113 protein-coding genes, 1 tRNA gene and 1 pseudogene (2 of these 115 only partly in view) are annotated in these 112533 nt (G+C 65.2%); 46 read left to right on the forward strand and 69 right to left on the reverse strand.

Going from position 1 to position 112533, the window contains the following annotated elements; genetic code table 11:
* The 3 genes in view from J2S97_RS04170 to bioB are tightly spaced (at most 17 nt apart) and all read right to left on the reverse strand, a layout consistent with a single transcriptional unit that may run on beyond the window.
* Positions 1–327, reverse strand: partial view of an adenosylmethionine--8-amino-7-oxononanoate transaminase gene (locus J2S97_RS04170; protein WP_307046889.1) — the start only. Its footprint begins 1014 nt before the window's first position; the window shows 327 of its 1341 coding nt (coding positions 1–327); it begins with the start codon at positions 325–327; its stop codon lies off the left edge, out of view.
* 17 nt (positions 328–344) lie between these two features.
* Complete coding sequence (gene bsaP / locus J2S97_RS24140) at positions 345–590, reverse strand: biotin synthase auxiliary protein BsaP (RefSeq protein ID WP_444875928.1); 246 nt, start codon at positions 588–590, stop codon at positions 345–347.
* The gene (gene bioB, locus J2S97_RS04175) at positions 587–1609 is read right to left on the reverse strand and encodes a biotin synthase BioB (RefSeq protein ID WP_307046891.1); all 1023 of its coding nucleotides are present in this window, start codon (positions 1607–1609) and stop codon (positions 587–589) included. Before bioB ends, bsaP begins: the two co-directional genes overlap by 4 nt.
* Positions 1610–1926: 317 nt before the next feature.
* Between bioB and J2S97_RS04180 the strand changes: the two genes are divergently transcribed.
* Positions 1927–3105, forward strand: a complete 1179-nt coding sequence (locus tag J2S97_RS04180) for an acyltransferase family protein (protein ID WP_307046894.1) — start codon at positions 1927–1929, stop codon at positions 3103–3105.
* Here the strand turns inward: J2S97_RS04180 and J2S97_RS04185 are convergent.
* The 6 genes from J2S97_RS04185 to J2S97_RS04210 all read right to left on the reverse strand — a co-directional run bounded on the left by J2S97_RS04185 (position 3086) and on the right by J2S97_RS04210 (position 11132).
* The gene (locus J2S97_RS04185) at positions 3086–4300 is read right to left on the reverse strand and encodes a VWA domain-containing protein (protein WP_307046896.1); all 1215 of its coding nucleotides are present in this window, start codon (positions 4298–4300) and stop codon (positions 3086–3088) included. The two genes, J2S97_RS04180 and J2S97_RS04185, sit on opposite strands and share 20 nt — an antisense overlap.
* Complete coding sequence (locus tag J2S97_RS04190) at positions 4297–6603, reverse strand: DUF5682 family protein (RefSeq protein ID WP_307046898.1); 2307 nt, start codon at positions 6601–6603, stop codon at positions 4297–4299. Before J2S97_RS04190 ends, J2S97_RS04185 begins: the two co-directional genes overlap by 4 nt.
* Before the next feature lie 3 nt (positions 6604–6606).
* Positions 6607–7716, reverse strand: coding sequence for an ATP-binding protein (locus J2S97_RS04195; RefSeq protein ID WP_307046899.1), 1110 nt, complete (start codon positions 7714–7716; stop codon positions 6607–6609).
* Positions 7713–9203 carry a DUF5691 domain-containing protein gene (locus tag J2S97_RS04200; RefSeq protein ID WP_307046901.1) on the reverse strand — a complete coding sequence of 497 codons (1491 nt, stop codon included), beginning with the start codon at positions 9201–9203 and terminating at the stop codon, positions 7713–7715. Before J2S97_RS04200 ends, J2S97_RS04195 begins: the two co-directional genes overlap by 4 nt.
* Positions 9200–10498, reverse strand: coding sequence for an SWIM zinc finger family protein (locus tag J2S97_RS04205; RefSeq protein WP_307046902.1), 1299 nt, complete (start codon positions 10496–10498; stop codon positions 9200–9202). Before J2S97_RS04205 ends, J2S97_RS04200 begins: the two co-directional genes overlap by 4 nt.
* Positions 10499–10592: 94 nt before the next feature.
* Positions 10593–11132 (reverse strand): dihydrofolate reductase family protein, encoded by a 540-nt coding sequence (locus J2S97_RS04210; RefSeq protein WP_307046903.1) that lies wholly within the window; start codon positions 11130–11132, stop codon positions 10593–10595.
* 173 nt (positions 11133–11305) lie between these two features.
* On the opposite strand from J2S97_RS04210, the gene J2S97_RS04215 reads away from it, so the two are divergent.
* Complete coding sequence (locus J2S97_RS04215) at positions 11306–12253, forward strand: 5'-3' exonuclease (RefSeq protein WP_307046905.1); 948 nt, start codon at positions 11306–11308, stop codon at positions 12251–12253.
* Here the strand turns inward: J2S97_RS04215 and J2S97_RS04220 are convergent.
* The 3 genes from J2S97_RS04220 to J2S97_RS04230 form a co-directional block, all read right to left on the reverse strand.
* Positions 12207–12542, reverse strand: a complete 336-nt coding sequence (locus J2S97_RS04220; RefSeq protein WP_307046909.1) for a helix-turn-helix domain-containing protein — start codon at positions 12540–12542, stop codon at positions 12207–12209. The genes J2S97_RS04215 and J2S97_RS04220 overlap by 47 nt on opposite strands.
* A 111-nt stretch (positions 12543–12653) precedes the next feature.
* Entirely contained in the window at positions 12654–13691 is a 1038-nt protein-coding gene (locus J2S97_RS04225) for a LacI family DNA-binding transcriptional regulator (protein WP_307046913.1), read from the reverse strand.
* A 99-nt stretch (positions 13692–13790) separates the two neighbouring features.
* The gene (locus J2S97_RS04230) at positions 13791–15239 is read right to left on the reverse strand and encodes a sugar porter family MFS transporter (protein WP_307046916.1); all 1449 of its coding nucleotides are present in this window, start codon (positions 15237–15239) and stop codon (positions 13791–13793) included.
* 242 nt (positions 15240–15481) lie between these two features.
* Here J2S97_RS04230 and J2S97_RS04235 point away from each other — a divergent pair, with 242 nt between their 5' ends.
* Together J2S97_RS04235 and J2S97_RS04240 are read left to right on the forward strand one after the other, a co-directional pair.
* On the forward strand, positions 15482–15946 hold the full coding sequence (locus J2S97_RS04235) for a GatB/YqeY domain-containing protein (protein WP_307046918.1): 465 nt from the start codon (positions 15482–15484) through the stop codon (positions 15944–15946).
* 140 nt (positions 15947–16086) lie between these two features.
* Positions 16087–17361, forward strand: a complete 1275-nt coding sequence (locus J2S97_RS04240; RefSeq protein WP_307047742.1) for an MFS transporter — start codon at positions 16087–16089, stop codon at positions 17359–17361.
* Between the two features lie 25 nt (positions 17362–17386).
* On the opposite strand, the gene J2S97_RS04245 is transcribed toward J2S97_RS04240, so the two are convergent.
* Positions 17387–17725 (reverse strand): hypothetical protein, encoded by a 339-nt coding sequence (locus J2S97_RS04245; RefSeq protein WP_307046919.1) that lies wholly within the window; start codon positions 17723–17725, stop codon positions 17387–17389.
* A 160-nt stretch (positions 17726–17885) separates the two neighbouring features.
* Here J2S97_RS04245 and J2S97_RS04250 point away from each other — a divergent pair, with 160 nt between their 5' ends.
* From J2S97_RS04250 to J2S97_RS04280, 7 genes are all read left to right on the forward strand, one after another.
* Positions 17886–18929 carry an MsnO8 family LLM class oxidoreductase gene (locus tag J2S97_RS04250; protein WP_307046920.1) on the forward strand — a complete coding sequence of 348 codons (1044 nt, stop codon included), beginning with the start codon at positions 17886–17888 and terminating at the stop codon, positions 18927–18929.
* Between the two features lie 94 nt (positions 18930–19023).
* Complete coding sequence (gene ggt / locus J2S97_RS04255; RefSeq protein WP_307046921.1) at positions 19024–20865, forward strand: gamma-glutamyltransferase; 1842 nt, start codon at positions 19024–19026, stop codon at positions 20863–20865.
* 13 nt (positions 20866–20878) lie between these two features.
* Positions 20879–21475: an SRPBCC family protein gene (locus J2S97_RS04260; protein ID WP_307046922.1), complete on the forward strand. Its 597-nt coding sequence runs from the start codon at positions 20879–20881 to the stop codon at positions 21473–21475.
* A 29-nt stretch (positions 21476–21504) separates the two neighbouring features.
* Complete coding sequence (locus J2S97_RS04265) at positions 21505–21717, forward strand: hypothetical protein (RefSeq protein WP_307046924.1); 213 nt, start codon at positions 21505–21507, stop codon at positions 21715–21717.
* 40 nt (positions 21718–21757) lie between these two features.
* Positions 21758–22096, forward strand: a complete 339-nt coding sequence (locus tag J2S97_RS04270; protein WP_307046926.1) for a hypothetical protein — start codon at positions 21758–21760, stop codon at positions 22094–22096.
* A gap of 158 nt (positions 22097–22254) precedes the next feature.
* Positions 22255–23694 (forward strand): APC family permease, encoded by a 1440-nt coding sequence (locus J2S97_RS04275; protein WP_307046927.1) that lies wholly within the window; start codon positions 22255–22257, stop codon positions 23692–23694.
* Positions 23695–23968: 274 nt separating this feature from the next.
* Positions 23969–24349, forward strand: coding sequence for a VOC family protein (locus J2S97_RS04280; RefSeq protein WP_307046930.1), 381 nt, complete (start codon positions 23969–23971; stop codon positions 24347–24349).
* Between the two features lie 63 nt (positions 24350–24412).
* On the opposite strand, the gene J2S97_RS04285 is transcribed toward J2S97_RS04280, so the two are convergent.
* A complete protein-coding gene (locus J2S97_RS04285; protein WP_307046933.1) occupies positions 24413–25414 on the reverse strand; it encodes an Lrp/AsnC family transcriptional regulator in 1002 nt (333 codons plus the stop codon).
* 124 nt (positions 25415–25538) lie between these two features.
* On the opposite strand from J2S97_RS04285, the gene J2S97_RS04290 reads away from it, so the two are divergent.
* From J2S97_RS04290 to J2S97_RS04310, 5 genes are read left to right on the forward strand one after another with little or no spacing between them, the layout of a single operon-like run.
* Positions 25539–26960 (forward strand): MFS transporter, encoded by a 1422-nt coding sequence (locus tag J2S97_RS04290; protein WP_307046935.1) that lies wholly within the window; start codon positions 25539–25541, stop codon positions 26958–26960.
* Complete coding sequence (locus J2S97_RS04295; protein ID WP_307046937.1) at positions 26957–28189, forward strand: amidohydrolase; 1233 nt, start codon at positions 26957–26959, stop codon at positions 28187–28189. The genes J2S97_RS04290 and J2S97_RS04295 overlap by 4 nt, the downstream gene beginning before the upstream one ends.
* Positions 28190–28233: 44 nt before the next feature.
* Entirely contained in the window at positions 28234–29226 is a 993-nt protein-coding gene (locus J2S97_RS04300; protein ID WP_307046939.1) for a D-2-hydroxyacid dehydrogenase family protein, read from the forward strand.
* Positions 29223–30200, forward strand: a complete 978-nt coding sequence (locus tag J2S97_RS04305; RefSeq protein WP_307046940.1) for a serine hydrolase domain-containing protein — start codon at positions 29223–29225, stop codon at positions 30198–30200. Before J2S97_RS04300 ends, J2S97_RS04305 begins: the two co-directional genes overlap by 4 nt.
* 13 nt (positions 30201–30213) lie before the next feature.
* Entirely contained in the window at positions 30214–31836 is a 1623-nt protein-coding gene (locus J2S97_RS04310; RefSeq protein WP_307046943.1) for an SLC13 family permease, read from the forward strand.
* 102 nt (positions 31837–31938) lie between these two features.
* Here J2S97_RS04310 and dctA read toward each other — a convergent pair whose 3' ends face one another.
* The 3 genes from dctA to J2S97_RS04325 form a co-directional block, all read right to left on the reverse strand.
* Positions 31939–33465: a C4-dicarboxylate transporter DctA gene (gene dctA, locus J2S97_RS04315; protein ID WP_307046944.1), complete on the reverse strand. Its 1527-nt coding sequence runs from the start codon at positions 33463–33465 to the stop codon at positions 31939–31941.
* Positions 33466–33610: 145 nt separating this feature from the next.
* Entirely contained in the window at positions 33611–34708 is a 1098-nt protein-coding gene (locus tag J2S97_RS04320; RefSeq protein WP_307046946.1) for a tartrate dehydrogenase, read from the reverse strand.
* A 192-nt stretch (positions 34709–34900) separates the two neighbouring features.
* On the reverse strand, positions 34901–35809 hold the full coding sequence (locus J2S97_RS04325) for a LysR family transcriptional regulator (protein ID WP_307046948.1): 909 nt from the start codon (positions 35807–35809) through the stop codon (positions 34901–34903).
* A 177-nt stretch (positions 35810–35986) separates the two neighbouring features.
* On the opposite strand from J2S97_RS04325, the gene J2S97_RS04330 reads away from it, so the two are divergent.
* Positions 35987–37195 carry an alanine racemase gene (locus J2S97_RS04330; protein WP_307046950.1) on the forward strand — a complete coding sequence of 403 codons (1209 nt, stop codon included), beginning with the start codon at positions 35987–35989 and terminating at the stop codon, positions 37193–37195.
* A 315-nt stretch (positions 37196–37510) separates the two neighbouring features.
* Here J2S97_RS04330 and J2S97_RS04335 read toward each other — a convergent pair whose 3' ends face one another.
* The 8 genes from J2S97_RS04335 to J2S97_RS04370 all read right to left on the reverse strand — a co-directional run bounded on the left by J2S97_RS04335 (position 37511) and on the right by J2S97_RS04370 (position 45272).
* A complete protein-coding gene (locus J2S97_RS04335; RefSeq protein ID WP_307046952.1) occupies positions 37511–38095 on the reverse strand; it encodes a hypothetical protein in 585 nt (194 codons plus the stop codon).
* A gap of 78 nt (positions 38096–38173) precedes the next feature.
* The gene (locus tag J2S97_RS04340) at positions 38174–39031 is read right to left on the reverse strand and encodes an SDR family oxidoreductase (RefSeq protein ID WP_307046954.1); all 858 of its coding nucleotides are present in this window, start codon (positions 39029–39031) and stop codon (positions 38174–38176) included.
* Between the two features lie 159 nt (positions 39032–39190).
* Complete coding sequence (locus tag J2S97_RS04345) at positions 39191–39340, reverse strand: hypothetical protein (protein WP_307046956.1); 150 nt, start codon at positions 39338–39340, stop codon at positions 39191–39193.
* A 417-nt stretch (positions 39341–39757) separates the two neighbouring features.
* Positions 39758–40162 carry a four-helix bundle copper-binding protein gene (locus tag J2S97_RS04350; protein WP_307046958.1) on the reverse strand — a complete coding sequence of 135 codons (405 nt, stop codon included), beginning with the start codon at positions 40160–40162 and terminating at the stop codon, positions 39758–39760.
* Between the two features lie 119 nt (positions 40163–40281).
* Complete coding sequence (locus J2S97_RS04355; protein WP_307046960.1) at positions 40282–40890, reverse strand: DUF305 domain-containing protein; 609 nt, start codon at positions 40888–40890, stop codon at positions 40282–40284.
* A 133-nt stretch (positions 40891–41023) separates the two neighbouring features.
* Positions 41024–41518 (reverse strand): hypothetical protein, encoded by a 495-nt coding sequence (locus J2S97_RS04360; protein ID WP_307046961.1) that lies wholly within the window; start codon positions 41516–41518, stop codon positions 41024–41026.
* A gap of 68 nt (positions 41519–41586) precedes the next feature.
* Positions 41587–43689, reverse strand: a complete 2103-nt coding sequence (locus J2S97_RS04365) for a heavy metal translocating P-type ATPase (protein WP_307047744.1) — start codon at positions 43687–43689, stop codon at positions 41587–41589.
* A 1244-nt stretch (positions 43690–44933) separates the two neighbouring features.
* Positions 44934–45272: a hypothetical protein gene (locus J2S97_RS04370; protein ID WP_307046963.1), complete on the reverse strand. Its 339-nt coding sequence runs from the start codon at positions 45270–45272 to the stop codon at positions 44934–44936.
* A gap of 610 nt (positions 45273–45882) precedes the next feature.
* Between J2S97_RS04370 and J2S97_RS04375 the strand changes: the two genes are divergently transcribed.
* Positions 45883–47052, forward strand: coding sequence for a hypothetical protein (locus J2S97_RS04375; protein ID WP_307046965.1), 1170 nt, complete (start codon positions 45883–45885; stop codon positions 47050–47052).
* A 70-nt stretch (positions 47053–47122) separates the two neighbouring features.
* On the opposite strand, the gene J2S97_RS04380 is transcribed toward J2S97_RS04375, so the two are convergent.
* From J2S97_RS04380 to J2S97_RS04420, 9 genes and pseudogenes are all read right to left on the reverse strand, one after another.
* Complete coding sequence (locus J2S97_RS04380) at positions 47123–47371, reverse strand: hypothetical protein (protein ID WP_307046966.1); 249 nt, start codon at positions 47369–47371, stop codon at positions 47123–47125.
* Positions 47296–48696, reverse strand: a complete 1401-nt coding sequence (locus J2S97_RS04385) for a recombinase XerD (RefSeq protein WP_307046968.1) — start codon at positions 48694–48696, stop codon at positions 47296–47298. The genes J2S97_RS04380 and J2S97_RS04385 overlap by 76 nt, the downstream gene beginning before the upstream one ends.
* Entirely contained in the window at positions 48686–49024 is a 339-nt protein-coding gene (locus J2S97_RS04390; protein ID WP_307046970.1) for a helix-turn-helix domain-containing protein, read from the reverse strand. Before J2S97_RS04390 ends, J2S97_RS04385 begins: the two co-directional genes overlap by 11 nt.
* Positions 49021–49167, reverse strand: a complete 147-nt coding sequence (locus J2S97_RS04395; protein WP_307046972.1) for a hypothetical protein — start codon at positions 49165–49167, stop codon at positions 49021–49023. Before J2S97_RS04395 ends, J2S97_RS04390 begins: the two co-directional genes overlap by 4 nt.
* 4 nt (positions 49168–49171) lie before the next feature.
* Positions 49172–49714, reverse strand: coding sequence for a tyrosine-type recombinase/integrase (locus J2S97_RS04400; protein ID WP_307046974.1), 543 nt, complete (start codon positions 49712–49714; stop codon positions 49172–49174).
* Positions 49715–49845: 131 nt separating this feature from the next.
* Positions 49846–49959: pseudogene (locus tag J2S97_RS04405) on the reverse strand (site-specific integrase); the annotation flags it as partial.
* A gap of 42 nt (positions 49960–50001) precedes the next feature.
* Entirely contained in the window at positions 50002–50127 is a 126-nt protein-coding gene (locus tag J2S97_RS04410; protein WP_307046976.1) for a hypothetical protein, read from the reverse strand.
* A gap of 361 nt (positions 50128–50488) precedes the next feature.
* Complete coding sequence (locus J2S97_RS04415; RefSeq protein WP_307046978.1) at positions 50489–50710, reverse strand: hypothetical protein; 222 nt, start codon at positions 50708–50710, stop codon at positions 50489–50491.
* 321 nt (positions 50711–51031) lie between these two features.
* Positions 51032–53425, reverse strand: coding sequence for an excinuclease ABC subunit UvrA (locus tag J2S97_RS04420; protein WP_307046980.1), 2394 nt, complete (start codon positions 53423–53425; stop codon positions 51032–51034).
* Between the two features lie 107 nt (positions 53426–53532).
* Here J2S97_RS04420 and J2S97_RS04425 point away from each other — a divergent pair, with 107 nt between their 5' ends.
* From J2S97_RS04425 to J2S97_RS04435, 3 genes are read left to right on the forward strand one after another with little or no spacing between them, the layout of a single operon-like run.
* Positions 53533–54735: a type III polyketide synthase gene (locus tag J2S97_RS04425; RefSeq protein WP_307046982.1), complete on the forward strand. Its 1203-nt coding sequence runs from the start codon at positions 53533–53535 to the stop codon at positions 54733–54735.
* A 50-nt stretch (positions 54736–54785) separates the two neighbouring features.
* Entirely contained in the window at positions 54786–55460 is a 675-nt protein-coding gene (locus tag J2S97_RS04430) for a class I SAM-dependent methyltransferase (RefSeq protein WP_373460495.1), read from the forward strand.
* Complete coding sequence (locus J2S97_RS04435; RefSeq protein ID WP_307046986.1) at positions 55453–56589, forward strand: FAD-dependent oxidoreductase; 1137 nt, start codon at positions 55453–55455, stop codon at positions 56587–56589. Before J2S97_RS04430 ends, J2S97_RS04435 begins: the two co-directional genes overlap by 8 nt.
* Positions 56590–56609: 20 nt before the next feature.
* Here J2S97_RS04435 and J2S97_RS04440 read toward each other — a convergent pair whose 3' ends face one another.
* Positions 56610–57041, reverse strand: coding sequence for a nuclear transport factor 2 family protein (locus tag J2S97_RS04440; protein ID WP_307046988.1), 432 nt, complete (start codon positions 57039–57041; stop codon positions 56610–56612).
* A gap of 59 nt (positions 57042–57100) precedes the next feature.
* Between J2S97_RS04440 and J2S97_RS04445 the strand changes: the two genes are divergently transcribed.
* Together J2S97_RS04445 and J2S97_RS04450 are read left to right on the forward strand one after the other, a co-directional pair.
* The gene (locus tag J2S97_RS04445; RefSeq protein ID WP_307046990.1) at positions 57101–58063 is read left to right on the forward strand and encodes a hypothetical protein; all 963 of its coding nucleotides are present in this window, start codon (positions 57101–57103) and stop codon (positions 58061–58063) included.
* 9 nt (positions 58064–58072) lie between these two features.
* Positions 58073–58744: a peptide deformylase gene (locus J2S97_RS04450; protein ID WP_307046992.1), complete on the forward strand. Its 672-nt coding sequence runs from the start codon at positions 58073–58075 to the stop codon at positions 58742–58744.
* A 9-nt stretch (positions 58745–58753) separates the two neighbouring features.
* On the opposite strand, the gene J2S97_RS04455 is transcribed toward J2S97_RS04450, so the two are convergent.
* Entirely contained in the window at positions 58754–60835 is a 2082-nt protein-coding gene (locus J2S97_RS04455; protein ID WP_307046994.1) for a S9 family peptidase, read from the reverse strand.
* A 115-nt stretch (positions 60836–60950) separates the two neighbouring features.
* Here J2S97_RS04455 and J2S97_RS04460 point away from each other — a divergent pair, with 115 nt between their 5' ends.
* From J2S97_RS04460 to J2S97_RS04475, 4 genes are all read left to right on the forward strand, one after another.
* Complete coding sequence (locus tag J2S97_RS04460) at positions 60951–61805, forward strand: methyltransferase domain-containing protein (RefSeq protein ID WP_307046996.1); 855 nt, start codon at positions 60951–60953, stop codon at positions 61803–61805.
* 122 nt (positions 61806–61927) lie between these two features.
* Positions 61928–62389: an NfeD family protein gene (locus J2S97_RS04465; RefSeq protein ID WP_104174289.1), complete on the forward strand. Its 462-nt coding sequence runs from the start codon at positions 61928–61930 to the stop codon at positions 62387–62389.
* Between the two features lie 105 nt (positions 62390–62494).
* Positions 62495–63457, forward strand: coding sequence for an SPFH domain-containing protein (locus J2S97_RS04470; RefSeq protein WP_307046999.1), 963 nt, complete (start codon positions 62495–62497; stop codon positions 63455–63457).
* Positions 63458–63724: 267 nt separating this feature from the next.
* A complete protein-coding gene (locus J2S97_RS04475; RefSeq protein ID WP_011692034.1) occupies positions 63725–64072 on the forward strand; it encodes an RNA polymerase-binding protein RbpA in 348 nt (115 codons plus the stop codon).
* Between the two features lie 171 nt (positions 64073–64243).
* Here J2S97_RS04475 and J2S97_RS04480 read toward each other — a convergent pair whose 3' ends face one another.
* From J2S97_RS04480 to J2S97_RS04565, 18 genes are all read right to left on the reverse strand, one after another.
* Entirely contained in the window at positions 64244–64984 is a 741-nt protein-coding gene (locus J2S97_RS04480; RefSeq protein ID WP_307047002.1) for a polyprenol monophosphomannose synthase, read from the reverse strand.
* A gap of 421 nt (positions 64985–65405) precedes the next feature.
* Positions 65406–67076: an amidohydrolase gene (locus tag J2S97_RS04485; protein WP_307047004.1), complete on the reverse strand. Its 1671-nt coding sequence runs from the start codon at positions 67074–67076 to the stop codon at positions 65406–65408.
* Between the two features lie 86 nt (positions 67077–67162).
* Complete coding sequence (locus J2S97_RS04490) at positions 67163–70060, reverse strand: DEAD/DEAH box helicase (RefSeq protein WP_307047006.1); 2898 nt, start codon at positions 70058–70060, stop codon at positions 67163–67165.
* A gap of 24 nt (positions 70061–70084) precedes the next feature.
* The gene (gene tatC / locus J2S97_RS04495) at positions 70085–70879 is read right to left on the reverse strand and encodes a twin-arginine translocase subunit TatC (RefSeq protein ID WP_307047008.1); all 795 of its coding nucleotides are present in this window, start codon (positions 70877–70879) and stop codon (positions 70085–70087) included.
* Between the two features lie 48 nt (positions 70880–70927).
* Positions 70928–71218, reverse strand: a complete 291-nt coding sequence (gene tatA, locus J2S97_RS04500) for a Sec-independent protein translocase subunit TatA (protein WP_307047011.1) — start codon at positions 71216–71218, stop codon at positions 70928–70930.
* A gap of 32 nt (positions 71219–71250) precedes the next feature.
* Positions 71251–71613, reverse strand: coding sequence for a hypothetical protein (locus J2S97_RS04505; RefSeq protein ID WP_307047013.1), 363 nt, complete (start codon positions 71611–71613; stop codon positions 71251–71253).
* Between the two features lie 10 nt (positions 71614–71623).
* Positions 71624–73645 (reverse strand): helix-turn-helix transcriptional regulator, encoded by a 2022-nt coding sequence (locus tag J2S97_RS04510; RefSeq protein ID WP_307047015.1) that lies wholly within the window; start codon positions 73643–73645, stop codon positions 71624–71626.
* 123 nt (positions 73646–73768) lie between these two features.
* A complete protein-coding gene (locus J2S97_RS04515; RefSeq protein WP_028269209.1) occupies positions 73769–74164 on the reverse strand; it encodes an FKBP-type peptidyl-prolyl cis-trans isomerase in 396 nt (131 codons plus the stop codon).
* A gap of 30 nt (positions 74165–74194) precedes the next feature.
* A complete protein-coding gene (locus J2S97_RS04520) occupies positions 74195–75124 on the reverse strand; it encodes an FKBP-type peptidyl-prolyl cis-trans isomerase (protein WP_307047019.1) in 930 nt (309 codons plus the stop codon).
* A 112-nt stretch (positions 75125–75236) separates the two neighbouring features.
* On the reverse strand, positions 75237–76601 hold the full coding sequence (pafA, locus tag J2S97_RS04525) for a Pup--protein ligase (RefSeq protein WP_307047021.1): 1365 nt from the start codon (positions 76599–76601) through the stop codon (positions 75237–75239).
* A 1-nt stretch (position 76602) separates the two neighbouring features.
* On the reverse strand, positions 76603–77310 hold the full coding sequence (gene prcA / locus J2S97_RS04530; RefSeq protein ID WP_307047023.1) for a proteasome subunit alpha: 708 nt from the start codon (positions 77308–77310) through the stop codon (positions 76603–76605).
* Between the two features lies 1 nt (position 77311).
* Positions 77312–78139 carry a proteasome subunit beta gene (prcB, locus tag J2S97_RS04535; RefSeq protein ID WP_307047025.1) on the reverse strand — a complete coding sequence of 276 codons (828 nt, stop codon included), beginning with the start codon at positions 78137–78139 and terminating at the stop codon, positions 77312–77314.
* An 85-nt stretch (positions 78140–78224) separates the two neighbouring features.
* Complete coding sequence (locus tag J2S97_RS04540) at positions 78225–78428, reverse strand: ubiquitin-like protein Pup (RefSeq protein WP_307047027.1); 204 nt, start codon at positions 78426–78428, stop codon at positions 78225–78227.
* An 83-nt stretch (positions 78429–78511) separates the two neighbouring features.
* Positions 78512–80131 (reverse strand): depupylase/deamidase Dop, encoded by a 1620-nt coding sequence (gene dop / locus J2S97_RS04545; protein ID WP_307047029.1) that lies wholly within the window; start codon positions 80129–80131, stop codon positions 78512–78514.
* 50 nt (positions 80132–80181) lie between these two features.
* A complete protein-coding gene (arc, locus tag J2S97_RS04550; RefSeq protein WP_307047746.1) occupies positions 80182–81963 on the reverse strand; it encodes a proteasome ATPase in 1782 nt (593 codons plus the stop codon).
* A gap of 82 nt (positions 81964–82045) precedes the next feature.
* Complete coding sequence (locus J2S97_RS04555) at positions 82046–83113, reverse strand: tRNA (adenine-N1)-methyltransferase (protein ID WP_104174273.1); 1068 nt, start codon at positions 83111–83113, stop codon at positions 82046–82048.
* Positions 83114–83214: 101 nt separating this feature from the next.
* Positions 83215–84402: a site-2 protease family protein gene (locus tag J2S97_RS04560; protein WP_307047031.1), complete on the reverse strand. Its 1188-nt coding sequence runs from the start codon at positions 84400–84402 to the stop codon at positions 83215–83217.
* Entirely contained in the window at positions 84395–85144 is a 750-nt protein-coding gene (locus J2S97_RS04565; RefSeq protein WP_307047033.1) for an HAD family hydrolase, read from the reverse strand. Before J2S97_RS04565 ends, J2S97_RS04560 begins: the two co-directional genes overlap by 8 nt.
* A 186-nt stretch (positions 85145–85330) precedes the next feature.
* On the opposite strand from J2S97_RS04565, the gene J2S97_RS04570 reads away from it, so the two are divergent.
* Positions 85331–86236, forward strand: a complete 906-nt coding sequence (locus J2S97_RS04570) for a PAC2 family protein (protein ID WP_305941092.1) — start codon at positions 85331–85333, stop codon at positions 86234–86236.
* A 72-nt stretch (positions 86237–86308) separates the two neighbouring features.
* Here J2S97_RS04570 and mshC read toward each other — a convergent pair whose 3' ends face one another.
* Together mshC and J2S97_RS04580 are read right to left on the reverse strand one after the other, a co-directional pair.
* Positions 86309–87592 carry a cysteine--1-D-myo-inosityl 2-amino-2-deoxy-alpha-D-glucopyranoside ligase gene (gene mshC / locus J2S97_RS04575; RefSeq protein WP_307047035.1) on the reverse strand — a complete coding sequence of 428 codons (1284 nt, stop codon included), beginning with the start codon at positions 87590–87592 and terminating at the stop codon, positions 86309–86311.
* A 15-nt stretch (positions 87593–87607) separates the two neighbouring features.
* The gene (locus J2S97_RS04580; protein WP_307047037.1) at positions 87608–88441 is read right to left on the reverse strand and encodes an undecaprenyl-diphosphate phosphatase; all 834 of its coding nucleotides are present in this window, start codon (positions 88439–88441) and stop codon (positions 87608–87610) included.
* A gap of 52 nt (positions 88442–88493) precedes the next feature.
* Between J2S97_RS04580 and J2S97_RS04585 the strand changes: the two genes are divergently transcribed.
* Entirely contained in the window at positions 88494–89429 is a 936-nt protein-coding gene (locus J2S97_RS04585) for an aldo/keto reductase (protein ID WP_307047039.1), read from the forward strand.
* Positions 89430–89467: 38 nt separating this feature from the next.
* Here the strand turns inward: J2S97_RS04585 and J2S97_RS04590 are convergent, their stop codons facing one another.
* The gene (locus J2S97_RS04590; RefSeq protein ID WP_307047041.1) at positions 89468–89734 is read right to left on the reverse strand and encodes a hypothetical protein; all 267 of its coding nucleotides are present in this window, start codon (positions 89732–89734) and stop codon (positions 89468–89470) included.
* A gap of 39 nt (positions 89735–89773) precedes the next feature.
* Between J2S97_RS04590 and J2S97_RS04595 the strand changes: the two genes are divergently transcribed.
* Positions 89774–90007 carry a DUF5703 family protein gene (locus J2S97_RS04595; protein ID WP_011692010.1) on the forward strand — a complete coding sequence of 78 codons (234 nt, stop codon included), beginning with the start codon at positions 89774–89776 and terminating at the stop codon, positions 90005–90007.
* A 67-nt stretch (positions 90008–90074) separates the two neighbouring features.
* On the opposite strand, the gene J2S97_RS04600 is transcribed toward J2S97_RS04595, so the two are convergent.
* Entirely contained in the window at positions 90075–91238 is a 1164-nt protein-coding gene (locus J2S97_RS04600) for an acyl-CoA dehydrogenase family protein (RefSeq protein WP_307047042.1), read from the reverse strand.
* A 36-nt stretch (positions 91239–91274) separates the two neighbouring features.
* Positions 91275–92579, reverse strand: a complete 1305-nt coding sequence (locus tag J2S97_RS04605) for a M20/M25/M40 family metallo-hydrolase (RefSeq protein WP_307047043.1) — start codon at positions 92577–92579, stop codon at positions 91275–91277.
* A gap of 165 nt (positions 92580–92744) precedes the next feature.
* Here J2S97_RS04605 and J2S97_RS04610 point away from each other — a divergent pair.
* Positions 92745–92827: transfer RNA gene (locus J2S97_RS04610), tRNA-Leu, on the forward strand.
* 462 nt (positions 92828–93289) lie between these two features.
* A complete protein-coding gene (locus J2S97_RS04615) occupies positions 93290–93826 on the forward strand; it encodes a hypothetical protein (protein WP_307047045.1) in 537 nt (178 codons plus the stop codon).
* Between the two features lie 29 nt (positions 93827–93855).
* On the opposite strand, the gene J2S97_RS04620 is transcribed toward J2S97_RS04615, so the two are convergent.
* The 6 genes from J2S97_RS04620 to J2S97_RS04650 form a co-directional block, all read right to left on the reverse strand.
* Positions 93856–94929, reverse strand: a complete 1074-nt coding sequence (locus J2S97_RS04620; protein WP_444875929.1) for a DNA polymerase IV — start codon at positions 94927–94929, stop codon at positions 93856–93858.
* 182 nt (positions 94930–95111) lie between these two features.
* Complete coding sequence (locus tag J2S97_RS04625; RefSeq protein WP_307047047.1) at positions 95112–95555, reverse strand: hypothetical protein; 444 nt, start codon at positions 95553–95555, stop codon at positions 95112–95114.
* A gap of 222 nt (positions 95556–95777) precedes the next feature.
* Positions 95778–95984: an alpha/beta fold hydrolase gene (locus tag J2S97_RS04630; RefSeq protein WP_307047750.1), complete on the reverse strand. Its 207-nt coding sequence runs from the start codon at positions 95982–95984 to the stop codon at positions 95778–95780.
* A gap of 66 nt (positions 95985–96050) precedes the next feature.
* Entirely contained in the window at positions 96051–96290 is a 240-nt protein-coding gene (locus tag J2S97_RS04635) for a helix-turn-helix domain-containing protein (protein WP_307047048.1), read from the reverse strand.
* On the reverse strand, positions 96290–96937 hold the full coding sequence (locus J2S97_RS04640) for a hypothetical protein (protein ID WP_307047050.1): 648 nt from the start codon (positions 96935–96937) through the stop codon (positions 96290–96292). Before J2S97_RS04640 ends, J2S97_RS04635 begins: the two co-directional genes overlap by 1 nt.
* 253 nt (positions 96938–97190) lie before the next feature.
* Positions 97191–97682, reverse strand: a complete 492-nt coding sequence (locus J2S97_RS04650) for a DUF805 domain-containing protein (RefSeq protein ID WP_307047051.1) — start codon at positions 97680–97682, stop codon at positions 97191–97193.
* A gap of 352 nt (positions 97683–98034) precedes the next feature.
* Here J2S97_RS04650 and J2S97_RS04655 point away from each other — a divergent pair, with 352 nt between their 5' ends.
* The 4 genes from J2S97_RS04655 to J2S97_RS04670 all read left to right on the forward strand — a co-directional run bounded on the left by J2S97_RS04655 (position 98035) and on the right by J2S97_RS04670 (position 100879).
* Entirely contained in the window at positions 98035–98475 is a 441-nt protein-coding gene (locus tag J2S97_RS04655) for a hypothetical protein (protein WP_307047052.1), read from the forward strand.
* A gap of 100 nt (positions 98476–98575) precedes the next feature.
* Positions 98576–99061, forward strand: coding sequence for a hypothetical protein (locus J2S97_RS04660; RefSeq protein WP_307047053.1), 486 nt, complete (start codon positions 98576–98578; stop codon positions 99059–99061).
* Positions 99058–100017, forward strand: coding sequence for a hypothetical protein (locus J2S97_RS04665; protein WP_307047056.1), 960 nt, complete (start codon positions 99058–99060; stop codon positions 100015–100017). Before J2S97_RS04660 ends, J2S97_RS04665 begins: the two co-directional genes overlap by 4 nt.
* Before the next feature lie 25 nt (positions 100018–100042).
* Positions 100043–100879 carry an oxygenase MpaB family protein gene (locus tag J2S97_RS04670; protein WP_307047057.1) on the forward strand — a complete coding sequence of 279 codons (837 nt, stop codon included), beginning with the start codon at positions 100043–100045 and terminating at the stop codon, positions 100877–100879.
* Positions 100880–100908: 29 nt separating this feature from the next.
* Here J2S97_RS04670 and J2S97_RS04675 read toward each other — a convergent pair whose 3' ends face one another.
* The gene (locus tag J2S97_RS04675; RefSeq protein ID WP_307047058.1) at positions 100909–101661 is read right to left on the reverse strand and encodes an HNH endonuclease family protein; all 753 of its coding nucleotides are present in this window, start codon (positions 101659–101661) and stop codon (positions 100909–100911) included.
* A gap of 140 nt (positions 101662–101801) precedes the next feature.
* Entirely contained in the window at positions 101802–102377 is a 576-nt protein-coding gene (locus J2S97_RS04680; RefSeq protein ID WP_307047060.1) for a hypothetical protein, read from the reverse strand.
* 107 nt (positions 102378–102484) lie between these two features.
* On the opposite strand from J2S97_RS04680, the gene J2S97_RS04685 reads away from it, so the two are divergent.
* Positions 102485–102958, forward strand: a complete 474-nt coding sequence (locus J2S97_RS04685; RefSeq protein WP_307047061.1) for a hypothetical protein — start codon at positions 102485–102487, stop codon at positions 102956–102958.
* A complete protein-coding gene (locus tag J2S97_RS04690) occupies positions 102955–103146 on the forward strand; it encodes a hypothetical protein (protein WP_307047062.1) in 192 nt (63 codons plus the stop codon). The genes J2S97_RS04685 and J2S97_RS04690 overlap by 4 nt, the downstream gene beginning before the upstream one ends.
* Positions 103147–103233: 87 nt before the next feature.
* On the opposite strand, the gene J2S97_RS04695 is transcribed toward J2S97_RS04690, so the two are convergent.
* The gene (locus J2S97_RS04695; protein ID WP_307047063.1) at positions 103234–103431 is read right to left on the reverse strand and encodes a hypothetical protein; all 198 of its coding nucleotides are present in this window, start codon (positions 103429–103431) and stop codon (positions 103234–103236) included.
* A gap of 214 nt (positions 103432–103645) precedes the next feature.
* Here J2S97_RS04695 and J2S97_RS04700 point away from each other — a divergent pair, with 214 nt between their 5' ends.
* From J2S97_RS04700 to J2S97_RS04715, 4 genes are all read left to right on the forward strand, one after another.
* Positions 103646–104947: an SAM-dependent methyltransferase gene (locus tag J2S97_RS04700; RefSeq protein WP_307047065.1), complete on the forward strand. Its 1302-nt coding sequence runs from the start codon at positions 103646–103648 to the stop codon at positions 104945–104947.
* A 158-nt stretch (positions 104948–105105) separates the two neighbouring features.
* Positions 105106–106113, forward strand: coding sequence for an L-2-hydroxyglutarate oxidase (lhgO, locus tag J2S97_RS04705; RefSeq protein WP_373460506.1), 1008 nt, complete (start codon positions 105106–105108; stop codon positions 106111–106113).
* A gap of 143 nt (positions 106114–106256) precedes the next feature.
* Positions 106257–106628, forward strand: coding sequence for a SpoIIAA family protein (locus J2S97_RS04710; protein ID WP_307047068.1), 372 nt, complete (start codon positions 106257–106259; stop codon positions 106626–106628).
* Between the two features lie 58 nt (positions 106629–106686).
* Positions 106687–107583, forward strand: coding sequence for an HNH endonuclease (locus J2S97_RS04715; protein WP_307047070.1), 897 nt, complete (start codon positions 106687–106689; stop codon positions 107581–107583).
* Between the two features lie 21 nt (positions 107584–107604).
* Here J2S97_RS04715 and malQ read toward each other — a convergent pair whose 3' ends face one another.
* Positions 107605–109758: a 4-alpha-glucanotransferase gene (malQ, locus tag J2S97_RS04720; protein WP_307047072.1), complete on the reverse strand. Its 2154-nt coding sequence runs from the start codon at positions 109756–109758 to the stop codon at positions 107605–107607.
* A 137-nt stretch (positions 109759–109895) separates the two neighbouring features.
* Between malQ and J2S97_RS04725 the strand changes: the two genes are divergently transcribed.
* The 4 genes in view from J2S97_RS04725 to J2S97_RS04740 are tightly spaced (at most 38 nt apart) and all read left to right on the forward strand, a layout consistent with a single transcriptional unit that may run on beyond the window.
* On the forward strand, positions 109896–110261 hold the full coding sequence (locus J2S97_RS04725; protein ID WP_307047073.1) for a TraR/DksA family transcriptional regulator: 366 nt from the start codon (positions 109896–109898) through the stop codon (positions 110259–110261).
* Positions 110258–111016, forward strand: coding sequence for a M50 family metallopeptidase (locus tag J2S97_RS04730; RefSeq protein WP_307047074.1), 759 nt, complete (start codon positions 110258–110260; stop codon positions 111014–111016). The genes J2S97_RS04725 and J2S97_RS04730 overlap by 4 nt, the downstream gene beginning before the upstream one ends.
* A gap of 9 nt (positions 111017–111025) precedes the next feature.
* On the forward strand, positions 111026–112108 hold the full coding sequence (locus J2S97_RS04735; protein ID WP_307047075.1) for a glutathione S-transferase family protein: 1083 nt from the start codon (positions 111026–111028) through the stop codon (positions 112106–112108).
* A 38-nt stretch (positions 112109–112146) separates the two neighbouring features.
* A protein-coding gene (locus J2S97_RS04740; RefSeq protein ID WP_307047076.1) for a serine hydrolase domain-containing protein crosses the window boundary here: on the forward strand, positions 112147–112533 show its 5' end (the start). It continues 750 nt past the right edge of the window; the window shows 387 of its 1137 coding nt (coding positions 1–387); the start codon lies at positions 112147–112149; its stop codon lies off the right edge, out of view.

Consider the following 112533-nt stretch of genomic DNA (forward strand, 5'->3'; position numbering starts at 1 on the left):
ACCCGGGCGTCCGGGCGCGGAAGGGGCAAGGTCCACCAGCCGCTCGGCCAGTTCCACTGCGGGGGCATGCGTGAGGCCGCCAAACATCACATGGCTGAAACTCTCCAGCTGGCGCTTTGCCGCGGCGTCCAGCACCGGATTGCGGTAGCCGTGGATCACCGACCACCACGAGGACATCGCATCAACCACGTCATGGCGTATTCCGTCCTGGTCCCGAAGCCGCAGACGCACGCCGTCGGCCGCCTCGACCTCCCACAGCGGCAGGTCCGGGGACGCCGCCGCGTACGGGTGCCACAACCGTGCGCGGTCCTGCTGAATCAGGTTCATTGATGCCGGACGCTGCGTCATGGTGCAAGCACCCCGTGGCGGGCGCATTCCGCCGACCATCCAAGCGGAGTCACCTGGACTTTCATGCGCCGCCGGCAGGCGGCGCAGTAGCGCGGCGGCTCCATTGCGAGGCGCTCGGCGCAGCGTCGGTGAACGTCCGACGTCGGGCTCGCGCCGCCGTCGGACGGCTCACCGCAGTGCCCGCAAAACTCGGCTGCCGTTGATGCGGTGCCGGCTGTTGAGCTGGTCGAAACCCGGTTCATAGCGTCTTCTGGAGTTCCTTGATGGGCATGTTCAGCTCAACCAACAGGCTGAGGTCGGCGGTGGCGGGGCGGCCCAGGGTGGTGAGGTAGTTGCCAACGATGACGGCGTTGATGCCGCCCATCAGGCCCTCGCGGGTGCCGAGGTCGCCCAGGGTCAGTTCCCGGCCGCCGGCGTAGCGCAGCACGGTGCGGGGCATGGCGAGGCGGAACGCGGCGATCGCGCGGAGGGCGTCCTTGCCGTCCATGATGCCCTGGTTCTCGAGCGGTGTGCCGGGGCGGGGGTTGAGGAAGTTCAGCGGGACCTCGTGCGGTTCCAGGGCCGCGAGCTGGGCGGCGAGTTCGGCGCGCTGCTCCAGGGATTCGCCCATCCCGATCAGGGCGCCGCAGCACAGTTCCATGCCGGCGGCCTTGACCATGTGGCAGGTTTCCAGGCGTTCTTCGTAGCTGTGGGTGGTAACGACTTCGGGGAAATAGCTGCGGGCGGTTTCGAGGTTGTGGTTGTAACGGTGCACGCCCCACTCGGCGAGCTGGTCCACCTGGCGCTGGGTGAGCATGCCGAGGGAACAGGCGATGTTGATGTCCACGGCTTCATTGATGCGGTCGATCGCGAACTTGATCTGGTTCATGAGCTTGATGTCCGGTCCCCGGACGGCCGCCACGATGCAGAACTCGGTGGCTCCGGTGGCGGCGGTTTCCTTGGCGGCTTTAACGAGCTCCGGGATGTCGAGCCAGACGCCGCGGACGGGGGAGTCGAACAGGCCGGACTGGCTGCAGAAGTGGCAGTCCTCGGGGCAGCCGCCGGTCTTGATGGAGATGATGCCTTCGACTTCGACGTCCTCGCCGCAGTGCTTCAGCCGGACCTGGTGGGCAAGTTCGAGGGCTGCGGGGAGTGCTTCGTCCGGGAGGCGGAGCACTTCCTCGAGCTGGCCCTGCGTCAGGCCGATGCCGTCTTCGAGGACCTGCCGGCGGGCGGTTTCCAGGATTTCGTGGGTTGCGGGCAGATTTGCCTGAATCGTCATTGATGGGTCCTTTTGCACTTTGCTGGCTGCGGATATTCCTCCGAACCGACGCTAGTTCCCCCTGGGAGGCAGGATTTTGTTGGGTCCCCACAATCGGATGGACGCGACATTAGACGGACCATCCTGCGGCCCCGACAGTGCGAGGCCCGTAGGCGTCCCACCGGCAGGGGGTCAGGTTTCGTCCAGCCAAGAGGGGAATACTGGGAGAAGTCGCGAGGCCTGGCGCCCGCACTCAAATCCATGACAGCAGGCAAGTGCCGGTTATTGCCTTGATTCAGCTGATCTTTGAACCGGCCAGGGATAGCTACGGGAGGCATATGACGTTGCTGGTTGGTGGAACAGTCGAGACGGACACCCGGCAGAGCGCCGGACAAAGCGCCGAACTGAGCCTCGGACAAACTACAGCGCGCCAGAGGCTGGACGGCCTCGATGTGCTTCGCGGGTCTGCCGTTGGCGCCGTCCTGCTGGGACATTCATGGCCGGGGGTATTTCAAGGTGCCGGCATCGTCGGCGTCATTGCCTTCTTCGTGCTGAGCGGTTACCTGATCACAGGCGTCCTGCTGAGGGATATCGAACGGCATCGCAAAGTCCGTTATGGCCGCTTTTACGCGCATCGGGCCTTCCGCCTGTTGCCGGCGCTCATCGCCTTCCTTGGCGTCTATGCCTTCGTGGAACTGACAGCCGACGTGCTCGGGGACCGTTCGAAGGGCATCATCGGCTATACACTCCTCGCCGGTTTCGGCTACCTCAAGGACCTGCCGCTGCCCTTCGACGTCAGCATGGCCATCGGACCGCTCTGGACCTTGGCGGTGGAAGAACAGTTCTATCTGATCTGGCCGGCGCTGCTGGTCATCGCCCTCCGGAGGAACCGCCAGGGACGGCTGATCGGCTGGTCTGCCGCCGTCGTCCTTTTGCTGATGACTGCCACCGTGCTGGCGATGCTGATCCTGGCTCCGAACCTTCATTCCCTGGTCTACGCGCTTCCGACGACGTGGGGTCTCGGACTGGTCATCGGTTCGGCGGTGCGCCTGTACAGGGTCCGGATGTTCAGCTGGTTCTCCGGCCCCCGGCCCAGACGGGCGGCCCTGTTTGGCTCGATCTTTGTCCTCGCCGCGTTGGTGTTCATCCCCAAGGCCAACGAATCGCCGGCCTTCTTCTTCGTCGGCGGCCCGCTGGCCATGGCTGCCGCGGCCGTCCTGGTAATACTGGCCGCCTCCCGGCCACGCCCCATGCCCAGATGGACGCGTGCGTTGCAGCTTCTGGGTATGGTTTCCTACGCGGCCTACCTCTGGAACTACATTGTGATCCTCTGGCTCAATGACGGATCAACAGCGGACCTGCCGCCACTGGTGGCCGTGACCGCAATCCTGCTGACCCTGCTGCTGGCTGTCATCAGTTGGCACACCGTCGAAAGGCTGGGACGCATCGGGCGCGACCGCTTCGACAAGTACTACCAGGCCAGGGTCGACGCCCGCACTACTTTTCGTGGCTCGTAGCGATGTCGTGCGAGGCGGCCCATTCGCTGACGTCCCGGCGTTCGATCGCGGCCGCCATCAGCTCGGGAAAAAGATCCGGGGTGCAGGCGAAGGCCGGGACGCCGATTCCGGCGAGGGCCGCGGCGTGGTTCGAATCGAACGTCGGATGGCCGCTGTCGCTCAGGGCCAGTAGGGCGATCAAGGTGGCTCCTGATCCGACGATCGCGGCGGCTCGCCGCAGCATCTCCTCGGCGATTCCGCCCTCGTAGAGATCGCTGATCAATACCAGAATCGTCTCTGTCGGCTGGGTGATCTTGTCCTGGCAGTAGGCGAGCGCCCGGTTGATGTCCGTGCCGCCGCCGAGTTGCACGCCGAACAGCACATCCACCGGATCATCCATGTCATCAGTCAGGTCCACCACCTCGGTGTCAAAAACCACCAGCCGGGTGCGGACGGACCTCAGTGAGCTGAGCACCGCCCCGAAAACGCTGGAATACACCACCGATTCGGCCATGGATCCGGACTGGTCGATGCACAGGATGATCTCTCGCTGCACTTCGGTGCTGCGCCGCGCGTAACCCACCAGCCGCTCGGGCACCACGGTGCGATAGTCGGGCTGGTAGTTCTTGAGGTTCGCGGCAATGGTGCGGTTCCAGTCGATGTCCCGATGCCGGGGCCGCCGGGTGCGCGCGGCCCGGTTCAGGGCTCCGGAGACGGCTTGGACCGTCTTGGCTCGCAAGCGATCCTCCAACTCGCTGGTCACCTGCCGGACCACCGCCCTCGCAGTCTCTCGGGAATGCTCGGGGATGACGCGGCCGAGTCCGACAAGCGTGCTGACCAGGCTGATATCGGGCTGCACCGTGCGGAGCATCTCCGGTTCGAGGAGCAGCTGCCGCAGGCCGAGCCGGTCCATGGCGTCGGCCTGCATCACTTGGACCACGGTGGACGGGAAGTAGCCCCGAATGTCGCCGAGCCACCGGGCCACCCGTGGGCTGGACGCACCAAGGCCCCCCGGTCCGGTTTTCGTGGCCCCGTACAGGTCCTCCAGGGCCTTGTCACGGCGGGCATCACCGGCCGAGAGCAGCACTCGCTGACCATCGTCGGTGGTGATGCCGTCGGCCTCGTGCCCGCCGAGCACCAGGCGCCAGCGGTTAAGCCGGCCGCGGCCGTCGCGGCCGTCGCGGCCGTCGCGGCTGTCAGTCTTCGCGTCGCTCACGCGATCGCCTCCCATCCCAGATACCTGGCCATTGTGCGGATAGCCGGACCCGCACCACGGAGATCAAGCATGGTCCCACCCGGGCCCTGCGCGGGCGCGCGTCCACGGCTCACCTGCTCGCCGATCTCCCGGCGCTCAGGACGGCTGAAGGCGGAAAATGTCCTCCGCAGCAGGGGCAGGACGTCGTCGAAGACCTCGTCCTGCACTCCGGCGACCCAATCGTCGACGAGCTGCAGGAGGCGTCGATCGTGAATCAGCAGCACTGCGTCGCCGGACAAGAGACCGTCCAGCCACGCGGCGGCCTCGGGCGCCGGCGTGGCGACCGAGAGCCGTCGGCTGAGCCGGGCCGCGACCTCATCGCGCTCCACCAGGCCCGCGTCCAGCAGCAGACGCGTTGCCCGGCCGGCGACCGACCCGTGGATCCGGTCCGAACCGGCAACGGCAGCCAACGCCCGGTGCCAGTCGTCCAGAGACAGCTCGGGCAACAATGACAAGCCGTATTGCGCTGAGTCGATGGCGTGCCGCATTGCGGTGGCGGCAGCATCGTCCAGTCCGGCGCAGGCGGTGGGCAGGCCGACGCAGGCCCGTACAAGCGTAGCGTCGAGGATCCTCTGCACGCCGGTGACGTCCACTCCGCGTACATTGCCGTAACGGCAGGTCCGGGCCAGCGGGGCTAAGGTTTCCAGCAGCGGGACCACATCCTGCTGCAGTGCGGTTCGCTCGGCCAGTACCGACACCACTGCGCTGATTCCGTCCGGCAGATCGGCTAGCAGGCAACTGGCGAGCAGCTCACTGAGGTCGGCCAGGCTGCCGGCAACCAGGGCGCGTTCTGCCACAGAAGTCGCCGCGGCCGTTGCGATGGTGGTGCCGTAGCGGCTGGCGTCCACCACTGCGACCGCGAGTTCCGGCTGCCAGAGGAGTGTCCAAGCTTCCTTGAAGGTGCCTGTGGTGCGGCCGGTGTCGGCGGGTGTACCCCAGTTGATGCCGAGCAGGGCCAGCCGGTGCAGCAGGACCGAGCGGGCCAGCTGAGTCGGCTTGCGGAGGTCGATTGTGAGGAGCTCTTCCAGCGCACTGGGCTGCAGCCGCAGTCGGCGCTGGGTGGCTGCAAGGTCAGCAGCCAGTGGGAGGGTGGGCGCGGACTCCGGCACGTTGCCTAGATCGTGTCCAACAGTGAGCTCGCGGTGCACCAGTGCCAGTGGGAGGGGTGAACCGTCACAGAGAACGGCCTGCGCGGCGTCATCCAGCTCCGCCAGGCCGGGGCTGGGGCGGCCGCGGACGGCGGCGAGGGCGTTGGCCATCCGGCTGGCCTCCACCACCGAGGCCGTTGAAGCGTCGAGCTTTTCCCGGCGCAGGGTTTGTGCGACCCTAACCAGCCATGTGGTGGCCACATCATCCGTGGAGTCCTTGGCAGTCCAGTGGGCGAAGAGGTGCTGGTACCAGCCAGGCGCCGTGACGCCCGCCCCGTACCCGGTTTGCAGGCTGAGCCGGTCCGACGTCCACGGCACCCATGTGACAGCCACCTTGGTCTTGGGCAAACCGGCCAGAACTTTATTGTCCGCCGACGCCGGAGGGAAGTCCGCCGGAACCAGCGCGGGGGCGTGATAGGCGCCGCACACCACAGCGATCCGCGCGTGCCCCTCGCGGATCGCGGCGCGCAGCAGCCGCCGCATCGCAGCTTCGCGCCGGCCGTTCTCGACGACGTCGGGGTGGCCGTCGGGCCGGTCGTCAACGGCGCGGATCTCAGCGATGGCCTCTGTAATTGCCGCGAACCTAACGAGGGGGTCGGCAATGCGGTGTTCGACGGCGTCCTCCCACCACCGCTCCGCATCGCCGTATCCGGCAGCCCGGGCCAGCAGCGCAATCGCATCGGGCCGGTAGGGCTGGTGCGGCGGGGCAGCGGGTTCGACGTCGTCCACTGCGGCGCCCTCGTGTGGCGGGTCCGGCGGCTCTACAGGCACCCCGGCAGGAACCGCGGCTACGTGCAGCGCGAAGCTGTTCGCCGCGGGAAGGTCAATTGTCCGCACCGGGGTTCCCGTCGACGCCGCCCAGCGGAACGCCACCCACTCCGGGGAAAATTCCGCAAGCGGGTAGAACGACGCCAGCCTGGGCTGATCGGCCGCGTAGATGAGTGCCGCGACCGGGGGAACCATCGCCGGATCGGAAACGAGCGGGACAATCTGGTCGAGCTCGGGCGGGCCCTCGATCAGCACCAGGTCCGGCCGGAGGGTCGCCAGGGCCTCGGCGACGGAGCGCGCTGAGCCGGGCCCATGGTGCCGGATCCCCAGGATGTGGACGTCTGTCATTGATCAGTTCGAGGTCTCGAAGTCGCGGCAGGCCCGGTAGAGGTCCTTCCACTCGGGCCGGTTGCGGACCACGGTTTCCAGGTACTCCTGCCAAATCACGCGGTCCTGGACGGGATCCTTGACCACCGCGCCGACCAGGCTGGCCGCCACGTCCTCGGCGCGGACGCTGCCGTCACCGAAGTGGGCTGCCAAAGACAGGCCATTCGTCATGACCGAGATCGCTTCTGCGGTGGACAGGGTTGCGGACGGCGATTTGAGGGTGGTGCGCTGATCCTGCGTCACGCCGGCGCGCAGTTCCCGCATCACCGTGACCACCCGGCGGATCTCCGACAGCGCCGCAAGATCGGCCGGAAGCTCGAGAGCCGCGCCAAGGCTGCGTACGCGGGTGGTGACAATCTCGACCTCCTGGTCCAGGCTGTCAGGCAGCGGCAACACCACGGTGTTGAACCGGCGCCGCAGCGCCGACGACAGGTCGTTGACGCCCTTGTCGCGGTTATTCGCTGTGGCAATGACGTTGAATCCCTTGATCGCCTGAACCTCTGCGTTGAGTTCGGGGATGGGCAGGGTCTTCTCGCTCATGATCGTGATGAGGGAATCCTGCACGTCGGACGGGATCCGGGTGAGTTCTTCCACCCGCACCAGGCTGCCGGACTCCATGGCCCGCATCACCGGCCCGGCCACAAGAGCCGCCCGGGACGGGCCGTCGGCCAGCAGCCTTGCGTAATTCCAGCCGTAACGCAACGCCTCCTCCGGCGTGCCTGCGGTGCCCTGCACCACCAACGTGGAAGTGCCCGAGATGGCCGCCGCCAGGTGCTCGCCGAGCCAGGTCTTGGCCGTCCCCGGCACCCCGAGCAGCAGCAGGCCACGGTCAGTGGCAAGGGACGCCACGGCGATTTCCACCAGCCGGGTCGATCCCAGGTATTTCGGGCTGACCTGTGTACCGTCGGGCAGCGTACCGCCAAGGATGTAGGTGGCCACTGCCCAGGGGGACAGCCGCCAGCTGGGCGGCCGGGGACGATCGTCGACGGCGGCCAGGGCCTGGAGTTCGTCGGCGTAGGCGGTTTCCGCATGGGCGCGGAGAATTTCCGGGGCAGCAGTCTGGGCATCGGTCATTGGAAAGCCTCCGTCAGCGATTGTCGGAATGATTGGTATTGCACGACGTCACGAAACACGCGACGCCGGGGGGCGTCGTCGTCGGAACGTTGCAGCAAGCGGCGGCACTGGTCTGCCGTGTCGGGCGGCAGCGCCATCGGCAGGAACCCGGTCAGCATTGTCGCCAGCTGGCCGCCGTTCTTTCCGGCGAGCAGCTCCAGGACTGCGGCGGCCAAGGACACGCCCCATGGCCTCGGCAGCCCCCGCAGCAAGGGGACCAGCACCAGCGGCTGCGCAGTGCCGCTGCGGATGTGGCGCAGGAGCGCGTCCTCCTGTTCGGCTGCGGGCAGGCAGCCCAGCAGCCGCGCGTCTGTGCGCATATCGAGCAGCGCGCGTACCCACTCAGCGTCGGCGCGGAGGGCCGCGGTGGAGACTATCGTGTCGATCACGCGCGGTTCGCCGTCAAGCATTGCCAGTGTTGCGGCCTTGCTGCGGTTGGCCGCCTCCGTCCAAACGTCGAGCGGGGCCGCGCGGATGATCGTGTCCAGCCGTCCCAGCCGGTCAGGTTCCCCACTGCGAGGGACAGGGGCGAGCCCGTCGCGCAGGGCAGTGGAGTCCGGATCGGGTGGCAGGTCGATCTCGAACTGCTTCCGCAGTATGCCTTTCACGCGCAGCAGAGGCTTGAGCCGGGCAGCCATGCGGTCGGCGCGTGCGCTCCCGGGGAGCCTGTCCAGCAGGTCGGCGGCGACGTCCCGCACGGTCTTTGCTTTATCGTCCAGCGCATTTTCCAGCAGGTCTTCGTCGGCGGGTCCGAGGTTGATGGCGAAGGCGGCCAGATGGGCGGCGCGTTCCTTGGCGCTGAGCGTGTTCCAGTGCGCGTGCAGCCGGTCGCGTGCGGCGCCCGGGTCGCTGCGCCGGAGCCGTTCCAGTTCCGCTGTGGCGTCAGCCGTCCTGAGCTCTGCCCAGTCGACCGTTGCCGCGGTGCCCCCACCGGAACCCTGTGGAGCGGGCACCTGTGGCCCTGCCGGCCCGGAACCGTGTTGCCTGACGCCCTGAAGCCAGCGGCCCCGGGTTCCGATCGCCGGATGCAGGTGCTCCGCCACGGCCGGCTTTGCGTCAGCCAGGGCAAGCAGTCCAGGGAGCAGGCGGTGCGGAACCCGCTGACCGGAAGCAGCCGCAAACTGCAGCCAGTCTGCCACCAGCTGCGTCCGCAGTTCCGGTCCAACCGGAGGCTGGCTGAGTAACAGGTCCAACAGCCGCACGGCTTCAGCGGAGGCCTGCGGGGCGTCATCCGGGGGTGCCGGATCCGGAAACGTTGCAGTGTCCGCCACGCTGGGGCGGCGGGCAGCGCGGGTGACGACATCGGCCAATGCCGCCTGGTCGAGCAGCAACTCCTCGCGCGACAGGCCATCGCGCGGGCGGAAGTCCAACTCCGGGGCTGGAGCCGGCGCCGGGTGCCGCCCCGTGCCGACGAGCGCTGAACTGCGGAGGTCTGCCAGCCAGGTCATGGCGTCACCACAGCCCCATGGACGACGACGGACAGCGGCCGCACGCGCCCCTCCTCCAGTTCTCCAAACATGTGGACCGGATGGCTGCCGGTAAGTGCCAGCAGGGAGTCCAAGGACGCGCCGACCAGGGGGAGGGAGTCGCCGGAGCCGTCCCGCAGCCAGCCAGGGCCAGCCGGACAGACGCGGACGCCGGCCAACAGCACCGGGTGGCGGTCACGCCACGGCGACAGCGCGACCGCAGCAGATTCCATGTCCAACGCTTCGGCAATGCTGCAACCTTCGCCGAGGCTATCCACCAGTCCCCGCGGGGACAACGAGCCGGTAAACATCGCCCGCTGCGGTTCGGAGCCGGGATACCGTGCAACAGTGACGTCCAACAGGGCGCCCGCGAGCTGGGGTGTTGCGAGTGCTTCACCTTGGGCAGCAAAATCGAGCACGAGCACCACCGTTCCGTCAGGTCCGCGAAGCCAGGTACGTTGCTGCTGGAGCCGACCGTCATCGCTGCGGTGGGCACCGAGCACCAGCCACGGACCGGGGAACGCCTCAGACGACTGGACCTCGGCTGACGCCATTGCCCACCCTACTGCCACCCGGAGGTCGGCAAACTCTGCGGGGGTCAGCTCGTCCCGTTTGTTCCAGGCTTTGGTCATTGCCCACCAGCGGCCGGTCCGCAGGAGCAGGTGGTCCGCCCAATCGGCCCGGGCATGGACATCCGACCCCATGGCCCGCACCTGCTCGGCCAGACCCGGGAGCTGGGCGTCGACCAGGCGCCCTGCCACACCATCCCACCAGGAATACGGCTGGTTGTGGGCGGACGCAAGGCCGGTCCGGACAAGATCCGTCAGCCAGCGGGCGAAGTCGGCGATCCCCGCATCCATCAGCGTCAGCCTGTCGGCCAGCCGCTTGGCCTGTGCGGCAGGATCCGTCTGCTGCGCCGACTGGCGGTGCTCCCTGGCCGCGGCCCGATCCGCCCGCTGGGCTGCCCATTCCTCTGCGAAGTCGGCGGTAACCGAGCCGCCGTCGGCCATTTCGCCCCGGGACCACAGAAGAAGCAGCGCCAGGGCATGTTTGCACGGGAACTTCCGGCTCGGGCATGAGCACCGGTACGCGGGGGCGGCAATGTCCACGCTCACCTGATAGGGCGACTTTCCGCTGCCCTGGCACTTGCCCCAGACCAGGACGTCGTTGCTGCCTGTTTCGGACCAGGGACCCGGACGTGCCAGCTTTCGGGCGGCTGCCAGGGAAGGTGCGTCGGGCGCGGCGCCGGTCACCCTCTCCTCGCTCCAACGCCCCATGAAGCACATTCTGCCTGACGCCCCCGGATCCGCAAGAGATGAGCGGCGGTGTGGCGGCGACGTGGAGCCGCGCCTGACCCGCCGTCGAAGCTGCTCAGGCCGCTGCGGGTTTCATCCGCAGCGCCAGCATTCCGCCGTCGAGAAGCCGCTGTTCGACGATCCGCAGCGTGTGCCGGTTTCCGTCCTCCGGTAACGTCTTTTTGCCCTGCCCGAGCACGATGGGGGAGATTAGCAGCACGTACTCGTCGACCAGGTTCTCAGCCATGAGCATCCTGACGAGCGTCGGGCTTCCCCACACGATCACGTTCTCCCGTTCGCGAAGGGCTCGGACCCGGCCCGGTACGTCGTCGGCGATGATCGTGCTGTTGTTCCAGTCCGCGTGTTCCAGCGTGGTCGACACGACGTACTTGGGCATGGCATTGAACTTGTCGGCGGTGAAGTCGCCCGATCGCGACGGCCAGGCGGAGGCGAATCCGTCGTAGGTGATCCGGCCGAGCAGCATCGAGTCGGCCTCGGCCAGCACTTCGTCGTTGAACGCGCCGGTGGCGTCGCTGAAGAACGGGCCTGACCAAAGGTGGGGCTCCTCGGCGACGTTATCGAGAGTGGTAAAGGCTGTAACGGTGAGCTTGCCCATGAAGATCTCCTTCAGCTGAGAGGCATCCCTTCGGCGCGCTTCAAGTCTAACCACGGGCTTTGGGCCGCAACAGGGGCCGGGAGTCCAGCCCTCACCGGTGCCGGACAAGCAGTCATGCTGAACATAAACGTTGAGATCCTTCTCGATGCCACGCGGCCGTGTCAGGATCAGTTATGGTCCATCGTCTGATGCTTCTCGATACCGCGTCGCTGTACTTTCGAGCCTTCTATGGCGTGCCCGACACGATCCGCCGCGCCGACGGAACGCCGGTGAACGCCGTCCGCGGCCTGCTCGACATGATTGCGCGGCTCACAACCGACTACGATACGACGCATCTCGTTGCGTGCTGGGACGACAATTGGCGGCCGCAGTGGCGGGTGGACCTCCTCCCGAGCTACAAGTCGCATCGGGTGGCCCAGATCGTGGCCGGCGCCGCGGATGTGGAAGTCGTGCCGGACGCGCTCGAGGCGCAGATTCCGATGATCCGGCGTGTGCTCGACCTCGCCGGCATCGCCGTTGTAGGGGTCGCAGATCATGAGGCCGACGACGTCATCGGCACCTACGCCAGCCACGCCGGGCTTCCCGTTGACGTGGTGACGGGCGACCGTGATCTCTTCCAGCTCGTCAGCGACGACCGTCAGGTGCGGGTGATCTACACCGCACGCGGGATGAGGAACCTCGAAGTCCTGACCGACGTCGTAGTGGTCGGCAAGTACCGTGTGCTGCCTGAACAGTATGCCGACTACGCGACCCTCCGCGGCGATGCGTCTGACGGGCTGCCGGGCGTCGCCGGAATCGGCGAGAAGACCGCCGCATCGCTGCTCGCCGAGCACGGCACCCTCGACGGGCTGCTTGCGGCGGCCGCTGACGGGGCAGCCGGGGTGTCCGCCTCTGTGAGGTCCAAGCTGGCCGCGGCCGCCGACTACCTCGAAGTCGCACCCACCGTTGTCAGGGTGGTGCGTGACCTCGAGGTGCCGACCCTCGAGGAGGCGGGCGCGCAGCTGCGCCCTGTGGTCGGCGAGTCGCGCGCCGAACTGGAAAGTCTCGCCACCGAGTGGAACCTCGGCGGCTCGGTCAGGCGGCTCCTCGACGCGCTTGACCTGCGAGATCCATCGTCATGAGGCGCAGCCAGAGCCAGAGCCGCTTTTGCGGGGCGTCCAGATCAAGGTTGAAGTCCTTGGCCAGCCGTGAGACCCGGTAGCGCACGGTGTTGTTGTGCACATGCAGGCGTTCCGCCATCGCGGAGATGCTTCCGTTCGAAGCCGGGTATGCCCGCAGGGTGTCCAGATAGTCGGTTTGCTGTTCGGCATCGCTTGTCTGGATCCTGGTGATGTCGTCGACGTCGGACAGTCCTGTGTCGGCTATGAACGCACCGATTTCATGTGCTCGGGCGTCCCCGGAATGCACCATCCCGGCCCCGCTGCCATCCCATAGCCAGTCCAGGGATTGGGCTCACGAATGATCTCCCGGCCAAGGTCCCGCCTGATGCGTCAACAAGCACGCAGGCGGGGCCTTGGTGCGTCAGCCGCTCGAGGCTGGCGCGGTGCTGTTACGGATGACCAGTTCCGGGGTCAGGACGTCCGTGCGTTGCGGCAGGGAGGGGTCGGCGATGCGTTCGAGGAGCAGTTGGGCGGCGCGGATGCCCACGTCACGGCTTACGGGGTCCACGCTGGTCAGTGAAAGGTGCCGGATTCCTGCCAAATAGGTGTTGTCGTATCCGACAAGGGAGAGTTGCGACGGCACGCTCATGCCATGATCGTCGGCGGCCGAGAGGGCCCCGACGGCGAGGACGTCGTTCGCGGCGAGCACTGCGGTGGGAGGCCTTCCGGATTCGATGAGGCTGTTCATCGCCTCGAAGCCGGAATGTTCACTCAGGTCGGTCTGCACCACGCGGATGAGACCCTGGAGGCCGTGACGGGCCATCGTGTCCTGATAGGAGCTTTCCCTCAGCGCGGCCGACCCGGTAGGGGCCGTGAGGAATGTGATGTCGTGGTGGCCGAGGCTGATCAGGTGTTCGACGGCCATGCGTGCTCCGGCGACGTCGTCGTTGGTGACGAGATCCGCCGAGGGTAGCTGGAAGGCGCGGGCACCGACAACGACGGTCGGAGTTTGAGCGGCTGCCAGCATGAGGTCTTTGTCGGGCTGGATATCGCCGGCGATGATGAGCCCGTCCACACGGAGTTCCATGAACGGCGACAAGGGGCTTTCCCCAGGCCGGGCGAGGTATTTCGGGTCACTGAGGACCATGCGCAGGTTTTGCTCACCCAGTACGCTCTGGAGCCCGTCGAGCAGTTCCACGAACCAGGGGTTGGCCAGGTCCTCGAGCAGAACACCTATGATCCGCGTGCGGCCGCTGGCCAGCCAACGGGCAGCGTTGCTTGGCCGGTAATCGAGGGATGCCATGGCCTCGGCAACAGCCTGCCTTTTCTCCGTGCTGACCTTGGGGGAGCCGCGCAGGACAAGCGAAACGAGGGCGCGGGAGACGCCGGCTACCCGCGCGACGTCGTAAATGGTGGCGCGTTTGGCTGCATCCTGTTGTTTCAGTTCGCTCTCCGGCAAGTCGTCCCTTTCCTGCCAGCAAGCGTATCGCGGGCGGAGCGGCAGCCTGCCGCCCCGCCCGCGATCGTCATAGTGGCCTGGCCGTCGGGACGCCGACCGTCACTGGGCTGACGCCTTCTCGCCTGACGACGTCGGCGGGGCGATGACTGGCAGGCTGCCTGTGCGGAAGTGTACCTCCAGTTCTTCCAGTGAATGTCCCTTCGTTTCGGGGACAAATTTGGACACGAAGACCAGGGAAGCGACGTTCACCAGGACGAAGACCGCGAAGGTTCCGGTGGAGCCCAGGGCGACCACGAGGATCGGGAAGAGGAAGGAGATGGCGGCGTTCACGGTCCAGAGGGCAAAGACGGCGATCCCCATGGCGAAGCCGCGGATTGCCATCGGGAAGATCTCTGAAAGAAGCAGCCAGACGCAGGTGCCGATGAAGCACTGGACGAAAGCGACGAACAGCATCATGGCGGCAAGGATGGTGTAGCTGACGAAGTCCGACTGCGGCAGCGTGAAGACCACGGTGAGGATGGTTTGGGAGGCAACGACACCGGAGAATCCGATGACCAGCATGCGGCGCCGGCCGATGAAGCCGAGCAAGTAGATGCCCAGGACAGTCATCAGCACCGATGTCACGCCTACAGCGACAGTGGCCACCAGTGACGCGCTGACGCCAAGTCCGCTGCGCTCCAGGATCGAGGGTGCGTAGTAGTTCACTGTGTTGATGCCCGTTGCCTGCTGGACAACGGCGAGCCCGATGCCGATCCAGAGGAGCTTGCGCATCCACGGGTTGTTCTTCAGGTCGCGCCACGCATGGGATCGTTCATTCCGCGCGGTGGTGGCGGATTCGACGATTTCCTTGTATTCGAAATCGGCTTCCTCCGGGCTGCGGCTGAGGTCGAGGATGCGGCGGCTGTCAGCAAAACGGTCCCGGAGCGCGAACCAGCGGGGCGATTCGGGTAGGACGAGCATTCCGATCAGCAGTGCGATGGCGGGGATGGATGCCACGCCCAGCATGAGTCGCCAGACCTGCGGGTCGTGGATGAGCGCGTCAAGCAGGGCGTTGATAACAAAGGCGAGCATCTGGCCGGTCACGATCATGAGTTCGTTGATGGTGACCATTCGGCCGCGCAGGTGGGCGGGTGCCATTTCGGCCAGGTAGAGGGGGCAGGTTACGGCAGCGGCGCCGACGCCGAGGCCCAGGATGACGCGGGCCACCACCATGAAGCCGACCGTCGGGGCCATCGCACAGCCCAGGGCGCCGACCAGGAAGAGCAGTGCGCAAACGAGGAGCGTGCCGCGCCGGCCGAGTGAGTCTGCCAGCCGGCCGCCGCTGAGCGCACCGACCGCCGCCCCCGGGAACAGCAGGGCGCTGACTACGGTGGCCTCTTCAACGGGGCTCATGTTGAGCGAGTCCTGCATATAGAGCAACGCACCGGAGATCACTCCTGTGTCGTAGCCGAACAGAAGGCCACCCAGAGTGGAGATGACGGTAAGGCGGGTGAGATACCCGCGATGTTTGGAGCCCGGTGCTGTTGGGCGTGCTGCGTGCAACGACATTGTTGACTTCCTCGGATCGTTTGGCCCGAACGTCTGGACCGTTGGTAGGGGATTTCCGGCGAGTGCGCCAGTCACGTGCCAACAACGTTAGAGCGCTCTAACGCCACAGTCTACACTTTGTAATGACATAAGGTCAAACTCGCTTGGCGATCTGTCCTATCTGGCCGGGCCGTGCTGTCGAACGTCGCGTCGTAGCAGCGATCGGGGACAATGGAAACAAAGCCAAACGAAACGAGAACACCATGACCACCCTCAAAGAACGCCTCCACGGCGACGTCGTGACCCATATGAAGGACCGGAACAAGGTTGCTCTCACCACGGTGCGCAACGTCCTTGGCGAGATCGAAACACGTGAGAAGTCCGGCAAGACCCCGGTGGAACTGGACGACGCCCAGGTGACGGCCCTGCTCCAGAAGGAAGCAGCCAAGCGCCGCGACACCGCAAAAATCTACACCGAAGCCGGTGAGCCGGACCGGGCTGCCGCCGAAATCGCCGAAGCCGAGGTCATTGAGGCCTACCTGCCCAGAGCCCTGACACGCGATGAGGTCGAAACCATCGTCGACGAGACCATCGCAGCGCTGAAGGCCGACGGCCAGGAGCCGTCGATGCGCCAGATGGGCGCGGTCATGAAGCCGGTCACCGCCAAGGTCGCCGGACGCTTCGACGGCAAGACCGTCAGCGAGCTCGTCCGGAGCCGCCTCGCCTAATCTCCGCCGAAAGTCCACACAAGTCCCGCACGGGGCCCGCGCACAAGCAGCCGACCGCGTCCGCTCTGGTGCGCGGGGGCTAACGGGACGAGAATGGGCTCGTGCTTCCCCCTCTCCCTAATGGCGGGGACGCCGACGCGATGAACGCCGACGCCCGAAAGATTCAGCGTATCTACCTCACGTTGACGCTGGGGAATACCCTTGCCGCCTCCTTCATCTGGGGGATTAACACCCTCTTCCTCCTCGATGCCGGACTCAGCAACCTTGAAGCCTTCGCCGCGAACGCCTTCTTCACTGCCGGCATGGTGCTGTTCGAGGTGCCCACCGGAGTAGTGGCCGACGGCTGGGGGCGCCGCGTTTCATTCCTGCTCGGCACGGTGACCCTGGCCGGATCGACCTACCTTTACTACTTGCTCTGGCAGCTTTCGGCCCCGTTCTGGTCGTGGGCCGTGGTCTCGGTTTTGCTCGGACTGGGATTCACGTTTTTCTCCGGTGCGGTCGAGGCCTGGCTCGTGGATGCCCTGCGGTTCTCAGGCTATGAAGGCGGCCTGGAGGCGGTGCTCGGGCGCGGCGTGATGGTGTCGGGCGTCGCTATGCTCGCCGGGTCGGTGGCGGGCGGTGTGATAGCACAGGTCACCGACCTCGGCGTGCCGTTCCTGCTGCGGGTCGGTGTGCTCCTGGCCATGTTTGGCGTTGCCTTTTGGCTCATGCACGACGTCGGGTTCACGCCGGAACGCTCCACCCACCCACTTCGGGCGACACGTGCCGTTCTGTCTGCCTCGATTGAGAACGGTTTGAAAAATCCGCCGGTGCGTTACGTGATGCTTGCCGCGCCGTTCAGCGCCGGCGTCGGGATTTATGTGTTTTACGCCCTGCAGCCGTACCTGCTCGAGCTGTTCGGAGACCCGCGTGCGTATTCCGTGGCGGGTCTGGCGGCCGCCATCGTAGCCGGAGCCGAAGTGCTCGGCGGGTGGGTGGCGCCCCGCATCCGGCGGCTCGTCCGCAAACGCACCACAGTGCTGATTCTGAGTGGCGGCGTGAGCGCGCTTATCCTCGTGGTGCTCGGGTTCACCCGCGTGTTCTGGGCGGCGCTGGCGCTGCTGGCGCTCTGGGCGCTCGTCGACGCAGCGGGCGGCCCGGTGCGGCAGGCCTACCTGAACGACATGATTGCCTCGAAGCAGCGGGCAACAGTCCTTAGCTTCGACTCGCTGATTGGATCAGGCGGCGGCGTGGTGGTCCAGCCGCTGCTCGGCCGGGCGGCCGATGTCTACGGCTACCCGGCCTCGCTGGCGATCGGCGGCGTGATTCAGCTGATCGCCGTGCCGTTCCTGCTGGCGAGCCGCAGGCAGGGCCCCCCGGCCGACCTCGCCAGCGCCGCGGCCGGCACGGCGAGCGCGGAATCCCCGCCGCCGTAGTGCCGACTCTTAGCGAGCCCTGCGACTAGTTGCAGAGCTGCCCGAACGTAGTGCCGGCCTCCTGGTAGTCAGCTGTCAGCGTGGCGAGCTTCTCTTCGTCGGGGCTCTCCTTCGCGGACTCGTCGGCCCACGCCACGATTGCTTCCACGGAGGGCTTCAGCTCGTCCGAGGCGCCACTGATGACCGGGCGTAGCCGGTTGGCGAGGATGTTCATTCCGGTCTTGCCGGCGCTGGCGCTGGGGTTGGACACAACGATCTTGATCCGGTCGCAGGTTTGTTCGGTGGTCAGTTTCGCCGGCGCCGAGCACGCGGACGCGGAGAGGATGAGGCCGGCGGCGAGCAGGGCCGTGGTGAGTTTCTTCATGGTTCCCTTGGTAGATGCTGGAGCTTTGATTGTAAGCAGATCCTGCAGTGCAGGCTGTGTAACCCCGTCGTCGATGACGGAGCCCGCGTTGCCTGAACGCACTCGACGCGGCGCCCCGCGGCAAAGGGAATTCCTTCCCGGGCAGGGTGGTTCCAGCAGTATGCCCCTTCCCCGGATCTCCCTTCTTGACCGCGCCAACTCCCTGGACGGGCTTGCTGCCGCAGAAACCCTGAACCGGGTCCTGGAGCGCGCCCAACGGGCTGAGGAACTGGGCTACCACCGCTTCTGGGTGGCAGAACACCACGCGGTCCCGGGCATTGCCGGCTCCGCTCCGGCGGTGCTGATGGCCGCCATTGCCGGGCGGACCAGCTCCATCCGCGTCGGTTCGGGCGGGATCATGCTCCCCAACCACCAACCCCTTGTGGTGGCAGAGCAGGCGGCGACCTTGGAGGCCCTTCACCCCGGGCGAATCGACCTGGGTGTCGGCCGGTCAGTGGGGTTCACACCGGCAGTCCGGAGCGCGCTGTGCGCCGGAAAACCGGAGGCTGAGCTGTTCGAAAACGACCTGGGCCAGCTCCTGGACTACCTCTCCGGAACAGCGCCCATCACTGCACGGCCACAGAACGATTCGGCGACGCCCGTGTTCGTGCTCGCGAATGGTCCGGGAGTCGACATTGCAGCCCGGGCCGGCCTGGGTGTGGTGCTGGGAGGCCCCGCCGTCTTTCGACCGGATCCGAGCGGGAAACTACCGGCCCTGGAACGGTACCGTGCCCTGTTCCGTCCGTCACGATGGTTCGGCAGGCCGTTCGTCATGATTTCCGCCAATGTGGCCGTAGGCCCCAGCCGCCAGGCCGCAAGGGAGCTGCTCCTGCCCGAAGCCGTTGCGCTTGCCCGTTCCAGGACAACAGGCGAATTCGCTCCGCTGGGTCCGGTGGGTCCGGCGGAATGGACGGGACTGACCACGCGGGAGTCGGAAGCTGTTGAAAGCAGTCTGTCCGACTCGGTATACGGTACGGCCGCCGAAGTCCGGTTCCAGCTGGAACGCCTGTTCACAGCGTCCGCTGCCGACGAGTTGCTGGTCACAGGCGGTTCTTTCAGCCTCGCAGGCCAGTCCGAATCGGACCGGCTCCTGGCCGGAATCTTTCCGGCGGAAGGCCAGCGATCCCATCAGGGCACCGATGCGAAGCGGCTCCTGCCCCGCTGACCCAGGCCTTCGGGAAAGTGTTGAAGGTCGCACTGCCGCGGAGTAACGTGACCATCACCCCTCCAGCTCGCATCACCCTGACTCGGGAGCGACCATGCCTAATGTGAGAAGTCGAATTGCCGCCCTCACGGCGGCTCTGGCCATGAGCGTGACGGGCGGCGCGGTCGCCGGTCCGGCGTTCGCCGATCCGGGGGACGTCGTTCCGCCCGAGATCAAGAAGACCGCAACCGCCACCGGGTACGGCGGCGCGGTGAGCACCGTGGACCCGGAGGCATCCGCCGCCGCAATCGAGATCCTCCGCGACGGCGGCAACGCGGCGGACGCCGCCGTCGCCGCAGCCGCGACCCTGGGCGTAACCGAGCCGTACAGCGCCGGGATCGGCGGCGGGGGCTACTTCGTCTTCTACAACGCAAGGAACGGCAGGGTCGGCACCATCGACGGCCGTGAAACCGCCCCGGCGGCCATGCCGAACGACGCCTTCATCGACCCCGCCACCAGCCAGCCCTACCGCTTTACGCCGGAGCTCGTCACGAGCGGCGTCTCGGTCGGCGTTCCCGGCACACCGGCCACCTGGGATCGTGCGCTCAAGCGCTGGGGCACCTTGGACCTGGACGATGCCCTGGAACCGGCCATCGACGTTGCGAGCCGGGGCTTCCTGGTTGACGAAACGTTCCGTCAGCAGACCCTGGACAACAAGGACCGCTTTGCGGCGTTCACCTCGACAAGCAGCCTCTTCCTCCCGGGCGGCGACGCACCCGCCGTCGGCAGCGTCTTGAAAAACCCCGACCTCGCCGCGACGTACGAGCTCCTCGCGGACAAGGGTACGGACGGCTTCTACGGCGGCCCGCTGGCGGAAGAGATCGTGGCCACCGTGAAGGCCCCGCCCAAGGCGGCCGGAACGACGTTGCCCGTCCCTGTCGGATACATGGAGACGAAGGACCTAGCCACCTACCGCGCCCTGGACCAGGCACCCACGCACGTCGAATACCGCGGCCTGGACGTTTACGGCATGGCGCCGTCGAGCAGCGGGGGAACCACCGTCGGCGAGGCGCTGAACATCCTGGATACGTCCAATCTTTCCGAAATGGCCAAGCCGGCCGCCCTGCACCACTACCTTGAGGCGAGCGCACTCGCCTTCGCCGACCGTGCCAAGTACGTAGGCGACCCGGCGTTTGTCGACGTCCCCACCGAGGAACTCACCGATCCGCTGTTCGGCAAGGAACGCGCGTGCCAGATCAACCCGGCCGGGGCCGCGAAGAAGCCCGTCGGGCCGGGGGATGTCTCCTCGTACGACGGCGCGTGCCCGGCGGCCGCCGCGGCGCCCGCCGATGAGAAGGACACCGAGAACATTTCGACCACGAACCTGACGGTCGCGGACAGGTGGGGAAACGTGGTGGAGTACACGCTCACCATCGAGCAGACCGGTGGCTCCGGCATCGTCGTCCCCGGCCGCGGATTCCTGCTCAACAACGAGCTGACCGACTTCTCCACCGTGTATGACGAGAACGATCCGAACCGGATCCAGCCGGGAAAGCGCCCGCGCTCCTCGATGTCGCCGACCATCATCCTGAAGGACGGTGATCCGTACCTCGCCCTCGGCTCGCCCGGCGGATCGACGATCATCACCACCGTCCTGCAGACCATCGTGAACCGCGTGGACCTGGGAATGAACATCTCCGATGCTGTTGCGGCGCCGCGCGCATCGCAGCGGAACACAGCCAACGTGACGGCAGAGCCTGGGTTTATCGAGGTCTACGGAAGCGAGCTGACGCCGTACGGTCACGCGTTCACCCCCTCGGGTGATGCATTCACATCGGCAGCAGAGATCGGTGCGGCGACCGCCATTGAATTCCTGCCCGACGGGCGAATGGTCGCCGCGGCCGAGCCAGTGCGGCGCGGCGGAGGCTCGGCGATGGTCGTCAAACCGTCGCCGTAACCTGGCGGCCGCCATGGGCAGCGCGGACTACCAATTCCTGACGGTCTGGCGGGTGGCCGGCACTCCGGAGGACGTCGCGGCCATCCTTGGCGATGCCAGCTCGCTTCCCCGTTGGTGGCCGTCGGTCTATCTTGCCGTCGAACCTGAGGGCCGGACGCCAGAGAGCGGCCTGGGTCCCTGCATCCCCAGCCCTGTTCGCCTGCACACGAAAGGCTGGCTACCCTACACACTCCGCTGGACCCTGACCGTCACCGAGCCCGTCACCAGGCGCGGATTCGCTCTCACCGCTTCCGGTGACCTGAACGGAACAGGCCGTTGGACGTTCGAGCAGGACGGACCGGAGACGGTGATCACCTACGACTGGCGGGTTAGGGCAGAAAAGCCGGTGCTGCGTCGTTTGAGCTGGCTCCTGAAACCGGCATTCGCTGCCAACCACCGGTGGGCGATGGCCCGTGGCCAGGAGAGTCTCGCCCTTGAGCTCCGACGCCGGCGGCACGGTGATGACGCGCAGGCGGTCCCGCCGCCTCCGGGCGCCACGTTCCGGCAGCTGTTGCACCACAAAACCAGCGGCCGCGGGCGGCGGCGTCCCGGTTCGCGGGAACGGGAGTAGGGTTTGCCATAGCTGACGAAGGGGTCCACATGAGCTACAAGTTTCGTACCGTCCGGGTTCGCGGCACTGACCTCGTTGGGACGATTGCGCGCAAGCACGGGAGCGGGGCCGAAATCTACGAAACCTCAAAGGACCCGAGCACCTCAGTTGTTCCGGTGTTCTTCGCAGCAACCGGCGAAGTCCGATTCTTCGACAGGTCAATGCTGGAGGACGTCGTGACGCCTTCCGGCGAGCACCCATAAGGCATCCGCGGGGCTGTCATCAGGGCGTAAGGTGGCCATCATGACGGAATCTGCCGAGAATGTCAGGGCGGCCACGGCCTCACACAGCCATCTGTTCCCAGGTGCAGTAATCCGCATTGCCCCCGCTGGCTCGGAAGCGGGCGTGGGCTTCGTGTCGCTGGGGTTGACGGTCGTATTTTCCGACGGCGCGAGTTCACACGCTGAGCTCGTCCTAGGACCGGACACGGCAGACGCGCAGGGCGAGGCCGCCCTGATTGTCAGCGAATACGCTACCGCGGCGGGCACTTCCATTCCTCAGAAGATGTGGATAATCGCCGAGAGATCTTTCCGCCACGGTGCCCTGAACCTTCGCATAGGCCCCCGGCTTCCGCTCGAATGAACCCGTGAAACCTGGCCTGGTTTTCGACGTGCCTGGAAACGGCTCATAGGTTGTTGCCAAACCGATCCGAGAGGGCCACAGTGAAGTAGATCACAACCAGGTCGGGGTCCGGCCGCGGTTCCAAGTAAGAACCGTGAAACCCGCTGCGGAGGTCCAGCATGAGCGCGACGACAAACGAAGTGTTCGACGCTACGCCCGAGGGCGACGCACCCGAGCTGAAACGGGTCCTCGGACCCAAGCTCCTGCTCCTCTTCATTGTCGGCGACATCCTCGGCGCCGGCGTTTACGCCGTGACTGGCACAATGGCCGGAACCGTCGGCGGCATCGTCTGGCTGCCATTCCTCCTGGCCTTCATCGTCGCGACGCTCACGGCGTTCTCCTACCTGGAGCTGGTCACCCAGTACCCCCAGGCGGCCGGCGCGGCGCTTTACACCCACAAGGCGTTCGGTATCCACTTCGTCACCTTCCTGGTCGCGTTCGCCGTCGTCTGTTCCGGCATCACCAGCGCCTCCACCTCGGCCAACGTGCTGGCCCAGAACTTTTTCGGCGGCCTCGAGATCAACGGCTGGATGGGCCTGCCCGGACAGGGCGTGATCACTGCGGTGGCGATGGGGTTCATGCTGCTGCTGGCACTGATCAACCTGCGCGGTGTGGGCGAGAGCGTGAAGTTCAACGTGGTGCTGACAATCGTCGAGATGACCGCGTTGTGCATTGTGATCGGCGTCGGCTTCTACGTCATGACGCAGGGCACCGGGAACGCGGGGGAGATCTTCGTCTTCAACGACTACCAGGACAAGGGACTGTTCCTGGCGGTCACCGCGGCAACCTCGATCGCCTTCTTTGCGATGGTCGGGTTCGAGGACTCCGTGAACATGGTGGAGGAGGTTCAGCACCCGGAGAAGATCTTCCCCCGGACCATGCTGACTGGCCTTGGCGTTGCCGTGATCCTCTACATGCTGGTGGCCGTGTCCGTGGTCAGCGTGCTCTCTCCTACCGAGCTGGAGAACATCAGGGAGGCCGAAGGTGCCGCGCTCCTTGAAGTGGTGCACAAGGGCTCACCGGACTTCCCGATCGACAGGATCTTCCCGTTCCTGGCGGTGTTCGCTGTCGCCAACACCGCGCTGATCAACATGCTGATGGCCAGCCGCCTGATCTACGGCATGGCACGCCAGCATGTCCTGCCCCGGCCACTCGGAAAGGTCCTGCCGGGGCGCCGCACCCCGTGGGCCGGGATCCTGTTCTCCACCGTGCTGGCGCTGGGCCTGATCTGGTACGTCACGTCCGACCCGGAGAGCAACATCGTGGCCAACCTCTCCGGCACTACCGCGTTCCTGCTGCTGTGCGTGTTCACCGTCGTCAACGTGGCCTGCGTTGTCCTTCGCGGCAAGCGGGATCCCAACCGCAAAGTGTTCTTCACGTCTCCGGGACAGTTGCCGCTTGTCGCCGCGCTGCTGTGTGCCTTCCTCGCCGGCCCGTGGGTGGGCCGAAACGTCATCCAGTACCAGATCGCCGGCGGGCTGATGGCGATCGGCGTCGTGCTGTGGTTCATCACCTGGCTGATCAACAGGCGGACCAACACCGGAACTGACTCCCGGTGACGCCTGTCAGTTGGGGACTATCCGCGCATGACTGCTCCGTGCCCGGCCATCCGTCGTCCTATATCCGGGAAGGTGCATCTGCGGCCATAATGGCGATATGAACGCCGGGGAGACTCTCGTGCAGGCCGTTGACACAGGCGCGGACACCCCCTCGACAGTCCCGGTGCATTCGCAAAATGGCGAAAGCCGGGTGCCGGGTAGAGCCGGCAACGCCGCCTCGCAGGCGCCGCCTTCGGGGCGAATATCTCCACCCCTCAACTAAGGAGAATTCATCATGCTCAAGGATCGTGAGGTCGCCGCGGTGCTCCCGGCTAAGGACATTGCCAGGGCACGTGATTTCTATCAGAACGTGCTGGGACTCGACGCCCCGGACGTCTTGGACGACCAAAACCTGATGTACCGCTGCGGGAACGGAACGACATTCCTGCTGTACCAGACCGACAACGCCGGCACCGCGAAAAACACCCAGATGGGCTGGAACACGGACAACATCGAAGCCGAGATGGAAGAACTGCGGGGCCGCGGCGTCACCTTCGAGGAATACGACTTTCCCGGCCTGAAGACTGAAAACGGCATCGCTACCGATGACGTCGGCAAAGCTGCCTGGTTCCTGGACACCGAGGGCAACATCCTGAATATCTTCCAGAGCAAGTAGCCTCATTTCCCTGCGAGTGGTGCTCCTTGGCGGCGCCCGGCGTTCCGGCCGAATGTGCCCGGGTCACGCCTCACGCCAGAGAGGCAGGGGCACCACGCTGCGGCTGCGTCCGGACGCATCCAGCAGGTGGCCGAGCCGCTTGTAGGTTCGCACCACCGCCTGGCGGGAGATTACGGTGCTTCCGGGCGCCCTGGCTGCCAGTTCACGTTCGTGGCCCTGCACTTCCAGATAGTCACGGACCCACAGCGTGACTACCAGGTTTTGGGCGCCCAGAACCTGGGCGCTCAAACGGCAGCTCGGCAGGCCGGCGAAGTACCGGCCAATGGAATCCACATGGGTCGCGGGAACGTTCAGGCTCAGGCTGACTTCCCGCAGGCCCCGCTGGACAGAAACGGACGTATCGCACCTCATCGTCATGTAGCCGGACGCCAGGAACCGTTCCACCCGCCGTCGGGCTGTTTGGGGCGACACGCCGCACGCAGCGCCCAGTTCCGCCCAGCTGGCCCGGCCATCAGCGGCCAACTCCTCCAGCAGGGAGGCATCAAGCTGGTCCGGGGCGTACGCCGGCGGCGGGGGCACGGAGTCCCTGGCCATGAGCCGCGCCCGCGCCGGTTCCAAGGTGCCGCTGCGCCACTCCGAGGCCTGCCGGTAGAGCTGCGTGACAAAGACAACCTCCCTGCGGGTGACCCCCGGCAGGTCCGCGAAGGCGCCGGTGACAATCGCCATCAGTTCCTCATGGCTTGAGGCGAAACAGTCCACGAACAGGTCGTGGGGCCCCGAGACGAGGGACACGGTCCCGAAGGCCGGCTCTGCGCAGAGCCGACGGACGAGGGCCTCGTGCTCGCCCGGCACTGAGGACAGCTGGATGAAAGCGGACCAGCCGGCACTGAGGTAGCGGGGCCCCGGCGACGGGGTGATCCACGCGAGCCCCTTTTTCGCGAGCGCGTTCCAGCGGCGGGCGACGGTTGCCCCGGACAACTCCAGCACGTCCCCAACCCGGGACCAGTCTGCCCGGGGATTGATCTGCAGGGCGTTTACGATTTCGAGATCCAGTTCGGAGATCATGGTTGATTCTTTCAATTTCCTCCCTGCTTTGGTGAATTCGGGCGATTTGCCTGGAGCGGATAACGCTGGCTCTAGCGTTGTGACTCGCATCACCCAGGCAAACTCTCCGAATCAAAGGAAGCACATGACAAGCAAAACAGCGCCACCGGCGACGTCGGCGATCACCCGCAGGACGATCCTCGGCATGATCGTGGCAATGGCCGTGATCGAATCACTCAGTGGCGTCACCCAGGGGTATCTGAACCCCATCCTGCCCGCCCTCGGGCCCGTGTTCGCGATCGATGATCCGACCATCAACGGCATCTTCCTTGTCGCCAACGTCAGCTTCGCCGTGCTGACGCCCATCATCTCCCGGCTCGGAGACAGCTACGGATACCGGCTGGTGCTCCGTTGGTCGACCGCCGTCGTCGCTGCCGGTGTGCTCATGATGGCACTGTGGCCGTCCCTGTGGACAGTGACCGTAGGGGTCGTCCTGCTCACCTGCGTCGTGGGCTTCATCCCGTTGATGATGGGCATCCTGCGGGTCAGCAGCCCCGCCCACACACGCACGGGAGTCAGCGTCATGATCGGTGTGCTCATGATCATGGTCGGTGCCGGCGGATTGCTGGCGGGAATTGTGGGCGTCAGCGACCCCGCCCTTGGCTTCTGGGTCGGCGTCCCCTTCGCAGTCGGGGCACTGGTGTGTTCGTTCCTGTTGCCCGACGCCGGCATCCCCACTGGGGAACGGCTCGCCGTGGTGCCCCTGCTGGCCTGTTCCCTCGGCCTGATCGGCTTCGTTGTGGCCCTTTCGATGGGTCCGGACTGGGGCTGGCTCGATGTGCGGACCCTCGGATCAGGACTTCTCGGACTGGCCCTGCTGGCGTTCTGGGCTGTGATCGACGCCGGCGGTGGGGAGCGCGGGAAGAGGTTCATGGACCTGCGCATGCTGGCAAACCCGCGGATCCGGGCAGTCTCGCTCGCCACCTTCTTCTTCGGCTTTGCGTCCATCAGCTACTTCGGCACCAACGGCATCTTCCTGCACGCCAACCCCGATAAGGCCGGCTACGGATTTGCGCTCAGCCCGCTCATGATCGCCGTTGTCCTTGCCGCCGCCTCCGTACTCTCGCTCGTGTCCTCGCTGTTGACCGCGCGGGCGCTCAAGGCATTCGGCGAGCGCGCCACCCTGGTCTTCGCCGGCTTGCTCCTGGCCGGCGGTTTCGTGGTGATGATTGCGGCGCATGCCTCGCTGGCAGGCTACTGTGTCGGTTTCGCCATGTTCAACCTGAGCCTCGGCATTTACCAGGCGGGGACCCGCTCACTATCCGTCGAGGGTGTGCCCTTGGAGGAGACCTCGACAGCGGCCGGGCTCAACGAACTGGCACTTTCCGTCGGCATTGCGGTGGGCGCCGCCGTCGTCAAGCTTCTCTCCTCGTCGTCGGCCGAGTCCGGGCGCATCACGGAGGGCGGCCTCGTCTCCATCTGGGGAGCGCTCGCCGTAGCTGCGCTGGTCGCCGCCGCTGCCTCCGCGCGCTACCCGAAGCGGCAGCCCGCCGAGGTCCGGGCATGAGCCCGGCGGCGTCGGGTGCAGTTGCGCTCAACCCGGCTATGGTGACGGCGACGGCGGACCTTGCGGCCGCCGTCGGGTCCGGGATCCAAAGCCGAATCTCCGCGGCGTTGGAGCGATGGCAGCTTAAGATCCTCCGCCTGAGCCATGCCATCCACGCAGATCCGGAACGCAGCGGCGAGGAATTCCGGGCAGCCAAACGGGCCAGCGGGCTGCTGCGCTCCGCCGGCTTCAGCTTTGACGCTGCCCAGCCAGTGCTTCCCGCTGCATTCAGCGCCCGGTACGGAAACGGGGAACTCGTGGTGGCCCTCTGCGTCGAATACGATGCCTTGCCGGACATCGGTCACGCCTGTGGTCACAACGTAAACGCCGCCAGTGCCGTGGGCGCGGCGCTCGCACTGGCCGCCGTTGCGGACGATCTCGGCATTACGGTCAAGGTGCTCGGCACGCCCGCCGAGGAGACCACCGGAGGCAAAGTGGACCTCATCGGCGAAGGCTTCTTCGACGACGTGAGCCTGGCATTGATGGCCCATGCCGGCGCCGAGGACGTCATCGGCGGCTCATCCCTCGCAATGGGCATGTGGGACGTGCTGTACGAGGGGCGCCCGGCACACGCTGCGGCGGCACCGGCCGAGGGGATCAATGCCTTGGACGCCCTCGTGGTCGCCCAGACGGCGGTTGCCCTGGGCCGTCAGCAGCTTCCGCCCGGCTCCATCGTCTCGCTGATCGTCACCGAAGGCGGGAGCGCCGTCAACGTCATCCCGGAGCGCGCCCGGGCCAGCGTGGAGATGCGCTCGCCCAGCCTGGCGACGCTGCGGGTGATCGAGGACCGTGTGCGGCGCTGCCTGGAGGCCGGAGCCCTCGCCAGCGGTGCCACGCTCAAGGTCACGCCTACCGGCAACTCGTATGCCGAGCTGAGGCAGGACAGGTTCCTCTCGGAGGCATACCGCCAGGCGATGACTCTCCGGGGACGGGACGTCGTCTTCAACGACCAGCCGGTGGCTTCCACTGACATGGGCAACGTCTCGCAGCTGGTGCCAAGCATCCACCCCCTGCTGGGCTACGACGTGGGAGGCGCAGCCCATCACACCGCGGAGTTCGCCGCCTATGGGTCTTCCGCGTCCGCCGACCGGGCGGTGCTGGACGGCGCGTTCGGTCTTGCGGTGGCAGCCGGGGCAGCGGCAAGGGACCCCCGGCAGCGGGCACGCCTGCTGGGCCGGGTTCGAGGGTAGCCTGTCAGCAGGAAGCCCTCGTTACCTGGACGCCAAAGGAACCAATGATGCGCCTGCGCCTTGCCATACTTGACGACTACCAGTCCGTTGCCCTGGACTACGCGCCTTGGGAACAGCTTGCGGCCGACGGCGTCGAGGTCACTGTCCTGACCCGGCCATTTCGGGACGACGCCGATGCGGTCACCGGCCTGCGGGATTTCGATATCATCATCGCCATGCGGGAACGCACCCCCTTCGGCCGCGACCGGCTGCGGCAGCTGCCCGGCCTCAAGCTGTTAGTGACCACCGGGATGGCGAACCAGTCCATCGATCTCCAGGCGGCCCGGGAACAGGGTGTCGTGGTGTGCGGCACCGGCGGCTCTCCGGCAGCCGCCCCGGAACTGACGTGGGCCCTGCTGCTCGCATTCGCCCGCAGCGTTCCGTTCGAAGACCGACGACTGCGCGCCGGCCGCTGGCAGTCCACTGTCGGCTTTGAACTGTCCGGCAAGACGCTGGGCGTGCTCGGCCTGGGTAAAATCGGGACAAGGATCGCCGCCTATGGCAGGGCCTTCGGCATGGATGTCATTGCCTGGAGCCCCAACCTCACCGACGAGGCAGCCTCGCAGGCCGGCGCCCGGAAAGTCAGCAAGGACGCACTCTTCCGCGAGTCGGACGTGGTCTCCGTGCACGTGCGTCTCTCGGAGCGTTCCCGGGGCGTGGTAGGCGAAGAGGAACTCCGCCTCCTGGGGCCAAGCGGGGTACTGGTCAATACCGCCCGCGGACCCCTTGTTGACGAGGACGCCCTGGTCCGCGGACTGAACGAAGGCTGGCTCGGCGGCGCCGCCCTGGATGTCTACGACGTCGAACCGTTGCCCGCCGGCCACCGCCTGCTGTCCGCACCCCGGACCGTTCTGACGCCGCATCTGGGGTACGTCACGGAGCAAAGCTACCGGCAGTTTTACGGCGGCGCCTTCGAAGACGTGCAGGCCTGGCTCAAGGGCAGCCCGATCCGCCTGCTGACCCCCGCTGATACGTACCGGGCGGGGTCTTCGGTGTGAGTGGATTGCAGGCTGATCCGGCGCTGGCAGCGCGTCTTGGAACAGTGCTCGGGAGCGGGCATTCACGTTTTGCGGTAGCAACCGTCGCCGGCGGAAAGGTCAGCGTCGCGGCGGCAGGTGTGCCGCTCGACGCCGACTTCGAGATCGGTTCGATTTCCAAGGGCATCACCGGGTTGCTCTATGCTGACGCGTGCAACCGGAGGGAGATCTCAGCCGACATGACCCTGGGGGAGCTGCTGCCGCTGGCGGACTGCGAGGCGGCGCGGGTAACGCTCGCCTCCGTGAGCCGCCATTCGTCCGGGCTGCCGAGACTTCCGGCCGTCGCGCACCCCCTGCGGCGCACGCTTTCACTATGGCTGCGCGGGGCGAACCCATACGGGGAGGACTTGGAGGAACTGCTCGCGCAGGCGGGAACGGTGCGGGTCCGGGATCCGCGTCCGCGGTATTCGAACCTTGGATTTGAACTGCTCGGGCATGCCGTGGCGGCAGGCGCCGGGCTAAGCTACCGCAATCTCGTGACGGAGCGGCTTTCCGCTCCGTTGTCGCTCACCTCGCTGTACACGCCCTCCGCCGCCGCCGACCTTGGACCCGATGCCCTGACCGGCAGAAGCCGGTTCGGCCGGCCAAAGCAACCCTGGACCGGCGAAGCCCTGGCTCCCGCCGGCGGCGTCCGGGCCTCCATCGGTGACATGGGCAGGCTGACCCGCGCCCTGCTGGACGATTCAGCTCCCGGCATTTCCGCCCTGGATCCGGTGGCCGACTTCGCCGGCCCCGCAGTCCGCATCGGGGCCGCCTGGATCACCCTTCAGGCCAAGGGCCGGTCCGTCACCTGGCACAACGGTGCCACGGGCGGGTTCAGCTCCTGGATCGGCCTCGACCGGGACGCCAACACAGGAGTAGTCCTGATGTCAGCGACGTCGGCATCCGTCGACCGTCATGGATTCAGGCTGCTCGAGGAACTGACACACCCCTGACGGAAGGACGGCGATGTCCACGGAACTGCCCGCAGACCCCCTGAAACTGGACGGGCGGACCAACGTTCGAACGGCCCTCCTCGGCGGTACGACCTTCCGGAGCCTAAGCGAGCAAACGCTGTCTCCCAGGGAAGAGAAGTTTGAACGGGCCAGGCAAACGCTGGGGTTCTTCCTCGCTCCTGCAGTGGCGATCACCTTCGCACTCGTGCCGGTGCCGATGGACCGGACACAGCAACTGTTGGCGGCGGTTCTGCTGGGCGTGATCATCCTGTGGATCTGCGAGCCGGTGCCCATCCCCGTGGGAGGCCTCCTGGGGGTTGCCGCCGTGGTGATTCTCGGTGTGGCCCCGGCGGGCGAAGTCCTGGCCCCGTTCGGCTCTACAACGATCTTCACGTTCATCGGCGCGTTCATCCTCGCCCAGGCGATGCTCAAACACGGCATCGCGCAGCGGCTCGCCTTTGCCGTGCTGTCCATCCCTGGCGTGGCAACGTCCAGCTACCGCGTGGTCATCGCCTTCGGCGTCATCACCTGCCTGCTGTCGGCCTTCGTGTCGAACACGGCAACGGTGGCCATGCTCATGCCTACCGCCCTGGGCATCCTCGCGGTCATCGCCGAGCTCATGCAGGACCGCGGCGTCGTCCGGGCCGACTTTGATCCGCTCCGCCTGCGGGTAGGCGCGGCACTGATGCTGATGCTGGCGTACGGCGCCAGCGTCGGAGGCCTGCTCACGCCGGTGGGGTCACCGCCCAACCTCATCGGCCGGGGCCTCATTGAGGAAGCCACCGGGCAACGCATTTCCTTCGCCCAGTGGACCGCCGCCGCAGCCCCGCTGTGCCTGGCCATGTTCGTGGTGCTCGCACTGACGATGTTCCTGCTCAACAAGCCGGAGGTCCGCCGGATCGAGGGCGTCGCGGAATACATCCGCGCGCAGCGGGCCGCCCGCGGCAAAATGTCGCGGGCGGAGGTCAACACGTTGATCGCCTTCGGATTCACCGTCACGCTCTGGCTGCTTCCGGCAATGGTCAGCCTCGCAACAGGCACCGACTCCGACCTCTACCTGTTCCTGGATGACCGGCTGGACGAAGGCATCGTGGCCGTCCTCGGAGCCTCCTTGCTGTTCATCCTGCCCGTCAACTGGAAGGAACGCCGGGCCACGCTCACCTGGTCGGACGCCGCCAGAATCGACTGGGGGACCATCCTCCTCTTCGGCACCGGCATCATTTTCGGATCGCTCCTTGCCGCTACCGGACTGGCAGAAACCATCGGGACGGCCGCCTCCCAGAACCTCAACATCTCCAACGTCGTGGCCATCACCGCGTTCTCCGCGGTTTTGGCCATCCTCATCTCGGAGACGACGAGCAACACTGCCTCCGCCGCCGTCGTTGTGCCCATCGTCATCCCGCTGTGCCAGGCGATGGGGATTGACCCGTTTGTGCCCGCGCTGGCGGCAACCTTCGCCGCGTCCTTCGGGTTTATGCTGCCCGTGTCCACCCCGCAAAACGCCATTGTCTACGGTTCCGGCGCCGTTCCGATCATCAGGATGATCCGCACCGGGCTGGTGTTCGACATCCTCGGGGCACTCCTGATCGTCAGTATCGTCCCGGTCATGGTCGCGGTCACCGGCATCGGCCGGTAACAGACGACGCCTGCCCTTCCCTGCTTCCGCCGGGCAAGCAGGAACGCCCGCCGTGTAAACCCGGGCGGGCGTTTCTGCTTCCACCAGCAGGTGAAGGTGCGCTCAGATGGGTTCCGAGTAGGCTGGGCGGCGCTCGGCGGACAGCCGCTCATCGGACGGGGAGTGTTCGACGCCGGCGGCGTGCCTGGGAGCCGGATCCTCCACGGCGGGGTGCTTGGGGCTGTGGTGCCCGTATTCGGCCAGGTCCTCGTCGAGGTCGGTCACGTCGTCGAGGTGGATGGGGTCCTCGGCCGGCATGGGCTCGACGGTTTCACCGTTGAAGACCCGGCGGGCGCGGTCAGCGTCCAGCGTGCGGTCCCACCAGGCGATGAACAGGGTTGCCACGGCGTTGCCGGTGAAGTTCACCAAAGCGCGGCACTCGGACATGAACTTGTCGATGCCGAAAATGAGCATGATGCCGGCGGCGGGGATAGTGCCGATGGTGGTCAGGGTGGCGGTGAGGGCGATGAAGCCGCCGCCGGCAACCCCTGCCGCGCCCTTGGAGGTCAGCAGCATGACCGCGAGCAGGCCCAGCTGCTGGCCGAGAGTCAGGTCAGTGTTGGTGGCCTGGGCGATGTAGAGGGCAGCCAGGGAAAGGTAGATGGCGGCGCCGTCGAGGTTGAAGCTGTAGCCGGTGGGGACGACGAGCCCGACGGTTTCCTTCTTCACGCCGGCGTGCTCGAGCTTGCGCATCAGGCCCGGGAGGGCCGGTTCGGCGGTGGACGTGCCCAGGATGAGCATGTACTCCTCCTTGAGGTGGCGGATCATCTTGAAGATGTTCAGCTTCAGGAAGGCCATCACGGAACCCAGGACCACCACGACGAAGAGGATGGAGGTGATGTAGAACAGGGCGATCAGCCCGCCCATGCTCGTGAGGGAGGAGACGCCGTACTTGCCCACCGCGAAGGCCATGGCGCCGAAGGCGCCGATCGGGGCGGCTTTCATGGTGAAGCTCAGGATCTTGAACATCACGCCGGTCAGGCGCTGTACGCCGTCCAGGACGGGCGCGCCCACCTTGCCCATGGCGTTCAGGGCGATGCCGAAGACCACGGCGATGAAGATGATCTGGAGGATGTCGCCCTCAACGAACGGGCCCACGATGCTGTTCGGGATGATGTGGGTGAGGAACTGCCACCATTCCTGGTTCGCGCCGGCGTCGATGAGCTTGGCCGCCGATTCGGAGGTTTCGATCGAATCGGCGTCGGCGTTGACGCCGTCACCGAGGCGGAAGATGTTGATGGCGACCAGGCCGAAGATCATCGCCAGGATGGTGCCGACCTGGAAGTACGTGAGGGCCTTCAGCCCGGTCATGCCGACCTTTTTCAGGTCCGCAACACTGGCGATGCCGCCCACAATGGTCAGGAAAACGATCGGGCCGATGAGCATTTTCATCGAGTTCACGAAGGTGGTGCCGATGGGCTCCATCGCGATGCCGAAGGACGGTGCGAGCCAGCCGACGAGAATGCCGACCAGAATGGCGGTCAGTACCCAGAAGTACAGCTGCTTGTACCAGCGTGTCTTGGGCGCCGCGTTCTTTGCTGTCTGATTTTTGGCTGGGGCAGCCGGGCCGGCAGTAGTGATGTGGTCCATGATTCCTACCTCGTTGTGGAATGTGACTGGAGGGTGCTTGGTGAATGGGAGCATGACGGAGCGGACTGCGGCGGTGTGTTGAACCGCCGTCCACTCCTGGCTATGGACTGACCGCCGGGATATCCCGGCTGGTCGCGCGTTCCGGCTAGACGGCGGCCAGGGTGTGGGTGAGGGCCCTGACGATTGCCTCGGTGACGTCATCGGTGTTCGCTTCGCCGCCGACGTCGCGCGTCAGGTATCCGGCGGCGGTGGTCTGCTCGATGGCGGCCTCGACCAGGCGGGCTTCCTCGTGGAGCCCGAAGTGGTCCAGCATCAGCGCGGCACTGGCAATCGCACCGATCGGGTTGCTGATTCCCTTGCCCGCAATGTCAGGGGCGGAGCCGTGGACGGGTTCGAACATGGACGGGAAGCGGCGCTCAGGGTTCAGGTTCGCGCTGGCCGCGAGGCCCAGGCTGCCGGCCAGGGCCGAGCCCAGGTCCGAGAGGATGTCGGCGTTCAGGTTTGAGGCGACGACGACGGACAGGTCCTCCGGCTTGAGGATGAACTTCGCGCTCATGGCATCGACCAGGACGCTTTCGGTCTGCACGTCCGGGTAATCGAGGGCCACGCGCTGGAACGTTTCGTCCCAGAGGACCATTCCGTACTGCTGCGCGTTGGACTTGGTCACGGAGGAGACCTTTTTGACGGTGCGGGTCCGGGCGAGGTCGAACGCGAAACGCATAATGCGCTCACAGCCCTTTTCTGTGAACAGCGCGGTCTGCAGGGCCACTTCGTTGCCGGGGCCTCGGCCGCTCAGGTTCCGTCCGCCCAGGCCGGCGTATTCGCCTTCGCTGTTCTCGCGGACAACAACCCAGTCGAGCTCGGTGTTGTCGGCCTTGCGCAGCGGAGACTGAATGCCCGGGAGGAATTTCACCGGGCGGACGTTGGCCCACTGGTCAAAGTTCTGCGTGATGTTCAGGCGCAGGCCCCAGAGGCTGATGTGGTCCGGGACGTTCTCCCAGCCGACGGCGCCGAAGTAGATCGCGTCGAAATCCTTCAAGGTCTCAAGGCCCTTGGGGTCCATCATCTGGCCGGTCTTTTCGTAGTAGCCGCAGCCCCAGGGGAACTCGGTCCACTCGAAGGCAAACTTGCCGCCGGAGTTCTCCGCCAGGGCGTCCAGGACGCGGCGGCCAGCGGAGACAACTTCCTTGCCGACGCCGTCTGCGGGAATCGAAGCGATGCTGAATTTCTGGGTGGCGCTCATGTGCCTACCTCCTCGTTGAGTCTGTTTAGCAGCGTCACACTGCCCTTCCTCTTCAAGTAGAAGGCCTGCCCCTTCAAGGCGTCCAAGACCAAGATCCGATGCGGCAAATAGGTTCAGCCTAGGCAAATAGGTTCAGCCTATCGATCTCCCGTCGGTTGCTCCGCTAGCGCCCTTTTGAGGTCCCAAACGGCGCTAGCGGAGCAGTGGATCGGGTTTGCCATGTGCGTGCAGCTCCGCCACCTTGAGGAACGCCCGGGCCGCCGGCGTCAGGTCTTCCTTCCGGCTCAGGATGGCAACATCGAGGTGTGACACCGGCTCGATGAGGACCGTGCGCAGCCCGGCCTTGTGCGCGGTGGGCGCCCACGAGGAGGGCATCACCGCATGTCCCACTCCGGCGAGCACCAGCGGCAGGATCGAGGTGCGGTGGGCGACCTCGACGACAATCTCCGTTTTGACGCCGTGCGCCAGCGCATCGTCCACCAGCCACCGCATCAGGGATCCGCGCTGGCTGGCGATCAGCCGGTGTCCGCCGAGGTCCTCCCGCTGGATGGCCGTTCCCGGGTTGAACGTGTCGGCCTGGGGGTTCACGATCAGGATCAGCGGCTGGCGCTCCAGCTCCAGGACCTGCACTCCGGGGACCCGGATGGGCGTCGAGGAGCCGGCAAGGCCGATTTCGGTGCTGCCCGTGCGGACGGATTCGATCACCTCCTCGGGTGTGAAGGCCGCGCTGACGTTGAGCCGGACCGAGGGGTGGAGCCGGGTAAAGCCCGCGATCATCGACGTCAGCGGCTCAATCCCGGGCGAGGGCATGGTGATGATGTCCAGGCGGCCGCTCCGGACACCGCGCAGTGCCTGTACTGCCGACTGTGCCGCATCGAGGTCGCGCATCACCAGTCTGGCAGGCCCGACGAGCTCCTTGCCCGCCTCGCTGAGGACCGCCCGGCGGCCGATGCGGTGGAAGAGCGGCACGCCGAGGTCCTTCTCCAGCCCGGCGATGGTCTGGGACAGCGAGGGCTGGGCGATCAGCAGGTGCTCCGCAGCGCGGTTGAAGCCGTCGTGGTCAACAACGGCCAGGAAATACTTCAGCTTTCGCGTGTCCACGCCAGCCCCTTCCCGATTCGGTCCCTTGGGCTTCCCGCGCGATGGCTCGGGGGAGCGATGCGTCCCGCGCTGAAGCATAGATAGCCTACGCCTATGAAAGAATCAACGCAGCGCCCAAGCCGGCCCCGCTGACGTATTCGGAGAGCGGAGCCCGCCCCGTAACTGCAAAGGAGCCCCGTGAGCAGCCCGATCCAACGCTGCAGCGACCGTGACGGAGGCTCCGCGGCACCAGTCGCCGCTGCCCCGGCTTATCCGCAGTTGCGGCTCAACAATGATGCCCTCGAAAACAACATCCGGGTGATGGCAGCCTGGTGCCGGGAACGGCATGTGGACCTCGCCCCGCACGTGAAGACAACAATGTCCGCGCCGATCATCGCCCGCCAGGTGGCCGCCGGAGCCGTGGGCGTAACTGTCGCCACGGTGGACCAGGCCGCGTCAGCTCTCGGCTGGGGACAGCAGCATGTCCTCATCGCCAACCAGGTTGTCGACCGGCTGGGCCTGACACGCCTCCGCACGTGGCTGGAGGAGGATTCCGGGCGGGAAATCCGTTGTTTTGTGGACTCGGCTGCCTGCACCGAGGCGGCGGCGCAGGTATTCGACGCCGAAGCTGGCGCCGCCCTTGAAGTGCTTCTCGACGTCGGAACCCCCGGCGGGCGCACGGGGATCCGCAGCCTCCAGGAGGCTGTCCGCATCGCTGAGCTGGTCCGCTCCGCGCCCGGTCTCCGGCTCGTCGGCGTTGCCGGTTATGAAGGTGTCGTGCCCAACAGCAGGGCGGAAGAGACGATCGCGGCCGTTGACCGGCACTGCCGGCTGGTGCGGGACGTGTACCTGGAAGTCGCCCGGTTTTACGAGACGCCGGCGCCCATCTATTCCATGGGCGGGTCAGCTTTCCCTGACCGCGTGGCGGAATACCTCCCTGACGACAGCCAGGTGCCCGGAACACGCAGGATCCTCCGGTCAGGCTGCTATGTCACGCACGACCACGGCACGTACGCCAGCGTCAGTCCCGTGCCGGGACTGCTCCCGGCGCTGACAGTCCGCGCCGTCGTGCTGTCCGCCCCCGAAGACGGGATCGCCGTCGTCGGTGCCGGCAAGCGGGACCTCCCCTACGACGCCGGGCTGCCGGTGGTCCTGTCAGTCAGAACCGCTGCCGGCGACCTGAAGGACGGCGCAACGGCTGTTGTGCGCAATCTCTTCGACCATCACACGGTGCTTACCGGAGTGGACGGCCTGGACGTCACGGACGTGGTGGACTTCGGGATATCCCACCCGTGCTCCGCCTTCGACCGCTGGCCGGAATACGCCGTCACCGACGGAAAAGGACAGGAAACTGGCGTGTGGCACACGGATTTCCACCGTGCATCCCTCGCAGTCACGCACTCCTGAGCAATCGAGCGGGTTGAAGGGCGTCCCGGCCGGGCGCAAGGTCCATCGGACCACGGAAGCGGGGTGTCGATCATGGGAGAGCTGATTGTTCAGGAATTTGTTACCGCGGACGGGTTCGCAGCCAACGTCACGGCCAGGACCCCACCCTCCTTAGCCTGCTGGGCGCAAAGACCTACGACGCAGGGCTGATCGAGCTCGAATACTCCCTCGACTCCGGCCTGCCTGCCGTCCGTTAGCTGTTGCCCAACTTGGCGGCATCGGCTTAGCGACGTCGGGCCAGCGGCGTGCGGGGCGACGGCCCGCTGGCTGCCATCCCTACTGGCCGGCACCCGGCAGGAACTGGCGGTTCCTGATCCGTGATTCGCCGAACTGGATCACGAGGGGTTCGATTTCCCATGTTCCGCCGTGCCGCGTTCTCGGGCTGCCCACGGCGACGTGCGGTGTCCAGTGCGGGGACCTGAAGCCGAGGGCGCGTGAGCTGAGGATGAAGTCGTCGATGTTGTCCACCAGCAACCCGTCCAGGAGTTCGTGGAGAGCCTGGACCAGGGAGACCTGATACTCATGCACGTGCTCCGGGACCTTGACGTCCAGCCCTGACACGCGGCCGCCGCCCAGCGTGATCAGCCGTTCGGCGCTGCCGGAAAAGCCGTCCAGCACCGGCAGCCGCTGCAGCCAGGCAGACGTGCTGCGGGCGGCACCGGCCGCATCGGTGACTCCCTTCGTCCACTCCGAGACGTCCCGGGAGAAGTCGTCCAGGATCCCGAGGTGCAGCAGGGTCATGTGCAGTCCCCGCGGCCTGCGCAGGGCGTGCACGTAGTTGCCGAGTTCCTCGTAGTCTGGGGGGCCGGATCCGATGCTGAGCACCGGCGCTTCAACCGTGATGCGCGGAACTGTCTCCATTCCGGCCCCTCCTGACCGCGCTGAACGTTGGCTGTGGTTGCCATTATCCGCCGAGGCGCTCCAGCATGCCCACGGGCATCACACGGCGAGTGGACGCAAGCCGTCAATCAGGGGAGTCGTGGGCCGGCCGGCCAGCCGTGCGAGGTCACCGGTGGTGAGGGCAAGGGCATCCTCCCGGATGTTCCCGTCCAGGGCGGCGAGGAATCCGGCCGTCGCCGCGTCGAGGCCTGCAGCCTCCAGGGCGCTGGCGTGCTCTGCTGAATTCACCGAGTGGTAGCTGACACTGCGCCCCAGGACGGTGGAGAAGGCTGAAGCCAGCTCCTCGTAGGTCCAGGCGTAGTCGCCGGACAGCTCGTAGACGTGGCCTTCGTGTCCCGGGGTGGTCAGGACAGCGGCGATGGCAGCTGCGTAGTCGGCGCGGGTGGCGCTCGCCACCCGCCCCTCGCCGGCGCTCCCCAGCAGGGTTCCGGTCTCGCGCGCCGTGGCCAGGGCAGCGGCATAGTTTTCCGTGTACCAGCCGTTGCGCAGGAAAGTGAATGGAAGGCCGCTGGCGCGGATGTACTGCTCGGCCTTCACATGGTCCGGCGCGAGGATGATCGGGGTGCTGTCAGCCGCCAGCACGCTGGTGTACAGGATGTGCGCAACCTTGGCCCGTACGGCCGCATCTATGACGGCCTCATGCTGGGTTGTGCGGTTCTGGATATCGTTGCCGGAAATCAGCAGCATGGTGTCGCCTTCACTCAACGCCGAGATAACGCTGGCCGGATCGTTGTAGTCGACCGATGCGGTCTTGACGCCCAGTCCCGCCAGCTCCGCAAGCTGTGTCGCTGACCTGCCCCCGGCCACGATTTCTCCGCCCGGTACACCGCGGTGCAGCAATTCCTCGACGACGAGTCGTCCCAGCTGGCCGGTGGCTCCCGCAATAACGATAGACATGTGATTCTCCTTGATAACCGGGCGCCCGGAGCGGCGCCTTCCGTAATGGCCAACCGCCCTCGAAGGGGAACAATTCCGTCTCCCGATGACGCACTTTGAAGTGCAATAGGCACCTTCAGGTAAGCATCAGAGGGCGGCGTTGCCGGAATATTTGCCGGATCAACCAGTCTTCAGGAGCTGGACGGACAGCAGGTCGCCGGTGGTGTGTCCGGGCTGCGCATGGACGGCGAAAACCAGCCGCCCGCCGTCGTGGTCCCGCAGATGATCGGGGATGGCGAAGTCGGTAAGAACATCGCCGCCGTCCCGCACGGACCTGACCGGGTCTGCAAGGACCGATCCGTTGAGCAGGAGTTTGTGCCCCCGCCCGTCGACGGCGCGGAACCGGACGCGCAGTTCTTGGGGTCAACGCAGGGGCCACGATTTGGTATTACCAGGAACCGGTTATTGATGCTGTACCTGAACCAGCCAGTTACTTTCTGGCGGCGTATTCAGGGATCGCAGTATTGTCGCTGAGCTTCATCGTGAGCGTGGCAGTCACGGTTCACGTCGGGCGTTGCGCGAACATTGCGCCGGCAGGTGTCCGCTAAGGTCCGCTTGGAGGAACGTCTGCCGATCGTGGGCCGGGGAAAGCGACGGGTAAGAAAGGCCAGGCCGGCGACGGCCCTTGCAGCCTGCCCGGTCCTCGGGCGCCGCCCTGAACCGTGGACACCGATGCGGCTGAACGCCTTATCCGGCGGCCAGGAGGACCCCGCAGGCCGCTTCGCAGCGGCGGCAGGCCTCGGCGCAGATCCGGCAGTGCTCGTGCATCCCGGCGTGCTTTTCGCACTCTTCAGCGCACGTGGCGCACGCGGCCTGGCAGGCCTCCAGTACTGCCAAAGTGATGGACGTTTGCCCGCCGGTCTGCCTGGTTATGACGTTTCCTGTGGCGGCGCAGACATCGGCGCAGTCCAGGTCCGTCCGGATGCAGGTGGCTAGTTCCGCGACCATGGCTTCAGCCAGGCAGGCGTCCGCGCAGGCCGTGCATGTCTGGGCGCACTCGAAGCAGGCCGCGATACATTGAGCCAGTTTGTCCTTGCTCAGCGCAGTGTCCCCCTGGGGGTGGGCGTTGAGCATGGCGCTGATGCGGCTCATGGTGCGGCTCCTGTCGCTGGGCGAGAGGGCGGCCGGGCCGTTCCCGGCCGTCCCCTTCACTGTAGACCCGCCACTGTCGGCCCGACAGCCCTCACGGGCCGTCGGCACGCGACCGTCTGTCAGAGGGTCGCCAGGAGGTCCTGCATTTCCTTGACTTCCGCTTTCTGGGCGGACACTATCTGCTTGCTCAGTTCCACGGCCTCGGGATCCTTGCCGTCGGTCACTTCAGTGTTGGCCATCGTGATGGCCCCTTCGTGGTGGGCGATCATCTGCTTCAAAAACAGCTTGGCGGCTTCGGTGCCCTGCGCGGCCTCAAGGTCCTTCAGCGCAGCCTCATCCATCATGCCGCTCATGGAATGACCGGTCTGGCCGTTAGCCACTTCCGTCGGTTCCTTCCAGTCCTCGAGCCAGCCCGTCATTGTCTGGATTTCCGGGCCCTGCGCGTCCTTGATTTTGATGGCCAGTGCGGTGACGGGGGCGGGGATGTCCTGTTTGGCGAGGATCATGTCTGACATCTCCACGGCCTGGGCATGGTGGGGGATCATCATCTGGGCGAACATCACATCGGCGGAGTTGTGCTCGGCTGAGGCTGCCGGTGCGCTGCTGGAGCTTCCGTGGTTCATTCCGGGCATGCTCTCAGAGCCGGAGCCGGAGCCGGACGCGCACCCGGCCAGGGCGATGGCCGCTGCGATGGCGGTTGTTGGAAGGGTCAGGAGTTTCTTGTTCATGGGAGATTGGTCCTTCAAGGTCTCGGCCACATGGGCCGGTAAATGGGGGGAGCATCCTGGAGGATGCCGGGAAGCGCCTTGTAGTCGCGCTTCAAAACGGGGCTGCGCCGTGTGGGCGGCGGTGTGCCTTGTTTTACGTCCGGCTGATGGACAGCTCACCCGGTGAAGGGCTGCCGGGAAGGTAGGCGTAGGACGCAGTTATCCGGTCCGGGAGCCCGCCCCGGTTCTCCGAGGTCAGGGTCCCTTGTCCGGGCTCGGGCGCGGTCAAGGTTCCTGTCTTGGCTGACGGGATGCACGCGGCGCTCGTCGCCTGGACGCTGGTGCATTCAGCCGAACATGTACACGACGCCGCCCGCCCTGCCGCCAAGGTCGGGGAGACCCGTTCCCCTGAGGCCTCGTGTGTTGTTGGGTCGGGTACGTCGTGGTGGGCCGCACTTTGGTGGCCGGTGCGGCTGTCCCCGGCGCTCATGACAGTTGCCGGCATTCGCATCGCGGCGGGGGAGTGCATGGTGTGGTTACCGGTCATGACGTGCATCCCGAAGATCCCGGCAAGGATGGCCAGGACCCCGGCGACGATGCCGGCTCGGAGGAGGAACGCCGGGACAGGGCCGCGGCAAACTACGGTCATGGCGTTCCTCCTTCGTGAGGGTTTGATCAAGGCTACCGGCCGGGCATGGCCCGGTCAGGGCTTCTGGTTCAACGTACCTCGGCGGGATTGAGTTTCACCCTCCGCAGCAGCTGGGCGTTCAAAGCCACCACGATCGTGGACGCCGACATCAGCACAGCCCCCGCGGCGGGGGACAGGACCACCCCGGCGAAGGCCAGGACGCCGGCGGCCAGCGGGACGGACAGGATGTTGTAGCCGGTGGCCCAGACGAGGTTCTGCCACATCTTCCGGTAGCTAGCCCGTGAGAGGTCCACCATCGACAGCACGGCCCGCGGATCATTTCCCGCCAGGACCACCCCTGCAGATTCCATGGCCACGTCGGTGCCGGCGCCGATCGCGATGCCGACTTCGGCCCTGGCCAGCGCCGGGGAGTCGTTCACCCCGTCACCGACCATCGCGACCTTCATCCCGCGGGCCTGGAGTTCGGCGACTTTCTTGTCCTTGTCCGCAGGGAGGACTTCAGCGAAGACTTCACCGATGTGCAGGTCCTCCGCCACAGCCCGGGCGACCTGCCGGGCGTCACCGGTGATCATGGCAACCTTGACGCCCCGGTTCTGCAGGGCGGCGACTGCCTGGCGCGACTCGGCCCGGATGCTGTCCTCGAGGCTGACAGCCCCCAGAACCCGTCCTTCGTCTATGACGTGCAGCACCGCGGCCCCTCGGACCATCCAGGCCCGGGTGGACCCGGCCACGGAATCGGGTTCGACGGCGCCTAGCTCGCGCAGCAGCGCAGGCCCGCCAACATGGACAGCGCGTCCGTCAACAGTTGCCCGGACCCCCCGCCCTGTCAGCGAGCTGAAATCCGTGGCGTGCGGAATGGCAAGGTTCCGTTCCCGGGCGGCCCGGACGATGGCCCTCGCCACCGGGTGCTCACTGTCGGACTCCACCGCCGCGGCCAAAGCCAGGAGCGAGTCGGCATCCACGCCCTGCACTGCGGTGATGTCTTTCAGCTCCGGTTCGCCGGTGGTCAGCGTTCCGGTCTTGTCGAAGAGGACGACGTCGATGGTGCGCATCCGTTCCAAGGCCATCCGGTTCCTGATCAGCACACCGGCCCGTGCGGCCTGCTCTGTGGAGATCGCGATCACCAGAGGGATGGCCAAACCGAGGGCGTGGGGGCAGGCGATGACCAGGACGGTGACGGTGCGCGTAACAGCGTCCGGGACGCTGCCCAGCAGCGTCCACACGATGAAGGTGAGGATGCCGGCGCCGGCGGCGAAGTAAAACAGGAAGGCCGCGGCGCGGTCGGCCAGCGCCTGTGCCTTGGAGGAGGACGCCTGGGCTTCGGCTACCAGGCGCTGGATACCGGCCAGGGCAGTGTTCCCGCCGACGGCGGTGATCTGGACCCGGACGCTGTTGTCCGTGGCAACCGTGCCCGCTACTACGGTGTCGCCGGGGGAGCGGGTTACGGTTTTGGATTCGCCGGTGATCATCGATTCATCGAATTCGGCCTGGCCGCCGGTGATGGTTCCGTCAGCTGGCATGCGGGCACCGGAGCGCACCAGGACCGTGTCTCCTTCGCACAGTTCGGATACCGGAACGGTCTCCGTACCTCCGTCGATGACCCGTTCGGCCTCGTCCGGCAGGAGGGCCGCGAGGGCATCCAGGGCTCCCTGGGCAGACCCAAGGGCGCGCATCTCGATCCAGTGGCCCAGCAGCATGATCGCTACCAGCAGGGCCAGCTCCCACCAGAAGTCCAGATCGAAACCGCCGAGGCCCAGGCTGGTGACCCAGGACGCTGCAAACGCGACAGTGATGGCCATGCCGATCAGCAGCATCATCCCCGGTTGGCGGGCTTTCAGCTCATTCAGTCCGCCCTTCAGGAACGGCATGCCGCCGTAGACAAAGATCACCGTGCCCAGGACCGGCGGAATCCATGCCGAACCGGGAAATATTGGCGGCATGTAACCCAGAAGGTGGCCCACCATGGGGCTGAAAAAGACAACCGGCAGCGACAGTGCCAGCGTCAGCCAGAACCTGTTCTTGAACATCGCAGTGCTGTGCCCGGCATGCTGGCCGTGGCTGTGCACCACGTGGTCATCATGCGTGTCGTGACGTGCTTTGTGATCGTGGTGGCCTGTGGTGGTTGTTGCGCCCTCAACGAGTTCGACGGCGGCGCCAGCCATGCCGTCCATGGAAGAAGCCAAGGGCAGCTCTTTACGGGGTTCTGTTCCGCACATGTCAGTTCCATTCCTGAAGAAGGGTTCGACGGGTGCTGTGGTTGAACGGCTGTGACGGCGGTGCAAAGCCCGGCCTGGACATACCACTTCATTGACAACAATCAATAACATACCCCCAGGGGGTATATCAGTCAAGGCTGGCGTAGGGGGAGCGCTAGCTCTGGGAGGATCGGCACCCTAACCCCGAAACAATCCAGCCGCCGGAAAGGGTGCGGCTGACACCGACGACCCAGTCGCCGCTCCGGACGGTGCGCTCACCACTCCGCTCCGTCCGCTCATCGATTGTCTTCCACCCATCGGTGGGGGCACCGGAAGGCGTCAACATCGACCTGGACTTGGACCAGGCCACGGCGGCTCCTTCAGGCGTGGCTTCACCCGGGACACTTGTGTCTACATCTGCTACGAACGGGCCGTGGCATGGCGTGGTGCCATGAACCGTTTCCGTCGGGGCGGGCCCTGGTGCGGTTGAACATGAGGTTATCGTGAACAGCAAAATGGCCGCAGCTCCGGACGTCCGGAGTTTTCCTCTCATGACCGCATCATACTGGCTCCGCCCAGCGCCCTGGAATGATGGTCGAATTGGTGGCGGCGCCCATGATCCGAGGACGCTTTCCCAATCGGAGTAAGGGTCATGGTTCCGTCAAGCGGGGAGGGCCTAAAAAGATCTACTGGCACCCCTGCGTATCCGGTTTGTGCGTATTCGCGGGTGTGACATAAGGGCTGATGTTTGAATCTCAGCTCGCGTACCCATGTCATAAGAGTGAATCAATCCGTCGGAACGAATCTGAGAACATGAGTGTGTTGTTTCGTTTGAGTTGAGATACAACTACGCTCAGGCAATGACTTCGACGACGGACCCCGCGCAGTCCGCTCGCTTGCAAATCGCCAAAGTAATGCGAATGCTAACCATCGTGTGCTGGGGACTGCTGGCGGCGGGATTCATTGCTGTAGCCGTTATGGGCCACTTGAGTCCGGCATCTTTGGCCGCCTTAGCCGGCGGCATGGTCTGTTTGGGCGGCGTATTGCTTTTCTCTTTCCGAGGTTACCCAAAATGGGCGCGGGAGCCGAGCTATAAGCTCTCTTGGAAAACGGACCTGAGCCAGCAGGCGGATGGATCGCAGCCTGTCGTTGCCTATGGCTTCCTGAAGCTGAGCAACATGATGCCGCGTTGTTGGCCGCGGCATCATGTTGCGGGCGTTTTAGGAGCCGTATGGCGGCGGCGTCACTTCCACGCAGCCGTTGGCAATGAAGTCAGCAGCTCCGGGCCCCCAGTTCAGTCCAGGGAAATGGCCGCTGACGTTGGGAAGTGCCCAATCGAACGGAGGAATGACGTCTTCAAGATCCTGGTGGTTCTGGTGTCCCACAACGACTGCCACTTCATCTGTGGTGATAACGACAAACGGGTTGGATTCGCTGCCAGTGGCATGGCAGTACGTCACCTTATGATTCGGGGGTGGGGAGGCGATCGCGGAAGGGGCGCCGCTCAACAGGACGAGCCCTGTAACGGCTCCACAAGCAAGTAATTTCTTCATGTTCATAACTCCTCATTCAACGAGAATGTATCCGTGTTTCACCGTGGCCTAGCTGCAGCTTCGTGGGTGCTGGCCGGCACTTTCAGCGGATACATAGTCCGCAAAACCGGAGGGTTTAGCGCTTGCAAAGGCCCAATTCAACCGTATCCACCGCCCAGTCATCCAGACGAGACATCCCCTACTAAATGGGCTGCCGGCACGCCGACTGCGTGTTAACTGAAGAGTAATTCCGGCACCTCCGGGACGCCCGAGAACTTTCTACCCGTTTTCCAGAAAATTATTCGGGCCTTTAGCCGAAATTACCTGCCCCAGCTGACGGCACACGAATGTTTCACTCACTTTTGCAGTAATTGCTTAAGCGCACCACGTATGATCGAATGTGGTCAGAATGCGGGTCACAGGAGCGCACCATCGCGGTCATGTATTGCAGGTTCCGGGCGGACAGGCCCGGCAATGTCGCTCCTAGCCTGAAGCTTGAGGAAACAGGGCGAACTGCCCGCCCGGGGTCCAGCAAGAGACGCCTTTTTGCCCCTTCCGGCTGCCTACTGGCACCTCTGCGTATCAGGTTCGGGTGTATTCGTTTGAGTATTTCCAGATGATCCGTAGGATTGCCCCGATGTCACCACCAACTTCGGACGGTCCGCCGCGCCCCCTTGGCGTCGGGGACGTCGTCGTCTGCCCGAACGACCTTCTTGGTGAGTGGGTCGCTGCCCAGATCACGAACATCGACCCCGATTGGAAAAAGGTCGGGGTGCTCGAACTCGATTGGTCGGGTCCCGAGCCGTCCACAACGGATGACTTCGATGCAGTTGAGCCGCTTCGGCTCACCCACCATTCCTGGAACGGGCGGTTGTCCCACGCCAACTGCGACTGGGTGCTTCCTCGGAGTTATCGAGTCCTCGGCAGGCTGCCACTGGTGCACGATCAGCGGTCGAATAGCTACACCAGCCGCTGGCGCGTGGGTGACCAACTTGCCCGACAACGCGCGTGGGACCGGGGCGAACATGACTGGCAAGAAACAGGCGCGCTCGAACTGACCCCTGCGGAACTTGAGCAGGTCCTCGCCGACGGCGCACCATCCCAAAACGCGGTACGCACCCTCAACACGACGGGTCTGTCCGAAGTAGACGGAGGCCGGCTCACAGCCATCTTCCCCAACCTGACAAGTCTGACGCTCGGCGGAAGCCTCGGGCAGTTCGCGAACGCGGGCAAACTCAACCGGCTCAGCTCGCTCAAGGGCCTTTTCATCTCCGACTTATTCGGCATGACGAAGGCCGACTGTCTGCTCCCGGCCGAAGTTCCCGATCTGGAATACCTCGACTTAAACAGCGTGCCTCACGAGTACGCCCTTGCGATGCGGGCCCGGTGGCGGTCAGAGGTGGTTAACGGCACGAGCGTCAACATCTTGAAGGCACGCAAACCCGAATGGGTGCAAGAGAATCTTGAGAACCCGCTTCGCGACTGGGACGGGCGCGGGCACATTACCGCAGCCCGCTTCAAGAAAGCTGTCGAACAATTCAAGAAGACGCGGCGCGAACTTCTCGCTATGGTCGGCCCTCAGCCAGATGAGTCCACCTTGGCCCGTTTGATGGACCTCGGGCGCGAATATGCGCTTGCGTTCAATCGCCTCGATGGGCGGTCCCCGTTCATCGAGACGGAGGAGCGCGAGGAGTTGTTCGCCGCACTCAACACGGTTATGACTGAGCGGGAACTGGAGCTGGGCCGTTCTCTCGTGGCCGAGCGATCGGCTCTTCTCTCCGGAGTTGAAGGCGCGCGGGACTGGTGATCCACCTTGGCTTCCAAATGCTCGCATCTTCAGTGCAATGAGCGTATTCGTGGGGGCAAAGTTCATTTACTTAGCGTTCTTCGCGTCCGATTTCCGCCTCGGTTGAATATCGGGTTCCTCGGTTCATTCGGGGTTCAGTCCGCTGGTCGACGTAGCGGGACCATGCGTCGCCGGCGGCGTCGGCGTGGAGGAACGCGACCTGGTAGCTGTAGCCGAGTGCGTCGGCGACCAGTGGTGGCGGGGTTACGGAGAGGTGCTCGTCCAGGGCGGTGTTTCGTGCGCCGCGCAGGTCGAGGCCGAGGCCTCGAAGTCGAAGCATGATCGTGTTCGGGTGGAGGTGCTGGCCCGCCCGGATTCCGGGGAAGAGCCACGGCTTTCCGCACGTGATGCTGTTCTGAGGTTGGGGCGGGTCCGGAGGTGCTGGCTGAGGAGTTCCGCGAAAGGCTGTGGGACAGGCACTGGATGCGTGCCGAAGGCGATGCTGATCGTGCCGGTGGTGGCGTTGATTCTGACTGCGTCGGTGCGGAGCGCCGCCACCCGGACCAGAGGCTGGGCATAGAGGAGGAGTAGTGTTCCGGCGACTCTGTAAGGCATGGATTCGCTGGTGCCGGTGAGCAGTTCACGTAGCCAGGCAAGGCGTTGTTCCTGCGGGATAACGGGTCGGATTTTAGCGGCGTAGTGGCCGATTTCGACGCGCATGTTCGTGCCGGTCTTTTTAGCGAAGACGAAGAAGGTCCGGATGGCTTTCCGGGTGGTTGGCCCGGTCGTGAGCCAGGTGTCCACGTCCTGCTGGGTGAAGGTTGCGCCGGTGCGGTTGTGGGTCTGCCAGAGCCAGTCGAGGAACCTGATGGTCTCGGTGATCTCTTGTTTGGCGGCATGCACCGGTCTTTGGACCGTTTTGTCCGTCGTTGCCATGGCGCGAATGCGTCTGAGGTGGTGCCATTTGGCGAAATGCTCGACGGGTTTGGCAACTTCGGCGGGCATGGGGCGGAGCTTGTTGTCTATCCAGGCTTCGAAGCGGTTCAGGTAGGGGTCTTGGTGGGGGAGGAGCCCGTGATGGACGAGTAGGGCCCGGAGATGGTCGGCTGCCCGTCCTGCCGTTTCGCGGTGGCTGTCGAGGCCGTCGTGGGTCAGGGGAGTCTGGCCGCTCGAGATGGAGGTCAGGAGCGTCTGGACCTTGGCAGAGCGTTTCCAGGTGATGATGCTTTCCGGTCGATCGGCCTGGCAGAGGACATCGACCAGGCGGTTTGCGGTTGCCGGATCGGCCGTATTCGTGAGCAGCAGGGCGGTGAGGTCGTCCCTGAGTGCGCAGCGGGCGCAGATGCCGCGGCGGTAGAACTCACCTTCCTCGTTGCAGCGGGCGCAGTGGAAGTTGTGGAGGATGCCGGCGCAGCGGGCGCAGCGTGGTCCTCCATCCTGTGCGGGTGGGCCGGGGAGTAGTCTGTGCTGCCCGCAGTCGGGGCAGGTGCCGTGGGTGCGGGTCGCCACGGTGAAGCAGGGACCGCAGATCTTGCCTTCCGGCCAGCTCGCCCTGGTCTTGCCGGCGTTGCGGCCGCAGCGGGCGCACTGGATGGTTCCGGTTGTGCGGGGCCGTCCGCGGACGGTGTTGCGCGGGGTGAGTCCTTCCGGGTGTTCAGTGGTCATCGTCGATGATGCGGGCCCGGCGCGGGCGGACGGTGCGGTTGAGGTCCACGACGTTGGCGGAGTTGGCGGTTCCGGTCTTGCGCGCGCGGACGTCGGCGGCGGTGACGGTGATGAGGTCTTCGGGGCCGCAGGAGAAGATGTCGCAGATCGCTGCGATGACCTGGAGGGCGACCCGTTCGGGCTTCTGGTTGACGATGCGGTAGACCTGGGGCCGGGACAGGATGATTCCGCGCTCGGCGAGCAGGGGGATGAGGTCACTGGTGTTGTGAAGGCCCCGGGCTGCCATCAGCTCAGAGAGTCGCCACGTGTATTCGACCTCGCGTTTCATCGCTGACCTCCGGATTGTTTGCCGAGTGCCTGGTCCATCGCGCGGTCCAGAGACGCCCGCAGCGTGGTGCTGCGGAAGTCGTCGCTGACGAATTGGTAGATGCCGGTGGTGGAGGCGTACTCGTGGCCCATTTGGTATTGCACGAATCTAGGATCCCATCCGGCCCTCCAACAGGTGCGTGGCATAGGAGCGCCGCAGGGAATGCAGGTCAAGCCCGTCCGCAGGCATTCCCAGCTCATTCAGATAGCGCCGGAAGCGCCGCAGGAGGGTGGATTCGACGATGAGTCCGCCGCGTTCGCTGGGGAAGAGGTCGAGGGTGTGAAGGGTCCCGCGGCCATTGGCTAGCCAATCCTCAAGGACGCCCGCGGTCCAGTCGAAGACCGTCAGGACGCTGCGGGGCTTGGGCGGTGATGCCTTGCGGGACTTGCCGAACCGGACCTTGCAGACGCCGAATTTCCCGAATCTGCGCGCGTGCGGGTTGGTTGCGAAGTCGACGGTCTGCAGATGCCGCAGCTCATTGAACCGAAGCCCGTAGGAGTAGGCCATTTTGAGCATCACAGCGTCGCGGTATGCCGCCTGCCAGCCCTTCTTGCCCGAGGCCTCAATGAGTTCCACCTCGTCGTCGGCGTGGTCGAAGAGCTTCTGGAGCTCCTCTCTGGTGAAGGGACGTTTGGACGGCCGGCCTTCCAATTCTGCACATGAGCCGCGGTGTTCCACTCATAGAAGACCTGGGCCGGATGCGTGCCAAAGCGCTGTTCGCAGACCCGGTCCCAGCCATAATCGGGGTTGGCGACATAGGACGTGAAATGGCGCAACGCGGACTGGTGGGCCCGCAGCGTCGAGTGGCTCAAGTTCCGGATCGAGCGAAGATCTCCGAAATACTCCTCGACCTGGGCCGGCGTCCAGTGCCACGGAAACTCGTTCACATGGTCCACGAACCTGCGAACATACCGGATGCGCTGATCAATGGTGTCGAATTACAGGTTGCGTGAGAGCTGCTGGTTGCGCCAGCCCTCGAGCATCTGATCGAAGGTCTGCTGTTCGGGATGGAGCAGTTGAACGGTGCCCAGAAGGTGCACCCGCCCAGATCCATCGACTGCCATTCCGCCTCCAAACCTGCTCCAAAATCTGAATCAATGTTTCATAAAATGCATCATCTCGGCAAATCCGCAGGTCAGAGGAGTATCTTCTGTCATTCGACGCACAAGCCCGGCCCGCTTAGTCATGGCTGAGAAAATCGATTGGAGTCGGATAAAACCCTTGAATGGCGCGGCGCAAGGCGCCTCGAGCGCGTGGTTCGGAATTCCGCGGGAGAGGGCGACAACGATTCATCTGATGAGATACGCAGAGTACTACTTTACATAATGTAGATTATCGGCGTTAAGGGAACCGGTGTAGCAGTGGATTCTTTTTGCGTGATTTTCGAGGAAGCCCGAGCTCGCGTCGGTTGGGCGCGAAGCACTCCTACGTTCCCTCAGTGAGGGCCCCAACGGCAGCGGGTTGTCCATCGACCAGGGCGACGTGGAATCGTTCGAGGAGGATCATGTGCTCAAACGCGGCCGCCAGCTGCTCCGGATCCTTGGAGAAGTACGCGAAGTCCTCGGCGAAGCCGCGCACGAGCACCTCGGCGATCCTGCGCCTGTACCCTTCGCCGAACTCGTCGGCACGTTTGATCTCGATCGTCATTTGAGTCCTCCAGTGAGTATTCGCAGTATCAGGTCGACTTCGGGCTCGTCGAGCTCGCCGTGCAGGGCGCCGCATCGTTGTGACGCCGGAGAGCAGGAGCGAAGTAGTATGCAGTCACCTGTTCGGTGTCCCCCTCGTCGAATTGCCCTTCGCGCTGACCACGGCGAACGAGGGCGGCGAACGCGTGCCAAAGCGTCTGTCGGTAGATCGATCCCGTGCTGAGACCCGACTCGTCAGCGGTCTTTCTACTGCAAAAGGTCCGGGCCGCCGGCGAAGAAATCTCCGCCGGCGGCCCGGACCTGCACGTCGTCAAGTATTCGGTCAGCTTCCGACGTAGGCAGCCAGGTGCTCGCCGGTCAGCGTGGAGCGTTCCGCGACGAGATCGGCCGGCGTGCCCTCGAAAACGATCCGTCCGCCGTCGTGGCCGGCGCCCGGGCCTAGGTCGATGAGCCAGTCTGCGTGTGCCATGACCGCCTGGTGGTGCTCGATCACGATGATCGATTTTCCGGACTCCACAAGGCGGTCGAGAAGGCCCAGCAGGTTCTGGACGTCGGCAAGGTGGAGTCCTGTGGTTGGTTCGTCGAGAACGTAGACATCGCCTTTTTCGGCCATCTGGGTGGCGAGCTTGACGCGCTGCCGCTCGCCGCCTGACAGCGTGGTGAGCGGCTGGCCAAGGGTGAGATAGCCGAGACCGACGTCCACGAGCCGGTCGAGGATCTTGTGGGCGGCAGGCGTACGCGCTTCACCTTCGCCGAAGAACCCTTCCGCCTCGGTCATCGACATGGCCAGCACCTCGGCGATGTTGCGGCCGCCCAGCTTGTATTCCAGGACGGACGCCTGGAACCTCTTGCCCTCGCAGTCCTCGCAGGTGGACTCCACGGTAGCCATAACACCCAGTTCGGTGAAGATGACGCCCGCGCCGTTGCAGGTGGGACAGGCGCCTTCCGAGTTGGAGCTGAACAGCGCCGGTTTGACCCCGTTGGCCTTCGCGAACGCTTTGCGGATCGGCTCAAGCAGCCCCGTGTACGTCGCCGGGTTGCTGCGCCGGGACCCCTTGATGGCACCCTGGTCGATCACCACCACACCGTCGCGGCCAGCCACCGAACCCTGGATCAGGGAACTTTTGCCCGAACCTGCCACACCCGTGACTACGCACAGCACGCCCAGCGGAACGTCGACGTCGACGTCCTTAAGGTTGTGCGCCGACGCGCCACGCACCTCGAGCGCGCCCGAGGGTGTACGCACCGAGTCCTTGACCCGGGCCCGATCGTCGAGGTGGCGGCCGGTGATGGTGTCGCTCCCCCGCAGCCCCTCGACGCTTCCCTCGAAGCACACCCTGCCGCCCTCGGTGCCGGCGCCGGGACCGAGGTCAACCACGTGGTCAGCGATGGCGATGGACTCAGGCTTGTGCTCGACGACGAGCACGGTGTTGCCTTTGTCGCGCAGCTGCAGCAGCAGCTGGTTCATCCGCTCGATGTCGTGCGGATGCAGGCCGATGGTCGGCTCGTCAAAGACGTAGGTGATGTCCGTGAGGGACGAGCCCAGATGCCGGATCATCTTGGTGCGCTGGGCCTCTCCCCCGGACAGGGTGCCGGCCGGACGGTCCAGCGAGAGGTAGCCAAGCCCGATTTCGGCGAACGAGTCGAGCAGGTGCCGCAGGCCTTTAAGGAGGGGCGCGACCGAGGGCTCGTCGAGCTCGCGGACCCACCCGGCCAGGTCGCTGATCTGCATCTCGCACAGATCGGCAATGTTCTTGCCCTTGATCCTCGAGGACCTGGCCTCGGGACTGAGCCGCGTGCCGTCGCACTCGGGACAGGCCTGGAACGTGATGGCGCGTTCTACGAAGGCCCGGATGTGGGGCTGCATCGCGTCGACGTCCTTGGAGAGCATCGATTTCTGGATCTTCGGGATCAGGCCCTCGTACGTAAGGTTGATGCCCTCCACCTTGATCTTGGTCGGCTCCTTGTAAAGAAGGTCGTTCAGTTCCTTCTTGGTGAACTTCGCGATCGGCTTGTCCATGTCGAACCCGGCGCCGCTGAAAATGCGGCCGTACCAGCCATCCATGCTGTAGCCGGGGACCGTCAGGGCACCCTCTCCAAGCGACTTGCTGTCATCGTAAAGCGCAGTGAGGTCAAAGTCGGAAACCGAGCCCATGCCCTCGCAGCGCGGACACATGCCGCCCAGGTACACGGCACCCTGCACCACACTCTTCTCGACGCGGCCGCCTGCTTTCTCGGTGCTCATCACCCCGCTGGCCTTACGCGTTGGGACATTGAAGGAGAATGCCGTGGGCGGCCCGACGTGCGGGCTGCCCAACCGGCTGAAGAGAATGCGTAGCATCGCGTTGGCGTCAGTGGCGGTGCCGACGGTGGAGCGCGGGTTGGCCCCCATCCGCTCCTGGTCGACGATGATCGCCGTCGTCAGCCCCTCGAGGAAGTCCACGTCGGGCCGTGCCAGGTTCGGCATAAAGCCCTGCACAAAAGCGCTGTAGGTTTCGTTGATCATCCGCTGCGACTCGGCGGCGATCGTGCTGAACACCAGCGAGCTCTTGCCGGATCCGGAGACGCCGGTGAACACCGTCAGCCGGCGCTTCGGGATCTCCAGGCTGATGTCCTTGAGGTTGTTCTCGCGGGCGCCCTGCACGCGGATCAGGTCGTGGCTGTCGGCGACGTGCTCCGCGTGCACCTGCGAGTCCGTCTGGGTGGCCATGCTCATCGTGTCTCCATCCGTTATTCGGGGGCCGCCTTCGTGGCATGCGCCGGCGTCGCCTGCCTAAATCTAACCAGCATTGTCTTAACAGCAAAGCTCACTGAGAATGAACCATGACGGTCTACATGAGGTCCCTGGAAACTGCTGTCCCGCCCACCGTTCTCATTCAGTCAGAAGCCCGCGATGTGTTCGCCGCCCAGCCGGGCCTTACCAGGCTGGGTTCCCGGCTGGTGAACACGTGTTTTGATTCCGCCGCCATTGACACCCGGTACACGGCTGTCACGGAACTCACCAAGGACAGCCGCGCGGAGAATCCGCAGTTCTTTGACCCGGACACCGGCCTGGTCCTGAGTCCCAGCACCAAGGTCCGTAATGACATCTTCGGCCGCGAAGCCACCAAGCTCTTCGTGGAATCCGCCAGGGCCGCCCTGGATGCCTGCCCCGGAATCGATGCATCCGACATCACCCACCTCGTGACTGTCTCGTGCACGGGTTTCTTCAACCCGGGGCCGGACTACAAAATCGTCCGCGCCCTCGGCCTGAATCCTGCCGTCCAGCGCTACCACCTTGGCTTTATGGGCTGTTACGCGGCTTTTCCGGCTCTGCGTGCCGCCAAGTCCTTCTGCGAGGCAGATCCCGACGCCGTGGTCCTGGTGGTCTGCGCGGAACTCTGCTCGCTCCACGTCCGGACCTCGAACGATCCCGACACGATCATGGGCTCGGCGTTGTTTGCCGACGGCGCGGCAGCGGCAGTCATTTCGGCCCGGGACATTCCGGACGGAAGCCCGCTGTTGCGGCTGGACCACTTCGAAACCGTGCTGACTCCCGTCGGTGAGGAATCCATGGCGTGGAACATCGGCGACGAAGGCTTCGAAATGGTGCTGGGAAACTATGTTCCGCACATCATTGACGACCACATCATCGGGGCGCTTGAACCCCTGCTTTCCCGCGATGAATCCTTGCGGGGACTCCCCTACCGGGATATCACCCACTGGGCCATCCACCCCGGCGGCCGGAGCATCCTTGACAAGGTGCAGTCCCGGCTCGAACTCACGGACGAGCAACTGGTGCCTGCCCGGGAAACCCTCCGCAACTTTGGCAACATGAGCAGCGCCACGGTGCTCTTTGTCCTCAAGCACATCGCCGGGCTCCCTCCGCAGGACGGCGATGAGCGGATCTGTTCGATGGCGTTCGGGCCCGGCCTGACAGTGGAAACGGCGATGTTCACCAAGGTGCGCGAACCTTTGACGGCAAGTTCGCCCGATGCAGCCGCCCAGGACGCGTCCGGCACACGGACTGAGCCGTCATTGATTTGATGGCCGGCCGGGGACTGCTGCGAGAGCGAGACACCCACGCGGTGGAGGAAATGGACCGTCCCGGCTGCGATCCCGCACGCTTGAACCGCACGTACTCGCAGTTTTCCGTGGTCAACAGGGCCGTGGCCGGATGGCGCGGAATCTACCGGGCACGCATCAGGCCGGTCCTGTCCGCCACCACGGTCACAACGCTGCTGGACATCGGGTGCGGCGGCGGGGACGTGCCTGTCCTGCTGGCGGCGTGGGCGGCCCGCGACCGGAGGAAGCTGGAGATCACAGCCATTGATCCGGACCGGCGCGCCTTCGACTTCGCCTTGCGCCGCGGGCGCGTCGACGGGGTGACGTTCCGGCAGGCGTCCACGGCGGAACTGGTCGACGAAGGGAAACTCTACGACGTCGTCGTGTCCAATCACGTCCTGCACCATCTGGGCACGGCCGAACTGCCGCAATTCCTCACTGAATCGGCGCTGCTGTCCCGCGGCACCGTCATCCACAACGACATCCGCCGCAGCCCCGCGGCCTACGCCCTGTTTTATGCGGTTTCGTGGCCGTTCCCCGGTTCCTACATCAGGGAGGACGGGCTGACTTCGATCCGCCGGAGCTACACAGCTGCCGAACTCCAGGCCGCCGCTCCCCCCGGCTGGTCGGTGCTGTCCCGTCCGCCCTTCCGCAACCTCCTGACATGCAACTCCCCGGCACCCAACGGGAACGCACGCGGTGATTGACGTCGTCGTGGTGGGCGGCGGACCGGTGGGACTGTACCTGGCAGCCCTTCTGCTGCAACACGGAGTGTCAGTCCGCATCCTGGAGCGGCGCGCCGGGCCAAACACCCACTCCCGTGCCATCGGCATCCATCCCCCGTCACTGGAGGCACTCGACGGCATTGGCGTCGCGTCCGGACTGGTGTCGGAGGGCGTGCAGATCCGTCGCGGCGTTGCCATCGGGGGCGGCGTGGAAGTGGCCGGGATGTCCTTCCACACCGTGTCGAGCCGCTACCCGTTCGTATTGTCGGTACCGCAGGCACGAACGGAAGCGGCCCTGGAACGGCGAGTCAGGGAGCTGGATGGCGGATCGCTGCTGCGCGGAGCTACCGTGACGGGACTGCACGACGACGGCGCGAGGGTTGCGGTGGACGTCGTCACCGCAAACGGCGAATCCCGGATTCACGCCTCCCTGGCCGTTGCCGCGGACGGTGTCCGCTCCACAGTCCGGCAGCTGCTGGCCGCCCCGATGCGGGTCAAGGGCTACCCGGACAGCTATGTCATGGGCGATTTCGCTGACAGCACCGCGTTCGGTCCGGACGCGGCGCTGTTCCTGGAGCACGCCGGAATCGTGGAGTCCTTTCCGCTGCCCGGAGGTGTGCGGCGCTGGGTGGCGAGAACGCGCGGAGCCGGCGCGGACGTGCCCGATGCCCGGTCCCTGACCGGGATCGTGCGGGAACGGACCGGAGTCTCCGTCGACGCCGGCACCAATTCGATGCTGAGCAGCTTCGGCGTCCGCTCACGCCTGGTGACACGAATGATCCACGGACGAACAGCGCTCGTCGGTGATGCCGCCCATGAAATCAGCCCCATCGGCGGCCAGGGAATGAACCTGGGCTGGCTGGACGCTGCTGTACTGGCGCCGCTGCTCCTCAGCCGGCTGGCGCACACGGACGTGGCACGGGAACTGCAGTGCTTTGAACGTCAACGGCTCCAGGCGGCCGCGAGGGCTGTGCGGCAGTCCGAAATCAACATGATGCTTGGCCGGCCGCTGCCCCGTCCACTGTGGCATGCCCGGAACCGGCTGATCCGGTATGCGGCAAGCGTGCCTGCCATCAATTCACGCGCCGCCGCCCGCTTCACGATGCACTAGCGAAGTTCGCTGGTACAGGACTACTCCGCTCCTGTCTGTTCCGCATCGGCGTCACTGTTGAAGTAGCAGTCGTAACTGTCCTGGCTGGTGATCCGGCCGTCCCGGACCTCAAAGACCGAGGTGGTCCGTGCCCGGATGGTTTCGCCCGCATCCCAGTACCGGAGGTCCATCAACAGCGTGGCCGACCAGTCCGCTTCCAACACCACGCGGCTCTCCTCGCAGGTGGTCCGCCGAACGTCGAAACGCTGGCCGGACACCACCCGGCGGGTCTGGTCGGCGCTGGCCAGGACCTGGTCGCGGCTGCGGGTGGAGCCTTTGGGCGCAAGAAGGTGCGGCGCTTCGACGAGAGTGAAATCGTCCGCGAGGAAGGTGCCCACCTCCGCTGCGCCGCCTCCGGCCTCAATGGCTCGTACAAATCCAAGGACACAGTTGAGGGGCGTCTGTTCAGTCATGCAACGAGGGTAGCCCATTGCCCGGCGACGCCGCGGAGCCAGGCCCTTAGACTGCTGGCATGAGCGGCGTCCTGCAGGCGCGACGACGGCGGCACGCGGCCGCCGTTGTCGTTCTGGCTGTCCTGATGACCGCTCCGGCCGTGCAGGGCTGCAGTCCGGGAACTCCGGACCCCGCGCCTCAGGGGCCGGGGAACTCTGCCGCCCCTGAACCGGCGTCAACGGCGCCTGCGCCACGCGGGCCCCTGACAGCCGGGCTCAACCAGTTCAGGGACAACTACGGCACGCAGATCATCGAGATCCAGCTCAGCAACGCACTGTCCGAGCCCGTGACCGTTCTTGGCGCCGAACTGTCGAGCACTCTGTTCCCCGCGGGGGCAGCCTGGCACGCCGGCCCGGAGGGAACGGAAGTGCCGCCGGGCCAAACCAAGAGCCTGCCGGCCAGGCTCCCCGGGCCCTCCTGCACTGGTCCTGTCCGGGACGCCGGCGCCCGCACGGTGCCGGCCGAGGCGACAGTCTCCGTCCGGCAGGGATCCACGACCAGCACAGTGCATCTGGCGGCTGCGGACCCCTTCGGCGTCCTCGCACGGAACCATGAAGAGCTGTGCCTTGCCCGGGACGCCGGGAACGTGGCTGCATTCGGCCTGGCACCGGAGCTGGAGGTTGCGGCGGACGCCCGTACCGCCGTCGTACGCCTGACGGTCACCCCAAACGAAGCCGGAACCGGACCAATCCGCGAACTGACCATTGAACGCATCGATGGGACTACCCTCCTGGCCGCACTGCCTGACAGCCCGTGGCCGGCCGGCGTTACGGTTGCTGCCGGCACGGGTCCGGCAGAGTTCCACCTCCGGATCCGTCCCGCCCGCTGCGACCCCCATGCGGTCGCGGAGGACAAGGTGGGAACCCTCCTGCCCCTGGTCGTGACCGTAGGCGGTCGGGAAGGCATCCTCAAAGTTGCCGCCGGCCCCGCACTCAAAGGCCGGATCCACGACTTCGTCACCGCGGCCTGCGGGGCGCACTAGGCTTTTCCCATGCTTCATGTCGCGAACCCCACGCCGTTCAGCACCGCCCGGATCCACGAGACGGTTCAGGAAATCCTGGCCGCCGGCGTTCTTCCGCCCATCGTCCAGGCCGGCCACCCCGTGCTGCGGCAGCAGGCTGCCGTCTTTGACGGCCAGCTGGACAGCGCTGAACTCGCGGCGCTGATCGCCCTGATGCGTGAGGTGATGCATGACGCGCCGGGGGTCGGCCTGGCGGCTCCGCAGCTGGGCATCCCCCTGCAGCTCGCGGTCCTCGAAGACCAGTACGACGTCGACGCCGAAACTTCCGCTGTCCGCGGCCGGTTACCGCTGGAGTTCCTTGCCGTTGTCAACCCGTCGTACCGCGCCGTGGGCAACGGCAGTGCGGCGTTCTATGAGGGCTGCCTCTCCCTCCAGGGGCTGCAGGCCGTGGTGTCGCGGCACGAGTCCGTGCGGCTCGAATTCACGGACCCGTCCGGAAGTGCCCGGCAGCAGGATTTCTCCGGCTGGCAGGCACGGATCGTGCAGCACGAGACCGACCACCTGCAGGGAATCCTTTACATCGACCGGGCTGAACTGCGCTCGCTCAGCAACAACGCCGAATACGGTGCCCGTTGGGCCCATCCGGATATCGACCTGGCCCGGCAGGAGTTGGGGTTCCTGCCGGGCGCCCCTACGGACTAGCCAGACAGCCTAGGCGGTCGGCCCGGCGGCGGCCTCCCGAGGATTGGCCTTGGTGGGCAGGTAGCGGGCCCACCAGCGCAGGATTTCCTCGAACCGCTGTTTCCGGTGGTGCGGGGTGCCCGACCGGGAAAGCTCGTGGTTTTCGCCCGGGAACACGAGGAAGGCGGCGTCCACACCCTGCTGCTTCAGCGCGGTGAAGTAGCGCTGGCCCTGTTCCACCGGGCAGCGGAGGTCCTCTTCGCTGTGGATGACCAGCGAGGGCGTGCGCACGTTCCGGACGGTGGCCATGGGGCTTTGGGCGGCCATCTGCTCGGCTGAGCTGCCGGTGTACTCGCCGCCGAAGAACCAGCCGATGTCCGAGGAGCCAATAAAACTGACCGGATCCAGGAAACCCCGCTCCACGATGGCGGCCTTGAAACGGTGATCCTGGCTGATGGTCCACGCCGTGAGGTAGCCGCCGTAGGAGCCTCCCATAATCCCGAGGGCACCGCCGTCGAGCTCCTGGAACTTTGCCAGGGCGCCGTCGAGGAAGGCCAGCACGTCCTGCATGTCCACGGTGCCCATTTTCTCCTTGATGGAGCGCCCGTGGGCCTGCCCGTACCCGGCGGAACCCCGGGGGTTGCACATGAGCACCGCGTAGCCGGCAGCGGCGTAGACCTGTGCCTCGTCGAACAGTGCCGCGGTGTACTGCGAGAAGGGTCCGCCGTGGATGTTCAGCAGGACGGGGTGCGGCCCCTTCCCGGGCGGCAGCACCAGCCAGCCGTGGACCGGATAACCGTCCGCCGAATCGAAGGTCAGCTCCTGCGGCTCGATGATCTCGGCTTGAAGCCGGAGTTGCGCGGAGTAATCCGTCAACAGCCTCAGCTGGCCGTCCTCCAGCACGGCGACGTCCCCGGCGGTGGCTGCATCTGAGAAACTGACGACGATTGAGCCGCCTGCCGATGCGGCACCGGTGACGACGCGGTCTCCGTGAACCAGCAGCGAGTGGTTCCCCGTAGCTCCAAACTCGAGCAGCTCCACCGTGCCCTGCGCGTTGTTCAGCAACAGCACTGAATCGGGGCCGCGCAGCTCCAGGCCGGCCGCGGTGCCGGAAACGTCCATGGTTTCCACGTCGCTCAGGGCAGTGGCGGCGCCACCGTCCGCGGGCATGACGTAGAGGGCGGTGTTCCGTGCCACGAAGTCCTGGCCTGAATCGCCAAGCTCCTGGGCCGTGAAGAAGAGCCACTTCCCGTTCCTGGACTGGCGTGCCGCCCCGACCGTCTGGCGGCCGCAGTTGGCAGCCTTGACAGGTTCGGGCTCCCCGCCGGAGACGGCCACGCGGTACACGCCGGTCTCAAGGTCCAGGTCGCTGCCGTCATGAAGCGCGGCGACGAAGTACACGAATTGTCCGTCCACGCTGAACGATTCACCGCTGTGGTCCGTGGCTGCGGATGTGAGCTGCCTCGCCGATGGGAGCATGGCCTCGGCCGCCAGCGCGTCGGTGTCGGTTTCTGCCGCCGCACTGTCCGCGGCGGTCCTGAGGGCTTTTAGTGCGCGGCCCGCGGGCGCCACGTGCGGTTCGTCATCCAGTTCGGGGACATCCACGGTGTAGAGCTGGAGGGGCTTGTCGGCCGTATACCCGACGCCGTTCATCCTGTATTGGTAGTCCGTGATGAGCCTCGCATCTTCAGCCCCGGCGGACACGCCATCCAGCGTTCCGTACCGGCCGTCGTCGGGCGTTCTGGCACCGAAGACGATGCGGTGCGAATCGGGAGACCAGGCAAAGGACGAGACTCCGAGTTTGGCGTTGGTCAGGACCTGCGGTTCGCCGCCGGCTGCCTCCACAACGTGAAGCTGCGGCTTGCCGTCAGCAGTTGCGCGGAGAAAAGCCAGCACCAGCCCGTCCGGCGAGAATGCCGGGGACGTGTCGCGGAATCCGCGGGTCAGCCGGCGTGGCAGCTTCTCGGGGTCCAGCGGCACGGTCCACAACTGGCCCACGTACGTGTCGGCATCGAAGTCAGGACGGATGACCGAGACCACCGCCCGGCTACCGTCCGGGTGGACGGCCGGGGCGGAAACGGACTTCAGCAGGGGCAGATGTTCTGGTTTCACGCTTGTGAGCCTAACGGCTCGCGCATGGCCTGTGAAATAACTCACTCCTTCCCGGGTGGCCACAGGGAACCTTCAACGGAAGGGTGGCCGCCGTGCCGGCCCTAGGATTGTCTCCATGCTTCCCGACGCCCTCCGCTTACTGCTGTGCCCCGTCTGCCGGAACGGCCTGATGCCGGGCGGCGACCACCGGCTGGCTTGTCCCAGCGGCCACAGCTTTGACGCCGCCCGGCAGGGCTACTTCAATTTCCTGGTGGGCAAGGGAACCGTCTTCGAAGCCGATACCGCGGCCATGGTGGCTGCCCGCTTCGATTTCCTTTCCCGGGGGCACTACCAGCCCCTGGCCGACACAGTCGCCGAACTGGCAACGCCCGCACTCGTGGGGCCGGAGGCCGCGGTACTCGACGCCGGAACGGGAACCGGACACTACCTGAAGAGGCTTCTGGCAGCCGCTCCTGCGTCCGCCATCGGACTGGACATTTCCAAGTTCGCGCTGCGCCGAGCGGCCCGGATGAACCCCGACGCCGTCAACCTGGTCAGCGACGTCTGGCAGCCGCTTCCCGTCAAGGACGACGCCGTCGACGTCGTCACGGTGGTCTTCGCGCCAAGGAATGCAGCGGAGTTCGCCAGGGTACTCCGTCCCGCAGGGCGGCTGGTAGTAGTGACCCCGCGCTCGGGGCACCTTGCGGAGGTGGCGGGGAAGACCGGCATGCTCGGCATCGAGCCTGCCAAGGAGGAGCGTCTGGCCGCTTCCCTCGACGCGCACTTCGAGCAACACTCAGTCCGGGAACTGGACCTGGCGCTTGGGCTTGAGCCCGCCGACGTCGGCAACCTGGCCCTGATGGGGCCCGCAGGCCACCACTTGGACCGTTCCGCGCTGGAGGCCATCATCGCCGGACTGCCGCCGGTCACGAAGGTCTCGGCGCGGTTCCGAATCAGCGTGTTTGAACCCCGGAAGCAGCCGTCCGCATAACGACTTGGCTACTTTCGGAACGTGCCTGACAGCCCCCTCCTACGTCCCGCAGCTTCGGTCTAGGATGGAAGGACAGTTACTGAGGGCCTGCTGCCGCAGCTCCGGGGACGAAGGGGGAACGCATGTTTGAATGGCTTGGCGAGAACTGGTGGGCATTGTGGCTCACCGTATTCCTGGCGTTTGCAGTGGTGGAGATGCTGACGCTGGACCTCTTTTTCATCATGCTCGGAGGCGGGGCGCTGGCTGGGTTGCTGGCTGATTTCGCCGGCGCCGATTTTTGGCTGCAGATCGTGGTCTTCTGTGTGGTTTCCCTCCTGATGGTTGTCTTCGTCCGACCCGTTGCGCTGAAGCACCTGAAGAAGGGCCCCGCGGAACAGCGGACCAACATCGACCGCCTGATCGGCGAATCCGCACTTGTCATGGAGACCGTCAGCACATCCTCCGGCCTGGTCAAGATCGGCGGTGACGTCTGGAGCGCCCGCTCGGAGCAGGGAGTGCTGAACGCCGGACAGCGCGTGGTGGTTTCGGCCATCGAAGGGGCAACCGCCGTCGTGGCGCCACAGCCCGAAACAGCCGTCCAGTAGGTCTGGTAACAGGAAATTTTCCGGCAGCCGCCACCGGCGCCGGGCTCGCGGCGGGACACCGGCGCAAAACATAGCAAGACCACATAACTGGGGAATAGGTGATGTATGGATATCGCAGTCGCAATAGTGCTGCTGGTTCTCGTTGCGTTCGTAATAATCGTGCTGGTGCGCTCGGTGCGGATTGTGCCGCAGGCCCGTGCCGGCGTCGTGGAGCGGCTCGGGAAGTACCAGCGGACGCTGTTGCCCGGCCTCACCATCCTGATCCCGTTCGTTGACCGGCTCCTGCCGCTCCTGGACCTTCGCGAACAGGTGGTCTCATTCCCGCCGCAGCCCGTCATCACCGAGGACAACCTCGTCGTCTCGATCGACACGGTGGTCTACTTCCAGGTCACGGACGCGAGGGCAGCCACCTACGAGATTGCCAACTACATCCAGGCAGTCGAACAGCTCACCACCACCACGCTCCGAAACGTCGTCGGCGGGCTGAACCTCGAAGAGGCACTGACCTCGCGCGACCAGATCAACGGCCAGCTCCGCGGTGTCCTGGACGAAGCAACGGGCCGCTGGGGCATCCGCGTCTCCCGAGTGGAACTGAAGGCCATCGATCCGCCCCACTCCATCCAGGACTCGATGGAGAAGCAGATGCGGGCAGAGCGCGACCGTCGCGCGGCCATCCTCACCGCCGAGGGCACCAAGCAGTCGGCCATCCTCACCGCGGAAGGACAGCGTCAGTCCTCGATCCTCAAAGCCGAAGGTGATGCCAAGGCAGCCATTCTCCGCGCTGACGGTGAAGCACAGGCAATCCAGAAGGTGTTCGACGCAATCCACAAGGGCAACCCGGACCAGAAACTCCTGGCGTACCAGTACCTGCAGACACTCCCCAAGCTGGCGGAAGGCTCCTCAAACAAGCTCTGGATCATTCCGAGCGAGGTCGGCGAGGCCCTGAAGGGCATCGGCAACGCCCTCGGCGGAACCAACCCGGATCCCCGCACGGGTGGTCTGTTCGACACCGACAAGGACTCCAAGCCGGAGGACGCCCGGCCGAACGACTCGAAGCAGCCGCTGTAGGTTTGCCCCTCTGGGCGACAGGCAGGGGAGGTATCCGCTTTGCGGATGCCTCCCCTGCTTTTTTGCGGTTTAGCCTCCGGCTTTACGTGCCGGGAAACTAGCCGGTATAATAGGATATTTGTCCGGCTGGTTCATACCGGCTGGAACATTAAGCCTTGGCAAAGCGTTGCATCTATTGATGCGGTGCAGTGCAATCAGTAGTCCGTGGCGTGAGCTGCCCCGGCTAGCGCGGAGCCTGACTCCGCGAACCGACCAAAGGGAGAAATCATGAGCGATCGCAGCCTCCGGGGCATGCGTCTTGGCGCACAGAGCATGGAGACCGAATCCGGCGTTGAGCCGGCTCCACGCCAGCGGGTTGAGTACCGTTGCGAGGACGGCGAGCAGGTCTTCGTTACCTTCTCCTCCGAAGCCGAGATTCCCCCTGTGTGGGTTTCGAAGACCGGCAAGGAAGCCTTGCTTGTTGACGGCGAACGCCCCATCAACAGCAACGAGAAAGCAGTGCGCACGCACTGGGACATGCTCCTGGAACGCCGCTCACTGCCTGAGCTCGAACAGATCCTCGAAGACCGTCTGACCATCCTGCGCGAACGGCGCGGCGAACGGCGCTCGGCTTAGTCCGGAACGCGCCGGCGGCACGTTCCGGCCTGAAGGCCTCGTGCAAGTCCGACATGCAAAGGCCGGGCCCGTAACCTCGATTCGAGGTTACGGGCCCGGCCTTTGCAGTCTCCGGCGACGGGCGCCTGTGCGCAGTGTGGGTGAGCGACGCCGCTCACCGGCCCCGCTTTCCTAGGACGCGGCTGAGCCCCGGCCCGTGAGCTTGTTCCAGCGGGCCGTGAGTCCCCACTTGGTCACATTGATCATGGCTTCGACGACGATGTTGCCGCTCATTTTGGAGGCGCCGAGTTCGCGCTCCACGAAGGTGATGGGGCGTTCCACAATCTTCAGGCCCATTTTGGCCACGCGCCAGGCGAGGTCCACCTGGAATCCGTAGCCCACGGAGTCCACCTGGTCGAGGTTGATCTTCTCCAGGGTGGTGCGGCGGAAGGCCCGGTAGCCGCCGGTGACGTCCTTGATCGGTACGCCCAGCATGATCCGGGCGTAGGTGCTTCCGATCCGTGAGATTGCCTGCCGGTACAAAGGCCAGTTGACCACGCTGCCGCCGGGAACCCAGCGGGAACCCATGGCGAGGTCTGCGCCCTCTTCAACGGCATCCAGGAGCTGCTGCAGCTGCTCGGGCTTGTGTGAACCGTCGGCATCCATTTCCACCAGGACGTCGTATCCGGCTTCCAGGCCCCACTTGAATCCGGCGATGTAGGCGGCTCCCAGTCCGGCCTTGCCTTCGCGGTGGAGTACGTGGACCTGGCTGTCCTGCGCAGCGATGCCGTCCGCCAGCTGTCCGGTGCCGTCCGGGCTGTTGTCGTCCACCACCAGCACATCGGAAGCCGGGACGGCTGCACGCAGGCGCGCGAGTGTCTTGGGCAACGATTCGAGCTCGTTGTAGGTGGGGATGATGGTGAGGACACGCACAGCGAGGCCCTTTCCTTGATGGGAGCGGTCAACGCGCCAGGAAGCTGAGCATAAGTGCCGGCTTTAAGGCGCAAGTCACCATTATAGGGAGTTCGGACCGTCCGGGCGCGTCACACGGGCCGTCCGCGGGCAGGTCCACGCGCCTCGGGCCAGTTTCAGCCGGATGCGATGTGCACCGGCGGAACTGTTTTCTGCTGCGAAGTGGACCTGCCCCTGGGACTGCCACGGTCTGGCCCGCCAGCAGGGCCGGGCTGGGACTCCTGCTGGAGGGTGACGTAGCCAGACGGAGTCCCTGTGTATGTGGATTCCGTCCGTTGCCACAATGCTACGGACAGCCTCAACCGTGTCAACCCGCGTTTGACGTGCGGTTTTAGCCATTACCGCAGGTCAGGAGCATACGGCGCGCCGGTGGTTTTATGGTCTATGACCGCAGGGAGCCGTTTGTGAACAGCTCCTGGCCGTCGCGTACAGTCTGCAGGCACACAGGATCGCTTCCGGTGTCCAGCGCCGGGAGCAGGGGCGTGCGGGCCCGGGGATCCGTGCTCCAGGACTGCACCCGTCCGTCGGCAACCTGCACCATGAGTTCCTCCACCTCCCAGACCGCGAAGCTGGCGGGTGCGCCCGGGACCAGCTGGCCCGCCATCGGGTTGCTGTATTTGGCTGCCCGCCAACCGGCCCTCGTGTGGCCCAGGAACGCGGCACGCGCCGAGATGCGCTGGTCCGGGTTGCTGTGCTCGAGGCAGGCACGCACGCTTGCCCATGGGCTCAGCGGTGTGACGGGGCTGTCGCTGCCAAAGCAAATGGGGACGCCGGCGGCGTAGAAGGAAGCGAAGGCGTTCATTGCCCGCTCCCGGTGCCCCAGCCGCTCCTGGTAGAGGCGCCCCGGCCCGCCCCAGGCGGCGTCGAATCCCGGCTGCACACTGACTGTCACAGAGTACTTCGCCAGCCGGCCGATTGCGTCGGCATCGGCCAATTCAACATGCTCGAACCGGTGGCCGGCTGCCCGAACCCGCTGCTCCCCCACTTCCGCCGCTGCCAGGTCCAGCGCATCCAGCGCGGCGTCGAGGCCGGCGTCGCCGATGACGTGGAACCCGGCCTGGATCCCCAGCAGTGAACACGCCGCCAAATGGGCTGCCGCTTCGTCAACGGACAGGTAAAGGCTGCCGCGCTCCCCCGGGGCGTCGCTGTAATCGTCCCTCAGGGCGGCGGTGCGGGAGCCTACGGATCCGTCAATGTTCAGGTCGCCGGCAAGGCCGCGCACGCTGACTCCCAGGCCATCGAGGATGCCCCGTGCATCCTCCGCGGAGCCGGCCAGCTGGCCCCAGTACGGAAGGACCTCAGGCACGATGTCCCCCGAAGAGTCCTGGCTGTTCCAGCCTGCTGCGATCCGCAGGTCTGCAGTGCTGCCGATATGCGGTGCTGCCATTTCCGCCACGGCCACGTATCCGTTTGCGGCCGCTTCGGCCAGGGCGCGGCCCTGGCAGTTTCGCAGCACGCTGTCCGGCAGCTGCCTCGCCGCAAGCCGTGCCGACGTGTGTGCATGGCGTTTGACCTGACTGCCGGAAGAGAAGCCGTCCTGGCCCGCCAAGGCGGCCGCATCGGCCAGGGAGGTCGATACGAGGGCGGAGTGGGCGTCCACGCGCGAAAGGTACACCCGCCGGCCGCCCGCTGCACGTTCCAGTTCCTCACGGCTGGGCAGGGCCTGGTCATCCCAGCCGCTCTCGTCCCAGCCATGGCCCAGGACGGTGGCATCAGCGGGCGAACCCGCTACGGAGGCGGCTACGGCGTCCAGGATTCCGGCCGCTGAACGCACGCCGCCCAGCTGCAGCGAGTCCAAGGCGATGCCCGTTTCGGTCAGGTGAACATGCGAATCAACAAAACCCGGGGCCAGCAGGGCGCCGTGCAGGTCAATGACGTCCATGGATGCATCGGCGATTGACGTTGCCGCCTGCTCTGAACCGACCCAGGCCACGGTATCCCCGTCCACCAGCATGGCGGTGGCAAAAGGGTCGGCAGCGGTATAGACGGAACCGTTGCGGTACAGCGTCACTTTGCGTTCTCCGGCCGGCAGGTCCGCCCGTGCGTCAGTCATGTTGTGTGGTGCTCCTAAGCAGCCTTGAAGGTTAAGGATGGTGTGCTTGTGCAGTGGTGTGCTCTGCAGGCGGGACCGGCGTGCGGTCACACCACCGTGGAGTAGGCGACCACGCCGCGGCGCACCAGGATGATGGCCTCCGAGCATAGGCGGGAAAGCCGGGGATCCAGGCCGGGGATCTTCGCCAGCTGGTCGAGGAGGTCGATGACCTGTTTGACCCACCGGACAAAGTCGCCCGCCGCGAGGTCGGTCCCGCTGAGGACTTCCTGGAGGTGCCGGCCCTTGGCCCATTTGAAAATCGGCCAGACGAGGCCGAGTTCCGGCTCCCCGGTCAATGGCAGTTTGTTCTCTTCCTCCGCGTCTTCCAGGACTGACCACTCACGGACGACGATGTCGACGGCGGTCTCAAGCGACACGCTGGGCATCCTCGGACGCAGCCCGCGTTCCTCCCGCTTCGCCTGGTACACCAGTACGCTCGCGAGTGCGGCCACTTCCGTGGCGTCGAGGTCGCTGAACGCGCCCTGCCGCAGGGATTGGGAGATAAGGAGGTCCTTTTCCCCGTAAATCCGGCGCAGCTTCTGGCCGTCGGCATTGATGGTCACCTTCCCCGATTCCGACGTTTCCAGGTATCCGTAGCTGGAGAGGAGGTCGCAGACCCTGTCGAACGTTTTGGCGATGGTGTTGGTCCGCCCCTGGATCTCGCGGACCAGTCCGTCCGTTTCGCGGCGCAGTTTCCACCAGCGTTCGGACCAGCGGGCATGGTCCTCGCGTTCGCTGCAGCCGTGGCAAGGATGGGACCGCAGCGCCAGCCGGAGTTCGGTGATCTTCTTTTCCAGGTCGGGCAATGCCGCGGACCGGCCGAAATCCGTATTCCGGTTGCTGGCCGGCGACGGGGGACGGTTTTCCCGGATCGCGTTCCGGACGGAGGACGCCAGGTCCTTGCGCGACTTCGGTACCTTGGCGTTGAACGACTTGGGTATCCGGATGCGGGTGACCGGGGTGATGGGCCCTTCGAGGTCCTGGAGGCCAATCCTTCGCAGCTGGTTGTCGAGGGTCAGCACGGCAGGCCGCGGCTCGCGGGAGTTATGATCGGACCCCAGCACGACGGCGAAGCCGGGAGCCCTGCCAGTCGGCACGTCCACCACGTCCCCGGGTAGCAGCCTGCTCAGTGAGTCCTCGGTAATGGACTTGCGGGCCCGTGAGGTGCTGCGGGAGGCTGCGTTTTCCGCGTCCGAGAGCTCGCGCCGCAGCCGGGAGTATTCGGTGAAGTCGCCCAGGTGGCACGTCATGGATTTCTGGAAACCGGCCAGGGATTCCTCCCTGCTCCGGACCTGCCGGGCAAGGCCCACCACGGAGCGGTCGGCCTGGAACTGGGCAAAGGAGGACTCGAGGATTTCCCGCGCCCGCGGCCTGCCGAACTGCGCCAGCAGGTTGATGCTCATGTTGTACGTGGGACGGAAACTGGAATTCAACGGATAGGTCCGCCGGGACGCCAGGCCGGCCACGGCGGTCGGGTCGGTTCCCGGCTGCCACAGCACCACTGCGTGGCCTTCCACGTCGATGCCGCGGCGGCCCGCCCGGCCTGTCAGCTGCGTGTATTCGCCGGCGGTGATGCCGACGTGGGCTTCTCCGTTGAACTTGTCCAGCTTTTCGAGCACCACTGAACGCGCCGGCATGTTGACGCCCAGCGCCAGGGTTTCGGTGGCGAATACCGCTTTGACCAGGCCCTCGACAAAGAGTTTCTCCACTACTTCCTTGAACGTGGGAAGCATCCCTGCATGGTGGGCCGCCAGGCCCCGCAGGAGGCCATCCCGCCAGCTCCAGAAACCGAGCACGTCAAGGTCATCCGACGGGATGTCCTGGGCCGCTTCATCAACGCGGCGGGCGATGACCTGCTGTTCCCGCTCTGTGGTCAGCCACAAGCCGGCAGAGACGCACTGTGCAACCGCTGCGTCGCAACCGGCGCGGGAGAAGATGAACGTGATGGAGGGCAGGAGGTCCTGCCTGTCCAGACTGGCGATGACCTGCGGGCGGCTGGCCTTACGGACGGGGCTCTGCTGGCCGCCCTGGGATCCGCGGCTGTCTCCGCCGCGCTGGCTCTGTTGGCGGCGCTGGCTGCGTCCGCCATGCCCGAAGCGGGCCCGCGAATTCATCTGGCTTTCAGTCCGCGCCATTGCCAGGAGGTCGGGGTTTACCTCGAAGCCCCGTTCCAGGGCGGCGTTGGCTGTCTCCGCTGTCGCGGCCGGATTGGATTCACCGGCCGGGGCGATTTCATCAAACGTTGTTTCGCCGGCGAAGAGGTCAACGATTTCGCGTCCGACCATGACGTGCTGCCAGAGCGGCACGGGTCGGTGCTCGGAAACGATGACGTCCGTGTGGCCGCGGACCGTGTCCAGCCAGGCACCGAATTCCTCGGCGTTGGAGACCGTGGCGCTTAGTGACGCCACCTGGACTTCGCTGGGCAGGTGGATGATCACTTCCTCCCAGACCGCGCCGCGGAACCGGTCGGCAAGGTAGTGGACTTCATCCATGACCACGAAGCCAAGGTCGTCCAGGGTGTCCGAATCCGCGTAGAGCATGTTCCGCAGGACTTCGGTTGTCATCACTACTACCGGGGCGTCGCCATTGATGCTGGTGTCGCCCGTGAGCAGGCCCACGTTTTCCGGGCCGTACTTGGCGGCCAGCTCCGAGTACTTCTGGTTGCTCAGGGCTTTGATCGGGGTGGTGTAGAAGGCTTTGAGGCCGCGTTGGAGGGCCAGGTAGATGGCGAACTCTCCCACGATGGTTTTCCCGGCTCCCGTGGGTGCCGCGACCAGGACGCCCTTTCCCTGCTGCAGGGAACTGCAGGCCCGGCGCTGGAAATCGTCAAGTTCGAAATCCAGCGTCCGGACGAATGCGCCGAGGTACGTGTTTGCTTCTGCGGTCCGTTCGGCACTGGCCCGATAGAGTTCGGACGGCGACTGTGGCCCGGGTGTGGAGGACATACTTCCAGCCTACTGGGCTTGGGACTACAGTTTCCCCAGTTCGGAGCCGGGGGTTGCGACGTCGGCGGTCGCATCAGTTTCGGCGGCGATCTTCGCGGCCTTCCGGTCCCGGCGCCGGTCATTGAAGATACAGAGTCCGATGGCGGCGAAAAAGAGTGCAAGCAGCGGGCCTGCGAGCAGGAACATGGACAGGGCGTCCGCGCCCGGCGCAGCAACGGCGGCAAGCACGAAGACCAGGAAGACCGTGATGCGCCATGCCTTCAGGATGGTCTCACCCCGTATGATGCCGGCCATATTGACCCCCACCAGGACCACGGGGACCAGGAAGGCGAGGCCAAGGAACAGGACCATGCGGGTGACGAAATCAACGTAGTCACGGGCATCAATGAGGTTGGAGAACCCGGCGGGCGTGAACTGGGTCAGCGCGCGAACAACCTGCGGCGTCACCATCCAGCCCACCCACACGCCGGCAAGGAAGAGCGGCACGGCTGCGGCCATGTAGCCGAGCGTGTAGTGCCTTTCCTTCTTGGTCAGGCCGGGGGTGATGAAAGCCCACAGCTGGTAGATCCAGATGGGACTCGAGATGACGGCGCCGATCAGCAGCGACAGTTGCAGTTTGAAGTCAAACGGCGAGGCGATGCTCGAAAAGTTGACGGAAGAGGTTCCGCCGGTGTGCTCGGCGATCCGGTCAACAGGTTCCTTGAGGGCGCTCAATACGGGGTCGTAGAGGATCCAGCCGCCGATGCCGCCGATGACAAGGCCTATGGCTGACTTAATGAGCCGGTTCTTGAGCTCCTTAAGGTGGTCCATCAGGGCCATCCGACCCTCCGGGTTGGATTTACGGCCCTTCGTCAGTGCCACTTCAGGTCAAACGCGGTTCGACGGCGGAACGTCGGTGCCGTCTGCGCTGCCCGTGCCGGAATCACCGTTTTGCGGGCGGGACTGCGGGTGGTTGACGACCTTGCCCTCGACAGGGTCCGAGCCGTCCTTGGCCTCGGGTTTGCCGTCGTTTTTCATTTCCTTGACCTCGGACTTGATGATCCGCATGGACTGGCCGAGGCTGCGGGCCATGGCCGGAAGTTTGGGCGCGGCAAAGAGTAGCAGAGCCACGATGATAATAATGACGATGGGCCAAGGGCCATCAAAGAGTCGTCCCACTGGAAGTCCTTTCCTCGAAATACATCCTACGTCTAACTGAATTCGATGTCGCGCAGCGCCTGGGGCTGGCCACGGTCCGCTTTGCGCTGAACGCGGCGCCGGCGGCGCTCTTCCCTGCGGGAGGATTTGGACGCGATGTAATCATGTCTCATCTGCATTGGCGAGGCAAAAACTGCAGAGCCCGGCTCGGCGCGCTGCCCTTCCGCGGCCCTCCCCAGATGCGGGGCCGGGTCAGTGATGTCGGCGAGGGGCGCCCCGAACCGCTCACCGGCAGCGCCCAGGTCCTTCATTGTGGCCATAAACTGCCGGAAAAGCCGGATCCCCAACAGCACATAAAAGAGCAGGGAAACGGCTACGAGCGCTATCCAAATAAGGATCCAGGACCACCAAGGCATGCTGAGAAGTCTAACCGCCGTAACGGGACAGTGCTGCGATGACCCATTCGTGCGCGGCGTCGGCCACCTCCGCGGGCGCCAGAATGCGGACGGCGCCGCCATGCTGGGCGACAAACATGGGCAGCCAGGTTGTGCTGCCGAACCTGATCTCGGCAATCAGTCCGCCGTCCGGAAGCGGTGACGTCCTTTCGGCGTAGTAGTCGTCCGCCAGGCCGGCGCCCTGGGGTGCCAGTTCCACCGTTACCAGGGTGTCGTCGTCGTTCGGTGTGAACAGCTTGACGGGGAACCCTTCGGCGGGTCTGGCCGCCTCGGTGACTTTGCGTCCGTTCGGTTCCAGTCCCTCAATGCGGTCCAGCCGGAAGTTCCGAAGCCCTTGGGCGCTGTGGCAGTGCGCCTCGAAGTACCAGGTGTTGTCCAGGGAGTAGAGCCGCAGCGGATCCACGTCCCGCTCGGACATGGAGTCACGCTGCGCTGAAAAGTAGGTGAGGTGCAGCTGAACGCCGTCCGTGATGGCTTGCCGGATCGTCGCCAGATTCGCTGAATTCTCCGGGCCCACCTGCGGGACGGCAATGGAGCCCGCCTTCAGCCCCTCCTCCCCCGCGGCCGCCATCAGCTTCACGGTAACGGACTCCAGCGCGCTCCCCTCCGCGAGCTCGGGCAGGCCGTTGAGGGTCTCAAGGCCGGTCAGCAGGGCACAGGCCTCGTCCACCGTGAAGCGGACGGGACGGTTGAGGTCCAGGTCCTGAGTGATGAAGACGTGGTCGTCCTCCCACTGGATGTCCAGGAGGTCGTCCGGGTATCCCTCGGGCAGGCCGGAGCAAATCAGGATCCGCAGGTCATCTTCCAGTTCCTTCCGCGTGACGCCGAAGCTCGCGGCGACCTCGCTGATGTGCAGGCCTTGGTTGTGGACCAGGAACGGGACGAGCTGAAGCATCCTTTTGAGCTGGTCCTCGGACGTTCGTTTGCGCGTACGCTTCGCTGGCACGGTGTCCGGAAAAGCGATAGCGGGAGCCGGTGAGGCGGCGAAATCCGCGGCGGCCTTCAGTCTCCTCCGGACAGCGGCAGCCAGTTCCGGCGGGGCCGAGACCACAACGTTCGGACCGTAGGACGCCAGTTCTTCACCCAGCACCTCGGCGTCCCGGAACGGGACGCTGAGCCGGTCCCAACCGCCATCGGGCACGCTGCCGGGCGCTTCCGGGGCAAGGGCGTTGTCCGGCAGGACTTCGGTGGCCGGGACTTCCGTGGCGCGCTTGCGCAGTCCCAGCAGCTTTCCTGCCGCGACGTCCACCAGTGCTGACTGGACCGGCAGCTCCGGAAGTGAATCCAGTTCGGTGCGGACGTTGAAGCCGGCCGGGCGCGCGTAAGTGTCCTTGTCGAGGACGCTTACGGCAGACGTAAACCGGGACAGCCGGAAGAACCGCCTCGCCGCTCGGCCCCGGTCAAAGCCCACCAGGTACCACTGGCCAAAGCGGCTGCCCAGGCCCCACGGTTCAACGGTCCGGACCTCTTCCCGGCCGGTGCTGCCGGCAAGGTACGTGAAGCTCACGGGATGCTGGGCATGCATCGCCGTGATCACGTCCTCAAAGGCCTGCCCGGCAGGCTTGATCCGTGGCTGGACTCCTGCCGGCAGTTCAGCTTCGGTAAGCCCGCCGGCTGCCCGCAGCTTGAGCATCGCGTCCTGCGCTGCCGACCCCAGGGCGGCCCGCTCCCACAGCTGGGCGGCCAGGATGAGGACCGTGCATTCAGCGGACGTGAGGCTGACATCCGGGAGCCGGTTGGACTCCTTGCCGATCCGGTAGCGCGTGGTGGCCGGGTCATCGGAACTCCAGCCATGGTCCATGACAGTCTCGACTTCAAAGCCGAATTGGCGGAGGTCGCTTTTGTCCCGCTCGAACATGCGGCCGAAGGCTGCCTCGCTGCTGCTTGTGTCGTGGTAGACCTTTTGGCGCAGTTCACTGCGCCGCAGCCCGTAACGGGTGTTGAGCAGCGCGATGAGCAGGTTCAGGAGGCGTTCAGTACGTGAAGCGGACACCTTGGCTACGTTACTAAAGCCACCGGGGCTTAACGCCGAAAGCGCGGCAACAAACGGAAATTACCTTCCGATTGTTACCGCGCTCCCTACAGCTTGTCCGGCTGGCGCCGGGCGATGCTCCGCTTAGCGGACTCCGACGAGGTCCACAACGAAGATCAGTGCTTCGTTGGGGCCGATCGCTCCGCCGGCACCGCGGGATCCGTAGGCGAGTTCCGAGGGGATTTCGAGACGGCGGCGGCCGCCGACCTTCATGCCCAGCAAGCCCTGGTCCCAGCCCTGAATGACCTGGCCCACGCCTACGCGGAAGTCCAGGGGAGCTCCGCGGCCCCACGAGGCGTCGAACTCCTCGCCCGTGGACCAGGCGACTCCAACGTAGTGGGTGGAGACGGTGTCGCCCGGCTTGGCCTCGGCGCCGTCACCCTCGATGAGGTCGGTAATGACCAGCTCGGTGGGGACGTCCCCCTCCGGGAAGTCAATTTCCGGCTTCTGGCGGTCGAAATTGCGCTGTCCAAATGACATGTTTGCTCCTTTTTCTTGGATTAGGATGGCTTACTTGACGCCGAGGATATCGACGACGAACACCAGATCGCCCTTGGCCTCGCCCTGGCCGGCATCACCGTAGGCAAGGTCCTTCGGGACGACCAGGAGGACACGCGAGCCCACGGTCTTGCCGGCAAGGCCCTGCGTCCAGCCCTTGATGACGCCGGTCAGCGGGAAGCTGGCCTTTTCGCCGCGGTCGAAGCTGGAGTCAAACTTGGTGCCGCCGTTGAGAGTGACTCCGACGTAGTTGACGGTCAGCGTGTCGGTTTCCTTGACGGCGGGTCCGGTGCCCTTGATCAGGTCCTGGGAGACGAGGGCTGTCGGTGCCTTGACACCTTCGACGGAGATCTCCGGGATTCCCTTGTCGTTTTCCTTGACGGACGGAAGACCGGCGGGCGGCGTGACCGTTTCGCCTTCAGGCTTATCGAGGACCTTCGGGGCGTCCTTGGCGGCCAGGATCTCGACCACCAAAAGCTGCGTGGGGCCCGCCTCGGCGCCTTCCTGGGCGGCCTGTCCCGGAACTGCAAGGGCAAGCTGCGAGCCGATTTTGGCGCCTACGAAGGCGTTGTAGATTACGGCGTTGCCGGTCTTGAGAGCGTCGTTCAGCTCAAGGGGCTCGGGGTCCTTCGCGAAGGTGTCTTCGAGCGTGGTGCCGTCCTTGCCGCTGACGGCGAGGATCGAGATGTCGGCGATCTGGTTCGCCTTGAGGCGCTCTCCGTCGCCCTCGTTGACCACCTTGACGGTGGGTTCCTTCACATCAAGGGGTTTGTCGAATTCGACTCCGGGGGCCTTCTTGTCTCCGTTGTCCGTAAGCTTCAGAGAGTCGAGCTTGGCGGTCTCGCCAGCAGACTGGCTGGTGGGCTCCGGGGCTGCAGGCGAACCGCCGCAGGCGGTGATCAGCAGCAGTCCGGGAATGAGAATTGCTAGTAGTCGGCGCACGTAAGAACTTTCGTCGGGGCAAGATGGATGCGTTGCCGGCAGTGGAGCGCACGGCAGCGCAGTCTGTGGCCGCATAAACGGCCCCATCCAGAATAGCCCCTGAAGCTGGGTATCAGCCCATAGAGTCCAGGAGGGCATCGACGCGATCGTCCACGTTCCGGAACGGATCCTTGCACAGGATGGTCTGGTGGGCGCGGTCGTTCAGCTTCAGGTGCACCCAGTCCACCGTGTAGTCACGGCCCAGTTCCTGGGCACGACGGACGAAGTCCCCGCGGAGTTTTGCCCGGGTTGTCTGCGGTGGCGCATCGACGGCGTCCTTGACCGCGGTGTCGTCCACCACACGGCGAACCGCTCCCCTGGACTGCAGCAGGTAATAGAGCCCGCGGGTCCGCGAGATGTCGTGGTAGGTGAGGTCAAGCTGGGCAATCCGCGGCGCATCCAAGCCGAGTCCGTGCCGTTTGCGGTAGCTGTCCATCAGTTTCTTTTTGATGGCCCAGTCGATCTCGGTGTCGATGGTGCTGGTGTCTCCGCTCTCAATGGCGGTGAGGGTCCGTTCCCACAGGTCCAGGATGACCGGCACGTGCGGATTGTGTGCGCCGTGTTCGGCAACAAATGTGGTGACCTTGTTCAGGTACTCGCGCTGGATCTCCAGCGCCGTCAGCTGCCGGCCGTTGGCCAGGCGGATGAGCGCCCTGCCGCTGAGGTCGTGGGAGATCTCCCGGATGCTGCGGATGGGATTCTCCATCCGCATGTCCCGCATGATCACGCCGGCCTCGATCATCCGAAGGATCAGGTCCACTGTGCCGACCTTCATCAGGGCAGTGGTTTCGGACATGTTGGAGTCGCCCACGATGACGTGGAGGCGGCGGTAGAACTCCGCATCGGCGTGGGGCTCGTCCCGGGTGTTGATGATGGGACGGGACCTGGTGGTTGCGGAGGAAACGCCTTCCCAGATGTGGTCAGCACGCTGGGAGAACGCGAATGTGGCGCCGTGCGGGGTCTTCAGGATCTTCCCGGCACCGGCGATCAGCTGCCGCGTCACCAGGAACGGAATGAGGATTTCCGCCAGCCTGGAGAATTCCCCGCGGCGTGGAATGAGGTAGTTTTCGTGGCTGCCGTAGGAATTGCCCGCGGAGTCAGTGTTGTTCTTGAACAGGTACACCGTCCCGTTGAACCCCTCGGCGGCCAGCCTTTCCTGGGCCTCGTCCACGAGGTCGTCCAGGATCAGCTCGCCCGCGCGGTCATGGGCGATCAGCTGTCCTAGGTCGTCGCATTCGGCGGTCGCGTACTCGGGGTGGGAGCCCACATCGAGGTACAGCCGGGAACCGTTGGTCAGGAACACATTCGAAGAGCGTCCCCAGCTGACCACCTTGCGGAACAGGTACCGTGCCACCTCCTCCGGGGCCAGCGGACGCGAGTCCGGGCTCGAGTAAGAGATCCCGAACTCGGTTTCGATGCCGAAAATTCGCTTGTCCATATCAGTTCTCCTCAGACAGCAGGGCGGCGATTTCATCGTCGCCGAGGCGCCGGAAAGCCCGCCGGGATCCCCGGGTGCTTTCCGAATTGCGGTCCAGTACTGCCACTTCAAGGGCGGACGCCGGCAATTCGCCCGCCTCCTTGTCAGTGACAAGTCCTTTCATGGCGAGCCTGATTGCACCGGCGAAGTTCAATTCGCGCTGCCACCCGCCGTCCACGGTCTCGGCTACTTTGTCCGCCTGACCGCCCATTACAATGAAGCCCTTTTCGTCAGCGATCGAACCGTCGAACGTCAGCCTGTACAGGTGGTCGTCCGCCGGACTGTCGCCCACTTCCACCACCGCGAGTTCCACTTCGAACGGTTTCTGCTCTGCGGTGAATACGGCACCGAGGCTCTGCGCGTAGACGCTGGCCAGTCCCCTGGCCGTGACGTCTTCCCGGTCGTAGGAGTAGCCACGGACATCCGCGTACCGTACTCCCGCCTGCCGGAGGCTTTCGAACTCGTTGTACTTGCCGACTGCGGCGAAGGCGATTTTGTCGTAGATTTCGCCGATCTTGTGCAACGAAGGCGACGGGTTCTCCGCAACGAGGGCGATCCCCTCCTCGCAGCTGACCACCACGACGGAGCGGCCCCGGGCAATTCCCTTCCGTGCGAAATCGGCACGGTCCTTCATCAGCTGTTCGGGTGACACATAAAACTGTTGAGTCATATCAGGCCTCCCGCCGTGCCGTGGTTCTGGCCTCGATGATGGCCGCAGCGACGGCGGCCAGATCGTGTTCGGGGATGCGCCTGGCGCCGGTCCGGCCCACGGTGTAGACAACCGGCCACAACTGCCGGATCGGGTCCGGTCCGCCGGTTGCCGAGTCGTCATCCGCGGCGTCGTAGAGGGCTTCAACGGCAACGGCCACCGCCTCTTCCTCGCTAAGTCCGGGCCGCCAGAGCTTCTTGAGGGCTCCGCGGGCAAACATGGAACCCGAACCCACTGCGTGGTGCTCCTGCTCCTCGTACCTTCCGCCGGTGACGTCGTAGGAAAACAGGCGGCCGATGCCCGCAGGCAGGTCGAATCCGGCGAAGAGCGGCACAACGGCCAGGCCCTGCATGGCCATGGGCAGGTTTCCGCGGATCATGGCGCCGAGGCGGTTGGCCTTGCCTTCGAGGCTCAGCAGTGTTCCCTCAATCTTCTCGTAGTGTTCCAGCTCCACCTGGAACAGCCGCGTGAGGTCGATGGCGATGCCCGCGGTGCCAGCGATTCCCAGCACGGAATAGCGGTCGGCCGGGAACACCTTTTCAATGTGCCTGCTCGCGATGATGTTCCCCATCGTCGCGCGTCGGTCGCCGGCCATCAGCACTCCCCCGCCATAAGTGAGCGAGACGATCGTGGTGGCATGCGGCACCTGCAGCGGCTGTGAGCCGGGGCCGGTGGGCGCCGCCGGGAACGGCTGATTGTATGGAAGTAATCCGGGCCTGTTGCGTTGGAGGTGCTCAGTGAATGATGACGTCGCGTTGGCAGCTACCTGGTTGGCTGTTGTGTCCTGCACTGATGCACTCCTTCAACGTGGTGGGTCAACGTCTCTTCGACCGTCCGGGCTGCCGTCCTCCAATCAGGCGATGGCAGCGTGAGTCCTACTGGCCGCCCTTTTGAACGAAGGCCCGGACGAATTCTTCGGCGTTGGACTCTAGGACGCCGTCGATTTCGTCCAGGAGATCGTCCACGCCTTGGGTGGCTGCCGATGCCTGGGCGTCCCCGGATGCGGGTGGCGTTGCGGGGGCGTCGTCTTCGATTTCGCTGTCCCGCGACTGCGGCTGCTGCTGCTCCTGGCCTGCCATTTCCTTCTCCTTCTATCCGTCCCCGATGAGAGGGGACATCCTGTAAGCCCATATTGCCACGGCTTAAGCCGTGGTGGGGTGCTTTATGCCGGTGGCGGAGGTGGAGTTTGTCCGAGCAGTTCGGCCAGGAAGGATCCTGCGTCTTTGTGCCTGGCAAACAGGCCTCCGGTGAGGGCTTCGGTTCCTCTTAAGGGCTCACGGGTAGGCACCCGTTGAAGCCTTCCGTGGCCGGGGACGTCGAAGATGACCGAGTCCCAGCTGGCACCGACCACGTCCTTGCTGAAGCTGCTGACGCAGTGGCCGCGGAAATAGGCGCGTGTGTCCGACGGCGGCTCCGTCATCGCCCGGGCGATCGTTTCGTCGTCGACGATCCTGTCCATCCGTCCACGGGCAAGCATCCGGTGGTACAAGCCCTTTTCCGGACGTACATCCGCCCATTGGAGGTCCACGAGGCCCAGCCGTGCGTCGTTCCACTCCAGTCCGTCGCGCTGCCGGTAGCCCTCCAGCAGGGAGAGCTTGGCCAGCCACTCCACGGAGGATGCAGCAGCCGTGCGGTCACTGTCCAGGTCCGTGAGGGTCGACGCCCAGCGTTCCAGAAGGGCGTGCGTGTGCCCGTCACCGTCCACGGCATCGCCCACGCCGGTGTCCTGGGCCAGCTTGGCGGCGGCTTCGTGATAGATCCACTGCAGGTCCAGTGCTGTGACCCGGCGCCCGTCAAGGAGCCGAAGGGTGGCGGTCAGCGAGGTGTCGTGGCTGACTGCCTGCAGGGCCGCCACCGGTTCGTGGACCTCCACGCGGGGAGCCAGGCCCGCCTCAATCAGGCTGAGCACGATGGCCGTCGTCCCGAACTTGAGGTAATTGGCGGCCTGGCTGAGGTTCGCGTCCCCGATGATCACGTGCAGCCGGCGGTATTTGTCCGCCGTGGCGTGAGGCTCGTCCCGGGTGTTGATGATGGGCCGCCGGATAGTGGTCTCCAGGCCCACCTCCGCCTCGAAGAAATCCGCACGTTGGCTGATCTGGTACCCCGGCCGGGAACTGTCCTGTCCAAGGCCCACCCGCCCGGCGCCGCACATGATCTGGCGTGTGATGAAGAACGGAGTCAGGCCCCGGACTATGTCGCCGAAGGGCACCACCCGCGGCATCAGGTAATTTTCGTGCGAGCCGTAAGACACTGATTTGTTGTCGGTGTTGTTCTTGTAGAGGTTCACGGGCGGCAGTTGCGGATCGGCGGCCATGCGGCGAACCGCCGACAGCGCCACGACGTCGCCTGCAGCGTCCCAGGCGACGGCGTCGCGCGGGTTGGTGACTTCCGGGCTCGAGTACTCCGGATGCGCGTGGTCTACGTAAAGGCGTGCGCCGTTACCCAGGACCATGTTCATCAGAAGCGAACCTGATTCGTCCTCGCCGTCCTGCTCCAGCTCTTCCCGTCCGTAAGCCAGCGCCACGGCCTCGGCGTCAAGCACCGGCGGCTGGTCAGTCAGCTGGCTGGGGTCCGCCTGGTTCCGCTCAAGCGTCCAGCCCCGGGCATCGTGCAGCGGTTCCTCGTCCGTGTAATCCCAGCGCGTTTCCGCTCCGCCGGCGGCGCGCTGGCGCGTCAGCGCGGCGTACGCCTGGATGACGCGGGCGGACATCATCGTGGCGTTGGCACCCGGAGCCGACGGCGCGTGGATGCCGTATTCGGTCTCGGATCCCATCACCCGCATGACGCCGCCTACCGGCAGCGGACCTCCTGGTACCGCTTCGCTGCGCGGCGTCACAGGTACTGGCCCGTGTTGGGCATTGTCTCGATGGATTTGCCGGGCTCCTGTCCTGCCTTGCCCTGGACAATGGTGCGGATGTAGGTGATGCGCTCACCCTTCTTGCCGGAGATGCGGGCCCAGTCATCCGGGTTGGTGGTGTTGGGCATGTCCTCGTGTTCGCGGAACTCGTCAACGACGGCGCGCAGCAGGTGGTCTATGCGAAGACCCTTCTGCTGCGTGGTCAGCAGGTCCTTGATGGCGTACTTCTTGGCACGGTCCACCACGTTCTGCACCACGGCACCGGAGTTGAAGTCCTTGAAGTACAGCATTTCCGTGTCCCCGTTGGCGTACGTCACCTCAAGGTATTCGTTGGACTTTTCGGTGGAGTACATCGCTTCGACAGTGCGCTGGATCATGGCGTCGACGGTTGCCTGGACGTCGCCGCCATGCTCCGCGAGGTCGGACTCATGGAACGGCAGGTCCGTGGTGACGTACTTGTAGAAAATATCGGCGGCAGCCTCTGCATCCGGCCGCTGGATCTTGACCTTGACGTCCAGCCGGCCCGGGCGCAGGATGGCCGGGTCAATCATGTCCTCGCGGTTCGACGCACCGATGACGATGACGTTGTCCAGGCGTTCGACGCCGTCGATCTCGCTCAGGAGTTGGGGGACGATTGTGGTTTCGACGTCGGAGGAGATGCCGGTGCCGCGCGTGCGGAACAGCGAATCCATCTCGTCGAAGAACACCACCACGGGGCTGCCGTCTGACGCCTTCTCCCGTGCACGGGAGAAGATCAGCCGGATGTGCCGCTCCGTTTCGCCGACGTACTTGTCCAGGAGTTCCGGGCCTTTGATGTTGAGGAAGTAGCTCTTCAGGTCAACGTTCCCCGTGCGCTCGGCGGCCCTGGCGGCGAGGGAATTCGCCACCGCCTTGGCGATCAGCGTCTTGCCGCACCCCGGAGGGCCATACAGGAGGATCCCCTTGGGAGCCTTCAGGCCGTGTTCCCGGTAGAGGTCAGGATGCAGGAACGGCAGCTCCACGGCATCCCGGATCTGTTCAATCTGCGGCCCCAGGCCACCGATGTCCTCGTAGGTGATGTCCGGAACCTCTTCAAGGACAAGGTTCTCCACTTCGGAGCGCGGAACCTTCTCCAGGGCGTAGCCCGTCCGGGAATCGATGGAGAGGGCGTCGCCGACGCGGAGCTTTTCCGACATCAGGGCCCCGGAAAGGCGGATGACGCGTTCTTCATCCGCACGTCCCACCACGAGGGCGCGGTCCGTGCCCAGCATTTCCTTGAGCGTGACCAGTTCGCCGGCGCGTTCGTAACCGAGGCCCGCCACCACCAGGAGCGCTTCGTTGAGGAGGACTTCCTGGCCGACGGCAAGCTGGTTCATGTTCACCAGCGGGCTCACCCCGACCCGCATCTTGCGGCCGGCATTGAAGATGTCCACGGACTCTTCCGTGGCCGCCTGTCCGCTGTTGCCGGGGGTGGGCTGCCGTTTGGGATTCAGCTGCAGAATGGTGCCAAAGCTGTAGGGTGGCTGGCCCTCCTGGTCCAGGGCGTTCTTTAGGCGCAGAATTTCCGCTTTCGCGGTTTCCAGCATGCCCACCAGCTTTGAGTTGTTCTGCGTCGCGGCCGCAAGCTGGCGGTCAATGTGCCGCAGTTTGTCCCGGAGGATGTTCACCTGCCGGTCCGCAACTGAGAGTTCGTTGGCCACATAGCGGGCGTTCTCAGGTTCCACTGCCCCTGTGGTTTCGTCCGGTGTCCGTGAGGAGTCGTTGTTCGGAGTCTCCATCATGCATCAGCCCCTTCCTGCGCTTCTATTAAGACCATAGCCCTAAGAAGCCGGGTACTGCTGGAGACATCCGAAATACGGACTAGTTCGTAACCTCCGGGTCGTCCTTCACGTTGGTTCCGGCGATTGCATCGCGGGCAGCGCGGCGGAGTTTCTTGTCGGAAACGAGCCGCTCACCCACGGCGCCGGGCGTCCAGGCGTTGACGTCCTCTTCGTTGAAGTCAGTCTTCGAGGGCCGGCGCTTGACGGAGATGCCGGTGACCCCGTCTGCGAGCCTGCGTGTGACCAGCAGGAAGCCCGTGTGGGCGACCATCCGGTGGTCCGGCCGCACGGCCAGTCCTTCCAGGTGCCAGCCGCGGACCATGGATTCCCAGGCATCAGGCTCGGTAAAGCGGCCGTCGGCCCGGATGGCCTCCGCCGTCCGGGACAGCTGGGTCACGGTGGCGACGTAGTTGATCCACACGCCGCCGGGGGCGAGCACTGTGGCCACGGCGTCGAGGCATTCCCACGGGGCCAGCATGTCCAGCACGACGCGGTCCACGGAACCGGGGGCTTCGCTCCGGACCACTTCCTCCTGGAAGTCGCCGAGGGAAATCTTCCACGCGGGGTGCGGTCCGCCGAAGATGGTTTCCACGTTGCCGCGGGCAATGTCGGCGAATTCCTCGCGCCGTTCAAAGGAGTGCAGGTAGCCGTTGTCCCCGACTGCACGCAGCAGCGAAATCGACAGCGCACCGGAACCAACGCCGGCCTCCACGACGCGGGCGCCGGGGAAGATGTCTGCCATCGTGACAATCTGGCCGGCGTCCTTGGGGTAGACCACAGCCGCGCCGCGGGGCATGGACAGGACGAAGTCCGAGAGCAACGGACGGAGGGTCTGGTACTGCTGCCCCACGTTGTTGATCACCACGGACCCGTCCACTTTGCCGATGATTTCGTCGTGGTTCAGGAAACCGCGGTGCGTGTGGAATGCCCCGCCGACCTCCAAGGTGATGGTGTTCATCCGGCCGCGCTCGTCGGTCAGCTGTACCCGCTCGCCTTCACGGAAAGGACCCCGACGACGGGCGGCGCCCACCGGCAGTGCGCCGGTAGTGCCGGCGATGTCTGCGGTGTCGCCGGGCGTGATGTTGTTGGCGGCAGTTTCGCTGCTCATGGAATATTCCTCGCTTTTGTAAACCTGTGTGGCCGTGCATCAAGACGGGCCGGGCACCAGTCGCCGCCCGGGCGCCGATATTTCACGACCGGCAGGTAACTCTACCGGTTCCGGACCTTCGAGCGCCCGCTGCGGCGCATTTCCTTGCCTGTAATGGCTGTCACCACGGCTGACTGGCGGAGCAGGCCGGTCACTTTCCCGTGGTGATCGACCACTGCGTATTCGCGGCCTTCGAGCTGGGCGAGGTACTGCACCAGCTCCTGGCCCTGGGACCATTCCGGCACGTAGGCGCCGGCGCTTAGGGCGTGTGAGACTGCCGTAGCCGGCGTTGCCGCTGCGGCTTCGGCCGGAACGGAAGCGACAGCGGCCTCGTCCACGATTCCTGCGGGCCGGCCGTCCGGTCCGAACAGAACGATCGCCGTTGCGCCGTCCGCAGCAAGCTGGCGGATATCGGCCACCGTGGAGGATTCCGGTATCCCGACGGCGGGTTCAGCCAGTGCAGCGGCGCTAACCAGGTGCAGCCGGCTGCGGAGGCGCCCGTGCTGGATGGAGGCGGAGGCCCCCATCCAGAGGAAGCTGCCGACCAGCACTGTGATGAGCATGAGCGAAACGTCCGGGCGGTCACCCCGCAACAGCGGAAGCAGGACGAACCAGGCGGCCAGTGCGATGACGATGATCCGGCCGGCCCAGCCAGCTGCCACCGTGCCCTTTTCCTGGCTGCCGGTGGCCTTCCAGACGGCGGATTCCACGAGGCGTCCGCCGTCGAGGGGAAGGCCCGGAAGGACGTTGAAGATACCGATCAGCAGGTTCGCCCAGACAAAGATGTCGGACAGGATGCCAACCACGCCTGTCGGGTCGGCCGCTTCATTGAACAGCCAGCCCGCGCCGGCCAGGACCAAGTTCGCTGCCGGCCCGGCCAGGGCAACCAGGACGGAGCGGCCTGGCGTGGCGGTGAACCCCTCGAACTGGGTGTGCCCGCCCCACAGGTTCAAAACGATCTTCTCCGTGGGCCAGTGGAAAATCTTGGCCGTCAGAGCGTGGGCGAGCTCATGAACCAGTACCGAGATGAGCAGCAGCAACGCGTAGGCGAAGGCCACGTAGTAGGCGGCAACGCCCATTTCCGGGTACTGACCCTCCAGTACGGGTCCGTACACGATTACTGTGAACGCTGCGATGATGAACCACGAATACGCCAGGACAACCCGGATGCCGGCGATGCGGCCCAGCGGGATGCCTTCCCGGCGGCCGTTGGCGGACTTCTGGTCCCCGCTACTTGCTGGCTCAGTCAAGGCTGTGGCTCCGAACCGCTACCTCTTCAAGCCCGAAGTCCCCTGCCGGGAATTCGTTGCGCCGTACCACCAGTTCCTGCAGGTCCGCCACTGTCCGTCCATCGAGGGAATGCCACGTGGCCCGGGCCGGGTCGGCGGGCAGGGGAACGATGTGCGGGATGGCCACGGTCACCACTCCGGACGCCATGGCGGCAGCCACGCCCGGCGCCGAGTCCTCGAGGGCGACGCATTCGTGGATGGTGAGGTCCGGGTCCCCCTGCTGCAGCAGGGCGACCGCCTTAAGGTAGGCCTCGGGATGGGGTTTGCCGTGGGTGACGGTGTCCCCGCTAACCAGGAACTCGAAATAGGGCTTGGGCAGGCTCGCGACGATCTCGCGTGCCAGCGGCGCTTCGGACATCGTCACCAGGGCGCACCGGATGCCAGCCTCGTGGAGCTGGTCCAGCAATTCGCGCGCCCCCGGCCGCCACGGAACGGACGTGCGGACCTTGCTGATGACCTGGGCCGTGAGTGTGTCGATGATTTCCCGTAACTCAAGTTTCACGCCGGCCTGCTGGAGGATGCCGGCCGAGAACACCAGGGACTGGCCAACCAACTGCATGGCCTGCTCGTGCGACCACTGCCCGCCATGGGCTGCAACGAGCGCGTGCTCGGCTTCGATCCAATACGGTTCGGTGTCGACAATGGTGCCATCCATGTCCCATAAAGCGGCTTTGAGAAGTGGCTGGGAGGCTGAGGATTGCATGGATCCAAGTCTACGGTGCAGCTATCGGGCGCAGGCATGCAGTACGCCCTTGGCGAATATCCTGCAGGATGCTGCCGTGTTGCGGCTGTGTTGCGGCTGTGTTGCCGCGGTGCCGCTGCGGCTCGGCAAAGATTAGTGGCGCTTCATTTCATGCAACCGGCGGGGTCTTGGACGTAGGGTGAAGAAATGAATAGCTTCGAGGGAGACACCAGCGAACCGGGTGCCACGCCCGAGCCGGAGCGGCTGCTGCAGCCCGTGCCCGAAGGCCAGCGCATAACAGTTATGCTCGCCGCTTTTGAAGGCTGGAACGATGCCGGCGAAGCAGCGAGCGATGCCCTTCGGTACCTGAACAAACTTTGGGGCGGCAAGAAAGTGGCCTCGATTGATGCCGACGAATACTACGACTTCCAGTTCACCAGGCCCACCATACGCCGGACTTCGTCCGGGGAGCGCAAAATCAAATGGCCGTCCACGCGCATCTATAAGGCCAGTGCCCCGGACGCGAATGTGGACGTGATCTTTGTCCAGGGCACGGAGCCGTCCTATAAGTGGCGTGCCTACACTGCCGAGCTGCTGGTCCATGCCGAGGCCCTGCACGTTGACTACGTCATCCTGGTGGGTGCGCTGCTCGCCGACGTGCCCCACAGCCGCCCCATCCCGGTGAGCACGTCGACGGACGACAGCGCCCTGCGTGAACGGATGAACCTGGAGGCGTCACAGTACGAGGGGCCGGTGGGAATTGTCGGCGTGCTTTCGGAGGTGGCACTGCTTGCGGGCCTGCCCACAGTGTCCCTCTGGGCGGCCGTCCCCCACTACGTCGCCCAGGCCCCGTCACCGAAGGCCCAGCTCGCCCTCCTTCACAGGATTGAGGAGCTGCTGCAGGTGCCGCTCGACACGCATGAGCTGGCGGAAGAGGCGGATGCCTGGGAGCGCGGAGTTGATGAACTCGCCACTGAGGACCCTGAGATCGCTGCCTATGTCCGGCAGTTGGAGGAAGCGAAGGACACCGCCGATCTTCCCGAAGCAAGCGGCGAGTCCATTGCCCGCGAGTTCGAGCGCTACCTTAAGCGCCGCGGCAAGGACAAACAGTAGGGGCGCCGGGTGTGCAAAGAAAGCCCCGGAGTCCGGCGAAGTTGGCCGGACTCCGGGGCTTTCCGCAACGGGCTAGAGTTCGACGCCGAGCAGGGAGTTCACGGCGTCGCTGACCAGTGCCTGGTCCATCGGCGAGGCGGTCACCGCCTGCTTCTGCGCTTCGGCGGCCCAGCGGTCCACGGCCGCGAGGGCGCCGGGGGCATTCAGGTCATCCGCCAGTTCGGTCCGCATTTCGGCGACGAGGGCGGCGGCTGAGCCCTCCGGGGCAAGGGAGAGGGCGCTGCGCCAGTCTTCGAGCCTGGCTTTTGCCTCGGCGAAGCCTGCCTCGGTCCAGGACCAGTCACTGCGGTAGTGGTGGGCGAGGATTGCCAGGCGGATGGCCGCGGGTTCTTCGCCGTCGGCGCGCAGTTTGGACACCAGGACCAGGTTTCCCTTGGACTTGCTCATTTTCTCGCCGTCGAGCCCGACCATCCCGGCGTGGGCAAAGTGCCGGGCCAGCGGAACGCCGGACAGCGAATATGCGTGGCCGGCACCCATCTCATGGTGCGGGAAAACAAGGTCGGAACCGCCGCCCTGGACAGTAAACGGCGCCGGCAGGTATTTCTGTGCGATGACCGTGCACTCAATGTGCCAGCCGGGCCGGCCCTCCCCCAGTTCGCCGCCGGGCCAGCGGGGTTCGCCTTCGCGGGCCACGCGCCAGAGAAGCGGATCCAGTGCCTGGCGTTTGCCGCCGCGGCCAGGGTCGCCGCCGCGTTCCGCAAAGAGTTCCAGCATTTCGGTTTCGGAAAGCCCGGACACCGAGCCCAGCGTCCATGCCTCGGCCTCGGCCTCGGAGGATTGTTTGCCGGCGGCTTCGACGTCGTAGTAGACGTCGCCGTCGGGCTCACCGGCAGTGCCGGCGACGCGGTAGGCCAGGCCAAGCTGCAGGAGCCGCTCGATTGCGGGAACGATTTCCGGAATGGATTCGACAGCCCCGACGTAGTTGTCCGGCGCCAGGACATTGAGGGCTGCCATGTCGGTGCGGAAGAGCTCGATTTGGCTTGCAGCCAGCTCGCGCCAGTCCACGCCGGTTGCCGTCGCGCGCTCGAGAAGGGGGTCATCGATGTCGGTCACGTTCTGGACGTAGGCAACGCGCTGGCCGCCGTCCCGCCACGCACGGTTCAGCAGGTCGAACGCAACATAGCTGGCGGCGTGACCCATGTGGGTAGCGTCGTAGGGGGTGATCCCGCAGACGTACAGTGATTGTTCACCCGCGGCCTCGAGGGTGCTGTAGGCACCCTCGACGGTGTCGAAAATTCGAACGGCGGGCATGCGGCCCGGGAGCTGAGGAACAGGGCGGGAGGTCCAGGATTTCACAGGCCAAGCCTAGTGCTAGGCGCTGATGACATTGAAACCGAGCAGCAAATACAACGCCATGCCCAGGAAAATGCGGTACCAGACGAAGAGCCGGTAGCTGCGTGTGGAGACGAACTTCAGGAACCATCCGATGATGACGTAGCCCACCACGAAGGCGATCACTGTTGCCAGGGCCGTTTCCGGCAGGCCGTACGGACCGGTGATGCCGTCCTTGGAGACCACTTTGTACAGCTGGTAGAGGCCGCTGCCAAACACTGCGGGAATGGCGAGCAGGAAGGAATACCGGGCTGCGGCTTCGCGGGTGTAACCCATCAGCAGGCCGGCCGTGATGGTTCCGCCGGACCGCGACACGCCGGGGATGAGCGCCAGGGCCTGCGCCAGGCCGTACAGGATGCCGTGCTTGTAGGTGAGGTTCGTTAGGTCCCGTTCCTGGCGGCCCACCGTGTCTGCCACGGCGAGGATCAGGCCGAAGACGATCAGCATGGTGGCAACGATCCAGAGGCTGCGGAGTACGGACTCAATCTGGTCCTGGAAAATCAGGCCGAGAACGATGATGGGAAGGCTGCCCAGGATCACCAGCCAGCCCATGCGGGCATCCGGGTCATCCGACGGCACTCGCCGCGTCAGCGAACCGGACCAGGCCTTGATGATGCGCACAATGTCCCGCCAGAAGTAGACGATGACTGCCGTCTCGGTTCCGAGCTGGGTGATGGCGGTAAACGCCGCTCCCGGGTCCGCCGCATTCGGCAGGAACGAACCGACGATGCGCAGGTGGGCACTTGAGGAAATCGGGAGGAATTCAGTCAGCCCTTGTACAAGACCCAGCAGGGCCGCTTCAAACCAGTTCACGTTTATAGACCCTACGTCATGAAGCAGGGTGAATCCCCGTAAGCTAACAGCTATGCAGCAGCGTTATGTCGGCAACAGTGGGTTGCGCGTGTCCTCACTCTCCCTGGGCACCATGTCGTGGGCACGGGAGACCGATGAGCAGGACGCATCGGAACTGCTGCGGACGTTCGTCGACGCAGGCGGAACCCTGATCGATACCGCCGCCTCCTATGCTGACGGCCAGGCGGAGGCCCTCCTGGGAGCCATGCTGGGTGACGTCGTTTCCCGCTCGGAAGTGGTGATTTCCACGAAAGCGGGGATCTCGACGTCGGACGGCCGGCGGAGCGTCGACACCTCCCGGAACGGCATGCTGTCCGGCTTGGACGCCAGCCTCGCCCGGCTCGGCACGGACTATGTCGACATCTGGTTTGCGCAGGCCTGGGATGCCAACGTCCCCTTGGAGGAGACGCTGTCTGCCCTTGAGTTTGCAGTGCGCACAGGCCGCGCCCGGTATGCGGGTGTGTCGAACTTCACTGGCTGGCAGACCGCCAAGGCCGCCGCCATAGCGGGTTTCCCCCTGGTCGCAAGCCAGTCGGAGTACTCGTTGCTGCAGCGCAGGCCCGAAACCGAACTCATCCCGGCCATCGAAGACGCCGGGCTTGGCCTGTTTGCGTGGGCGCCCCTGGGACGCGGTGTGCTGAGCGGCAAGTACCGCGGGCACATTCCGGCGGATTCCAGGGCGGCGCAGAAGAGGCTGGCCAGCTATGTTGAGCCATACCTGGAGCAACCGTCGTCCCGGATCGTTGAGGCGGTCGCGATGGCTGCGCGCGGACTCGGCCGGTCATCGATCGATGTTGCCCTGAGCTGGTTGCTGTCGCAGCACGGTGTGGCCACGGCGATCGTGGGTGCCAGGTCCCCCGTGCAGCTCAAGGAGATTTTGGACTCGCAGCTGGCACCGGTGCCCGCGGAAATCGCGCGCGCATTGGAAGATGTTTCTGCTGTGGAGTAAGCGGTCCGGCCCTCGCCGGACCCTGGTCAGTCCTTGACTCAGTCCTCAACGATTTCCAGGTCTTCTTCGTCTTCGGCGTCCTGTTCATCGTCGTCGCCATCCGCGTCGTCGATGACTTCCAGCGGAGTAACCTCGCCATAGGCCTCGTAGAGTGAATCGTCATAGACTTCGAAAGCATCAGCTACGGCAAAGAACGCCGCTTCGACCGTTGGGTCTCCCTCGCCCCGCCGTGCGGAGGCTGCGATCAGGTGTTCTTCCAAGGCTGTGGTCAGGGACTGAAGCGCGACACGCGGATCGATGCTCATGACTTCACGTTAGTCGGAAATGGACGAAAATGGAGAGCAATGAAAGAACATTTTCTGAGCAGTTCAGTCCAGCGGGAGCGGGACTACGCGAGGCAGTACGAGTACCTGGTACTGACGGTCGGCCCTGAGGATTCGCTGCCGGAGGCGCGCCGCCGCCTTGTTGAACATTCCGAATACGGCAAGTGGGAGCTGGAACGCAGCCGCCTCTACGTAGGCGGCGGCAGGCGCTTCTGGCTTCGCCGCAAAGTCATCCAGGTCCAGCGGACCGTATAGCGGACGACGGACCGTTGATGAGGCCTGGCGGGCAGCTCCCGCCTGCCGCTGTGCTTCCAACCGCCATTTAGGGCGTCTCCAGCGGCCCCAGCCACGCGTTTGCCACCGTATTGTGCGCCGACTCGTCATCGGAGGGGTGGAACATCCCGGCGAGCACGTCGCGGTAGAGGCGTTCAAGTTCGGTTCCCCGGAAGTAGCTCGATCCCCCTGACACCCGGATTGCCAGGTCGACCACTGTCCGCGCCGTTTCGGTGGCCCGGACCTTGAGGCCCACGAGCCGGGGAAACCACTGGCTGCCGTGGTCCACCAGACCGTCAATGTCACGCGAGAGCTCGGCAAGCTGCGGATACAGGGCATCCATCGCCATGGCCGCCTCTGCCACCTTCCACCGGATATCGGGATCCTGGGCGTAGCTGCGCCCCTCATTCTTCAAGGATGTCCGGCGTTGGACCGCATCCACTCCCAGAACCAGTGCCCGTTCGCCGAGGCCCGTGTAGACGGCGGCCAGCAACGTCTCGAAGCAAGCGAAGATCGCAAAAATCAGCGGGTCCGCGTTCGGCCCTACCGGCAGCTTTCGGAAGATGCGGTCGGCGGGCACGACGGCGCCGTCGAGCACCGTGGTGTTCGATTGGCTGGCCCGCATGCCCAGTGTGTCCCAGTCGTCGAGGATCTCATAGCCGGCAGTGTCCCTGGTGATGAAGCCGTGGACCAGTTCGCCTTCGCCCTGCCTGGCCGAGTGGTCCTTGCCGAAAATACCCAGCCTGGTCCATGCAGGAGAAAGGCTGGTGAAGATCTTCCGGCCGGTGAAGCTGTAGCTGCCATCGGCCCGCGGTGTGGCAACGGTCCGGGAATCGAATAGCACGGAGTCGTTGCCGGCTTCCGAGTTTCCGAACGCAAAAATTTCCCCCTGCGCTGCCTCGCGGAGGACAAAGTCGAGGGAGGAATCACCGCGTGCGGCCAGGACGTGCGCGACGCCGGTCCACACCAGGTGCATGTTGATCGCCAGTGCGGTGGCCGGGGCCGCCGTCGCCAGCCTCCGTTGGAGCTGCGCTGCCGCTTCGAGGCCAAGCCCCAGTCCGCCGTCGGACGCCGGCACAAAAATCTTGAGGTAACCCGCCGCGGCGAGTTCCTCCAGATCCTCGGTGAAGAACCCGTTCTCCTGGTCGTAGCGGGCGGCACGGCCGCGAATGCGGTCCAGCAGGGGCTCGGTGAGGATCTGGTCCGGGGTCATGGCCTGGCTTTCGTGGGCTTCAGGGATGGTGCAGGCTCAGTAGTTGGTCAGCAGCCTGTCCAGCACCCTGGCCCCGAACTTGAGGGAATCGGCCGGCACCCGCTCGTCCACGCCGTGGAACATCCCGGTGAAGTCGAGCTCATCCGGGAGTTGCAGCGGGGCGAAGCCGTAGCCGGTGATGCCGAGCCTGCTCAGGGACTTGTTGTCAGTGCCGCCGGACAGGGTGTACGGAAGCACCTTGGCGCCGGGATCCTCGGAGTGAAGGGCGTCAATCATGGAGTCCACCAGGTTTCCGGCAAACGGCACCTCAAGGGACACGTCGTTGTGGACGTAGGAAACTTCGACGCCGTTGCCCGCGAGTTCCCTGACGATTTCCAGGACCTGCTGCTCTTGGCCCGGAAGTGTCCGGCAATCCACCAGGGCCTCAGCGGACTCCGGGATGACGTTGTGCTTGTAGCCGCCCTTAAGGAGAGTCGGGTTGGTGGTGTTCTGCAGCGTGGCTCCAACAAACCGTGCCACGGTCCCCAGCTCCTTGAGGAGCTTGTCGGGATCATCCGGATCGAACTCAACGCCCGTGAGTTCCGTCACACCGTCAAGGAACTGCCGGGTAGTGGGGGTCAGCTCCACCGGCCACTGGTACTCGCCGATGCGTGAGACCGCGCTGGCAAGGCGTGTGACGGCATTGTCAGTGTTGATCTGCGATCCGTGGCCTGCGCGTCCGTGCGCCACCAGCCGCAGCCAGGAAAGACCCTTTTCCGCGGTCTGCAGGAGATAGGTGCGCTGGCCGCCAATGGTGGCCGAAAATCCGCCTACCTCAGAGATCGCCTCGGTGGCTCCGTCGAAGAGTTCCCGCCGGTTTTCGACGGCGTAGCGCGCGCCGTAGGTGCCCCCGGCCTCCTCGTCGGCGAAGAACGCGAAGATCAGGTCCCGCTTGGGTTTGCGTCCGGTCCGGGCAAAATTCCGCATAACAGAGAGGATCATGGCGTCCATGTCCTTCATGTCCACAGCGCCGCGTCCCCAGATCAGGCCGTCCTTGAGCTCTGCGCCGAAGGGGTCAACGGACCACTGCTCCCGGAGCGCGGGCACAACATCCAGGTGCCCGTGAACCACCAGGGCGCTGGCCGAGGGGTCCTCCCCCGCAAGCCGGGTGACGACGTTGGCGCGTCCGGGCGCCGACTCGAAAATCTCTGCCTCGAGGCCCACTTCGGTGATAAGCCCCGCCGTGTATTCCGCCGCCGCGCGTTCCCCCGGACCGGTTCCGTCACCGTAGTTAGAAGTATCGATCCGGATCAGTTCCTGGCAGATCCTGACGACTTCATCCTCGGGGCGTACTTCAGTCATGTTTCACTCCTCGTGGGGGCGGCTTGATTGCTGGTTTCAGCCTACCCACAAGCCCCCTGCAACCCTCGATTATTTGTTTCCGGAAAAGTCGTGCTAGAGTCTTTCTCGCTGCTTCGGAGAAATCCAAAACGCTGAAAGGCGGAACGGATCCCCGAATTACCACCTGCGCGGGTGGCGGAATGGCAGACGCGCTAGCTTGAGGTGCTAGTCCTCGAAAGGGGGTGGGGGTTCAAGTCCCCCTCCGCGCACAAGGGAAAACCCCTGGAATCCAAGGATTCCAGGGGTTTTTTTGTGTCTCCAACCACGCGAGCCCCAGTTGCACCCGCGCGGAAAAACGGCTCCGTGATTCCGGGTGCGGCTCGCCAGAGTAGATGTCGGCGCCGCCGGCGGTCCTCCCCCGCACCGTCAGTCCGTCCAGGGTGCGTCCCGGGTTTGGTTTGGCGTCCGGCCCGCAGTTGAACTCGCGGCCACCGTACTGAACTTTGGACGGCACCTCTTTCGGCGTGAGCGTCCAATCGGACGTCAGCAGGTGAACGTCCCACAGCCTGACGCCGACAGGGACGAGCACCACCAGGGCAATGCAGGCCGCGGCCGACGCGGCCCACACCGTTGCCAGCCTCCCCCGGTTCATGCCCGTAACTATCCGGGACGCAGGCACAGGGTCAACGTCGAACGCGCCAAACTGCGAGAGCGGACCGTAGACTCGGCCCATGTCGGTTCTTGGGGGAACGAAAGCGGTCCGCTACAGCGCGGGACTGGTCATGAGTCTGCTATTGGCCGGCGGGCTGATCTCCTGCGCGTATGAGGGTGAGGGCGATCCGCAGCCGGCGGCCGAGCGCAGCGCCCGCCCTGCCCCTGCCCTCCCGAGCGCGAGCCCGGAAATTCTGAGCGTGCAGTCGGGCAACTATGCTGAACTGGAAAAACGGCTGGCAGCAGCCCCGGGCTCTGTGCTCCTAGACCAATCCGGCCCCGCCGATGGGCCCGGTGTCGGATTCAGCAAAGCTGTCACGGTGAAGACCGCCGGCTCATATACCGTTACGGCGGCGTGTGTGGGCATCCCTGAGGCGCAAATTTTGGTCGGCCGCCCGGGGTCGAGTGACTTTCTGTCGCTTGACCTGGATTGCTCCGGCGTCAAGTCGCAGGTCGTCGAACTGCAGGCCGGACCCGTCCACGCACAGCTGATGCGACAGGACCCGAACGGACCGTGGACGGGGGCGGTCGCCGGGCTGCGCATCACCATCGGCTGATGCCGCCGGCAAGGAAGGGAACGGCGCCGTCACCAGCCGCCGCGCGTCGGCGTATGTCCCTTCCGGGCATCGTCCGGCATTGCCATTTCGGCCCGCAGGCCCAGCAGCCGGATCGGACGGCCCGCTTCGATTCCGGCTGCGAGGTCCAAAGCCCGCGCGAGGATTTCGTTCCGGTCGAATGTCTCGGGAATCTTCTTCGCGTGGGTCTTGGTGAAGAACGGCGCGTACCGGACCTTGAGGGTCAGCCCAACCACGGGCCGCCCTTCGGCCACCACGTCCTCGAGGACACGCGCTGTCAGCTCCCTCACGGCGTCGTCCACCTGAGCGGGCTCCGTCAGGTCCCGTTGGAAGGTGGTCTCCCGGCTATGCCCGCGGGCAACCCACGGGGTGTCATCCACAACGCTGGCGCCGTCCCCGCGTCCGAGCTCCGCGTACCAAGGACCCATCCTGGGGCCGAACTCCGGGACCAGGTCTTGGGGGTCGGACGCGGCGAGCTCGGCAACTGTGTTGATGCCGAGTTTGGCCAGCCGGCCCGACACTTTGGTTCCGACGCCCCACAGGTCCTTGGTGGGCCGACTGCCCATGACATCGAGCCAGTTCCCAGCGGTGAGACGGAAGACGCCGGCCGGCTTGCCGAAACCGGTGGCGACCTTGGCTCGGACCAGCGTGTCGCCGATACCAACGCTGCAATGCAGCTGCGTTCGCTCCAGGACAGCGGCCTGCACCTGCCGGGCGTAGGCTTCCGGATTCTCTGTCTCAGTACCTACAAAGGCTTCATCCCAACCCAGCACCTGCACGGTGGCGCCCGGCTGCGCTCGCAGGGTAGCCATCACCGTTTCAGACGCCGCGAGGTAAGCCTCCTGATCGACGGGCAGGATTACAGCGTCAGGCACTTTCCGGGCCGCAACGCGTAAGGGCATTCCGGAACCCACGCCGAACGCCCTGGCTTCGTAGGATGCGGTCGACACCACGGCCCGTTCCGTGGGGTCGCCCCGACCGCCAACAATGATCGGCTTCCCGGCAAGCTCCGGCCGCCGGAGCACTTCGACCGCCGCAATGAACTGGTCGAGATCGACATGCAGCACCCACCGGATTCCGCTCACGCCACCAGTCTGCCCTAAACAGCCGTGGCAGGCATCGGCTCCCACTGAGAAGCGAACGTCCGCACTTACTCGAAGCCAATACTGGCTCGATGAGTTGGGCAACAACCCGGGCGGCAGGTCGCCATGGGTTCCATGTGGCGGCGCTCCCCCCTGGGGCGCCAGAGGAGCCCCGCACCGATGCCTCAGGACTGGTGAATGGCAATCCGGAAGTGGTCTTCCGGGCTATAGCTCCAGGCGAAGCCGAGATTGCCCCACGCAGCGTCCGTGGGTTCTTCTGTGGACGTGGTGAGCTTCATCATCGACTGGATGTCTTTCGGAACCTCCAGCGCAACGAGGACGCACCGGACGTCACTTATCTCTGCTCCGGAGGTTTCCCGGGGGCCTTTGGTGTCGATGGAGAGATTTGTCCCGGCAGTGTCCATCTCTACGCCGTCGGTGCCGTCAAGTCCGCAGCCGGAAACGGCTTCGGTGAGGCTACCTCCAGCAGGCACCGGCGCGGCGGAAGCGGATGTCTCGGTCGTGGTCTCGGGCGTGGGCGATGGGGCGGCGGTGGAACATCCGCTGAGGATGAGCGCAGCAGCAACGGCGGTTGCAGCGGTTTGCGAATACCTGACTGAGAGGAGCATTGGGGAGCCTTTCAAAGGGTGGCCTGATGCCTGTGTGCGGGTGGCCTGGCATGGCGAACGAAAACGACGGGAATGCGGCGCCGGGACTATTAGCCTGCAGCTATTTGAGTGTCACCGCGGCTTCCGCCTTCCGGTACAAAGCTAACTTTTGGATTATTCGCATTTCTCCAATGATTAGATTAAATGTCGTCCAAGCTTCTCACGTGGCGAGCGGTACCGACGCTACGTAGCGAGAAATAAGCGCAGGACAGCGACCCATTCATCGAGCATCGCCGTATGCCCGCCCATCGACTGGCCTAGCAGAACGACTGGAGCCCGCACCTCCGTTTGGATCACCTGTACGACGTCGGCCACGAACGCCTCGCGGGAGAGATCCTTTGGCGTACGTGTGCTGTTTCCATGTCCGCGAAGCGAAGTTTCGGGCCAAATTCACGTGCGCGTCCATCCCTCACCGTAACGCCCGCATGCGGGCTTGAGTGTTGCCTTCCAAAGCCCTCACCGTGGCTTTGTCGTGCGGGGGACGGTCACGAGCAGGTCCCCCACCTGACAGTCGAGGGCTTCGCAGATCGCCGTCAGAGTGGAGAACCTGATTGCCCTCGCCCGGTCGTTCTTCAAAACCGACAGGTTCACCAGGCTCACGCCCACATGTTTGCTGAGCTCCGTCAGGGTCATGCCCCGCGCCTCGAGGAGTTCATCGAGTCGGCAGTGGATGTCCGCAGAGTCGTCCGCCGGCATCAGACGAGGCCTTCCGTGTCCTTCTGGAGGCGGCGGCCGTACTGGAAAACGCCTGCAACCAGCACCAGGACGAGACCAAGCATCAAAGGTCCAACGTTGAACTGAGCCGAGAAATAGAAAACGTAGGACTCCCCCGGGGTGCGCCCGTTCGCTGCGATCATTTCCGCCAACCGGTTCAGCGCCAACCCGTCGAGGATCGGACCAACAGTCCCAACCAATGCGAGGATGGCGCCGCAGACACCCACGATCCATACGGACCCCGCGGTGAACAGGACGGCACTGCGGAGCCGGTAGGCCAGGAGGAATACCAGTGTCAGGATGGCCAGCACGCCGATCTGGTTCAGCGCCGCTACCCAGGACAGGAGCTCATCGGGACCGGACGGAAGGTCCGGGATGGTGGCTTCCAGTGTTGTGTAGTGACCCGTGGATTCCAGTTCCAGCCCGCCGGCCGTCTGGTTTCTTGTGGCCAGGGGAAGCTCCAGTGTCACCGGCCCGGTGAAATACCCGACGATTCCCTTGACGGACATGAAGGTCGTCAAGACCGCAGCCGCCGCAGAGGCGATCATAAGGAAGACCGCATCAGTCCTGGAGACGATCTTCTTCTCGTCGTTCTGCGGACGGGCAGTGTCCTTGGCCAGTTTCATCATTCCCCCATGCTTATCGACATTCGTTAATAACGACAATCGATAAGCTATACCGTCCGGCGTTGACCGTCAATGATCTTGCAGAACGAGCGGCTGGCCCGCCCCGAGAACGTTGCGGACTTCTTGAAGAACCGGAGGACGGCGTCCGGTGCGGATGCACCGTAGAGGGGCGCCGATAGCGGGAACACAGAAGGACCCGTTCAGGAACGGGCCCTTCTGCATTGGTGGCCCAGCTAATTCCGGGCAGGCTTTGCTCCTAGGCGCTTGCTGGCTGGTCGAACCGCTGGCCGGCCGGCTTGGAGGGCAGAATCATGAGCACCAGCAGCGCCAGGGCACCCACCAGCGGAACCAGTACGATGAGCACGAGCCAGCCACTGAAGTTGCCGTCATGCAGACGGCGCACGGCCAGGGCGAACGACGGGACGATGGTGGCCGCCGCCCAGATGACGATAAGGATGGTCCCGAGAATGGTCCCCGGACCGGAAGCGGCGGTGCTGGCGGCGGTCGCCGTCGTTGCCGTAGTTCCGACTCCCATGATGATGTTCAGGATAAAGCTCACCGCAACGGCCACGAGGGTCCACCACCAGTACTCGCTCCGGCTGGCCCGTCCGGAGAACGTGGCGTACTTCTTGAAGAACCGTTTGACGGCCGCCGGAAACGGGGCGCCGTAATACGGGGCCCAGAGAGGCGGTTCGCCACCCTGCCAGGTCTGCTGCGGTGTCTGCTGTTGCGGGTATTGCTGGCTCAAGGTGTTCCCCCATGGATTCAGAGTGACGAGACGAGCCCATCGTACGGGCCGCCGCGGGCAGTTTAGCGTTTCGATGGACAAAATTTACGTGAATTTACGGCAGATAGCGCTTTGGCCGATGGGAAACCGCAGCCTGGCCGGGCATCCCCCGATTTACTTGCCCGGCCAGACTTCTTGGGCGGTCCTGCATTCGTGGCGTGGCATACGCCCAAGGCGGGAATTAGACATGTCCAATTCCCTGCTCCTGAAGACTAAGCGCAAGATATTAGACATGTCCAATCTGCTAGGCTCATTTCTGGTATTTGTACAGAGGGGACAGCCTCGGGCCCTGGCCTGGCAAGAAGGAGAAGCCATGACGGCCGGATCATCAGAAGGCCTTTCACCGAGCGCAGCACTGGCCCGAAAGCTCAATCTGCTCCTGGACACCGCCGAGGCCGAGGGCCGGAAAGTCGCGTACAACGACGTCCGGGATGCCATGGCCACTGCGGGCACGCCGCTCTCACGGGCGCGCTGGCATTACATGCGCGCGGGTACGGGACCGGCCGTCAAGAAGGCTGAGCTGCTCCAGAACCTGGCCCGCTTCTTTGGAGTCAACGAAGGCTATCTCCTTGACGCAGATGATGATCTCCCCGCGCGCGTTGAGGCCCAGCTTGAACTCCTGACGGCCATGCGCGCGAACAAGGTCAGGAACTTCGCCGCACGGCAGCTTGACGGATTGTCCCCGGAGACGCTCCTGCAGATCAGGGACCTCATCGACCAGCGTTTGAAAAACGACGAGCCGGACCAGGATTGAGGCTCTGCCGCCCGACCGCGCACACCCTTGGCTGGTACCCTCAAGGGGTGGGGAACGGGACCCTCACGGTCTCACTAAACCGCACAAGGATTTCGTCTCCATGGACTACAGCGCCGCCCGTGCACGGGCGCAAGAAGCAGAAGCCAGTCTGAACCTTCAAGAGCCGGTCTCGCTCACTTCAACGCATCGACATTTGGAGCGCCTCCGCGGACGGCGGATCGTCATCCAGCCGATGGACGGGACACCGACCGATAAGGTGTGCGGGCTCTGGTTCGGCCTTGACGACATGGACCTGATCCTGCATGCGGCCGCTGCGTCCGAGGTGCATCGACAGCAGATAGTGCTGCACGAGTTCGCCCATATGATCCTCCAGCACGAGCAGGCTGCCATCTCCACGGAGTACGTCCGCAGCTTCTTTCCCGACCTTGATCCGGACATGGTTTTGACGGCGCTAAAACGCTCTGACTTCCTGGACGAGTTCGAAGTGGCAGCCGAACTGCTCGCTGACCGGCTGGCTGCCCGCATCCGTGCGACCCAGCGCAGGAGTGCCGGCCAGCCCGGAAACTTTGGATCCGTCTTCGGATGATCCAGCTACTGATGGCGGCCGCCCTGGCGGTCTTGGCCGGAGCGCGCCTGCCGGCACTCATCCGGCACAAATCGGACACGGTGTTTACAGCTGCCGCCTGCGCCGGCGGGTCCGCTCTCCTGACCAATCCGGGCGTCTACGCTTTCGTCGACCGCCTCACGGGCGGCTTCAACCTTGCCCGGCTGCTGATGCAGGCCCTCATGGTGCTTGGGCTGTGGTTCTTGCGGAAGGCCCTGCTGCAGGCTGTGGCACCGCATACGGCTCCGGGCCCGCTGCGTCAGCTTCCGCTGTACCTGACCCTGTGCCTCCTGGTAGTTCTCTTCGTGTTCATCGGTCCCACCTCGACCACTACCACCTGGGGAAATGACTTTGAGGACGAACTCATTCCCGCGCTGTTCTCCGTCACGGGCACAGCCTTCATCTCCTGGGTCTGCGGCGAGATCGCTGCCGTCTGCATGGCCTACCTCCCCAAGCTTCAGGGCGCATTCCGCCGGGGCTTCACCATGGTGGGAGCCGGATGCGCAATCGGATGCTTGACCATGGCATCCATGAGCATGGGCGTCCTTGCCCACGCCATCCCCGTGCTGGAGTCGCTGAACTGGCGGAACCCGGAGGGCTACCGGGTGCTGGAGCTCGTCAGCATAGGGCTGGTGGGGGTCGGGCTGACTGTCACTGCCGTCACGGGACACAGGACCAGGACCAGGATCGCGCGCTGGGAACGGGAAGCCCTGACCCAAGTCGAACCTATCCGGGCGCAGGCCCTGCGCGAGGCGGGCCTCCAACGGACGCTGGAGTCCGACGAAAGCGCACCGGTCCAGGACCGGCTGCACAGAATGATTGTCGAAATCTGGGACGCCGAACTCGCGGCGGGAGCGGGCAGCAGTGTTCTCACCCCGGGCCAGCGGAACTACCTGCTGCACGTTGAACGCAAACTCGACCTTGAACATGCGGGCTGAGCGCCGGCACTACAGGAGGAAACCCTTGGCCCTTATCCACCCCACACGCACTGCAGACCGCCCCACGGCAGACCCCTTCGCCCTCTACCGGGACATGGTTCTGTATACCTTCAAGAGTGAGTTCCGGGCCGGCTTCTTTATTGCCTACTACCGCAACTTCGCGATTCCCTCCATCGCGCGGACCCTTGCCACCCGGGGTGAGACGGCGGCCCGGCCGATGAAGCGGTCCTACGACACCGGCATTGTCATTCACGAAATCATCGTCAACGGCTTCGAGAGCGACCGGGGCCAGAAAATGGTGGAGCTGCTGCGCCGCGTACACCAAGGGGTTCCGGGCAGCTCCGAAGACTTCCTGTATGTCCTGATGACACTGCTCGTTATCCCGGTGAGGTGGGCCGACGCTCACGGCTGGCGGAAACTAACCGAGGCCGAACGCGGCGCATCCCTGGCTTTCTACACGGAACTGGGCTCAAGGATGGGGCTGGGTGCTGCACCAGCGACTTTCACCGAGGCGGCGGCATTGCTGGATGACTATGAGGCGCGGAAGATGACTGCCAGCCCCGAGGGGGCCACTCTGCTCGAGGCCACAGCCGAGGCATTGGCCGTGCGTCTCCCCCGTCCATTGAAAAGCAGGACCACCGCCGTGATCTCGCTGCTCATGGACAAACCTGAGGTTGCTCCTGCGCTGGGCCTCAAGCCGGCGCCGTCATGGCTCAGGAGTGTGTTTACCGGGCTCCTTCGCGTCAGGGCGCTGGTGGCCAGGACGCGTCCGCTGCCTTCCAAACCTTCATTCACCCCCGGAAAATCCGGTTCGTCCGTGTACCCGCAGGGGTACCGGCTGGAGGACATCGGTCCCCGCTGACCCGGCAACCTGCGTGTAAGTGCCGGTGCTTACGCGCAGGCGCCCAGGATGCCTGCGAGTGCATCACGCTCCGGCAGGGTGACCCAGAGCCTGTACTTTGCCTTCACCGCCGTCATCCGGGCCGCGTATTCGCATCGGAAGGCCTTGTTCGGAGGCAGCCACGTGGCGGCGTCCTTATCGGACTTGGACATGTTGGACGGACCGTCGGCGGCCATGAGGTTCAAGGGATCGTTGGCGAATTGCTTTCGCTGGTCCTCGCCGATCTGCTGGGCGCCGGTCTGCCACGCCAGCGACAACGGAACGATGTGGTCAATCTGGACCGCAGAGCTCGTGTCCGCGCCGCGGACGAACCTGATGGTCGTGCCGGTGTATTTGTCAGCCAATGTGCCGGTGGCCACCACGCAATCGTGAGTGCCGGGTTTGAAGGTCTCACCCGTCAGGTCGCGGGCCAGAATGTCGTTGCGTGTGTCGCAGCCGTTGTGGTCCACGTCCGCCCAGGCGGCGCCGAACTGGTCGCGGCTGTAGCCGGTCTTCGGAGCACGGCCCTTCACCGGAATAGCGGCTAGCCGGGCGATCGCGGCAGCAACTTCGTCCGGATTCGCTCCCGGCTGCGCGGCCGGATCTTCCGCCGGCGTCGACGGCGCTGCGCTGCGGACGGCTTTCGCGATCGCTGTACCGGCGGAGGATGCGGCGTCGCAGCCTGGCAGGCCTCCAAGCAGCAGGACGGCGGTCACAAGGGTCAATGCTCTGGAACTACGGCGTGAGATGGTCTTGTCCTTCATTAATGCGGCGGTCCGGCTTAGGCTATCCTCGCCACGCGGCCGGACGTCGCAGGCGAACCGATGACGCCTGTCACAGTTGTGGCGCCGGCGCCTCGACTGCCGCAGTCGGCACGCGGCACACGGCACGCGGCACGATGAGGCTAGAGGTCATCCTTGCCGGTGCGGGCCCCGTACAGGTATGCAAGGTCATTGAGTGTTTGCAGGGTGAGCTCCTGCGCCTGGGCAACCCTTGACTGCCGTTGAGAATCGGCTGCGTCGTTCCGCATGGAGGACAGCGGCCCTACCGAAACCGGTTCCACGCCGTGAAGCGCCTTGAGGTACTCCAGCTGAAGGCGACCGCGGACGCCGTCGGCCTTTGAGTGGACGTCTGTCACCGCCAGGAGCGCAAAGGCGACATGCCTGCGCTCCCCCCACAGGCCAGCCCGCACGGCCAGCCCGAAGAGTCCATCCAGTTCCTGCCCGGCGGACGCCTTTGCCTTGCCGACGAAAATTTCGGCTGCCGTGCCGGACTTTGACTCCGCCCACCGGTAACCCAAGGGTACGTGGCGCCCTCTCTTGGACAGGTAGAGGGCCGAGGCCGTCAAAAGCATCTCCCCGTTGCCCCGCACTGTATAGCCCAGAGTGATGTCGCGCAGCTTCTCGTGCCGGCAGGCGCTGATGAACTCCTGCACGTCCTTGTCCCACAGCCGGTCCGTTACGCCGTTTTCCATATCCATGCACCCCCAAAATAACGGTACCGGTCAGGGGCGCAATGGATCAGCAGACTCGCTGCTGTGCCCCCAAAATGCGGCTCCTGCCGGCAGGCAAGGCCTAGGCTGGGTCTGTGAAGTTGTCCCCTGGCCCTTTTGAACTTGCTGTTTCGGCCCCTGCCGAATGGTGGCAGATCGTGGCTGCGCTGGGGCCCCTTGCGGTTCTGGCAGGCGCTGTCCTGGCTGCATTCATTGGGTGGCGGACGCTGCGGCAAAAAGCAGTGGCCGACGCCCAGGCACTGACACAGAGAACCCGCGCTGACGACCGTGCCGAATGGTGGAAGCGCACGCAGTGGGCCCTCGACAAAGCCTTGGAGGCCGACGCGGACGCCAAGGCCCTGGGCCTGGCGTCACTGGCCGTCCTGGCACGGAGTGATCTTGCCCGCGAAGAAGAACTGGAGCTGCTCGACATTGCGTGGCAGTCGGTGACGGAAGCCAACGGTGACGGTGGCACCTGGGACGGGGAAGTCGAAGCCGTGGACTCCGAGGAACCAATCGGCGACAATGGAACCACGAGCACCGACAGTACGGAGGAGGGAAAGTCATGAGCACCAGCACACCGGAACAGAAAAAGTCCCGGACGCCCCGTCACGTCTCGACTTCCCGCGGCAAACAGTTGACCCCTTCAGAGCACAGAGTCCAGGTTGCGGCAGCCAGGCTCCGTGTGGCCCTCGACGAACGGTTGGGCCGCCCCACCCCGGCTGAGACCAAGGCGCTCTCCAAGGAGGATCTTTAACGCAAGCCAGATGCTTATGGCCCGGATACTTATGGCAAAGGCCCCGCAGTGCGGGGCCTTTGCCATATTGCCTTTTCGGAGTTCCTTTTAAACCTTCTCGGGTGTGCGGTCCACAACCGGTTCCGAACCCGTGAACTTCCTTTCCCTGCGGGGGAAGGTCCAGAACTTGAAGTCCTTCGCCTCCACTCGGGGTTCCGGCTGCTTCTCAGGTTCCCGCGACTCCTCTTTCCGGATATCCCTCCGGTAATCCTTGTTATACGGATAGCACATCACTGACCTCCTCATAGTGAATGCTCCTTAATCCTCCTCCCAATTTCCGTGCCGGTCGACAGTTTTTTGGGACCTGCAGGTCATGGGGTGTCGTTCGGCCCAAGACACCGGCGCGGGTTGCACCATAGATTGAACAACTACGGGGTGTGCAGGCACGGGCAAAGCGCCCCGTAGCAGTGAGACGAGGATCTGGCCGGCAGCAGGGTCAGTTGGAAGAAAGGCAGTGCACATGACGAAGACGACGGGTGTGGCACCAAAGCTGGCAGATGCGCTGGCCATCGTTTTGGGCACTGAAGGGATCCCGCTCCGGCTGCGCGCCTGGGACGGCTCGCAGGCAGGTCCCGAAGATGCCCCGGTTCTCGAGTTCCGCTCCCGGCGCGCGCTGCGCCGCATCCTCTGGTCGCCCGGGCAGCTGGGCATCAGCCGGGCCTACGTGGCCGGGGAAATCGATGCTCCCGGCGATGTATTTGCCAGCTTCGCCGCACTCAGCTCGGCCGGAAAGTTTGCCGAGCCCGGCCCGTTCCCGCCGCTTACCGCGCGGGAAGCATGGACTCTGCTCAAAACCGCGGTACGGGTCGGTGCAATCGGTCCGAATCCTGCTCCCCCGCCGGAGGAATCAAAGGTCCACCGGCTCGGCAACCGGCACTCCAAGAACCGGGACGCTGCGGCCATATCGCATCACTACGACGTCGGCAACGACTTCTACGCCATGGTGCTTGGTCCATCGATGGTCTACTCCTGCGCTGTCTGGGGCGACCACGCTGACGGGAATGGCGGAGTAGACAGTCTGGAGTCCGCGCAGGAGGCCAAAATTGACCTGGTCTGCCGCAAACTGGGGCTACAGCCCGGTATGAGGGTGCTGGACGTCGGCTGCGGCTGGGGCAGCTTCGCCCTGCACGCCGCCCAGCGCTACGGTGTCGATGTCGTCGGTGTCACCCTCTCAACCGAGCAGGCAGGACTGGCACGCAAGCGCGTGGCCGAAGCGGGCCTGACCGAGCGCGTCGACATCCGGGTCCAGGACTACCGCGACGTCGACGACGGGCCATACGATGCGATCAGCTCCATTGGCATGTCCGAGCACGTGGGCCGCGAGCAGATTTCACGCTACGTGTCCCAGCTCCACAACCTGCTGCGTCCCGGCGGCAGGCTGCTCAACCACGCAATTTCCTGGAACGCGGGACCGACCGAGGCGGACCCCGATTCGTTCATCCCCCGCTACGTGTTCCCGGACGGCGAGATGCTCAGCCTTGCCGACATGATCACCGCCCTTGAGTCCGGCGGGTTCGAAGTGCTCGACGTCGAAGCGCTGCGGCGGCACTACGCGCTGACGCTCCGCGCCTGGGTGCACAACCTGGAACATCGCTGGGACGAGGCGGTCAGCGTCAGCAGCCCCGGACGTGCCCGCGTGTGGAGGCTTTACATGGCCGCCAGTGCCCTGGGCTTCGAGGCCGGACTGACGGGCGTGAACCAGGTGCTCGTGCAACGTTCCGGCGGAACCGAACCGCCGCTGCGGCGGACCGCATGGATTTGATGGCCAGCGAATCGGCGGCAGGTAGGCAGGGGCGCCAGAGCAATGACTGAGAGCATAGGCATCATTGGCGGCGAGCGGGTTGCGACGCACCAGACGGGGCACAATTCCGGGGTGGTGCATGCGGCCTCTACTATGCTCCGGGCTCGCTGAAGGCGCTGCTGTGCCAACGGGGGCGGGTGCTTACGCGTGACTACTGCAGGGAGCGGAATCTTCCATACCGGGAACTGGGCAAGCTCGTCGTTGCGCTCACGGACGACGAACTCCCCGCCCTGGCCAATATTGAAAGCCGCTCCGTCGCGAACCGCGTGCCCGGGCTGCGCCGCCTAGGTGCCGGTGCCATGCGCGACGTTGAACCGCACGTCGCAGGGGTGGCGGCGCTGCATTCGCCGCATACCGCCGTCGTGGACTTTGCGGCCATCACCGAAGCCATGGCGGAGGATATCCGGTCCGCTGGCGGTCAGATCCTGTTCGGCCATGAAGCAGTTGCCGTCACCACCGAGCACGGAAAAGTGCGCGTCACCACCAGCCACGCCGAGTTCGTGTTCGACCGCCTGATCGTGTGCGCCGGCCTGCAGTCCGACGTCGTCGCAAGACTCGTGGGCGCTTCCGCGGCTCCCGCAATCCTTCCTTTCCGCGGCGAATACTGGGGTCTGTCCGCATCGAAGGAACATTTTGTCAAAGGCATGATTTATCCGGTGCCTGATCCCCGGTTCCCGTTCCTGGGCGTGCACTTCACCAGGGGTGTCTATGACAACATCCACGTGGGACCGAACGCGGTTCCCGCCCTGGCCCGCGAGGGCTACGCGTGGAACAACGTGTCCGTCAAGGACATTGCCGCGTCGATGCTGTGGCCTGGCGCCCGCGCCTTGGCCAGGAAACACTGGCGCATAGGCGCGAAAGAAATCGCCGCTTCGCTGGTCAAACCCCTGTATTTCCAACAGGCCCGCCGGTTCATCCCTGAGCTGCAGATGGACGACCTCACGGCGAAGACCGCCGCCGGTGTCCGGGCCCAGGCATGGTCACTGGACGGCAGCCTTCTCGACGACTTCGCGATCGAGAAGATGGGACCGGTGACGCTCCTGCGGAACGCACCCTCCCCGGCCGCAACCTCCGCGATGGCCATTGCAGACCATCTCCTTGAGCACCATGTCCTCCCCCGAAAATGACCTGCCGTTCGCGCTGCGTGGTTGATGGACAACGGTGGCCGGCCCCGTTAGATTGACGCCGGGGCAGGTTCCCCGGCCCTGAAACGCCGGGGAGAATTGCAGCCGTCCGGCTGTGCTGAGTACTGCCCCTTTGGGGGAGCCAAATGACAAAGAACACCGAGGCCAACGTCTGTGTGGTCCGCGTGCGCCAGGGAATATCGCGCATCACCTTGCGGCCCAGCGCCAGGATCACCGAGGAGGACGGGCGCCGCACCCGCGAAGAGCTGCTGGCCCTGACCGGAGGCTCGCGCGGCGGCGTGTTGCTGGAAATCACCGGCGTCGGCTCGGTCAGCAGGGAGGCAATCGGCGTCTACAGCTCTGCAGTGACGGTCAGCGCCTTCGCCATTCTTGGCAGCACTCCGGTGGACCGCGTCATCGCCCACGGTTTGCTGGGACTCCCGCTGCCGTCCTGCCCGAGCGAATACTTCACGGACGAGGCCGAGGCGCTGAACTGGCTCCAGACCGTCACGGAATGATTCCCGCGGTACACCGGCCGGAGTGTCCGGCGACCTGGAGCACTGAAAGAATGGTCGCATGACTGCCATCTTCCTGGTGTGGAACCCGGACCGCTGGAACGACTGGAACTATGCGTCCGTCGTCGAACAGGTCCGCGAAACCGGGCAGTTCCACGGCCGGTGGGACGTTGCCCGTCCCGCGAGCATGCCGGCCGGCGGAGATGCCTGGCTGCTGCTGCAGGGGAAGCATGGGCGGGGCCTGCTGGGACACGGCGCGGTGATCTCAGTGCAGCCCTGCGCCGGAGCGCCGGCCCCGGCGGCAGGTGCGGGTTCCACGCAGCTGATCGTCGCCTTCGATTCGCTGCTTCCCCTCGGCGACCAGATAGCGCCGGAGATTCTCAGGGACACCATTCCGGAGGTCCACTGGAGCATCGTCCGCAGCGGCCAGGCCATAGAAGCATCCCAGGAAGCCCGCATTCGTGACCTATGGCGGGTGGAAGGTCCGGCGCCACTCCCGGATTCTGCGCTGACGGTGCCCGGGACCTACCCCGCGTGGGCCGTCAGCACGGTTGGCGTGAACCGCTACGAACGGAACCCGGAGGCGCGGCGTGCCTGCATCGCCCACTACGGCACCACCTGTGCCGCCTGCGGCTTTTCTTTCGAAATCACATACGGCGAAACCGGCAGGGACTTCATCGATGTGCACCACACCGTGCCTGCTTCGCTGCTCGACAGCAATTACCGGCTGGATCCGGTCACGGACCTGGTGCCGCTGTGTGCGAACTGCCACGCCATGGCCCACATCGGTGCAACGACGCCGCGGTCGCTCTCCGAACTGCGCCAGATCCTGGCCGGCGCCGGCTTCATGCGCGGGCGCACCGTCAGCCCGGGGGAACTTGAGTCCCAAAATGAGGCACGGCGGATCCTCGGCCCCGCTCAGGCTGAGCCCGGGAACCCACCGGTTCCCGGGCGGTAACCACCGCGCAGGCAAGGCCATTCAGCCGGACGACTTCAGGGCCTCCCTCACGACGCCAACCAGGGAATTGAACCGGCCGTTAGCCGGCAGGTCATCAATGAGGACAGGACCCTCGGGACCCGCAAGGGGGATACGCCAGTTGGGATGTTCCGCGTCCGTTCCGGGCTGGTTTTGGGTGCGCGTTTCCCCCACGGCATCCACGAGGGCAACGCCCAACAGGGCGGACGGCGTCAGGGCAGTGAAGGCGTAGAGCGCCTCAACCGTGCGTTGCACATCGCCAGGTGCATCGGGAAGCAGGCCCCGTTCACGCACCAGCGCCAGCACGGCCTCCTGTTCGGCCGCGGCCTCCGCCCGTTCCTCCTCGACAGGACGCAGCAGCAGTCCCAGCGATTCCCGGAGCGTGACGTGCTCCCCGGCGAGATATCCCGCCGTCGGGGGAAGGTCGTGGGTATTGACGCTGGTCAGGCACTGTTGCCGGTATTCCTCGGGCGAAAGCGGTCCGCCTTCACCGTGTTCGAACCACAGAATGGAGGTACCAAGGATGCCCCGCTCCGTCAGGTAGTCCCGGACCCATGGTTCGAAGACGCCAAGGTCCTCCCCTACCACTGTCGCACCCGCCCGCTGGGCCTCCAGGGCCAGGATGCCAATGAGGGCTTCATGGTCGTAGTACACATACGTGCCCTCGGCCGGTCCGGCGCCTTCAGGGATCCACCACAAGCGAAAAAGCCCCAGGATATGGTCGACCCGGACGCCGCCTGCATGTCGGAGAATGGTCCGGAGCATGTCGCGGTACGGCTTGTACCCTGACGCCGCCAGGCGTCCGGGATGCCACGGCGGCTGGGTCCAGTTCTGTCCCTGCTGGTTGAAGACGTCCGGCGGGGCACCGACCGTGACGCCTTGGGCGAGCACGCCGTGAAGCATCCAGGCGTCGGCTCCGACGGTCTTGACGCCCACCGCCAGGTCATGGACGATCCCGATGGCCATCCCGCACGCTTTGGCCGCCCGCTGCGCCGTGGCCAGCTGCTCGTCGCAGATCCACTGCATCCAACGGTAGAACTCCAGCCGGTCCGCCAAGGCCTCCCGCATGGCGTCGCAGTATGGCGTGTCCGGTGACGACGCCTCGCCGTGCCATTCGGGTGCCGTGGCCGGCAGCCGTTCCGACAGGGCGCACCACAGCGCGAAGTCATCCAGGCCCTTACCTTCCGCCGCGCAAAAGTTTTCAAACATGAGGGCACGGCCGGGGCTGCGGCGGACCCTGAAGATGAGTTCAAGTGCTGCGAGTTTGGCTTCGTAACTGGAGTTCCGGTCCAGCAGGCCGTCGGCTGTATTGGCGGAGTGCAGGCCCGCCGCGCTGTTCCCGATCGCGGCCCGGGACGCAGGATCGAGGTAACCGTACTCCGGTACGTCTTCGACCCGGATGTAGAGCGGATTGAAGAAGCGGCGGGTAGTGGGCAGGTACGGTGAGTCTTCAATGGGCGGCCGGGGCTCCCCGGCGTGCAGCGGATTCACGAGGACAAAACCCGCACCGTCCTTGCCTGCAATTGCGGCAAGGTCCACCAGGTCGGAAAAGTCGCCGATGCCCCATGACCGGGAGGACCGCACCGAATACAACTGGGCGGTAAGGCCCCAATGGCGTTCGGACGCCAGGCGCCGGGTGGTCTCCAGCCGTTCGGGCGTGATGATCAGCGCACACTCTGCCCGTTTCCCGCCGGCGTCCGCATGCAGGGTGTGCCAGCCAAGGGGCAAACCGCCGGGAATGGCAAAGGCCGCCCTCCCCGTGAGGACGCCGTGCACATCCCTTGGCGCCTCCCAGTCATCGCGCTGCTCCGCGTCCACGCGGTCCCCGTCCTCAGTCACCGCCCACACGCTGACGCCCGTACCGTGCGGCACGTGAACGGCAACGTGGATTTCACGGCCTTCCCGGGAAACGACCGACGGCGGCAGCACGTGCGTCCACGGCGCCAGTTCCGCTTCATGCAGGGCGCCTTGCACATCGTCCAAGGTCTCGGTTCGATCCCCCAAGGCGGTCAACACGCCGCGTAGCGTGCTGGCCGCCACGGGATGTTCCACTCCGTCCCAACCGCGGAATGAGGTGCTCACCCCGCGGGTTGCCGCCAGTTTCCGGAGCAGTTCGTCGTCAATTTCCATGTGGTCCTGTGCCGTTACATCCGCCATGGCCCTACTCTATGGCTCCCAGAGCCGCGGCAAGGGCAGGGCCTGAGCATTTTCCGTAACCTCGGCCCCCGGAGTTTCCACTGGCTGCCGTACGGCCGCTTTCGACTCGATCCCTGCACCGGGTTAGCCTTGACACCATGGTCGACGTCGAAAGGTTCAGGATACTGCTGGAAGCGGAGCGCGCCCGGAAGACGGTGTTGCTGCCGGCCCTCCGTGCGGACATCAGCTCCGCCAACGCGGCGCGCCAGAACTCGAACGTCGACGACGAACATGATCCCGAGGGCTCCACCATCGCCTTTGAACTGTCCCAGGCCGCCGCGCTGATGCAGCAAAGCAGCGCCACGCTCGTCCAGGTTGAGGCTGCCTTGGTGCGGATCGCAGACGGCAGCTACGGCTACTGTGAGGTCTGCGGCACACCCATAGCCGAGGGCAGGCTCGAAGCCCGGCCGTGGACGCCCTACTGCATCGACCACGCCGGTGGCACGTTGGGCCGGAAAGCGTGACGGATTTTGCCGGTTCGCTGTGGCAGCGGATTCTTGCGGGATTTTCGCAGTCCACGTCCCCGCATGTGACGGCCATGGAACTGATTCTGGTCATCCTGATTGCCACTGCGTTGTCCCTCCCCCGGGGGTCCTGGCGGTACTTTGGACTGCTGGCCACCGTCACTCATGAACTCGGCCATGCGTTCGCGGCCCTCATGACCGGGCAACGCCTGGGAGGCATCCGGCTGAGCCTGGACCACTCCGGGACGACCACGACGTACAGCAGGGGCCGTTTCCCTGCCATCTGGTCTACGTTCTGGGGCTATCCGGTGCCAGGAGTCGTGGGAGCCGCCATGGTGTGGTCGGGCTTCAACGGCTGGGGACCGGCGGCGATGTCCGTAGGCACCCTGATCCTGCTGGGCTCCTTCCTGTTCATCCGCAACGCCATGGGGCTCCTGATCACATCCGCAGCCGTCCTTGGCTCGGCGCTCCTGGTGCTGTTCGTCCCGCCTGAATTCACCGCCCACGTTGTGATTTCCTTGGGACTTGCCCTGCTGGTGGCGGCAGTACGTGACCTCGCCAAGCTGTCCAACGTCCATCTGCGGCGCCGGGACAGGCTACCCACGTCGGACGCCCACCTCCTGTACCGTGCCACGTCCGTGCCGTCCGTCATCTGGATCCTGCTTTTCACCGCCGTCGTGGCCGGTTCCTGGTGGGTGGCCTGGCAGCCGATGGCGCAAGTACTGGTGACCTTGCCGGGGCTGGCGCCGCAATAAGGTGGAACCATGACTTCCGATTCCAGCGTTGCGGCCGAACATCGATCCGACCCCGGGTTCAGCACCCGAGGGTCCTATGTCACCGGCGGAGAAGAATTCACCCGGGACACCAACTACATCGAGGACCGGATCACCCGTGACGGCACCCCCGGCCCCAACGGCGAACCCGGCTGGCCTGTGGAGGCAGGCAGGTACCGCCTTATCGCAGCGCGCGCCTGCCCATGGGCGAACAGGACGGTAATCGTCCGGCGGCTGCTGGGGCTCGAGGCCGCCATTTCCCTCGGGCAGCCGGGTCCCACGCACGACGCACGCTCCTGGACATTCGACCTGGACACGGACGGCGTTGACCCGGTGCTGGGCATCGAACGGATCCAGGACGCCTACTTCCGCAGGTTCCCCGGATATCCCCGTGGAATCACCGTTCCGGCGATCGTGGACGTCCGGTCGGGCGAGGTGGTCACTAACAACTTCCCGCAGATCACCCTGGACTTTGCCACGGAGTGGACAGCGTTCCACCGGCCCGGAGCCCCGGATCTCTACCCGGAGCGCCTCAGGGCAGAGATCGACGAAGTCAACAGAAAAGTGTTTACCGAAATCAACAACGGCGTTTACCGGTGCGGCTTCGCCGGTTCCCAGCAGGCGTACGATGCCGCCTACGCCCGGCTCTGGACCGCCCTGGACTGGGTCGAGGAGCGGCTTGCCGGGCAGCGCTTCCTTGTGGGCGACTCGATCACTGAAGCGGACGTGCGCCTGTTCACAACCCTTGTGCGCTTCGATGCCGTCTACCACGGCCATTTCAAGTGCAACCGACAGAAGCTCAGCGAGATGCCGGCGCTGTGGGGTTACGCACGGGACCTGTTCCAAACGCCGGGTTTCGGCGACACCATCGATTTTGTGCAGGTCAAACAGCACTACTACATCGTTCATGAGGACATCAATCCCACCGGAATCGTGCCGCAGGGACCGGACCTGTCCGGCTGGCTGACACGGCACGGCCGGGAGGCGCTCGGCGGCCGTCCCTTCGGAGGCGGCACCGCGCCCGGCGCCGTCCGCAGCGGGGAGGAAGTCGCGGCGGGACACGGCGCACGCTGATCGCCGCCGTCATGCGCACGCCCCGCTAATGTTGAGCCATGCCAGTCTCGACAGGATTTGCCGCGCCCGAATACCAAGGGGTCCGGGCCCACTTTGATTCGTTCCTCGGGGATGATCCGGAATACAGCGCCCAGCTTGCTGTTTACCAGTCAGGCAACAAGGTGCTGGACCTCAGCGGCGGACCGCATCTGGCGTCGGATTCAATTACGGGCGCCTACTCCTGCTCCAAGGGTGTGGCCGCCTTCGTCATCGGCCTCCTGGTCCAGGACGGAATCCTTGACCTTGACCTCACCGTGGCGCACTACTGGCCGGAGTTCGCGGCCGAGGGAAAAGCGGCAATCACCGTCCGCCAGGCGCTCTCCCACCGGGCGGGCCTGCTGGGGTTGGAAGGCGGATTCGCACTCAGTGAATTCACGACGGCGGAC

This window comes from Arthrobacter oryzae (assembly GCF_030812315.1).
Lineage (GTDB): Bacteria > Actinomycetota > Actinomycetes > Actinomycetales > Micrococcaceae > Arthrobacter > Arthrobacter oryzae_B.

Coding starts and splice junctions, on each gene's coding strand:
- bsaP (WP_444875928.1), bottom strand. CDS start 590: ATGAACCGGGTTTCGACCAGCTCAACAGCCGGCACCGCATCAACGGCA.
- bioB (WP_307046891.1), bottom strand. CDS start 1,609: ATGACGATTCAGGCAAATCTGCCCGCAACCCACGAAATCCTGGAAACC.
- J2S97_RS04180 (WP_307046894.1), top strand. CDS start 1,927: ATGACGTTGCTGGTTGGTGGAACAGTCGAGACGGACACCCGGCAGAGC.
- J2S97_RS04190 (WP_307046898.1), bottom strand. CDS start 6,603: ATGACAGACGTCCACATCCTGGGGATCCGGCACCATGGGCCCGGCTCA.
- J2S97_RS04195 (WP_307046899.1), bottom strand. CDS start 7,716: ATGACCGATGCCCAGACTGCTGCCCCGGAAATTCTCCGCGCCCATGCG.
- J2S97_RS04200 (WP_307046901.1), bottom strand. CDS start 9,203: ATGACCTGGCTGGCAGACCTCCGCAGTTCAGCGCTCGTCGGCACGGGG.
- J2S97_RS04205 (WP_307046902.1), bottom strand. CDS start 10,498: ATGGGGCGTTGGAGCGAGGAGAGGGTGACCGGCGCCGCGCCCGACGCA.
- J2S97_RS04210 (WP_307046903.1), bottom strand. CDS start 11,132: ATGGGCAAGCTCACCGTTACAGCCTTTACCACTCTCGATAACGTCGCC.
- J2S97_RS04215 (WP_307046905.1), top strand. CDS start 11,306: ATGGTCCATCGTCTGATGCTTCTCGATACCGCGTCGCTGTACTTTCGA.
- J2S97_RS04220 (WP_307046909.1), bottom strand. CDS start 12,542: ATGGTGCATTCCGGGGACGCCCGAGCACATGAAATCGGTGCGTTCATA.
- J2S97_RS04230 (WP_307046916.1), bottom strand. CDS start 15,239: ATGTCGTTGCACGCAGCACGCCCAACAGCACCGGGCTCCAAACATCGC.
- J2S97_RS04235 (WP_307046918.1), top strand. CDS start 15,482: ATGACCACCCTCAAAGAACGCCTCCACGGCGACGTCGTGACCCATATG.
- J2S97_RS04240 (WP_307047742.1), top strand. CDS start 16,087: ATGAACGCCGACGCCCGAAAGATTCAGCGTATCTACCTCACGTTGACG.
- J2S97_RS04245 (WP_307046919.1), bottom strand. CDS start 17,725: ATGAAGAAACTCACCACGGCCCTGCTCGCCGCCGGCCTCATCCTCTCC.
- J2S97_RS04250 (WP_307046920.1), top strand. CDS start 17,886: ATGCCCCTTCCCCGGATCTCCCTTCTTGACCGCGCCAACTCCCTGGAC.
- ggt (WP_307046921.1), top strand. CDS start 19,024: ATGCCTAATGTGAGAAGTCGAATTGCCGCCCTCACGGCGGCTCTGGCC.
- J2S97_RS04260 (WP_307046922.1), top strand. CDS start 20,879: ATGGGCAGCGCGGACTACCAATTCCTGACGGTCTGGCGGGTGGCCGGC.
- J2S97_RS04265 (WP_307046924.1), top strand. CDS start 21,505: ATGAGCTACAAGTTTCGTACCGTCCGGGTTCGCGGCACTGACCTCGTT.
- J2S97_RS04270 (WP_307046926.1), top strand. CDS start 21,758: ATGACGGAATCTGCCGAGAATGTCAGGGCGGCCACGGCCTCACACAGC.
- J2S97_RS04275 (WP_307046927.1), top strand. CDS start 22,255: ATGAGCGCGACGACAAACGAAGTGTTCGACGCTACGCCCGAGGGCGAC.
- J2S97_RS04280 (WP_307046930.1), top strand. CDS start 23,969: ATGCTCAAGGATCGTGAGGTCGCCGCGGTGCTCCCGGCTAAGGACATT.
- J2S97_RS04285 (WP_307046933.1), bottom strand. CDS start 25,414: ATGATCTCCGAACTGGATCTCGAAATCGTAAACGCCCTGCAGATCAAT.
- J2S97_RS04290 (WP_307046935.1), top strand. CDS start 25,539: ATGACAAGCAAAACAGCGCCACCGGCGACGTCGGCGATCACCCGCAGG.
- J2S97_RS04295 (WP_307046937.1), top strand. CDS start 26,957: ATGAGCCCGGCGGCGTCGGGTGCAGTTGCGCTCAACCCGGCTATGGTG.
- J2S97_RS04300 (WP_307046939.1), top strand. CDS start 28,234: ATGATGCGCCTGCGCCTTGCCATACTTGACGACTACCAGTCCGTTGCC.
- J2S97_RS04310 (WP_307046943.1), top strand. CDS start 30,214: ATGTCCACGGAACTGCCCGCAGACCCCCTGAAACTGGACGGGCGGACC.
- dctA (WP_307046944.1), bottom strand. CDS start 33,465: ATGGACCACATCACTACTGCCGGCCCGGCTGCCCCAGCCAAAAATCAG.
- J2S97_RS04320 (WP_307046946.1), bottom strand. CDS start 34,708: ATGAGCGCCACCCAGAAATTCAGCATCGCTTCGATTCCCGCAGACGGC.
- J2S97_RS04335 (WP_307046952.1), bottom strand. CDS start 38,095: ATGGAGACAGTTCCGCGCATCACGGTTGAAGCGCCGGTGCTCAGCATC.
- J2S97_RS04340 (WP_307046954.1), bottom strand. CDS start 39,031: ATGTCTATCGTTATTGCGGGAGCCACCGGCCAGCTGGGACGACTCGTC.
- J2S97_RS04350 (WP_307046958.1), bottom strand. CDS start 40,162: ATGAGCCGCATCAGCGCCATGCTCAACGCCCACCCCCAGGGGGACACT.
- J2S97_RS04355 (WP_307046960.1), bottom strand. CDS start 40,890: ATGAACAAGAAACTCCTGACCCTTCCAACAACCGCCATCGCAGCGGCC.
- J2S97_RS04360 (WP_307046961.1), bottom strand. CDS start 41,518: ATGACCGTAGTTTGCCGCGGCCCTGTCCCGGCGTTCCTCCTCCGAGCC.
- J2S97_RS04365 (WP_307047744.1), bottom strand. CDS start 43,689: ATGGACGGCATGGCTGGCGCCGCCGTCGAACTCGTTGAGGGCGCAACA.
- J2S97_RS04370 (WP_307046963.1), bottom strand. CDS start 45,272: ATGAACATGAAGAAATTACTTGCTTGTGGAGCCGTTACAGGGCTCGTC.
- J2S97_RS04375 (WP_307046965.1), top strand. CDS start 45,883: ATGTCACCACCAACTTCGGACGGTCCGCCGCGCCCCCTTGGCGTCGGG.
- J2S97_RS04380 (WP_307046966.1), bottom strand. CDS start 47,371: ATGCTTCGACTTCGAGGCCTCGGCCTCGACCTGCGCGGCGCACGAAAC.
- J2S97_RS04385 (WP_307046968.1), bottom strand. CDS start 48,696: ATGACCACTGAACACCCGGAAGGACTCACCCCGCGCAACACCGTCCGC.
- J2S97_RS04390 (WP_307046970.1), bottom strand. CDS start 49,024: ATGAAACGCGAGGTCGAATACACGTGGCGACTCTCTGAGCTGATGGCA.
- J2S97_RS04410 (WP_307046976.1), bottom strand. CDS start 50,127: ATGGCAGTCGATGGATCTGGGCGGGTGCACCTTCTGGGCACCGTTCAA.
- J2S97_RS04415 (WP_307046978.1), bottom strand. CDS start 50,710: ATGACGATCGAGATCAAACGTGCCGACGAGTTCGGCGAAGGGTACAGG.
- J2S97_RS04420 (WP_307046980.1), bottom strand. CDS start 53,425: ATGAGCATGGCCACCCAGACGGACTCGCAGGTGCACGCGGAGCACGTC.
- J2S97_RS04425 (WP_307046982.1), top strand. CDS start 53,533: ATGACGGTCTACATGAGGTCCCTGGAAACTGCTGTCCCGCCCACCGTT.
- J2S97_RS04430 (WP_373460495.1), top strand. CDS start 54,786: ATGGACCGTCCCGGCTGCGATCCCGCACGCTTGAACCGCACGTACTCG.
- J2S97_RS04440 (WP_307046988.1), bottom strand. CDS start 57,041: ATGACTGAACAGACGCCCCTCAACTGTGTCCTTGGATTTGTACGAGCC.
- J2S97_RS04445 (WP_307046990.1), top strand. CDS start 57,101: ATGAGCGGCGTCCTGCAGGCGCGACGACGGCGGCACGCGGCCGCCGTT.
- J2S97_RS04450 (WP_307046992.1), top strand. CDS start 58,073: ATGCTTCATGTCGCGAACCCCACGCCGTTCAGCACCGCCCGGATCCAC.
- J2S97_RS04460 (WP_307046996.1), top strand. CDS start 60,951: ATGCTTCCCGACGCCCTCCGCTTACTGCTGTGCCCCGTCTGCCGGAAC.
- J2S97_RS04465 (WP_104174289.1), top strand. CDS start 61,928: ATGTTTGAATGGCTTGGCGAGAACTGGTGGGCATTGTGGCTCACCGTA.
- J2S97_RS04470 (WP_307046999.1), top strand. CDS start 62,495: ATGGATATCGCAGTCGCAATAGTGCTGCTGGTTCTCGTTGCGTTCGTA.
- J2S97_RS04475 (WP_011692034.1), top strand. CDS start 63,725: ATGAGCGATCGCAGCCTCCGGGGCATGCGTCTTGGCGCACAGAGCATG.
- J2S97_RS04485 (WP_307047004.1), bottom strand. CDS start 67,076: ATGACTGACGCACGGGCGGACCTGCCGGCCGGAGAACGCAAAGTGACG.
- J2S97_RS04490 (WP_307047006.1), bottom strand. CDS start 70,060: ATGTCCTCCACACCCGGGCCACAGTCGCCGTCCGAACTCTATCGGGCC.
- tatC (WP_307047008.1), bottom strand. CDS start 70,879: ATGGCCCTGATGGACCACCTTAAGGAGCTCAAGAACCGGCTCATTAAG.
- J2S97_RS04505 (WP_307047013.1), bottom strand. CDS start 71,613: ATGCCTTGGTGGTCCTGGATCCTTATTTGGATAGCGCTCGTAGCCGTT.
- J2S97_RS04515 (WP_028269209.1), bottom strand. CDS start 74,164: ATGTCATTTGGACAGCGCAATTTCGACCGCCAGAAGCCGGAAATTGAC.
- pafA (WP_307047021.1), bottom strand. CDS start 76,601: ATGGACAAGCGAATTTTCGGCATCGAAACCGAGTTCGGGATCTCTTAC.
- prcA (WP_307047023.1), bottom strand. CDS start 77,310: ATGACTCAACAGTTTTATGTGTCACCCGAACAGCTGATGAAGGACCGT.
- J2S97_RS04540 (WP_307047027.1), bottom strand. CDS start 78,428: ATGGCAGGCCAGGAGCAGCAGCAGCCGCAGTCGCGGGACAGCGAAATC.
- dop (WP_307047029.1), bottom strand. CDS start 80,131: ATGCGGGTGATGGGATCCGAGACCGAATACGGCATCCACGCGCCGTCG.
- arc (WP_307047746.1), bottom strand. CDS start 81,963: ATGGAGACTCCGAACAACGACTCCTCACGGACACCGGACGAAACCACA.
- J2S97_RS04555 (WP_104174273.1), bottom strand. CDS start 83,113: ATGAGCAGCGAAACTGCCGCCAACAACATCACGCCCGGCGACACCGCA.
- J2S97_RS04565 (WP_307047033.1), bottom strand. CDS start 85,144: ATGCAATCCTCAGCCTCCCAGCCACTTCTCAAAGCCGCTTTATGGGAC.
- J2S97_RS04570 (WP_305941092.1), top strand. CDS start 85,331: ATGAATAGCTTCGAGGGAGACACCAGCGAACCGGGTGCCACGCCCGAG.
- J2S97_RS04585 (WP_307047039.1), top strand. CDS start 88,494: ATGCAGCAGCGTTATGTCGGCAACAGTGGGTTGCGCGTGTCCTCACTC.
- J2S97_RS04590 (WP_307047041.1), bottom strand. CDS start 89,734: ATGAGCATCGATCCGCGTGTCGCGCTTCAGTCCCTGACCACAGCCTTG.
- J2S97_RS04595 (WP_011692010.1), top strand. CDS start 89,774: ATGAAAGAACATTTTCTGAGCAGTTCAGTCCAGCGGGAGCGGGACTAC.
- J2S97_RS04600 (WP_307047042.1), bottom strand. CDS start 91,238: ATGACCCCGGACCAGATCCTCACCGAGCCCCTGCTGGACCGCATTCGC.
- J2S97_RS04605 (WP_307047043.1), bottom strand. CDS start 92,579: ATGACTGAAGTACGCCCCGAGGATGAAGTCGTCAGGATCTGCCAGGAA.
- J2S97_RS04615 (WP_307047045.1), top strand. CDS start 93,290: ATGTCGGTTCTTGGGGGAACGAAAGCGGTCCGCTACAGCGCGGGACTG.
- J2S97_RS04625 (WP_307047047.1), bottom strand. CDS start 95,555: ATGCTCCTCTCAGTCAGGTATTCGCAAACCGCTGCAACCGCCGTTGCT.
- J2S97_RS04635 (WP_307047048.1), bottom strand. CDS start 96,290: ATGCCGGCGGACGACTCTGCGGACATCCACTGCCGACTCGATGAACTC.
- J2S97_RS04640 (WP_307047050.1), bottom strand. CDS start 96,937: ATGATGAAACTGGCCAAGGACACTGCCCGTCCGCAGAACGACGAGAAG.
- J2S97_RS04655 (WP_307047052.1), top strand. CDS start 98,035: ATGACGGCCGGATCATCAGAAGGCCTTTCACCGAGCGCAGCACTGGCC.
- J2S97_RS04660 (WP_307047053.1), top strand. CDS start 98,576: ATGGACTACAGCGCCGCCCGTGCACGGGCGCAAGAAGCAGAAGCCAGT.
- J2S97_RS04665 (WP_307047056.1), top strand. CDS start 99,058: ATGATCCAGCTACTGATGGCGGCCGCCCTGGCGGTCTTGGCCGGAGCG.
- J2S97_RS04675 (WP_307047058.1), bottom strand. CDS start 101,661: ATGAAGGACAAGACCATCTCACGCCGTAGTTCCAGAGCATTGACCCTT.
- J2S97_RS04680 (WP_307047060.1), bottom strand. CDS start 102,377: ATGGATATGGAAAACGGCGTAACGGACCGGCTGTGGGACAAGGACGTG.
- J2S97_RS04690 (WP_307047062.1), top strand. CDS start 102,955: ATGAGCACCAGCACACCGGAACAGAAAAAGTCCCGGACGCCCCGTCAC.
- J2S97_RS04695 (WP_307047063.1), bottom strand. CDS start 103,431: ATGAGGAGGTCAGTGATGTGCTATCCGTATAACAAGGATTACCGGAGG.
- J2S97_RS04700 (WP_307047065.1), top strand. CDS start 103,646: ATGACGAAGACGACGGGTGTGGCACCAAAGCTGGCAGATGCGCTGGCC.
- J2S97_RS04710 (WP_307047068.1), top strand. CDS start 106,257: ATGACAAAGAACACCGAGGCCAACGTCTGTGTGGTCCGCGTGCGCCAG.
- J2S97_RS04715 (WP_307047070.1), top strand. CDS start 106,687: ATGACTGCCATCTTCCTGGTGTGGAACCCGGACCGCTGGAACGACTGG.
- malQ (WP_307047072.1), bottom strand. CDS start 109,758: ATGGCGGATGTAACGGCACAGGACCACATGGAAATTGACGACGAACTG.
- J2S97_RS04725 (WP_307047073.1), top strand. CDS start 109,896: ATGGTCGACGTCGAAAGGTTCAGGATACTGCTGGAAGCGGAGCGCGCC.
- J2S97_RS04735 (WP_307047075.1), top strand. CDS start 111,026: ATGACTTCCGATTCCAGCGTTGCGGCCGAACATCGATCCGACCCCGGG.